General features: G+C 45.8%; 125 protein-coding genes, 1 tRNA gene and 1 other annotated feature (1 of these 127 cut by a window edge). Of the genes, 114 read left to right on the top strand and 12 right to left on the bottom strand.

What is annotated here, in order from left to right; translation table 11 throughout:
- Both MKY16_RS16035 and thiI read left to right on the top strand, forming a co-directional pair.
- On the top strand, window positions 1-1,046 hold the 3' portion of the coding sequence (locus MKY16_RS16035) for a cysteine desulfurase family protein (protein WP_165149077.1). Its footprint begins 103 nt before the window's first position; the window shows 1,046 of its 1,149 coding nt (coding positions 104-1,149); the start codon falls outside the window, past its left edge; the stop codon is at window positions 1,044-1,046.
- A 1-nt stretch (window position 1,047) separates the two neighbouring features.
- Window positions 1,048-2,274, top strand: a complete 1,227-nt coding sequence (thiI, locus tag MKY16_RS16030) for a tRNA uracil 4-sulfurtransferase ThiI (protein ID WP_069010273.1) — start codon at window positions 1,048-1,050, stop codon at window positions 2,272-2,274.
- Between the two features lie 73 nt (window positions 2,275-2,347).
- Here thiI and MKY16_RS16025 read toward each other — a convergent pair whose 3' ends face one another.
- Window positions 2,348-3,043: a TerC family protein gene (locus tag MKY16_RS16025; protein ID WP_069010274.1), complete on the bottom strand. Its 696-nt coding sequence runs from the start codon at window positions 3,041-3,043 to the stop codon at window positions 2,348-2,350.
- 216 nt (window positions 3,044-3,259) lie between these two features.
- On the opposite strand from MKY16_RS16025, the gene MKY16_RS16020 reads away from it, so the two are divergent.
- The 5 genes from MKY16_RS16020 (at window position 3,260) to MKY16_RS16000 (ending at window position 9,460) form a co-directional block, all read left to right on the top strand.
- The gene (locus MKY16_RS16020; protein ID WP_029517771.1) at window positions 3,260-3,919 is read left to right on the top strand and encodes a TerC family protein; all 660 of its coding nucleotides are present in this window, start codon (window positions 3,260-3,262) and stop codon (window positions 3,917-3,919) included.
- 94 nt (window positions 3,920-4,013) lie between these two features.
- A complete protein-coding gene (locus MKY16_RS16015) occupies window positions 4,014-4,505 on the top strand; it encodes a LiaF transmembrane domain-containing protein (RefSeq protein ID WP_340956099.1) in 492 nt (163 codons plus the stop codon).
- Between the two features lie 291 nt (window positions 4,506-4,796).
- Window positions 4,797-6,638: a translational GTPase TypA gene (gene typA, locus MKY16_RS16010; RefSeq protein ID WP_029517769.1), complete on the top strand. Its 1,842-nt coding sequence runs from the start codon at window positions 4,797-4,799 to the stop codon at window positions 6,636-6,638.
- Between the two features lie 125 nt (window positions 6,639-6,763).
- Window positions 6,764-7,825, top strand: coding sequence for an LCP family protein (locus tag MKY16_RS16005; protein WP_340956097.1), 1,062 nt, complete (start codon window positions 6,764-6,766; stop codon window positions 7,823-7,825).
- Between the two features lie 303 nt (window positions 7,826-8,128).
- On the top strand, window positions 8,129-9,460 hold the full coding sequence (locus MKY16_RS16000; protein WP_029517767.1) for a PhoH family protein: 1,332 nt from the start codon (window positions 8,129-8,131) through the stop codon (window positions 9,458-9,460).
- Between the two features lie 101 nt (window positions 9,461-9,561).
- On the opposite strand, the gene MKY16_RS15995 is transcribed toward MKY16_RS16000, so the two are convergent.
- Complete coding sequence (locus MKY16_RS15995; RefSeq protein WP_340956095.1) at window positions 9,562-10,647, bottom strand: hypothetical protein; 1,086 nt, start codon at window positions 10,645-10,647, stop codon at window positions 9,562-9,564.
- Between the two features lie 297 nt (window positions 10,648-10,944).
- On the opposite strand from MKY16_RS15995, the gene MKY16_RS15990 reads away from it, so the two are divergent.
- From MKY16_RS15990 to MKY16_RS15810, 37 genes are all read left to right on the top strand, one after another.
- A complete protein-coding gene (locus MKY16_RS15990; protein ID WP_039272257.1) occupies window positions 10,945-11,595 on the top strand; it encodes an RsfA family transcriptional regulator in 651 nt (216 codons plus the stop codon).
- Between the two features lie 126 nt (window positions 11,596-11,721).
- Window positions 11,722-12,681 carry a ketopantoate reductase family protein gene (locus MKY16_RS15985; protein ID WP_340956092.1) on the top strand — a complete coding sequence of 320 codons (960 nt, stop codon included), beginning with the start codon at window positions 11,722-11,724 and terminating at the stop codon, window positions 12,679-12,681.
- 4 nt (window positions 12,682-12,685) lie between these two features.
- Entirely contained in the window at window positions 12,686-13,075 is a 390-nt protein-coding gene (locus MKY16_RS15980) for a DUF3397 domain-containing protein (RefSeq protein WP_013311106.1), read from the top strand.
- A 153-nt stretch (window positions 13,076-13,228) separates the two neighbouring features.
- Window positions 13,229-14,932 (top strand): peptide ABC transporter substrate-binding protein, encoded by a 1,704-nt coding sequence (locus MKY16_RS15975; RefSeq protein ID WP_039272254.1) that lies wholly within the window; start codon window positions 13,229-13,231, stop codon window positions 14,930-14,932.
- A 197-nt stretch (window positions 14,933-15,129) separates the two neighbouring features.
- Window positions 15,130-16,062, top strand: a complete 933-nt coding sequence (locus tag MKY16_RS15970) for an ABC transporter permease (RefSeq protein WP_039272253.1) — start codon at window positions 15,130-15,132, stop codon at window positions 16,060-16,062.
- 4 nt (window positions 16,063-16,066) lie between these two features.
- The gene (locus MKY16_RS15965; RefSeq protein WP_013311103.1) at window positions 16,067-17,017 is read left to right on the top strand and encodes an ABC transporter permease; all 951 of its coding nucleotides are present in this window, start codon (window positions 16,067-16,069) and stop codon (window positions 17,015-17,017) included.
- 11 nt (window positions 17,018-17,028) lie between these two features.
- Entirely contained in the window at window positions 17,029-17,967 is a 939-nt protein-coding gene (locus MKY16_RS15960; RefSeq protein WP_029517761.1) for an ABC transporter ATP-binding protein, read from the top strand.
- Window positions 17,968-18,089: 122 nt separating this feature from the next.
- Window positions 18,090-19,721 (top strand): bacillithiol biosynthesis cysteine-adding enzyme BshC, encoded by a 1,632-nt coding sequence (bshC, locus tag MKY16_RS15955; protein WP_340956090.1) that lies wholly within the window; start codon window positions 18,090-18,092, stop codon window positions 19,719-19,721.
- 65 nt (window positions 19,722-19,786) lie between these two features.
- Complete coding sequence (locus MKY16_RS15950; protein WP_318627862.1) at window positions 19,787-21,052, top strand: adenosylhomocysteinase; 1,266 nt, start codon at window positions 19,787-19,789, stop codon at window positions 21,050-21,052.
- Between the two features lie 332 nt (window positions 21,053-21,384).
- Window positions 21,385-21,822, top strand: coding sequence for a division/cell wall cluster transcriptional repressor MraZ (gene mraZ, locus MKY16_RS15945; protein WP_013311099.1), 438 nt, complete (start codon window positions 21,385-21,387; stop codon window positions 21,820-21,822).
- Between the two features lie 17 nt (window positions 21,823-21,839).
- Window positions 21,840-22,790: a 16S rRNA (cytosine(1402)-N(4))-methyltransferase RsmH gene (gene rsmH / locus MKY16_RS15940; protein WP_023989455.1), complete on the top strand. Its 951-nt coding sequence runs from the start codon at window positions 21,840-21,842 to the stop codon at window positions 22,788-22,790.
- A 24-nt stretch (window positions 22,791-22,814) separates the two neighbouring features.
- Window positions 22,815-23,195, top strand: coding sequence for a hypothetical protein (locus MKY16_RS15935; protein ID WP_029517759.1), 381 nt, complete (start codon window positions 22,815-22,817; stop codon window positions 23,193-23,195).
- 60 nt (window positions 23,196-23,255) lie between these two features.
- Window positions 23,256-25,610, top strand: coding sequence for a penicillin-binding transpeptidase domain-containing protein (locus MKY16_RS15930; protein WP_340956089.1), 2,355 nt, complete (start codon window positions 23,256-23,258; stop codon window positions 25,608-25,610).
- Between the two features lie 81 nt (window positions 25,611-25,691).
- A complete protein-coding gene (locus MKY16_RS15925) occupies window positions 25,692-27,608 on the top strand; it encodes a stage V sporulation protein D (protein ID WP_025721601.1) in 1,917 nt (638 codons plus the stop codon).
- Window positions 27,609-27,663: 55 nt separating this feature from the next.
- Complete coding sequence (locus tag MKY16_RS15920) at window positions 27,664-29,151, top strand: UDP-N-acetylmuramoyl-L-alanyl-D-glutamate--2,6-diaminopimelate ligase (RefSeq protein ID WP_029517757.1); 1,488 nt, start codon at window positions 27,664-27,666, stop codon at window positions 29,149-29,151.
- The gene (locus MKY16_RS15915) at window positions 29,151-30,554 is read left to right on the top strand and encodes a UDP-N-acetylmuramoyl-tripeptide--D-alanyl-D-alanine ligase (RefSeq protein ID WP_069010280.1); all 1,404 of its coding nucleotides are present in this window, start codon (window positions 29,151-29,153) and stop codon (window positions 30,552-30,554) included. The genes MKY16_RS15920 and MKY16_RS15915 overlap by 1 nt, the downstream gene beginning before the upstream one ends.
- A 22-nt stretch (window positions 30,555-30,576) precedes the next feature.
- Window positions 30,577-31,545, top strand: a complete 969-nt coding sequence (gene mraY, locus MKY16_RS15910) for a phospho-N-acetylmuramoyl-pentapeptide-transferase (protein ID WP_013311092.1) — start codon at window positions 30,577-30,579, stop codon at window positions 31,543-31,545.
- Window positions 31,546-31,549: 4 nt separating this feature from the next.
- Complete coding sequence (murD, locus tag MKY16_RS15905; protein WP_340956087.1) at window positions 31,550-32,971, top strand: UDP-N-acetylmuramoyl-L-alanine--D-glutamate ligase; 1,422 nt, start codon at window positions 31,550-31,552, stop codon at window positions 32,969-32,971.
- 49 nt (window positions 32,972-33,020) lie between these two features.
- Window positions 33,021-34,118, top strand: coding sequence for a stage V sporulation protein E (gene spoVE, locus MKY16_RS15900; RefSeq protein ID WP_340956085.1), 1,098 nt, complete (start codon window positions 33,021-33,023; stop codon window positions 34,116-34,118).
- A 6-nt stretch (window positions 34,119-34,124) separates the two neighbouring features.
- Complete coding sequence (murG, locus tag MKY16_RS15895) at window positions 34,125-35,234, top strand: undecaprenyldiphospho-muramoylpentapeptide beta-N-acetylglucosaminyltransferase (protein WP_340885915.1); 1,110 nt, start codon at window positions 34,125-34,127, stop codon at window positions 35,232-35,234.
- 146 nt (window positions 35,235-35,380) lie between these two features.
- Entirely contained in the window at window positions 35,381-36,286 is a 906-nt protein-coding gene (murB, locus tag MKY16_RS15890) for a UDP-N-acetylmuramate dehydrogenase (RefSeq protein ID WP_029517752.1), read from the top strand.
- Window positions 36,276-37,586, top strand: coding sequence for a UDP-N-acetylglucosamine 1-carboxyvinyltransferase (gene murA, locus MKY16_RS15885; protein ID WP_176715673.1), 1,311 nt, complete (start codon window positions 36,276-36,278; stop codon window positions 37,584-37,586). Before murB ends, murA begins: the two co-directional genes overlap by 11 nt.
- Window positions 37,587-37,642: 56 nt before the next feature.
- Window positions 37,643-38,407 (top strand): cell division protein FtsQ/DivIB, encoded by a 765-nt coding sequence (locus tag MKY16_RS15880; protein ID WP_340885914.1) that lies wholly within the window; start codon window positions 37,643-37,645, stop codon window positions 38,405-38,407.
- Window positions 38,408-38,606: 199 nt separating this feature from the next.
- The gene (ftsA, locus tag MKY16_RS15875; protein WP_340956083.1) at window positions 38,607-39,878 is read left to right on the top strand and encodes a cell division protein FtsA; all 1,272 of its coding nucleotides are present in this window, start codon (window positions 38,607-38,609) and stop codon (window positions 39,876-39,878) included.
- 67 nt (window positions 39,879-39,945) lie between these two features.
- Window positions 39,946-41,070: a cell division protein FtsZ gene (gene ftsZ / locus MKY16_RS15870; RefSeq protein ID WP_069010283.1), complete on the top strand. Its 1,125-nt coding sequence runs from the start codon at window positions 39,946-39,948 to the stop codon at window positions 41,068-41,070.
- Between the two features lie 188 nt (window positions 41,071-41,258).
- Window positions 41,259-42,245, top strand: coding sequence for a sigma-E processing peptidase SpoIIGA (gene spoIIGA, locus MKY16_RS15865; protein ID WP_029517748.1), 987 nt, complete (start codon window positions 41,259-41,261; stop codon window positions 42,243-42,245).
- A 105-nt stretch (window positions 42,246-42,350) separates the two neighbouring features.
- Window positions 42,351-43,091 carry an RNA polymerase sporulation sigma factor SigE gene (gene sigE / locus MKY16_RS15860; protein ID WP_176715674.1) on the top strand — a complete coding sequence of 247 codons (741 nt, stop codon included), beginning with the start codon at window positions 42,351-42,353 and terminating at the stop codon, window positions 43,089-43,091.
- 96 nt (window positions 43,092-43,187) lie between these two features.
- Window positions 43,188-43,970, top strand: a complete 783-nt coding sequence (gene sigG / locus MKY16_RS15855) for an RNA polymerase sporulation sigma factor SigG (protein WP_007431182.1) — start codon at window positions 43,188-43,190, stop codon at window positions 43,968-43,970.
- Window positions 43,971-44,082: 112 nt separating this feature from the next.
- Window positions 44,083-44,427, top strand: coding sequence for a YlmC/YmxH family sporulation protein (locus MKY16_RS15850; RefSeq protein WP_176715675.1), 345 nt, complete (start codon window positions 44,083-44,085; stop codon window positions 44,425-44,427).
- Window positions 44,428-44,508: 81 nt separating this feature from the next.
- Window positions 44,509-45,393: a peptidoglycan editing factor PgeF gene (gene pgeF, locus MKY16_RS15845; protein WP_340956080.1), complete on the top strand. Its 885-nt coding sequence runs from the start codon at window positions 44,509-44,511 to the stop codon at window positions 45,391-45,393.
- Window positions 45,394-45,401: 8 nt separating this feature from the next.
- On the top strand, window positions 45,402-46,103 hold the full coding sequence (locus tag MKY16_RS15840; protein ID WP_340956077.1) for a YggS family pyridoxal phosphate-dependent enzyme: 702 nt from the start codon (window positions 45,402-45,404) through the stop codon (window positions 46,101-46,103).
- Window positions 46,094-46,546, top strand: a complete 453-nt coding sequence (locus MKY16_RS15835) for a cell division protein SepF (protein ID WP_013311078.1) — start codon at window positions 46,094-46,096, stop codon at window positions 46,544-46,546. Before MKY16_RS15840 ends, MKY16_RS15835 begins: the two co-directional genes overlap by 10 nt.
- Window positions 46,547-46,553: 7 nt before the next feature.
- The gene (locus MKY16_RS15830) at window positions 46,554-46,811 is read left to right on the top strand and encodes a YggT family protein (protein WP_029517743.1); all 258 of its coding nucleotides are present in this window, start codon (window positions 46,554-46,556) and stop codon (window positions 46,809-46,811) included.
- 8 nt (window positions 46,812-46,819) lie between these two features.
- Window positions 46,820-47,602, top strand: coding sequence for a YlmH family RNA-binding protein (locus MKY16_RS15825; RefSeq protein WP_340956075.1), 783 nt, complete (start codon window positions 46,820-46,822; stop codon window positions 47,600-47,602).
- Window positions 47,603-47,774: 172 nt separating this feature from the next.
- A complete protein-coding gene (locus tag MKY16_RS15820; protein WP_023989434.1) occupies window positions 47,775-48,284 on the top strand; it encodes a DivIVA domain-containing protein in 510 nt (169 codons plus the stop codon).
- A gap of 167 nt (window positions 48,285-48,451) precedes the next feature.
- Window positions 48,452-48,733, top strand: a binding site (T-box leader).
- A gap of 79 nt (window positions 48,734-48,812) precedes the next feature.
- Entirely contained in the window at window positions 48,813-51,902 is a 3,090-nt protein-coding gene (ileS, locus tag MKY16_RS15815; protein ID WP_165149107.1) for an isoleucine--tRNA ligase, read from the top strand.
- Window positions 51,903-52,041: 139 nt separating this feature from the next.
- Window positions 52,042-52,434 carry a DUF5665 domain-containing protein gene (locus MKY16_RS15810; RefSeq protein ID WP_340956072.1) on the top strand — a complete coding sequence of 131 codons (393 nt, stop codon included), beginning with the start codon at window positions 52,042-52,044 and terminating at the stop codon, window positions 52,432-52,434.
- A 22-nt stretch (window positions 52,435-52,456) separates the two neighbouring features.
- Here the strand turns inward: MKY16_RS15810 and MKY16_RS15805 are convergent, their stop codons facing one another.
- Window positions 52,457-53,191 (bottom strand): TraR/DksA C4-type zinc finger protein, encoded by a 735-nt coding sequence (locus MKY16_RS15805; protein ID WP_069010288.1) that lies wholly within the window; start codon window positions 53,189-53,191, stop codon window positions 52,457-52,459.
- A gap of 235 nt (window positions 53,192-53,426) precedes the next feature.
- Here MKY16_RS15805 and lspA point away from each other — a divergent pair, with 235 nt between their 5' ends.
- The 11 genes from lspA to MKY16_RS15750 all read left to right on the top strand — a co-directional run bounded on the left by lspA (window position 53,427) and on the right by MKY16_RS15750 (window position 64,680).
- A complete protein-coding gene (gene lspA / locus MKY16_RS15800; protein WP_023989430.1) occupies window positions 53,427-53,918 on the top strand; it encodes a signal peptidase II in 492 nt (163 codons plus the stop codon).
- A gap of 1 nt (window position 53,919) precedes the next feature.
- Window positions 53,920-54,891, top strand: coding sequence for an RluA family pseudouridine synthase (locus MKY16_RS15795; RefSeq protein ID WP_165149110.1), 972 nt, complete (start codon window positions 53,920-53,922; stop codon window positions 54,889-54,891).
- 504 nt (window positions 54,892-55,395) lie between these two features.
- A complete protein-coding gene (pyrR, locus tag MKY16_RS15790) occupies window positions 55,396-55,962 on the top strand; it encodes a bifunctional pyr operon transcriptional regulator/uracil phosphoribosyltransferase PyrR (RefSeq protein WP_029517736.1) in 567 nt (188 codons plus the stop codon).
- Window positions 55,959-56,873, top strand: coding sequence for an aspartate carbamoyltransferase catalytic subunit (locus MKY16_RS15785; RefSeq protein WP_023989427.1), 915 nt, complete (start codon window positions 55,959-55,961; stop codon window positions 56,871-56,873). The genes pyrR and MKY16_RS15785 overlap by 4 nt, the downstream gene beginning before the upstream one ends.
- A 59-nt stretch (window positions 56,874-56,932) precedes the next feature.
- Window positions 56,933-58,255: a dihydroorotase gene (locus MKY16_RS15780; protein WP_165149116.1), complete on the top strand. Its 1,323-nt coding sequence runs from the start codon at window positions 56,933-56,935 to the stop codon at window positions 58,253-58,255.
- Window positions 58,256-58,316: 61 nt separating this feature from the next.
- Entirely contained in the window at window positions 58,317-59,453 is a 1,137-nt protein-coding gene (carA, locus tag MKY16_RS15775) for a glutamine-hydrolyzing carbamoyl-phosphate synthase small subunit (RefSeq protein WP_340956069.1), read from the top strand.
- Window position 59,454: 1 nt separating this feature from the next.
- Window positions 59,455-62,670, top strand: coding sequence for a carbamoyl-phosphate synthase large subunit (gene carB, locus MKY16_RS15770; RefSeq protein WP_340956066.1), 3,216 nt, complete (start codon window positions 59,455-59,457; stop codon window positions 62,668-62,670).
- A gap of 67 nt (window positions 62,671-62,737) precedes the next feature.
- Window positions 62,738-63,532: an orotidine-5'-phosphate decarboxylase gene (gene pyrF, locus MKY16_RS15765; protein ID WP_080658631.1), complete on the top strand. Its 795-nt coding sequence runs from the start codon at window positions 62,738-62,740 to the stop codon at window positions 63,530-63,532.
- Window positions 63,529-64,170, top strand: coding sequence for an orotate phosphoribosyltransferase (gene pyrE, locus MKY16_RS15760; protein ID WP_013311063.1), 642 nt, complete (start codon window positions 63,529-63,531; stop codon window positions 64,168-64,170). The genes pyrF and pyrE overlap by 4 nt, the downstream gene beginning before the upstream one ends.
- Window positions 64,171-64,317: 147 nt before the next feature.
- Window positions 64,318-64,482, top strand: coding sequence for a hypothetical protein (locus MKY16_RS15755; RefSeq protein WP_014282411.1), 165 nt, complete (start codon window positions 64,318-64,320; stop codon window positions 64,480-64,482).
- 124 nt (window positions 64,483-64,606) lie between these two features.
- A tRNA-Ile gene (locus MKY16_RS15750) sits at window positions 64,607-64,680 on the top strand.
- 122 nt (window positions 64,681-64,802) lie between these two features.
- Here the strand turns inward: MKY16_RS15750 and MKY16_RS15745 are convergent.
- The 6 genes from MKY16_RS15745 to MKY16_RS15720 all read right to left on the bottom strand — a co-directional run bounded on the left by MKY16_RS15745 (window position 64,803) and on the right by MKY16_RS15720 (window position 68,842).
- Window positions 64,803-65,198, bottom strand: coding sequence for a (deoxy)nucleoside triphosphate pyrophosphohydrolase (locus MKY16_RS15745; protein ID WP_340956063.1), 396 nt, complete (start codon window positions 65,196-65,198; stop codon window positions 64,803-64,805).
- A gap of 43 nt (window positions 65,199-65,241) precedes the next feature.
- The gene (locus MKY16_RS15740; RefSeq protein ID WP_340956059.1) at window positions 65,242-66,153 is read right to left on the bottom strand and encodes an HNH endonuclease; all 912 of its coding nucleotides are present in this window, start codon (window positions 66,151-66,153) and stop codon (window positions 65,242-65,244) included.
- A 123-nt stretch (window positions 66,154-66,276) separates the two neighbouring features.
- Window positions 66,277-67,425: a site-specific integrase gene (locus MKY16_RS15735; protein WP_340956058.1), complete on the bottom strand. Its 1,149-nt coding sequence runs from the start codon at window positions 67,423-67,425 to the stop codon at window positions 66,277-66,279.
- 31 nt (window positions 67,426-67,456) lie between these two features.
- A complete protein-coding gene (locus MKY16_RS15730) occupies window positions 67,457-68,047 on the bottom strand; it encodes an ImmA/IrrE family metallo-endopeptidase (RefSeq protein ID WP_290409434.1) in 591 nt (196 codons plus the stop codon).
- 84 nt (window positions 68,048-68,131) lie between these two features.
- Window positions 68,132-68,446 carry a hypothetical protein gene (locus MKY16_RS15725; protein WP_340956053.1) on the bottom strand — a complete coding sequence of 105 codons (315 nt, stop codon included), beginning with the start codon at window positions 68,444-68,446 and terminating at the stop codon, window positions 68,132-68,134.
- Between the two features lie 51 nt (window positions 68,447-68,497).
- Window positions 68,498-68,842 (bottom strand): helix-turn-helix domain-containing protein, encoded by a 345-nt coding sequence (locus tag MKY16_RS15720; RefSeq protein WP_340956052.1) that lies wholly within the window; start codon window positions 68,840-68,842, stop codon window positions 68,498-68,500.
- 162 nt (window positions 68,843-69,004) lie between these two features.
- Between MKY16_RS15720 and MKY16_RS15715 the strand changes: the two genes are divergently transcribed.
- The 20 genes from MKY16_RS15715 to MKY16_RS15620 all read left to right on the top strand — a co-directional run bounded on the left by MKY16_RS15715 (window position 69,005) and on the right by MKY16_RS15620 (window position 80,483).
- A complete protein-coding gene (locus MKY16_RS15715) occupies window positions 69,005-69,235 on the top strand; it encodes a helix-turn-helix domain-containing protein (protein WP_340956050.1) in 231 nt (76 codons plus the stop codon).
- Window positions 69,236-69,321: 86 nt separating this feature from the next.
- Window positions 69,322-69,615 (top strand): hypothetical protein, encoded by a 294-nt coding sequence (locus tag MKY16_RS15710; RefSeq protein WP_340956048.1) that lies wholly within the window; start codon window positions 69,322-69,324, stop codon window positions 69,613-69,615.
- A 215-nt stretch (window positions 69,616-69,830) separates the two neighbouring features.
- Complete coding sequence (locus MKY16_RS15705; RefSeq protein ID WP_043886007.1) at window positions 69,831-70,091, top strand: helix-turn-helix domain-containing protein; 261 nt, start codon at window positions 69,831-69,833, stop codon at window positions 70,089-70,091.
- Window positions 70,088-70,330: a hypothetical protein gene (locus tag MKY16_RS15700; protein WP_254350098.1), complete on the top strand. Its 243-nt coding sequence runs from the start codon at window positions 70,088-70,090 to the stop codon at window positions 70,328-70,330. The genes MKY16_RS15705 and MKY16_RS15700 overlap by 4 nt, the downstream gene beginning before the upstream one ends.
- 7 nt (window positions 70,331-70,337) lie before the next feature.
- Window positions 70,338-70,589 (top strand): hypothetical protein, encoded by a 252-nt coding sequence (locus MKY16_RS15695; RefSeq protein WP_340956043.1) that lies wholly within the window; start codon window positions 70,338-70,340, stop codon window positions 70,587-70,589.
- Window positions 70,590-70,814: 225 nt separating this feature from the next.
- Entirely contained in the window at window positions 70,815-71,066 is a 252-nt protein-coding gene (locus MKY16_RS15690) for a hypothetical protein (RefSeq protein ID WP_340956041.1), read from the top strand.
- Between the two features lie 2 nt (window positions 71,067-71,068).
- A complete protein-coding gene (locus MKY16_RS15685) occupies window positions 71,069-71,314 on the top strand; it encodes a hypothetical protein (protein WP_340956039.1) in 246 nt (81 codons plus the stop codon).
- A gap of 98 nt (window positions 71,315-71,412) precedes the next feature.
- A complete protein-coding gene (locus tag MKY16_RS15680) occupies window positions 71,413-72,360 on the top strand; it encodes a YqaJ viral recombinase family nuclease (protein ID WP_340956037.1) in 948 nt (315 codons plus the stop codon).
- 10 nt (window positions 72,361-72,370) lie between these two features.
- A complete protein-coding gene (gene recT / locus MKY16_RS15675) occupies window positions 72,371-73,267 on the top strand; it encodes a recombination protein RecT (RefSeq protein WP_241113361.1) in 897 nt (298 codons plus the stop codon).
- Complete coding sequence (locus tag MKY16_RS15670; protein WP_340956034.1) at window positions 73,264-73,467, top strand: hypothetical protein; 204 nt, start codon at window positions 73,264-73,266, stop codon at window positions 73,465-73,467. Before recT ends, MKY16_RS15670 begins: the two co-directional genes overlap by 4 nt.
- Before the next feature lie 71 nt (window positions 73,468-73,538).
- Window positions 73,539-74,552, top strand: a complete 1,014-nt coding sequence (locus tag MKY16_RS15665) for a replication protein (RefSeq protein WP_340956032.1) — start codon at window positions 73,539-73,541, stop codon at window positions 74,550-74,552.
- Window positions 74,518-75,804 (top strand): replicative DNA helicase, encoded by a 1,287-nt coding sequence (locus MKY16_RS15660; protein ID WP_241113358.1) that lies wholly within the window; start codon window positions 74,518-74,520, stop codon window positions 75,802-75,804. Before MKY16_RS15665 ends, MKY16_RS15660 begins: the two co-directional genes overlap by 35 nt.
- Window positions 75,805-75,817: 13 nt before the next feature.
- A complete protein-coding gene (locus tag MKY16_RS15655; RefSeq protein ID WP_340956030.1) occupies window positions 75,818-75,985 on the top strand; it encodes a DUF6906 family protein in 168 nt (55 codons plus the stop codon).
- A 41-nt stretch (window positions 75,986-76,026) separates the two neighbouring features.
- Window positions 76,027-76,194: a hypothetical protein gene (locus MKY16_RS15650; protein WP_340956027.1), complete on the top strand. Its 168-nt coding sequence runs from the start codon at window positions 76,027-76,029 to the stop codon at window positions 76,192-76,194.
- 148 nt (window positions 76,195-76,342) lie between these two features.
- A complete protein-coding gene (locus tag MKY16_RS15645) occupies window positions 76,343-76,867 on the top strand; it encodes a crossover junction endodeoxyribonuclease RuvC (RefSeq protein WP_241113520.1) in 525 nt (174 codons plus the stop codon).
- A gap of 2 nt (window positions 76,868-76,869) precedes the next feature.
- Window positions 76,870-77,847 (top strand): hypothetical protein, encoded by a 978-nt coding sequence (locus MKY16_RS15640; protein ID WP_340956024.1) that lies wholly within the window; start codon window positions 76,870-76,872, stop codon window positions 77,845-77,847.
- A 114-nt stretch (window positions 77,848-77,961) separates the two neighbouring features.
- A complete protein-coding gene (locus MKY16_RS15635) occupies window positions 77,962-78,414 on the top strand; it encodes a DUF5348 domain-containing protein (RefSeq protein ID WP_340956022.1) in 453 nt (150 codons plus the stop codon).
- Between the two features lie 273 nt (window positions 78,415-78,687).
- Window positions 78,688-79,173, top strand: coding sequence for an ArpU family phage packaging/lysis transcriptional regulator (locus MKY16_RS15630; protein ID WP_340956020.1), 486 nt, complete (start codon window positions 78,688-78,690; stop codon window positions 79,171-79,173).
- 75 nt (window positions 79,174-79,248) lie between these two features.
- Window positions 79,249-80,025, top strand: coding sequence for a hypothetical protein (locus MKY16_RS15625; protein ID WP_340956019.1), 777 nt, complete (start codon window positions 79,249-79,251; stop codon window positions 80,023-80,025).
- Window positions 80,026-80,225: 200 nt separating this feature from the next.
- Window positions 80,226-80,483 (top strand): hypothetical protein, encoded by a 258-nt coding sequence (locus tag MKY16_RS15620; protein WP_340956016.1) that lies wholly within the window; start codon window positions 80,226-80,228, stop codon window positions 80,481-80,483.
- A 140-nt stretch (window positions 80,484-80,623) separates the two neighbouring features.
- On the opposite strand, the gene MKY16_RS15615 is transcribed toward MKY16_RS15620, so the two are convergent.
- The gene (locus MKY16_RS15615) at window positions 80,624-80,938 is read right to left on the bottom strand and encodes a hypothetical protein (RefSeq protein WP_340956014.1); all 315 of its coding nucleotides are present in this window, start codon (window positions 80,936-80,938) and stop codon (window positions 80,624-80,626) included.
- A gap of 37 nt (window positions 80,939-80,975) precedes the next feature.
- Here MKY16_RS15615 and MKY16_RS15610 point away from each other — a divergent pair, with 37 nt between their 5' ends.
- The 38 genes from MKY16_RS15610 to MKY16_RS15425 all read left to right on the top strand — a co-directional run bounded on the left by MKY16_RS15610 (window position 80,976) and on the right by MKY16_RS15425 (window position 111,111).
- On the top strand, window positions 80,976-81,389 hold the full coding sequence (locus tag MKY16_RS15610; protein WP_340956012.1) for a nuclear transport factor 2 family protein: 414 nt from the start codon (window positions 80,976-80,978) through the stop codon (window positions 81,387-81,389).
- A 682-nt stretch (window positions 81,390-82,071) separates the two neighbouring features.
- Complete coding sequence (locus MKY16_RS15605; protein ID WP_340956010.1) at window positions 82,072-82,275, top strand: hypothetical protein; 204 nt, start codon at window positions 82,072-82,074, stop codon at window positions 82,273-82,275.
- A gap of 271 nt (window positions 82,276-82,546) precedes the next feature.
- On the top strand, window positions 82,547-83,293 hold the full coding sequence (locus MKY16_RS15600) for a hypothetical protein (protein WP_340956009.1): 747 nt from the start codon (window positions 82,547-82,549) through the stop codon (window positions 83,291-83,293).
- A 33-nt stretch (window positions 83,294-83,326) separates the two neighbouring features.
- A complete protein-coding gene (locus tag MKY16_RS15595) occupies window positions 83,327-84,631 on the top strand; it encodes a site-specific DNA-methyltransferase (RefSeq protein ID WP_340956008.1) in 1,305 nt (434 codons plus the stop codon).
- 138 nt (window positions 84,632-84,769) lie between these two features.
- Complete coding sequence (locus tag MKY16_RS15590) at window positions 84,770-84,988, top strand: hypothetical protein (protein WP_340956006.1); 219 nt, start codon at window positions 84,770-84,772, stop codon at window positions 84,986-84,988.
- A gap of 145 nt (window positions 84,989-85,133) precedes the next feature.
- Complete coding sequence (locus MKY16_RS15585; RefSeq protein WP_340956005.1) at window positions 85,134-85,634, top strand: hypothetical protein; 501 nt, start codon at window positions 85,134-85,136, stop codon at window positions 85,632-85,634.
- A 67-nt stretch (window positions 85,635-85,701) separates the two neighbouring features.
- Window positions 85,702-86,559, top strand: a complete 858-nt coding sequence (locus tag MKY16_RS15580) for a phage terminase small subunit-related protein (RefSeq protein ID WP_318627259.1) — start codon at window positions 85,702-85,704, stop codon at window positions 86,557-86,559.
- Complete coding sequence (locus tag MKY16_RS15575) at window positions 86,553-88,238, top strand: DNA packaging protein (RefSeq protein ID WP_340956003.1); 1,686 nt, start codon at window positions 86,553-86,555, stop codon at window positions 88,236-88,238. Before MKY16_RS15580 ends, MKY16_RS15575 begins: the two co-directional genes overlap by 7 nt.
- Window positions 88,239-88,241: 3 nt before the next feature.
- The gene (locus MKY16_RS15570; RefSeq protein ID WP_318627262.1) at window positions 88,242-89,738 is read left to right on the top strand and encodes a phage portal protein; all 1,497 of its coding nucleotides are present in this window, start codon (window positions 88,242-88,244) and stop codon (window positions 89,736-89,738) included.
- Complete coding sequence (locus MKY16_RS15565; RefSeq protein WP_318627263.1) at window positions 89,731-90,561, top strand: phage minor head protein; 831 nt, start codon at window positions 89,731-89,733, stop codon at window positions 90,559-90,561. Before MKY16_RS15570 ends, MKY16_RS15565 begins: the two co-directional genes overlap by 8 nt.
- Window positions 90,562-90,585: 24 nt before the next feature.
- Window positions 90,586-91,824 carry an XkdF-like putative serine protease domain-containing protein gene (locus tag MKY16_RS15560; protein WP_340955995.1) on the top strand — a complete coding sequence of 413 codons (1,239 nt, stop codon included), beginning with the start codon at window positions 90,586-90,588 and terminating at the stop codon, window positions 91,822-91,824.
- 24 nt (window positions 91,825-91,848) lie between these two features.
- Window positions 91,849-92,781, top strand: coding sequence for a major capsid protein (locus tag MKY16_RS15555; RefSeq protein ID WP_318627265.1), 933 nt, complete (start codon window positions 91,849-91,851; stop codon window positions 92,779-92,781).
- Entirely contained in the window at window positions 92,781-93,140 is a 360-nt protein-coding gene (locus MKY16_RS15550; RefSeq protein ID WP_318627266.1) for a Rho termination factor N-terminal domain-containing protein, read from the top strand. The genes MKY16_RS15555 and MKY16_RS15550 overlap by 1 nt, the downstream gene beginning before the upstream one ends.
- Window positions 93,109-93,492 carry a DUF3199 family protein gene (locus MKY16_RS15545; RefSeq protein WP_340955990.1) on the top strand — a complete coding sequence of 128 codons (384 nt, stop codon included), beginning with the start codon at window positions 93,109-93,111 and terminating at the stop codon, window positions 93,490-93,492. Before MKY16_RS15550 ends, MKY16_RS15545 begins: the two co-directional genes overlap by 32 nt.
- On the top strand, window positions 93,489-93,815 hold the full coding sequence (locus MKY16_RS15540) for a hypothetical protein (protein WP_318627268.1): 327 nt from the start codon (window positions 93,489-93,491) through the stop codon (window positions 93,813-93,815). Before MKY16_RS15545 ends, MKY16_RS15540 begins: the two co-directional genes overlap by 4 nt.
- On the top strand, window positions 93,802-94,296 hold the full coding sequence (locus tag MKY16_RS15535; RefSeq protein WP_340955988.1) for an HK97 gp10 family phage protein: 495 nt from the start codon (window positions 93,802-93,804) through the stop codon (window positions 94,294-94,296). The genes MKY16_RS15540 and MKY16_RS15535 overlap by 14 nt, the downstream gene beginning before the upstream one ends.
- Window positions 94,296-94,757, top strand: a complete 462-nt coding sequence (locus MKY16_RS15530; RefSeq protein ID WP_014599840.1) for a hypothetical protein — start codon at window positions 94,296-94,298, stop codon at window positions 94,755-94,757. The genes MKY16_RS15535 and MKY16_RS15530 overlap by 1 nt, the downstream gene beginning before the upstream one ends.
- A 169-nt stretch (window positions 94,758-94,926) precedes the next feature.
- Window positions 94,927-95,160: a hypothetical protein gene (locus MKY16_RS15525; RefSeq protein WP_318627270.1), complete on the top strand. Its 234-nt coding sequence runs from the start codon at window positions 94,927-94,929 to the stop codon at window positions 95,158-95,160.
- Between the two features lie 72 nt (window positions 95,161-95,232).
- Window positions 95,233-95,520 carry a hypothetical protein gene (locus tag MKY16_RS15520; protein WP_318627271.1) on the top strand — a complete coding sequence of 96 codons (288 nt, stop codon included), beginning with the start codon at window positions 95,233-95,235 and terminating at the stop codon, window positions 95,518-95,520.
- Window positions 95,501-96,853: a phage tail sheath subtilisin-like domain-containing protein gene (locus tag MKY16_RS15515; RefSeq protein WP_318627272.1), complete on the top strand. Its 1,353-nt coding sequence runs from the start codon at window positions 95,501-95,503 to the stop codon at window positions 96,851-96,853. The genes MKY16_RS15520 and MKY16_RS15515 overlap by 20 nt, the downstream gene beginning before the upstream one ends.
- A gap of 3 nt (window positions 96,854-96,856) precedes the next feature.
- The gene (locus tag MKY16_RS15510; RefSeq protein ID WP_064796729.1) at window positions 96,857-97,303 is read left to right on the top strand and encodes a phage tail tube protein; all 447 of its coding nucleotides are present in this window, start codon (window positions 96,857-96,859) and stop codon (window positions 97,301-97,303) included.
- 64 nt (window positions 97,304-97,367) lie between these two features.
- Window positions 97,368-97,802 (top strand): hypothetical protein, encoded by a 435-nt coding sequence (locus tag MKY16_RS15505; RefSeq protein WP_318627273.1) that lies wholly within the window; start codon window positions 97,368-97,370, stop codon window positions 97,800-97,802.
- Between the two features lie 158 nt (window positions 97,803-97,960).
- On the top strand, window positions 97,961-101,488 hold the full coding sequence (locus tag MKY16_RS15500) for a tail tape measure protein (RefSeq protein ID WP_340955978.1): 3,528 nt from the start codon (window positions 97,961-97,963) through the stop codon (window positions 101,486-101,488).
- 3 nt (window positions 101,489-101,491) lie between these two features.
- Entirely contained in the window at window positions 101,492-102,139 is a 648-nt protein-coding gene (locus MKY16_RS15495; RefSeq protein ID WP_318627275.1) for a hypothetical protein, read from the top strand.
- 6 nt (window positions 102,140-102,145) lie between these two features.
- Window positions 102,146-103,123, top strand: a complete 978-nt coding sequence (locus MKY16_RS15490) for a hypothetical protein (RefSeq protein WP_318627276.1) — start codon at window positions 102,146-102,148, stop codon at window positions 103,121-103,123.
- Between the two features lie 2 nt (window positions 103,124-103,125).
- Window positions 103,126-103,551 carry a hypothetical protein gene (locus tag MKY16_RS15485; RefSeq protein WP_318627277.1) on the top strand — a complete coding sequence of 142 codons (426 nt, stop codon included), beginning with the start codon at window positions 103,126-103,128 and terminating at the stop codon, window positions 103,549-103,551.
- Window positions 103,544-103,987, top strand: coding sequence for a DUF2634 domain-containing protein (locus MKY16_RS15480; protein WP_340955974.1), 444 nt, complete (start codon window positions 103,544-103,546; stop codon window positions 103,985-103,987). Before MKY16_RS15485 ends, MKY16_RS15480 begins: the two co-directional genes overlap by 8 nt.
- Window positions 103,984-104,808, top strand: coding sequence for a baseplate J/gp47 family protein (locus MKY16_RS15475; protein WP_340955972.1), 825 nt, complete (start codon window positions 103,984-103,986; stop codon window positions 104,806-104,808). Before MKY16_RS15480 ends, MKY16_RS15475 begins: the two co-directional genes overlap by 4 nt.
- Entirely contained in the window at window positions 104,805-105,557 is a 753-nt protein-coding gene (locus MKY16_RS15470; RefSeq protein ID WP_318627280.1) for a putative phage tail protein, read from the top strand. The genes MKY16_RS15475 and MKY16_RS15470 overlap by 4 nt, the downstream gene beginning before the upstream one ends.
- Window positions 105,558-105,566: 9 nt before the next feature.
- Window positions 105,567-105,956 (top strand): phage tail-collar fiber domain-containing protein, encoded by a 390-nt coding sequence (locus MKY16_RS15465; protein WP_340955970.1) that lies wholly within the window; start codon window positions 105,567-105,569, stop codon window positions 105,954-105,956.
- Between the two features lie 14 nt (window positions 105,957-105,970).
- A complete protein-coding gene (locus tag MKY16_RS15460; protein WP_340955968.1) occupies window positions 105,971-106,897 on the top strand; it encodes a phage tail protein in 927 nt (308 codons plus the stop codon).
- Window positions 106,898-106,916: 19 nt separating this feature from the next.
- A complete protein-coding gene (locus MKY16_RS15455; protein WP_340955966.1) occupies window positions 106,917-107,309 on the top strand; it encodes a hypothetical protein in 393 nt (130 codons plus the stop codon).
- Window positions 107,310-107,367: 58 nt separating this feature from the next.
- Window positions 107,368-107,559, top strand: a complete 192-nt coding sequence (locus MKY16_RS15450; RefSeq protein ID WP_340955963.1) for a CD1375 family protein — start codon at window positions 107,368-107,370, stop codon at window positions 107,557-107,559.
- Between the two features lie 78 nt (window positions 107,560-107,637).
- Window positions 107,638-108,090: a phage holin family protein gene (locus tag MKY16_RS15445; RefSeq protein ID WP_340955962.1), complete on the top strand. Its 453-nt coding sequence runs from the start codon at window positions 107,638-107,640 to the stop codon at window positions 108,088-108,090.
- A complete protein-coding gene (locus MKY16_RS15440) occupies window positions 108,083-108,868 on the top strand; it encodes a M15 family metallopeptidase (protein WP_340955960.1) in 786 nt (261 codons plus the stop codon). Before MKY16_RS15445 ends, MKY16_RS15440 begins: the two co-directional genes overlap by 8 nt.
- Window positions 108,868-109,080, top strand: coding sequence for a hypothetical protein (locus MKY16_RS15435; RefSeq protein ID WP_340955958.1), 213 nt, complete (start codon window positions 108,868-108,870; stop codon window positions 109,078-109,080). The genes MKY16_RS15440 and MKY16_RS15435 overlap by 1 nt, the downstream gene beginning before the upstream one ends.
- A 207-nt stretch (window positions 109,081-109,287) precedes the next feature.
- Window positions 109,288-110,703 carry a transcriptional regulator gene (locus MKY16_RS15430; RefSeq protein WP_340955956.1) on the top strand — a complete coding sequence of 472 codons (1,416 nt, stop codon included), beginning with the start codon at window positions 109,288-109,290 and terminating at the stop codon, window positions 110,701-110,703.
- 177 nt (window positions 110,704-110,880) lie between these two features.
- Window positions 110,881-111,111: a hypothetical protein gene (locus tag MKY16_RS15425; protein ID WP_340955955.1), complete on the top strand. Its 231-nt coding sequence runs from the start codon at window positions 110,881-110,883 to the stop codon at window positions 111,109-111,111.
- A 660-nt stretch (window positions 111,112-111,771) separates the two neighbouring features.
- Here MKY16_RS15425 and MKY16_RS15420 read toward each other — a convergent pair.
- Entirely contained in the window at window positions 111,772-112,770 is a 999-nt protein-coding gene (locus MKY16_RS15420; RefSeq protein WP_340955954.1) for a hypothetical protein, read from the bottom strand.
- A gap of 428 nt (window positions 112,771-113,198) precedes the next feature.
- On the opposite strand from MKY16_RS15420, the gene MKY16_RS15415 reads away from it, so the two are divergent.
- Window positions 113,199-114,428: a Kelch repeat-containing protein gene (locus MKY16_RS15415; RefSeq protein ID WP_340955953.1), complete on the top strand. Its 1,230-nt coding sequence runs from the start codon at window positions 113,199-113,201 to the stop codon at window positions 114,426-114,428.
- A gap of 70 nt (window positions 114,429-114,498) precedes the next feature.
- Here MKY16_RS15415 and MKY16_RS15410 read toward each other — a convergent pair whose 3' ends face one another.
- Entirely contained in the window at window positions 114,499-115,053 is a 555-nt protein-coding gene (locus tag MKY16_RS15410) for a hypothetical protein (RefSeq protein ID WP_340955952.1), read from the bottom strand.
- Window positions 115,054-115,343: the final 290 nt, after the last annotated feature.

The raw sequence follows: 115,343 nt of genomic DNA, 5'->3' as shown, positions 1-115,343 counted from the left end.
ATCGGTATGGAGAGGATGCGGATAAGTTGCTTAAGCGTTCGCGCGAAGTATGTGCTGCGGCTTTGGGAGTGTATCCATCAGAGATTGTCTTCACATCTGGGGCAACGGAAAGCAACAATCTTGCTATTAAGGGAGTAGCTTTGCAGTATCAGACCAGAGGCAAGCATATTGTTACTGTATCGACAGAACACCCGTCTGTGTATGAAGCTTGCAGACAACTGACAAATCTGGGTTTTGAGGTTACATTTTTACCTGTCGATGCAGAAGGGCATGTGAGCGCCGAACAGGTTTGTGCCGCTGTCCGTAAAGATACGATTTTAGTCAGTATTATGCATGTCAATAATGAGACGGGAAGGGTGCAACCGGTGCATGATATCGGAGCTGCGCTGAAGAAACAGTTCCCCCGTATTCTATTTCATATTGACGGTGTACAAGGGTTTGGAAAGCTGCCGGTTGATATCCGGGGCTGGCAGGCTGATCTGTACAGCCTCTCTGCGCATAAGCTGCGTGGACCTAAAGGTGCTGGACTACTATTCGTTCGGGAAGGTGTAGAGGTTTTCCCACTGCATAGTGGCGGCTCTCAGGAGCAGGGTTTTCGTGCAGGTACGGAAAATGTGCCACTGCTTGTTGGTATGTCCAAAGCGGTACGACTAGCGGGCGAACGACAAGCAGAAACAGCACGACGTATGACCGAGTGGAGAGAACGGGTGGTCGCAGAAGTGCAGACAATCCCTCAACTGCGGCTAAACAGCGGGGAGGAAGCACCGCATATTGTCCACTTTTCGTATCCGGGTATGAAGGCCGAGGTGCTGCTGCATACGCTGGAGCAACTAGGTGTGGCCGTATCCACCAAATCGGCTTGTTCTTCGAAGTTGGCCGAGCCCAGCCGGGTGCTGCAGGCGATGGGCCGCAATGAGGCAGAAGCATCTGGCGGCATTCGTATCAGCTTCGGTGACGAGCATACGGAACAGGATATTGACGAGCTTATACTTGCACTGCAACAGGCTGTAGCCAAGCTGGAATCCCTTGAAAGGTGGAAACGTTAAAATGCACTATGATATGCTGTTACTTCGCTTCGGTGAATTTACATTAAAAGGGAAGAACCGAACTCGTTTTGAAAAGGCAGTACTGAATCACGTGAAGCTGCTGCTCAAGCCGTTTCCCGGCGCTTCTTTGCGGAAGGAATTTGGACGGATTTATGTGGTACTCGGAGGAGAGCCTTATGAACAGATCATTCAAGTGTTACAAAAAGTGTTTGGCATCACGACAATAAGTCCTGTCAAAATGGCTCCTGTCGAGCTGGGTGCTATAATTGAGACCGCTGTAGCTTTGATGCGTGAGCTGAATGTGGCCGAGGGAACGACTTTCAAGGTAAATGCCCGCAGAGTGTGGAAGGAGTTTGCTCATTCCTCACAAGAGATGAACCATTTAATTGGTTCTCCTATTTTGCGAGAGTTTCAAGCGTTGAGGGTCGATGTGCATCAACCAGATATTGAGTTGCGTGTGGAGGTCAGAGAGCAGGCGGCCTATATATTCAGCGATGTTATTATGGCTGTAGGGGGCTTTCCGTTAGGAACGAACGGTAAAGCTATGCTGCTGCTGTCTGGTGGAATCGACAGCCCGGTAGCAGGATGGTCTTCCATGCGTAGGGGACTGGAAATTGAATGTGTACATTTTTATAGCTATCCGTTTACAAGTGAGCGTGCGAAAGAAAAGGTCATTGAATTGGCAAGGGTATTAGCAGGCTATGCAGGGCGGATCAAAATCCACCTTGTACCGTTTACAGAGGTGCAGACGGCCTTTACGCGCACTGGACAGGACAATCTGATTATAACGCTAATGAGACGGTCTATGCTGCGAATTGCAACGATGCTGGCTGAGCGTGAAGGAGCGCTGGCACTCGTGACGGGTGACAGTCTGGGTCAAGTTGCTAGTCAAACGTTATCCAGCATGAATGTGATTGGCCGTTCGACAGAATTACCATTGCTGCGACCTCTCGTCATGATGGATAAGCAGGAGATCACGGAAATCGCTAAGCAAATTGGCACCTACGATTTATCCATCCTTCCATATGAGGATTGCTGCACATTGTTTGTTCCTAAATCCCCAACGACCAATCCAAATTTGTGGGTTGTTCAAAAGATTGAAGCCTCTATTCGGGATTTAAATGCCTTGATTGAACAGGCTGTGGCTGCAACGGAAACGCTTGTCCTGGAGGCAGGCGGAGCTATAGAGGGGCGTAATGAGGAAGTTATACAGGAAGATTGGTTTTAAACAAAAAGGCAGACCCACTGTTATTATGGGGTCTGCCTTTTTTGATTTTAGTTAAAACAGTTTTTGAAGCATTTTAAACAGCTTTTTCTCGACTGGACATTGCTTTGCGATTTTGAAGATATCCCGTGAGCAAAATACCAGCCATAACTGTAGCAATAAACAAGATGCGCAGCGCAGGGTGCTCGGTAAAGTAGGGTTCCAGCTTACGTTCTTCAGTAATCATATTAGAGGCCGTATAACCAAGCACAGCCGATCCCAAATAGATAATCCAGGGGAATTTATTGATCAGTTTAATAAAAAGAGTGCTTCCCCATACCACGATTGGCACGCTGATTAACAGGCCCAGCACTACAAGTAGCAAATGCTGCTGGGCAGCGCCAGCAACAGCAATCACATTGTCCAGACCCATAGCCGCATCGGCTACAACAATCGTGCGGATAGCACCCCATAATGTTGTTCCCGCTTTGACTTCGGTATGGTCCTCCTGGTCTACGAGCAACTTATACGCAATCCAGACTAACATAATCCCCCCGATGAGTAACAACCACGGTACTTGAAGCAGCCAGAGTACCACAATGGTGGCTGCTATGCGAATAAGCAGGGCACCACCGGTGCCGTACAGTATCGCTTTTTTTTGCGTTGCAGGAGGCAGCTTTCTGGCGGCAAGTCCAATTACAATCGCATTATCCCCTGCGAGCAGAAGATCAATAAATATCACATTAAGCAGTAGCCAAAAGAACTGAAGTCCGGACATATCAATCGTTCTCATCTCCCTGATTAAACATCCTAAAATCGTTGTATGTGTTTATTTTAATACCCGTTTTCCGGAAATACGATTCATTATATGGCTGTTTGTTATTGATTTCAAGGTCTTTACTCAACGAATTTGACATCATTTTTTAATAAATGATGACTTATTTGACAAAGCTTATAAGCATAGCCTCGTCCTATTTCGCATACAAGTAGGATGGGGGTGTTTGTACACATGGAGCATATCATTTTGCTGTTGAAAATATTAATGATTAATTTGGTGTTAAGCGGTGATAATGCGGTTGTTATAGCCATGGCGAGCAAAAATTTGCCTGCAAGGCAGCGGAGTCAAGCTATATGGTGGGGGGCAGTCGGTGCAGTCCTCCTGCGCTGTGTTTTGACTTTTGTAGCTGTCATTTTGCTGGGCATACCCTTTATTCAGGCGGCAGGCGGTCTACTTCTGTTATGGATTGCGTTTAAGCTGCTTTATGAGAGTGAGGATCATGTAGGAGTCAGAGCAGAAACAACCATATGGAAGGCTATACAGGTGATTCTGGTAGCGGACTTTGTGATGAGTCTAGATAACGTATTAGCTATTGCAGCACTAGCAGATGGGGATATCGCCATTATTGTCATTGGTATTGCAATTAGCATTCCGATAGTTGTCTGGGGCAGCAACGTAATTGCGATCTGGCTTCACCGGTTCCCTGTACTTGTTTTGCTCGGATCTGCAATCCTGGCTTTTACGGCAGGAGAAATGCTACTGCGTGATCCCCGATTGGGTGTATGGTTAGCAGGTACGGGAGAGCTTATACATGCATGGTTACCAGGACTCTTAGCCTCAGCAGTTGTGATTGCAGGAATATATCGTCAGCTACGTGCTCATCATATTTGAACGTAGTTTTTTTGGAAAACATCGGCTAAAATATACTTAAAAACAATCACATTAAGCGACCTAAAAACAAATTCAGCAAACAAAGGAGACCACGATGAATTCCGGAAAAGAGCGTATGATCGGAGTGGGCATTGTTGCCGTAGGACTGATTATTTTGTTGGGGAAACTGGGGACGTTCTCCTTCTTGGGACGAAACTTTTGGCCTTTGCTGTTTTTAATACCTGGAATCGTACTGCATGCAATGTACAAGAAGCGTAAAGTTTCACCCGTTATGTTGCTGCCAGCAGGGATTTTATCAGTTTATGGCTTCTTATTTTTGCTCTGCAATATTTGGGGCTGGCATTTAATGGCCTATTTATGGCCTTTGTTACTTCTAGGTGTGGCGGTTGGATTATGGGAGTACGCCCTTAATGATATTTCGCTTTCTCGTAATGTATATACGGGGGGCGTGATATTGGGCTTGGTATCGGTACTTTTATTGGTCATTACCCTGTTAAGAACGGGTATCATATATGTTATTGCAGTTTTACTGATCGGCGCTGGAATCTGGTTGGTCGTAAACAACCGTGGCAAACGCAAATGGTAAACGACAAGCTGTGAGATTTTATGGCGGTAAATTACGGAACAGGCAATAATGTCTTGCTTTATGACATATTTCAACTATAATATAATGGATATGATAAGAGCGTCGGAGTGATTTCTGACGCTTATTTTAAGGTTTTCACGCGAATCGGAGAGAGAAGCTGTCTGTACAAAGCCTGAAACATATAGAAGGCTGGCAGGGAGTGGGCCTAAAGAACGATTGTTAGCCTTGAATCAGCACTGCTTCAGGATAGAGACACTATTTTGATATACGGAAAGGATATGGATACAAACCATGCATGCTAGAGAAAACATTCGCAATATTGCGATTATTGCCCACGTCGACCACGGAAAAACGACGCTTGTCGACAAGCTGCTTCAACAGTCCGGAACATTTAGAGAACACGAGGCTGTTCAGGAGCGCGCCATGGACTCCAACGATCTGGAGCGTGAACGCGGTATTACGATTTTGGCTAAAAATACAGCTATCACTTACAAAGATTATCTGATTAACATTGTAGATACACCAGGACACGCCGACTTTGGTGGCGAAGTGGAACGGATTATGAAAATGGTTGACGGTGTTTTGCTTGTCGTAGATGCTTACGAAGGTTGCATGCCGCAAACGAAATTCGTACTGCGTAAAGCGCTGGAACAAAATCTGACGCCTATCGTTGTAGTGAACAAAATTGACCGTCCGGCGGCTCGTCCGGCAGAAGTTATTGACGAAGTACTGGATCTGTTCATCGAGCTGGGTGCGAATGATGAGCAACTGGAATTCCCTGTTGTGTACGCTTCGGCGCTGAATGGAACATCCAGCATGGATGCTGAAAAGCAAGACGATAACATGCAAGCATTGTACGAAACAGTTGTAGAGCATATTCCGGCTCCAACTGAGAATGTAGATGAGCCTCTTCAATTCCTCGTAACACTGATGGATTATAACGAATACCTTGGCCGAATTGCAGTAGGTCGTGTAAACCGCGGTATCATCAAGCAGGGGCAAGCAGTCACAGTTATGCAACGTGATGGTAGTAGTAAATCGGCGCGTATTGAGAAGCTGTTCGGCTTCCAAGGCCTGAAACGTATTGAAACGGATCAAGCGGGCGCTGGTGACATTGTAGCGATTGCGGGAATTAAAGATATCAACATTGGTGAAACCATTGCTGATCCAAACCATCCTGAAGCGCTGCCTGTACTGAAGATTGATGAGCCGACACTGCAAATGACCTTCTTGGTTAACAACAGCCCATTCGCAGGTCGCGATGGTAAGTGGGTAACATCCCGTAAATTGCGTGAGCGTCTTCTGAAAGAACTCGAAACGGACGTCAGCTTACGTGTTGATGAAACGGATAGCCCGGACGCCTTTATTGTATCCGGACGTGGTGAGTTGCATCTGGGTATCTTGATTGAAAACATGCGTCGTGAAGGTTACGAACTGCAAGTGTCCAAACCGGAAGTTATCGTCAAGGAAATTGATGGTAAGAAAATGGAGCCAATCGAACGTCTCCTTATTGATATTCCGGAAGAAAGCATGGGCGCAGTTATGGAAAGTTTGGGCTCCCGTAAAGCCGAAATGGTTAACATGATTAATAACGGCACCGGACAAGTTCGCTTGGAATTCCTGATCCCTGCACGTGGTCTGATCGGCTACACTACAAACTTCCTGACTTTGACTCGTGGTTATGGCGTAATGAACCATGCGTTTGACAGCTATGGACCATTTGTTGGCGGTCAAGTAGGTGGACGTCATCAGGGTGTACTCGTGTCAACAGAAAACGGCAGCTCTACATTTTATGGTATGCTGGGCGTAGAAGATCGCGGTATTTTGTTCCTAGAGCCAGGTACTGAAATCTATGAGGGTATGATCGTTGGAGAGCACACACGTGATAACGACATCGTCGTTAACATTTGTAAAGAAAAACAACTGACAAACGTTCGTTCAGCAACAAAAGACGATACAGTTAAACTGAAAACACCTGTAATCTTCTCTTTGGAGCAGGCGCTCGAATACCTGAATGATGACGAGTATTGCGAAATTACACCTAATGCCATCCGTTTGCGTAAAAAGATTTTGAACAAAGGTGAACGCGAGCGTGCAGAGAAGCAACGTAAAACAGCACAAGCAAATATGTAATTGATTGGATTGGTCTTTGGCCACAGCGGCGACGCCCGGGAACGGGATGCGCCGCTGTGTGTGTTTTAGGATTGTAAACTTGGAGAAAGCTATATTTCTCAAAACGCAGGAAAAGGTGTTGAAGCATGAGTAATCTTTCGAACGGATTGCCTCCCCGGACACAAACCGGGAAAAAATCCGCCAAACCGAAAAAAACGAAAAAGAAAAAAAGCTTTTTCAGATCGTTTATGAAGTTTGTCTTGTTTCTGCTCATTATAGGTATTTTAGCAGCAGGTGGTTATACCTACTATCTTTACAATCAGGTAGAGGAAGTTTTGGATACGGGGATCAACAAGGAAGTACCCAAAACACAATTGGCAGAAGCTAAGCCTTTGACTATCTTATTGCTAGGAACCGATTACCGCCCTGATCATCCGACTTATTTGTCCGACGTTATTATGGTAGCTACATTGAACCCCAATACTAAATCGTCTACCATCGTGTCCCTACCGCGCGATACGCGTCTAGAAATGGATGGATATAAACCTCGCAAGTTGAATGAGTATTATCCGGTGTTTAAGGCTAGAGAAAAAGAATCTGGTGAAGTTGCTGAAGAACAGATGAAGAAGATGATCGGCAAATATTTAAACATTGATATCGATTATGTGACGGTTATTAACTTCCAGGGCTTTAGAGATGTAGTAGATAATTTGGGTGGCGTAGATGTGACGGTTGATAAAAACATGTGTTATCGTGACCGTGCAGATGGTACCGATATTAATCTGACAGCTGGAGCCAAGCATTTGAACGGTGACCAGGCTCTTGATTTTGTTCGCTACCGCAAATCGAATTGTCGTCCGAGAACAGCTGAATCTGACGATTTTGATCGCAATCGTCGACAAAATCAGGTGCTTCATTCTCTAATTGACCAAATGCAATCCTTTAACGCTTTGACCAAGTTTAGTGCAATTATTAAATCGGTTGATAAGAATATGATGACAGATATTGAGTCACAGCAAATGAAGAATATCGTACAAACCTATTGGAATATTTCCAAGCAAAATGTGAAATACAATCCGGTAGCGGGAACATGGCGTAGCCCGTATGTGTACATTGATGAGCAACAGCTCGATTTGGCCAAACAAGCGCTACAAGAGGAGTTAGCTAAAAAAGTAAGCGACAATACCGCAGCTTCTTCCAATTCCTGAGTATGTATATTTCTTCCCGCTTATGTTATACTCGCAGCGAGTAAAGCTCTTATATAACATAAGGGGGTTGAGGTATGTCTAAAGTTATAGTGAACCAAGTCTAGGTCCAGTGAGCAATCACTGGGCCTTTTGTGTCTAAATTCAAAAATGGACAGGCTCAGAGGCTATCTTCACTTACAACTTTTCGTTGTTTTATGCTGCTTTGGGGTTCTTTTTTTCAGGGAATCAGCAAGTATTAGGTACCCAGTGAATAGGTATAGGTATGAAACACGAGATTGTCCACGCCGCTTTGGAGGGGATTTAATGAAGAAAATTTTTGTGCTGGATACGAATGTGCTGCTGCATGATCCGAAAGCCATTTTTACCTTCAAAGAACATGAAGTTGTTATTCCAGCTGTAGTTCTGGAAGAAATCGACTCCAAAAAACGCAACGCGGATGAGATTGGACGGAATGCCCGCAATGTATCGCGATTGTTGGACGGATTGAGAGAAGTGGGCCATCTGCATAGTGGCGTTCCACTTCCCCAAGGTGGAAGGCTTAAGGTTGAGTTGAACCACCGAAGTTTTTTGAAAGTTCAGGAGATGTTCGGGGAGGTTTCGAACGATAACCGGATTTTGGCGGTCGCCTTGAATTATCATCTGGAAGAGCAGGAGCAGCCTGAGCCGCGTTCGGTCGTTTTGGTCAGTAAAGACGTGCTGGTCAGGATCAAAGCAGATGTATTGGGACTGCTGACTGAAGACTACCTCTCCGATAGAACAGGCGATTTAAGTGAGCTATACCCCGGATACTCGGCAATACAGGTGCACCCGTCCATCATAGATGAATTTTACTCTAACCGTTTTTTACTAATCAAGTCACTGGAACTACCTTATACACTGTATCCACATGAATTTGTCATTCTGAAAGATGAAATGGGAACTGGAAAATCAGCATTACTGAAAGTTAACCAGGAGGCAGAGCGATTAGAGCCGCTGTACTTGAGTAACGAATCAGTATGGGGAATCAGCGCGCGCAATGCTCAACAGAGGATGGCATTGGAGCTTTTGCTTAATGATGATATCCCTCTCGTGACCATTACAGGAAAAGCGGGTACGGGCAAAACGTTGCTGGCGCTGGCGGCAGGTTTGCTTAAAGTAGAGGATGAACATCGCTTCAAGAAACTGCTGATTGCTCGACCTGTTGTTCCTATGGGCAAGGATATTGGTTATTTACCAGGAGAAAAGGATGAAAAGCTTCGTCCATGGATGCAACCAATCTACGACAATCTGGAATATCTGTTTGATGCCAAAAAATCAGGTGATATCGACAAAATTTTGATGGGCTTGGGCAGTATTCAGGTGGAGGCACTTACTTATATTCGCGGACGTTCGATACCTGGGCAATTTATTATAGTCGATGAGGCGCAGAATTTATCCCGACATGAGATTAAAACGATTGTGTCTCGGGTGGGTGAGGGAAGCAAGATCATTTTGATGGGAGACCCGGAGCAGATTGATCACCCTTATCTGGATGCAGCCAGCAACGGTTTAACCTATGTAGTGGAGCGGTTTAAGCAAGAAGGGATTAGCGGGCATATCATGTTGGAAAAAGGAGAACGCTCCAAGCTCGCACAGTTGGCAGCCGATCTGCTATAAAGTCCATATCGTTATTACAAATAACAAGACCTCGGGAATATCCCGGGGTCTTGTTTTATACGCGTGAAAATTCAGAACATTGAAGGCAAGCAAAAGCCAGTTTACTTAAAATTTAATTCGAGCTTAACTTCAAGCATTCCTGCTAAAGTGCGTACTTCTGTGGCTTTGACATAGGAAATAAGCTGCTGTGGGTAGAAACCCAGATCAAAATCCCTTTCCAGCTTGTTGCGGGTCGTATCAGGTAGTTCCAGACCATTAAATACTAATCGATCCACATGAAATAAAATTGAATTTTTTGGTTCATTCTCCACCGTGTAGTGACCTTCTACCCTTAATTTCATCGTTCCTTGTTGGCCTTCTACCATAATTTGATCCTGCGCAAATGTAAAGTTGAAGTGATTAAACAATTCATTTTCTGACTTTAAAAAACGGTTAAAGTCCTCTTCACGAATGCTTATCGTAATGACTTTTCCATTTGTAACCATGGCACCTTGTTGTTGTTGAATGAATTGCGGTAAATCCTGCATAGCTTGAGCTAAAGCTTTAAAGTGTTTATTTACCTCGTAGACACCTACATTCTCCCAATAAGCTGTCATTTCGCCAATTAGCTTGCGTAGGGTATCCGGGTCATTACTGGCGCTAACGCCGTCATTTACACGCGACTGAAGCAGGACAATGCGTTTGCGTTGAGCCAGTAAGTTTGTTTTGACTGTCTCCAATTCCATTGACGCTTGGGTGACTTGTTGTTCTGTTTTTCGCATAGATTGATAATTGGATTCGTATTCTTGAAGCACATCCTGATCGTGACTAATCAATAACAAGTAGTAATCGTACAGAGAGAGAAGTTGCCTTATACTTTTTGCCCCTAGCACCACACTTAACAGCTTGTCCCTTTCCCCCATATAATAAGATCGCAGCACAGAGCCTGCACGCTTCCGTTGTATGGTCATTTGCTCTTGCTGAACGGTGAGGTTACTTCGCAGTTCCTGCTGGCGCTGCAAAAGAGTCTGTTGCTCCTGACTGATTCGCTCAATTTCATGGTCTATCTCTACAATCGACAGGCTATCTTGTAAAATCTGACTTTCTTCTTGGGAGGGAGCGGCTAGAGTAGGACGTACATATATGAAAGTTAGCAACATAATGGTGGTCAGCAGGGTGCTGATTGTGATTTTTATTCGTTTGTTCATTTGGTTTCCCCTTTTATGTATTCCCGAAAAAAACTAATAGTAATGTATATGATCCTTTCTGTTTCTTTAACCATTCATTTTATTGTACAGCAGTCTGAGCATGCTTGAAACCCGAAACTGTTTACGTTCACGTATGAGTTCTTGCAGAAATGGAAATACAATTTAGTATCAAATAGATTCTATGAACTCTACGAGAGGCATAGGAATGAATAAACAGCTTTTATACCCTATTCAAATACCGGCAGGATCGGTTCATGAAGACGGTTATTTCAGGATGTTGTTAGGAGGGCTAGAGGCATGACTGCAATAAGACAAGATGCATGGAGTGTAGAAGATGACTTGATATTGGCGGAGGTGACATTGCGGCATATCCGTGAAGGTGGAACGCAGCTTGCTGCGTTTGAGGAGGTTGGACAAAAGATAGGAAGAACCTCTGCAGCATGCGGCTTTCGTTGGAACAGTTGCGTGCGCAAACGTTACGATGAAGCAATTAGCATTGCCAAAGCACAGCGCCAGAAGCGCAGTTATATCCGCAAGCAGAACCCGGTGGGTGTATCACAGGTTGCGGCTTTTGCCTCGCTTGATACAGTTGAAGGTGGGTACAGAACAGATGGTACGAGTGAGGATACATTATCTATTGATGCAGTAATTCGTTTCTTGCGTCAATGGAAGGGATCCGTCCAAGAAACGAATCGGCAGATTAAGATGCTGGAGAAAGATTTACGGGAAAAGGAAGAAGAATTGAATCAGCTTCGCTCCATTAATGACCGGCTGTCCAAAGAAGTGAATGAGGTGCAAACCGACTATCGTGTTGTGAATGATGATTATAAAGCTCTGATTCAGATTATGGACCGGGCTCGGCGCTTGGCTCTAATTACTGAAGATGAGGAAGAGCTTAAATCCAGATTCAAAATGGACGCCAATGGGAATCTGGAGCGCATTGAGTAACAAGATTACTTCTGCAATTCTGAAATAGAACGTCAACTAGCGCTTTGCCGTAGTTGGCGTTTTTTGTATTTCTTTAGAGTGCATATGATATAGTAGAAAAAAAGATGGAAGCGAGACGATACAAAGGTGATTGATATTATTGGAGCGGGTTCGCTGGGATTGTTGTTTGCCGGGAGGTTATCTGCCTCGGGTACAAAAGTAAGGCTGTGGACACGTACACTTGAGCAGGCACGCGTCATTACTCATGAAGGAATTACTGTGTTTGATAAGGAGGGACAGGTGGCAATACATGTGTCCGGAGATAAATTGAAGGTAGCGCCATTGGCAGATTGGCAACGGTTAAATTCACAGGCTCCGGCACGATGGATAATGCTTATGACCAAACAGGGGGCGATTGAGGAAGTATTAGAACAGATCCAGCCTGCAGCTCAAATGGACAGAGCTATAGGAATCGTTTGCTTGCAAAATGGAATCGGTCATATAGAACGCATTAGAAAGGCTTGGCCTAAAGCTGTGGTATATCCTGCTGTGACGACTGAAGGAGCCAAGAGGCAGGGAGTCGCATCTATTGTACATGCAGGATCGGGTGTTACTGAAATAGGTTGTTCGGAGGAAGGGGAGGAGTCGAAGAACAATAATTTTAACCAATGTGTGCTAAATCGGCTGCTTGCAGCAGGATTTGACGCTTGCTTGTCGAAAGAAATCGAGAACGGTATGTATCGCAAGTTGTTGATCAATGCTGTAATCAATCCGCTGACGGCGGTATGGCGAGTTCGTAATGGCGAGCTGCTTTCGCACCCTATTCGAATACATATGATGCGCAGGTTGTACGATGAAGGCATTCAAGTGTATGAAGCTCATGGTATCCACTGGGAAAACGCATGGTGGGAGCAAATTATAAATGTATGCCGGTCAACGGCAGAAAATCACTCGTCCATGCTAGCTGATGTACTTGCACAGTCCATGACGGAAGTTGCTTCAATTAACGGACAACTGGTGCAGATGGCAGATCAGGCTGGGGTTACTGCACCAACTCATGAGGTATTGTGGCAATTAATTGAAGGTATGCGGCTAAAAGAGGGGTGATCAGTTGAGTCTTATACAAGGTACTATTATCACTTTCAGTATTCTTCCCTTTTTTCCGTTTTTGATCGTGTTTGCGGTTTGTCGCTACATTCTTAAAATGGAAAAAAAGAAATCGTTACTTACTTCTATGGATATTACCACGTTTTTTCTGATATTTTCCGTCGCAGCACTCTTTAACGTCATTTTTACATCTCGATTCGGTTTTTATTTGATTCTACTGCTCCTATTACTGGCCTTGGGTTTAATTGGAGGAGCTCAAAATCGAATAAAAGGAAAGGTTGATGGTAAAAGATTATGTAGAGCGGTCTGGAGATTAACTTTTATAGCAATGACATTGGCGTATATTTTGTTGACTGTTGTTGGTATATTTAAGAATATATTCAACATCATGTGATATAAGATGACATGGAATGGTGAAAAAATATGAATTAATCATGTTTTTTTGAAAAAAAAGCTCAATTTGAAGAAATGTAATGTAGATTTTTTTGACCGCTGGTTGTATAATCTATAAACATATACCACTTTAGAACTAGGGGGAAAACGCTAGATGAAAAGGAAAAGCTTTTTAGTCCTTTTGACACTCATTCTTGCAGTTGGCGCATTGCTCGCAGGTTGCGGCTCCAGCAAGAACGATACCAATGGTAAGGGCGCACAAGAAAACACCTCGACTACGCCGGCTCCGGCCGACAAGCAAATTTTGCGCGTTAACCTTTCTTCCGAGCCGCCAACCTTCGATCCGGCACAAGCTCAGGATAGTCAAACGAACGCGGTTCTGAAAACTTTGTATGAAGGTCTCGTACGTATGGGTCCTGACGGCAAAGAAATCCCTGGCGTTGCTGAATCTTGGAAAATCTCTGATGACGGCAAAACCTACACGTTCAAACTTCGTGATACTGCAAAATGGAGTAATGGCGACCCAGTTAAAGCAAGCGACTTCGTATTTGCTTGGCAACGGGTATTGGACCCTTCGACGGCTCCGGCACCTCCATATGCTTACCAATTGTACTATATCAAAAATGCTGAGGGCTACAACCTGAGCACTTCGAAATCTTATAAAGGCACTAAAGTTACAGATTTTAAAGATGTAGGTGTCAAAGCTGTTGATGACCATACATTGCAAGTAGAGCTGGATCACCCAACTCCGTACTTCTTAGGATTGACTTCTTTCTACACTTTCTATCCTGTAAATCCTTCTATTAAAGGTAACGATAAGTGGGCTGTTCAGAAAGATAGCATGATTACTAACGGACCTTTCAAATTAACGGCTTGGGATAGCGGTCAAAAGATCGAAGTAACCAAGAACGAAAACTATTGGGGTAAAGACGAAATCAAGTTGAGCAAAATTACGATGTCCCTTGTAAACAGTGGTGCAACTGAACTGGCTTCGTACAGAAGTGGACAACTTGATTATGCAGGTATGCCAACAGGTGAAATTCCTACTGACCAAATTACGGCTGTAAAAAACGAATTGTCTAACGAGTTTAAGGCTAAAGGAATTGCAAGTACGTACTACTACCTGTTTAATGTAACTGAAAAACCATTTAACAATGCCAAAATCCGTAAAGCGTTTGCGATGGCTATTCAACGTCAACCGATCGTTGAACGTGTAACAATGGGCGGTCAAATTCCTGCTTACGGCTTTGTACCTCCAGGTATCAAAGGAGTATCTCAAGAATTCCGTAGTGAGAATAAAGATGATTACTTCAAAGAAGACTTCACTGAAGCAAAAAAATTGCTTCAAGAAGGTATGAAAGAGGAAGGCATAACTACACTTCCTACAATAACCATGCTGTATAACTCCAGTGAAAGTCACCAAAAGATTGCTTTGGCAGTAGCTGATATGTGGAAGAAAAACCTTGGCGTGGACGTTAAAACCCAAAATCAAGAGTGGGGCGTATTTATCCAAACACGTAACAAGCTGAATTTCCAAATCGCCCGTGGTGGTTGGTCTGCTGACTATAATGATCCGATGACATTCCTGGATATGTGGACAACAGGCAATGGTAACAACAATGCGGGTTACGCTAACCCTGCATATGACGCTTTGATTAAAGCTGCCAAAACAGAAACTGATCCAGCTAAACGCATGGAAGATTTTGCGAAAGCAGAGAAAATTCTGGTTCAAGATGATATGGTAATGCTTCCGATCTACTACTATTCAAATGTTTCCTTAACGAAACCGAATGTAAAAGACATCGGGCTTGACTTTAGTGGAGCAATTGATTTTACAAGAGCGTATATTACACAGTAATTGAAGCTCAATTCTGAAGTTTGATAGTTACTTCGGGATATATATGTGGATAGAACCATATATATCCCGTTTTTTTTGTGTGTTCTAGTCTTTTCCATCATCATGTAACCATGCAAATAAGTAGATTGGACAGTCCAATTCTATTTCGATAAAATCGAATGGTGTCGAAAAAAATTTATGGGGGGTGTAAACGGGCAATGACGCGTTATTTGATCAGTAAATTCTTCTATATGCTGCTGTCTTTATTCATTCTGATCTCTGCGACGTTTTTTCTCATGAAAGCAATTCCGGGTAACCCCTTCATGAGTGAAAAAGCGACTTCTCCTGAGATTCAAGCCCGGTTAATGGAGCAATATGGGCTGGATAAGCCTGTATATATCCAATATTTCAAATACTTAGGTGATATTGCTTCAGGTGATTTTGGCATTTCTATGAAAAAACTGAATCAAAGTGTTACTGACATTATCGGACAAACGTTCACAGTTTCCTTGAAACTGGGTTTTGTTGCCATAATCGTGTCGATAATTGTCGGTCTCTTGCTAGGTATGCTGGCAGCTTTGTACCATCGTAGGCTCATAGATAACGTCGCAATGATATTAGCTATCATGGGGATTGCGGTTCCCAGCTTCGTTCTGGCATCGTTAATTCAATTTTACTTTGCTCAACAGTTAGGTTGGTTTAATGTTATGGGCTTTGAAGGTCCGATGGATTACGTTCTACCTGTTGCGGCTCTATCCGCTTCACCGATTGCGTTTATCGCACGACTAACGCGTTCCAGCATGCTGGAAGTGCTCCATGCGGATTACATTAAGACTGCCAAAGCTAAAGGCTTAAAATCCATTACAATTATGTTCAAACACGTTGTACGTAACGCCATTCTGCCGGTTGTTACCTATGTAGGACCAATGACAGCCAATATTATTACGGGTTCAGTTGTTATTGAACGTATCTTCGGGATTGGCGGTATTGGTAAGGTATTCGTAGATAGTATTACAACCCGCGATTATACCATGATTATGGGAGTTACTATTTTTTACGGTATTTTGCTGATGGTGGCACGTTTTATTACGGATATTGCATATGGATTTATTGATCCGAGGATTAAGCTTACTGGCGGGAAGGAGGGATAACTTTATGTCTGTTAAAGATAATGCTGTGAACTTGGATAAGCTTCAGGTAAAACCGGAAGATTTCCAGAAGGTCGGAGCGGATGAAAAGCAGTCTGAAGTTATTCAGCGCGAAAGCTTGTCCGCTTGGCGAGATGCTTGGGAGCGACTTCGTAAAAATAAACTGGCTATGACGAGCTTGAGTGTTTTGGTTCTCATTGTGCTTGCTTCAATCGTTGGCCCGATGCTGTCCCCATACGATGACCGCACGAATGATTTGTTGAGCACCAATCTTCCTCCTTCGGCGGAACATTGGTTCGGAACAGATGATCTGGGGCGTGATATGTTTGTACGTACTTGGATGGGCGCTCGGATTTCCTTGATTATTGGTTTGGCTGCTGCAATGATTGACTTGATGATTGGAGTTATTTATGGTGGAATCATGGGTTACTTTGGTGGCCGCGTTGATGAAATCATGAATAAATTTTCTGAAATCCTGTACTCCATTCCTTACTTGCTTGTTACGATCCTGTTGCTGGTTGTACTGGAGCCAAGTATTACCACGATTATTATTGCGCTCTGTGTAACGGGATGGATTAACATGTCGTGGATTGTGCGTGGTGAGATGTTACAACTTAAAAACCGAGAATTCGTACTTGCTTCCCGTTCAATGGGTGCTGGTGCAGGTCGTTTGCTGTTCCGTCACTTGTTGCCTAATGCGGTAGGACCAATCATTGTCACACTGACTTTGACAGTTCCAAGTGCTATTTTCTCCGAGGCATTCCTGAGCTTCCTTGGATTAGGGGTACAGGCTCCTCAGGCGTCGCTGGGTTCAATGATTGAATCAGCTCTGACCGGGTGGATGTATTACCCGTGGCGGATGCTTTTCCCGGCAGGTTTGATCAGTTTGATTATGCTTGCGTTCAACCTTTTTGGCGACGGCTTGCGTGATGCGCTTGATCCGAAGTTGAAGAAATAGGAGGTGAGATCATGGTGAGTAGCAACAATTTAATTGAGGTTGAAGGTCTTAAAAAGTATTTTAATGTTGGCAAAAACCGTGTGCTCAAAGCGGTGGACAACCTGAATTTCTATATTCGTGAGGGTGAAACGCTGGGTATGGTTGGCGAATCCGGCTGTGGTAAGTCTACAGCGGGTCGTACGATTTTGCGCTTGTATGAACCTACAGCAGGAAGCGTACGTTTTAACGGGACGGATATTTACAAATTATCACCGAGTAAAATGAAAGCCATGCGCCGTGATATGCAGATGATCTTTCAAGATCCGTATGCATCATTGAACCCGCGTTTTACTGTTTCTGATATTATTGGTGAGGCGCTGGATATTCACAATATGGCGGGTAGCCGTGCAGAACGTAAGAAACGGATTGAAGAGTTACTTGATCTGGTTGGTTTGAACCCTGACCATGCAACACGCTATCCGCATGAGTTTTCTGGTGGTCAACGTCAGCGGATCGGTATTGCACGCGCACTAGCGGTTAATCCTAAATTCATCATTTGTGATGAGCCGATTTCGGCTCTTGACGTATCTATCCAGGCTCAGGTTGTCAACCTGCTAAAAGAGCTTCAAGAACGTTTGGGTCTGACATATCTGTTCATTGCGCATGATCTGTCGATGGTTAAGCACATCAGTGATCGGGTAGCTGTAATGTATATGGGTAGAATGGTCGAGCTTGCAGAAAGCGCTGAGTTGTATGCAAATCCGATCCATCCTTATACGAAAATGCTTTTGTCGGCGATCCCACTTCCTGATCCAGAAGTAGAAGCTAACAAAAAACGGATTATTATGCCAGGCGACCAAGCAGGCCCGATTCATGATGCATCTGGCAATAAGACAGGGGCTTATAACCTGGAAAATGCCACGCTCATCGAAGTGTCCAAAGGACATTTTGTAGCTGAGCCTTATGCCTGATCTTGTTTTATGCAACAACCGCCGAGTTATTCGGCGGTTTTTTTTGTAGGAAGCTTTGACGTGGACATGGGCTTTCGGTACAATCAAGCAGTAAGGTTTTGGTGGAGACAGGAGGCAGACCCATGAAAATAATTTCGGAAACGCTTCGCGGAGGGTCGGCTTTGGCAGAAGATTATATACAGGGTACGGGACGCGCAAGCGATTTGTATGAGTATAATGTGCTGCACGCCGATGCTTATGCCCAACGGGCGAAGTGGCTGGATAAGACGGGGCATCTGCGATTAAACCGTAAGGATGTCGTAGCATGTCTTCGTATATACAATGAGAAATACAATTCGCATGAGGCGGTTCGTGCTTCATTGGACCGTCTGGATAGTCCAGATGCCTTAGTAGTAGCTGGCGGACAGCAAAGCGGACTGTTCACAGGTCCGATGCTGGTCATTTACAAAGCCGCTACAATTATTAAGGCAGCGAGAGAAGCTGAGGAACGGCTTGGACGTCCGGTTATCCCCGTCTTCTGGATTGCTGGCGAAGATCATGACTGGGACGAGGTCAATCATACATACGTAATGGCAAATGACCCACAAGTCGTCAAAATCAAGCTGAATAAGCAACCTGAACGCCGTTCTTCGGTTAGTGCGATTAAAGTTGATACTGTTGAGTGGAAGCAAGCGATAGCGGATATAGAGCAAAGCTTGCCAGATTCAGAACATAAGGCTGATATAATGCGCATGATTGAGAACGGATTAACGGACTCATATGGACTGAGTGAAGCCTTTGCCAAGTTGCTGGGCCTTTTGTTCGGCAGCTATGGATTAGTACTTTTGGATTCAGCAGATCCTTCGCTACGCAAGCTGGAAGCATCCGTTTTTAAGCGGCTGGTTCAGTACAATGATGAGTTGGAGCAGGCTTACCGGACGACTGCCACGCGGATCGTAGATTATGGCTATCATTTACAAGCGGATGTGCATGAAAGCGGCGCGAATCTCTTTTATATCCATGAAGATGAACGTTTGCTGCTTTTCAAAAAAGCTGGGCTATTCACAGATCGACACGGTCTGGTAGTGTTTACTGTGGATGAACTGCTTGAAGAGATAGATAGACATCCCGAACGTTTTAGTAATAATGTGCTAACTCGTCCTCTAATGCAGGATTCACTGTTTCCGGTGCTGGCATCTGTGCTGGGTCTAGGAGAGATTGCTTACTGGGCGATTACACGGGATGCTTTCGGGGTGTTGGAGATGCAGATGCCGATACTGCTGCCACGAATGTCTTTTACGTTGGTAGAGTCAGGTGTGGAGAAGCATATGCTTAAGTATGAATTAAGTTTTGGTCAAGTTCGAGACGGACTTGAGGAACGGAAAAAGCAATGGATTGCCACTCAAGATCAGCTTGGAATGCAGGATCAGTTTTCCGGGGCAAAGGAAGCTTTTGTCCGCATGTACGAACCGCTTGTGCAGCAGACAGGTTTGATTGAAAAAGGTTTGCTACGGCTTGGAGAAACCAACCGCGATAAGATTCTGTCACAGATCGCCTATCTGGAGGCAAAAGTTCAGGAAGCGTTGCTTCGACAAAATGAAACAGCACTTCGCCAGTGGGATCGTATTGAATGGTCGCTTTTCCCATTTGGACAGCCGCAGGAGCGGGCGTATACGATCTATCATTTTCTGAATCGTTATGGTCTCAGTCTGATGGATACGATTATGAATGTACCATTGGATTTGACGGGGACGCATCGTGTTATTTATGTATAATTTGTTGTTTTATATAGGATTTATCATGGAATAAAATTTAACCAATTTGAAGGAGGAAACAAAGTATGACTTCCCATTCTCTGCAAAATAGCATAGTTCACGATCTTAAATTGGCTCCTGAAGGTCATTTGAAAATTGATTGGGTAGAAGCACATATGCCGGTATTGAACCGTATACGTCAACAATTCGAGCAAGAGCAGCCTTTTGCTGGTTTGAAGGTAACCATCTGTCTACATCTGGAGGCCAAAACGGCTTATTTGGCTAAAGTGGTACAAGCAGGTGGAGCGCAGGTAACTATTACGGGTAGTAATCCATTGTCCACACAAGATGATGTTTGCGCCGCATTAGTTGAAGATGGCGTTACAGTATTAGCTAAATACAATCCGGACCCAGAAGAATTCAAAAATTTGCAAATCAAGGCACTGGAAACAAAGCCGGATCTCATTATAGATGATGGTGGTGACTTGGTTACTCTGTTGCAATCCGAACGGCCTGATCTGATTTCTACGATCCGTGGGGGAGCAGAGGAGACAACTACTGGCATTATTCGTTTGAAGGCATTGGAAAAAGAAGGGCAACTACACTTTCCGATGGTGGCTGTTAATGATGCTTACTGCAAATATTTGTTTGACAACCGCTATGGTACAGGACAGTCAGCTTTCGACGGCATTATTCGTACGACTAATCTGGTTGTAGCCGGAAGTACAGTGGTTGTGGTAGGTTATGGCTGGTGTGGCAAAGGGGTTGCAATGCGTGCGAAAGGGTTGGGAGCCAACGTTGTTGTAACCGAAGTTGATCCAATCAAGGCTGTAGAAGCCCATATGGATGGTTTCCATGTGTTACCAATGGTAGAGGCTGCCAAACTGGGTGATTTCTTTATTACAGTAACTGGTAACAAGGCTGTAATTACAGGGGAACACTTTGATGTGATGAAGGATGGGGCTGTGCTGTGTAACGCAGGGCATTTTGATGTGGAGGTTAGTAAGCCTGAGCTTGCTAAACGTTCTGAATCCATTCGTACGGTGCGTCGTAATATTGAGGAATATCGCTTTAAAGATGGACGTAAAATGTATTTGCTGGCAGAAGGACGCCTCGTGAATCTAGCTGCCGCCGATGGTCATCCAGCAGAAATTATGGATACGACATTTGCGCTTCAGGCGCTTGGCTTGAAATACGTGAATGATCGTTACAATGAGCTTGGCAAAGCCGTTATTAATGTACCTTATGAAATCGATGAGCAGGTAGCTCGATTCAAGCTTGATAGTCTGGGAATCCAAATTGACACGTTAACTGAAGACCAAAAGGTCTATTTGGACAGCTGGAACGCGTAATCGGATTTTTTCGTCACGATTTTCGCTGCAAAAGTGTTGTGTTTTTAATGCAAGTGTTTGTTTAGGTTGACATAATGGACAGAGAGTAAGCCCTTTATTCCGTGTGGTTTCGAAACCTGATGCATATTGTCGGGTGCCGGCTTCATGGGATAAGGGGCTTTTTTGTATCTTATGACGCAGGGCTACAATAACAGACATAATGCTATGGATCCAGCTTCTATCACTTTTTGGTAATGAAAAAGAGGTCTTTGATTTTTTAAAGCGAATCTATTATGCTTAGGTGGTGGAAAGTGGGCCAAAGTGGGAGAATGGGGTAAGGGGTGACGAAACCAATGTTTATGGGGGAGTTCCAACATAGCATTGATGAGAAGGGTCGGCTTACTGTACCGGCCAAGTTTCGTGAACTTCTCGGTGCCTCGTTCGTGGTTACCCGCGGGCTGGACCAATGCCTCTTCGTGTATCCTATGGATGAGTGGGCTGTCATGGAGAAAAAACTTAAAGCACTGCCTCTGATGAAGGCCGATGCGCGGGCGTTTACCCGTTTTTTTTTCTCGGGGGCGACTGAATGCGAATTGGACAAACAGGGCAGGGTAAATTTACCGGGGAATTTGTGCGAATACGCCAAGCTTACTAAAGAGTGCGTCGTATTGGGAGTGTCCACCCGTGTAGAGATTTGGAGTAAGCACACTTGGGAGCAATATTTCAACCAATCAGAGGAAGCATTTAATGACATTGCTGAGAAATTGGTTGATTTCAACTTTGAATTGTAATTTAGGAGGTCAGCCGTTTGTTTCACCACATTACCGTACTCAAAGAAGAAGCAACACAGGCACTAAACATCAGGCAGGACGGGATTTATGTGGACTGCACGTTGGGTGGGGCAGGACACAGTTCCGTCATTGCATCACAGCTTGGCCCTGAGGGAAGGCTTATTGCCTTTGATCAGGACGACTGGGCATTGAACAATGCGCGAGAGAAGCTGTCAGCCTATGAAGGAAAAATTTCATTAGTGAAATCTAACTTCCGCCACTTGCAGGACAAGCTGACTGAATTGGGATTGCCCGAAAAAGACGGCGTCCCGCAGGTCCAGGGTATTTTGTTCGATCTGGGTGTGTCCTCGCCCCAGTTCGATGAGGGGGAACGGGGATTTAGTTACAATCATGATGCGCCGCTTGATATGCGGATGGATCAGAGTAGCTCGCTTACGGCTTACGAAATTGTCAATGAATGGTCGGAAGCAGAGATTGCGCGTATTTTGTTTCATTACGGAGAAGAGAAGTTTTCACGACGGATCGCAAAGATCATGATTGAACGTCGATTGAACAAGCCTATTCACACAACAGGGGAACTTGTCGATATTATCAAAGAAGGAATTCCGGCTGCGGCACGCAGAACCGGGGGACATCCGGCTAAACGCAGTTTCCAGGCTTTGCGGATTGCTGTAAATGATGAGTTGGGTGCACTAGAAGATACTTTGCATCAGGCAATAAGATGTCTGGCTCCAGGAGGCAGAATTTCGGTCATTACATTCCATTCTCTGGAGGATCGGATATGCAAGCATATTTTCAAGGAGTATTTGGCGAAAAGCATCTATCCATCTGATTTGCCTATTTTGGAGGACAAAATGATAGGCGATCTGAAGCTGGTGAACCGTAAGCCGATTGTAGCGTCAGAGCAGGAATTGGAGCTTAATCCACGGTCCCGGTCAGCGAAGCTGAGAGTTGCCGAAAAATTGTAAATTTAATGGAGAAGGAGAGGCGACATGGCTTATACACGCGGTAATTTGGCTGTAAAAGAAAGAGCCCGTCAGGAACAGGTTCAGCAACAACGGTATCGTGAGACCACCAAAGTCGTTACACGCCGCAGAGAGCTGCCGATTCGAGAAAAGCTGCTGTATCTATTGACACTTGTAGCGTGCATTGTCATTGCTGGTATGTTGATTGGCAGGTACGCTCACATTTATCAAATCAATTATTCGATTAATACGGCAAGCAAGGACATTTCCAAATTACAGACCAATATCGCCCAACTGAAGATTCAAAAGGAGCGTCTGGAAAATCAGATCGTGCCGACTGCAAAGGAACAGGGATATATCGAACCAACAAGAGAGCCCATTCGTGTGGAAAAACAGGCTGCCAAATAGTTAAGGGCATAGCATCAAGCTATGCTCTGACGTACATTTTTTTGCAGAGAGGTTTGAGCTATGGTCAAAAGAATAAAGCTTCGTACACTGCTGATAGGGGGATGTATTACCCTCTTTTTTCTTGTTCTGCTACTTAAGGTATTTTGGATTCAAGTTGTGAGCGGGGAGTACTGGCATAACCTGGTAGTTACTCAAGTGGAAAAAGATCAGGTGATTCAGCCCAAGCGTGGAACCATTACGGACCGTAAAGGAAACGTATTGGCTACGGATGCACCGGCTTATACGGTAGTTGTCAATCCTACCATCATTCAGGAGTATGATTTGGAGAATGAGGTTGTAGCTAAGCTACACCAATTACTCAAAACACCTGAGGATGAGCTGAGAAGGCATCTTTCTGCAAAGGATAAAGCGGGGAACTACTTAAAAAACCGCGAGATCCGCAATGGAGGCTGGAAGGTAGATCCTGAGGTCAAGGCACAAGTGGATACGTTCAAAGAGTATTTGAAGGATAAGTATCAAGTAATTGGAGCTGTGGACACTGTTCAAGGATCCAAACGCTATTATCCAGAAAATAAGCTGGCTTCCCATGTTCTTGGCTATCAAAGAAAAGATGGCACAGCAGGTATGGGGTTGGAAGCTTATTATAATAAAGAGCTCTCGGGGACGGCTGGAAAGCTTCTGTATCAGCGGGATCGGAAGGGAGTTCCTCTTCAAGGATCGGGAAGTGTCTATGAGCCGGCACAAAATGGTAAAAATTTAAAGCTGACGATTGACGATACGATTCAGTATTATATAGAGGATGCCATGCAGGAAGCTATTGCAAAATACAATCCGAAAACGATGACTGTGGTAGCGGCTGATCCCAAAACGATGGATGTTCTCGGTATGGCGACCTACCCGAATTTTAATCCCAATACATATGGGAGTACACCTTTGGAATATTTCCGTAATAATGCTACTCAGTCCATCTACGAGCCGGGCTCCACGTTTAAGATTGTAACCTTGGCTGCCGCGGTTCAAGAAAAGGTATTCAATCCGAATGAATCCTACCAATCTGGTATGATTCGGGTCGGAGGCTGGGATATTCGTGACGTAAGCCGTAACTGGGGAACGTTAACTTATCTTCAGGGGGTCAAGCGTTCGAGTAACGTCGGCTTTGTCCATCTGGGGCTGGATAAGTTGGGTGGCGAAAGGCTGAAGAAATATATTAATAACTTTGGATTCGGAGTGAAAACGGGCATTGATCTTCCGAGTGAGTCTACCGGAGCTATCACATTCCATACCCAGTACAAATCTGAGGTCGCAACGGCGTCATATGGACACGGACGTGTCCAGGTGACGCCAATCCAGCAGGTAGCTGCCATCTCGGCAATTGCTAACGGGGGGAAGCTGATGCAGCCTCATCTGGTAAAGGAAATTATAAACCCAGATACAGGCGAAGTGCAGACGATTCAGCCAAAGGAAATCCGCCAAGTGATTACTCAGGAATCTGCAGCTCAGACAAGTAGCTATCTGGAGCAGGTTGTGTCTGACCAGGAAATTGGTACGGGACGTCTTGCTTATATCGACGGATATCGTGTAGCTGGTAAAACAGGTACAGCGACGAAGGTCGTTGGAAAAGTATATGACCATTCGAAGGATGTCGTGTCCTTTATAGGTTTTGCACCGGTAAATGATCCGAAAATGGCTGTTTTGGTTGTTATGGACGAACCTAACAAATCGGTAGGCGGCGGTACAGCAGCAGCGCCTGTATTTAAAAAAATCGTATCCCAATCGTTGCAATATATGGGTGTTCCAAAAACGGGAACTAAAACGAATAAATCAGGTGGCGCTGTTGTAAAAACAGTGAATTTGCCAACGGTACCACAATTAACGGGTCAGGTGAAGAAGGATGCGCAAAACGCATTGCTCAAACAGGGGATTGCCTATGAAACGGTAGGCAAAGGCTCCAAAATTGTTCGCCAGTATCCTGAAGCAGGCGTCAAAATGAAACCCGGACAACGCATTTACTTGCTGACTGAGGATAGTGCCAACATGACTATTCCTGATTTTACAGGTGTTTCGTTGCGTGACACACTTCAAGTTCTAACCCTTATGAGGGTTGGTGTGCAGGTAAGCGGCGAAGGTTATGTCGTCTCTCAAAAGGCGCAAATGGTAAATGGAAAGCGAATCGTCAGTGTGATGCTTCAGCCGGCCAAAGAAACGGTGACCGGAGTGAAACCGGAGGATACACAGGACTCGACCAATGGAGTTGCAGCTAACCAGATTGGGAGCGCAACAAAAACGGAGGCCGATAATAAAAACGAATCCGGTACTACTGCCGAAGCTGGAACAGATGCGGGAGCTCCTAAGAGAGGAATATCGGCTGTTGCAGATGAGAAAAGTGCTGCTGAGATTAAAGGCGAGGATAACTGATAGCTTGTTCTAATGTTCGTTCTTTTGAATATTCATGAGGTAAGACATGTCATGAGTATTTGAGGAACGGAGGGAGCGCGTTTGAAAAAATCTAACGTGACCATGCGGCGAAGGCTGGTATGGGGGCTAATGGGATTATTTGTACTGTTTGCGGCCTTGTCGATCCGGCTCGCCTATGTTCAATTGGGTAAAGGAGGCGAGCTCTCGGCCAAGGCTGAGGATTCGTGGCGCCGCAATATTCCATTTGCCGCCAAGCGTGGCGAAATTTTGGATCGGCAGGGTACGGCGCTGACCTACAATGTCAGTTCGCCCACAGTCATGGCGATACCAGTACAGATTAAGAAGCCGGAAGAAACGGCACGCAGGCTGGCGCCCTTGCTGGATATGAGTGAGGATAAAGTGCTCAAGCTGATTACCAAACGAACAGCAAGCCAAAAACTTCAGCCCGGCGGACGAAAAATTACGATGGAGAAAGCGCAGCAAATTCGTGATTTGAAGCTGCCGGGTATCGTTGTTGCTGAAGACAACAAACGTTATTATCCTTATGGTGATCTAGCCGCTCATATTCTTGGGTTTACAGGAATTGATAATCAAGGGCTGACAGGCGTAGAGAAGCAGCAAAACAGTAAGCTTCGGGGAATTGACGGAAGTATTGCATATTTATCAGATGCAGGTGGTCGTCTGATGCCAGGTTCTTCCGAAAAATACATTGAACCGAAGGATGGACTGAATTTACAATTAACCATTGATAAGTCTGTGCAGTCCATTATGGAGCGGGAGCTTGACCAAGCCATGGTCAAATTTCAGGCGAAGTCCGCGTTGTCTATAGCTATGAACCCCAAGACGGGTGAAATATTAGGCATGGCTGGACGACCAAGCTATGAGCCAGCGCTATACAAGCAATATGCGCCTGAAATCTACAATCGAAATCTGCCTATCTGGATGACATATGAACCTGGGTCTACTTTTAAAATTATTACATTGGCGGCTGCCTTGGAAGAAAAGAAGGTCAATCTCAAAAATGACCGTTTTTTTGATCCGGGATATATTGAAGTCGGTGGAGCACGCCTGCGTTGCTGGAAGAAAGGCGGACATGGGAGCCAAACTTTCCTTCAAGTGGTGGAGAATTCTTGCAACCCTGGTTTTGTAACATTGGGGCAGCGGTTAGGCAAAGAAACACTGTTCAAGTACATTCGCAATTTCGGCTTCGGCAGCAAAACGGGGATCGACATGATTGGTGAGGGCAATGGCATTTTGTTCAAGCTACCTCAGGTCGGTCCTGTAGAACTGGCGACGACCGCTTTTGGTCAAGGGGTGTCTGTCACCCCGATCCAGCAGGTTACGGCTGTATCAGCGGCAATCAATGGCGGTAATCTTTACAAGCCTCACATTACAAAAGGTTGGGTTCAGCCGGGAACCGGAAAAGTGCTGGAAAAAGTAGAACCAGAACTGGTACGTAGGGTCATTTCAGAGGACACCTCCCGACAGGTAAGGGAAGCGCTGGAAAGTGTCGTTGCTAAAGGTACAGGTCGTCCTGCTTTTATTGAAGGCTACCGGGTGGGAGGTAAAACGGGGACAGCACAAAAGGTGATTAACGGGCGTTATTCTTCCTCGGAGCATATTGTATCCTTTATTGGTTTTGCACCGGCAGATGATCCGCAAATCGTCGTCTATACCGCTGTCGATAACCCGAAGGGCATTCAATTCGGCGGGGTTGTTGCTGCGCCAATCGTGCAAAATATTTTAAAGGACGCGCTGATTGCCTTAAAAATACCACCTCGCACCAATCAAATTGCCAAAGAGTACAAGTATGGAGAAAATCCGATCGAAACGGTACCTGATCTGGTAGGTGCTACTGCAGCTGATTTGTACGAAGATATGAATATGAACTTTATGCTCGTAAAATCCGGGTCAGGCAAGACGGTCGTGAGTCAGGCGCCGAAGCCGGGCTCCAGATTGGAGCGGGGATCAACGATCCGTATTTACATGGGGGATTGATAGGTTCATTTTATACCATACTATGAATAACGAGAGAGCAATGGAGGAATGAAAGATGCAGCTTCAACAATTGGCTTCACTGCTGGCCGTCTCCCGTGTCGTGGGTGACGGTACAGTGGATTGCCGAGGAATCGGGGCGGATTCACGTCGAGTGCAACCGGGAGATTTATTTCTGTGTCTGCCAGGTTTTACAGTGGACGGACATGACTATGCTGAGCAGGCAATTGCGTCCGGAGCGGCAGCTTTGGTCGTTGAACGGGAACTGGATGTACCTGTTCCGCAGCTTGTAGTTAAGGATGCACGACATGCCATGGCGGTTTTGGCGGATTATATGTTTGATTCACCGAGCCGACGCATGCGCATGATCGGCATAACCGGAACCAACGGTAAAACAACGATAACTTATCTGATTGAAAAGATCATGAAGGACGCCGGGGTGAACACCGGACTGATTGGTACGATTCAAATGCGTTACGGTGGTCAGTCTTATCCAATGTCTGGCACTACGCCCGAAGCGGTGGAACTTCAACGTTATCTGGGAAATATGGCAGAGCAGGGGGTTCAATGCTGTGTCATGGAAGTATCCTCACATGCGTTGGAGCAGGGTCGCGTCAAGGGAACTGATTTTCGCACAGCTATATTTACAAACCTGACGCAGGACCACCTGGACTACCACAACACAATGGAGGAGTACCGTGCTGCAAAAGGACTTTTGTTCTCTAGGTTGGGAAATGCTTTCTCGCGTGATGCATCAGATAGCAAATATGCTGTTCTGAATGCAGACGATCCGGCTTCTTCCTATTTGCAGGCTCAAACTGCGGCCCAAGTGATTACATACGGCGTGGAAAAGGAATCTGATGTGCAGGCATCTCGTATCACTATTGGTGCCAAGGGAACCTTCTTCCATGTGTCCACTTTTAAAGGAGATACCGATATTGAGCTTCGAATGGTGGGCAAGTTCAATGTGTACAACGCACTGGCGGCTATTACCGCAGCTCTGCTGGAGGGAATTTCGCTGGCGGATATCAAGAGGAGTCTAGAGTCTATCGCAGGCGTAGATGGGCGGGTAGAGCCTGTAGATGCGGGTCAGCCCTTTGCTGTTATTGTAGACTATGCCCATACACCGGACGGATTGGAAAATGTCCTTCGCACCGTAAAGGAATTTGCGGTCGGTAAAGTATGGTGTGTATTTGGATGCGGCGGTGACCGGGATCGTACGAAACGTCCGTTGATGGGGAAAATTGCTGCGCGTTACAGTGATCATTCGTTTATTACTTCCGACAATCCGCGAACAGAGGACCCGAAAGTGATTTTGAAAGACATCGAACAAGGGCTGATTGATGAAGGTATACCCGCAGAACGATACGAATTGATCGTGGATCGCAGAACTGCAATTCATAAAGCTGTTGAAATGGCAAGCCCTGACGATGTAGTATTGATTGCGGGAAAAGGTCATGAGACTTACCAGTTGATCGGAAAAACGGTGCATGAATTCGATGACCGCATCGTAGCCAAAGAAGCGATAAGGGGTTTATCCAAGTGATGAAAAGAACAATCGGTCAGATTGCATCTATGTGTGAAGGAACACTTCACGGAGAAGCGGACGCCGAACAGATAGTCGAAGGCGTTTTTACAGATTCTCGCAGGCCGCAGAGCCAAGGGTTGTTTGTTCCACTCGTGGGCGAACGATTTGATGGGCATAATTATGTGCAGCAGATCGTAAGTGAGGCAGGTGCAGCTGCATTTTTATGGCAAAAGGATCATGGCGTACCTCCGGCTGAGAACGCTATTGAGGTAGAGGATACGTTAGAAGCCCTTCAGCATCTAGCAGCTGCATACTTACGCGAAACTGGCGTTTCTGTCGTTGGGATCACGGGAAGCAATGGCAAGACGACAACGAAAGACATCGTAAACGCTCTGCTGGGCACGACTTTTAAAGTACACAAAACCGAAGGAAATTATAACAATCATATCGGTTTGCCTTTAACGGTACTGTCCATGCCGCAGGATACAGATATTCTCATTCTGGAGATGGGCATGAGTGGACGTGGAGAGATTCGTCTGCTGGCTAATATTGCCCAACCAGATGTAGCTATCATAACGAACATAGGCGAATCGCACTTGCTGCAGCTTGGTTCTCGTGCGGAAATCGCTCGTGCAAAGTTGGAAATCACAAGTGGCCTTAAGCCCGGTGGTTTGCTGATCTACAACGGGGATGAACCACTGCTTTCACAAGTGTTGGCGGAGTCTGAAACGGTCAAGCCTGAAGGTTTAAAATTATTTACGTTCGGGCTAGCTGCAGGCAACGATGACTATCCAACTGAAATCACTTCGGATGGAGAAGGTAGCTTATTCATAACAGCCCAATCTGGCAAAGAGGCTTTCCGACTTCCCTTGCTTGGACAGCACAATGTTGTAAATGGTTTGGCAGCACTGGCGGTAGCGCGTCATTTCAATGTCGATGCAGACCATATACGTAAAGGGTTGTCGTCTTTAAAACTGACGGGCATGCGTATTGAGGTCGTGAACTGTCCTAATGGACTCACTGTGCTAAACGACGCTTATAATGCCAGTCCGGCTTCAATGAAGGCTGCAATTCAGACGTTGTCTGCGTATAAAACGGATGGACGTAAAGTCGCCGTACTTGGTGACATGCTGGAGCTGGGACCTGAGGAAAAGCAATTCCATGAGGAAATTGGAATTTTCGCGGCAAAGCACGACGTAGAGGTACTGTTTACCTACGGTGCGTTAGGCACTTCGATTGCACAGGGCGCGCAAGGGTTGATGCCAGCTGTTAACGTGCACGCTTATACAGATAAGCAAGAGTTGATCCAGCATTTGCGGGTTCATCTCCACGCCAATGATATTGTGCTGGTTAAGGCATCCAGAGGGATGCGACTAGAAGAAATTGTGGATGCGCTGAAAAACGGTCCGCTACAGAACTGATGTTGACGAGAGGGAGACTCCCATGGATATTCAATTATTACTGCTGACGATCGTCGTATCGTTTATACTGGCGGTCATTGCCGCTCCACTGCTCATTCCGCTGCTGCGGCGAATGAAATTTGGCCAGCAGGTCCGGGATGACGGGCCACAAAGCCATCTTAAAAAGATAGGTACGCCTACAATGGGCGGTATCGTGATTCTGGTGGCTTTTACGCTGACCTTTCTTAAGTTTTCAGCTATCAAAAATACGGACTTTTACGTTCTGCTGGTTGCTACACTCGGCTTTGGGCTGATCGGCTTTTTGGACGACTATATCAAAATTGTATTCAAACGCTCGTTAGGTCTGACGGCGCGTCAAAAGCTGTTTGGGCAATTATTGTTTGGCGCGATCATGTGCTGGCTTCTGCTTAGCAATGATCATAGTACTGCGATCGGCATCCCTGGAACGTCATGGTCATTTGATTGGGGCGGCTGGTTCTATTATCCGTTTATTATTATCATGATGCTGGCAATTAGCAACGCTGTCAATTTCACGGATGGGCTGGACGGGCTGCTGTCCGGTACAAGTGCCATTGCCTTTGCTGCTTATGCCATTGTCGCGATTCAGGCAACCTCGCTTCCGGCAGCAGTATGCTCAGCAGCTATGATTGGCGCTGTACTAGGATTTCTCGTATATAATGCTCATCCTGCCAAGGTGTTTATGGGTGACACAGGCTCGCTGGGAATCGGCGGCGCCATAGGTGCCATTGCCATCGTTACGAAAAGCGAAATTTTGTTTCTCATTATCGGCGGTGTATTCGTAATTGAAATGCTGTCCGTGGTCTTGCAGGTAGCTTCCTTTAAAACACGTGGCAAGCGTATTTTCAAAATGAGCCCGATTCATCATCATTTCGAGCTGTCCGGCTGGTCCGAATGGCGCGTAGTTATTACATTCTGGGCTGTAGGACTGCTGTTGGCAGGACTCGGACTTTATCTCAACAAGGGGTTGTAGACCAATGAACCATCCAGACGCATACAGAGATCAGGAAGTCGTCATTATCGGTCTGGCCAAAAGCGGTGTGCAAGTTGCCAAGGTGCTGCACCAGGCCGGAGCGAAGCTGACAGTCAATGATAAAAAAGATAGGGAACAATGTCCCGAAGCTTCTGAATTAGAGGCTTTGGGAATTTCCGTTTTATGCGGGGGTCACCCAGAGGGGTTGATTCATCCTGGAGTGAAGCTGGTTGTCAAAAATCCAGGCATTCCTTATACGGCCCTTCCCGTACAGAAAGCTGTCGAGCTCGGCATTGAGGTTGTGACCGAGGTTGAGGTCGCCTACCATCTATGTAAAGCTCCGATCATCGGAATTACTGGCTCCAACGGAAAGACGACCACGACCACTTGGGTAGGCAAGCTGTTGGAGGCATCCGGCATGAATCCAATCGTGGCTGGTAATATCGGTACGCCCTTATGTGAGGCGGCTGTGGACGCCAAGTCGGATGAGTGGATGGTTGTGGAGCTGAGCAGCTTTCAGTTAAAAGGAACAAAGGATTTCAAGCCCGCTGTGGCCTGCCTGCTCAATGTAGCAGAGACCCATTTGGACTACCACGGAGGCATGGAGGACTACGTTGCATCCAAGGCGCGTCTATTTGCCAATCAAACGGCGGCGGATACTGCGGTGGTGAACTGGGACGACCCCGTCTGCCGGGAGCTGGTACCCTATATAAAAGCGAAGCTGCTTCCGTTCTCTATGACAGAACGTTTGCAGGAAGGGTTGTTCGCTGATCCGCCATACATACCGGATGTGACGGACGATATTGAACGTAGCATCGTATACCGCGATGGAAATGGTGTGCTGCATCCCATTATAGGCATAGCTGAGATTGGACTTCCGGGTCGTTTTAACGTAGAAAATGCTCTTGCTGCCTGCGCAATCGCCATTGCTGCAGGCGCAGAACCAGCAAATTTGGCGGAACCATTAAGTACTTTTCGCGGCGTAGAACATCGGCTTGAATATGTTTTAGAACACGCTGGTGTAGCTTATTACAATAATTCCAAAGCAACCAATTCGAAAGCAACGATGATGGCCTTATCTTCCTTTAAGCAGCCTATTGTACTCATTGCCGGAGGATTGGATCGTGGCTCTGATTATACAGAGCTCGTACCTTCTTTACAGGAAGGTGTGAAAGCCGTTGTGCTCCTGGGTGAGACACGGCATAAGCTGGCTGAGCGGGCCAAGCAGGCCGGAATAGAGCATGTCAAGGTCGTCGATAATGGGGAGGATGCCGCCGCTACGCTCGTGGAGGCTGTGAATAAGGCTTCTGAATTTGCTGAGACGGGAGATGTGGTATTACTCTCACCCGCCTGTGCAAGCTGGGATATGTTCCGATCCTATGAAGAGCGTGGACGTATTTTTAAAGAGGCGGCGCATAAATTGTAAGTAGGGGGGTTGGATAAGCCCCTACTTTTATGCAAGGGGTGGCCTCCTGATGAAGCAGTCTCGTCCAGCGCCGGATGTATGGCTTTTCGTTTGTATTGTAAGCTTATTAGCCATCGGCATGGTTATGGTATATAGTGCGGGCGCCGTCCTCGCTTTTCACGAGTACGGGGACTCCTACTATTTTGTTAAGCGACAATTGCTGTTTGCGGGGCTCGGCCTAGTAGCGATGTACTTTACTGCCAGAACGGACTACCGGGTCTGGCAGAAATATGCCAAGGTCGTATTGTTGATCTGTCTAGCGCTGCTGGTTGCCGTATTAATTCCCGGCATTGGTGTAGTAAGAGGCGGGGCACGAAGCTGGCTCGGTATTAGCTCTTTCGGCATTCAGCCTTCCGAGTTTATGAAGCTGGGGATGATTCTTTTTCTCGCTCGTTGGCTCAGTCGTCCTGATTATGATATTAGCTCTTTTACGCGCGGCCTGTTGCCGCCGCTTGGACTCATGGGACTGGCTTTTGGGCTTATTATGCTCCAGCCCGATTTGGGCACAGGTACGGTAATGATGGGAGCGTCCATGCTCATCGTATTTACGGCAGGCGCGCGTATGAAGCATCTCGGTCTGCTAGCTCTGTCGGGAGCAGCGGGGTTTGCTGCACTGATTGCAGCTGCGCCTTATCGACTCCAGCGCATCACAGCTTTTCTGGACCCTTGGTCCGATCCGCTTGGCGCAGGCTATCAAATTATTCAATCGCTATATGCGATTGGTCCTGGCGGGCTGGCGGGCTTGGGACTCGGCATGAGTCGACAAAAATATAGCTACGTTCCTGAGCCGCAAACTGATTTTATTTTTTCCATTTTGGCGGAGGAGCTTGGCTTTATCGGTGGAATGACGGTGCTGGGGCTCTTTTTGGTTCTCGTGTGGAGAGGAATGCGTGTCGCTATAACCATTCCGGATACCTATGGTAGTTTGCTTGCGGTGGGTATTGTCGCAATGGTTGCCGTACAGGTCGTCATTAATATTGGTGTCGTTATCGGTTTAATGCCGGTGACAGGAATAACACTGCCCTTAATCAGCTATGGAGGTTCTTCTCTGACCTTAATGCTAACTGCTCTGGGCATTTTACTAAATTTATCACGTTATGCGAGGTGAACGTTTATGCGCGTCGTGTTGAGCGGCGGCGGCACCGGAGGGCATATTTATCCGGCGTTGGCCGTAGCCAGACAGTGCGAAGAAATTGATCCAGACGCTGAATTTTTATACATTGGCGGTCAACGAGGACTCGAAAGTAAGTTGGTTCCTCAGGAAAAAATTCCATTTGAGGCTATTGATATCACAGGATTTCGTCGCAGCTTGTCTGTGGAAAATATAAAAACGATCATGCGTTTTTTCAATGGGGTTCGCAGATCCAAAGCATTATTAAAGAAATTTAAGCCAGATGTCGTTATTGGAACTGGGGGATATGTATGTGGCCCCGTCGTTTATGCAGCTTCCAAGTTGGGAATTCCCAGCATTATTCATGAGCAAAATGCAATTCCAGGGCTGACTAATACATTTCTGAGTCGCTATGTGGATACAGTGGCTGTTAGCTTTGAAGGCTCAGAAGGAGCTTTTCCCAAAGCTAAAAATGTACTGTACACCGGAAACCCGCGTGCTACAACAGTTCGTTTGGCTAACCGGGATCGGGGATTTGCTACGATTGGGGTTCCGATGGACAGCTCAGTTGTCCTTGTGGTCGGTGGCAGCAGGGGAGCGAAGGCCATTAATGACGCCATGATTGCAATGGCTCCGCAACTTTCGCAACTGAAAGACGTCCATTTTGTATATGTAACCGGAGAATCTTATTACGAGCAAACGCTGGATAGCATACGGAATCAGATCGGCTCATTGCCCAATCATCTACATGTGCTTCCCTATATTCACAATATGCCAGAGGTGCTGGCCTGTACTTCTTTAATTGTTAATCGTGCAGGTGCGTCCTTCTTGGCAGAGATTACATCGCTCGGCATTCCGTCCATTCTGATCCCATCACCTAATGTGACGAATAACCATCAGGAGGCTAATGCTCGTACCCTTGAAAAGGCAGGCGCATCCGTCATGATTGTAGAAAAGGAACTGAGTGGCCCGGCCCTGTTTCAATCTATAGCGGGAATTATGAAGGATAAGGCATGGCGGAGTCGCATGGCGGAGTCGGCGTCTGCGCTTGGCAAGCCTGACTCAGCGGATATTTTAGTAAAAGAAATGGAGCGTCTTGCCCGTAAAAGGTAGTTTGCAGCGTAGAATTGGGCGGTTGTCACACACCGGATGGTATTTACATAGGATACCCTATAGATTGTGACCATCACTCAGGCTGCCGGTTGTCAGGTGAGAGCCTTATAACCATGCGGGGCAAGCAACAAGGAGGTTTCAGTACAATGCAGCAATGGATGCCATTATTAGCGGAGCATGATATCGGAAAAGTGCTGGAGCATGAGCCGCTGTCCAAATATACGACATGGAAGATTGGAGGCCCTGCGGATGCACTTGTCATCCCGGATACCAAAGAGCAGCTGGCAAGAGTTTTGAAGCTGGCTAGCGAGCACGGAATTCCCTGGATGCAGTTGGGGCGGGGCTCCAACATGCTCGTCTCTGACAAAGGGATACGGGGACTTGTGATCAAGCTGGGACCAGGATTTGATTATGTTCATTTTGAAGATGAACAGATCGTTGCTGGAGGAGGCGTTTCACTGGTCAAACTGTGCGTTATGGCCAGCAAACAGGGCCTATCCGGTCTTGAATTTGCTGGTGGTATCCCAGGATCGGTCGGTGGGGCTGTCTACATGAACGCCGGTGCCCATGGGTCTGATGTGTCACAAATATTCCAGTCCGCTGAGATTGTGCTGGATACAGGGGAATTGGCTGTGTATGATGCCGAGAATATGCATTTCAGCTATCGTCACTCCGTGTTGCATGAGCAACGTGGAATGGTGACAGAGGCAGTGTTTCGGATGAAGCGGGGCGACCGCGAGGAAATTTCAGCAGCGCTTGCGGCTTTTAAAGACCGCCGTCGGCTGACCCAGCCGCTACAGTTAGCTTGTGCAGGAAGCGTGTTCCGCAATCCTCCAGGAGACTATGCTGCCCGTCTTATTGAGAGCGCAGGTCTCAAGGGCTTGAAGGCGGGAGGCGCAGAGGTATCTGTACAGCATGCCAATTTCATTGTAAATACCGGTCAAGCGACAGCAGAGGACGTGCTTACCCTAATGAAGCATATTCAAAGTACAATATCATCTCAAACCGGCATCAAGCTAGTTCCGGAGGTTTTCGTAGTGGGTGAGCGGTAAACTCGGAGGTGATACATTGGACAAATTGGTGATTGAGGGAGGCCGTCCCCTGTCAGGCACCATACGTATCCATGGGGCAAAAAATGCGGCACTACCTATTCTTGCAGCGAGCTTACTTGCACAAGGTAAGGTAGAAATTCGGAATGTGCCCCATCTTTTAGACATTAAGGTCATGCTGCACATCCTTGAAAGACTCGGCTGTACATGCCGACATGAAGAGGAAACGGTATACGTGGATACGTCGTCCGTCCGAACGTTCCAAATTCCGGAAGATTTGATGAAGCAAATGCGCTCATCTATCTTTCTGATGGGACCGCTGCTCGCCAGATATGGAGAAGTTTCTATTTACCAGCCCGGAGGCTGTGCCATAGGCGAGCGCAAAATTGATCTTCACCTAGAGGGCTTAAAAGCTCTTGGCGCAGAGATAGAGGAAAAAGACGAGCAAATTACGTTTCGAGCCCACAAGCTGATCGGCTCGGACATCCACATGGATTTCCCGAGTGTAGGTGCAACGGAAAATATTATGATGGCCGCTGCGTTGGCTGAAGGACGAACAACGATCACCAATGCAGCGAGGGAACCGGAGATTCAGGATTTACAAAACTTCTTGAATGCCATGGGAGCCCGCATTATCGGTGCTGGAACCGACACGATTACAATTACGGGGGTCAGTTGCCTCAATCCGTGTACGTATGAGGTCATTCCTGACCGCATAGTTGCTGGAACGGTTATGATCGCAGCTGCAGCTACACGAGGAAGTGTGTCGTTGACACACTGCAATCCATCCCACTTGTCTGCTCTGATTCATGTCCTCAGGCGGGCTGGTGTTCAAGTCGGCATCTTGAATGATATAATGACCGTAAGTTGTATGAGTCGTCCCAAAGCAGTGGAGAGGATCGTTACCTCCCCTTACCCGTCTTTTCCGACGGATTTGCAATCTCAGGTCATGGTTCTGCTTTCTTTGGCGGACGGATTCAGTGTCATGAAAGAGACCGTCTTCGAAAGCCGATTCAAACATGTGGATGAACTAAATGTAATGGGTGCTGATATTACGGTTGATGCAAATGCTGCCTTTATAAGAGGAGTTTCACGTCTGTACGGGGCTACGGTAGAGGCTACCGATCTGCGGGCAGGGGCTGCGCTGGTCATAGCGGGTCTAGCGGCTCAAGGACGTACCGTTGTCGAGCAGGTTCATCATATTGACAGAGGGTATGACCGGATCGAGCGTCTTTTTCAGGGACTGGGTGCCCGAATGAGCCGTCAGTCTCCGGTGCCGGAGCAACTGGATTTCGTAAATTAATGCCTGTAATGTCCCTCCATTAACGGGGGGACAAAAGGCTTTTGTGGAGAGAAGCTATGCCAAATGCTCAAATACCTGTTCTTAAAAAGAACAGAACGAAAAAAAGAACAAGCCGGAAGATTACTATTCTTCTCATTTTGTTGTTTATCGTATTGCTCGCTGTTCTCTTTTTCCGTTCTTCGTTGAGTCGGGTTTCTGAAATTCGTTTTGATGGTAATGTATTTTCGACCCGAGACCAGCTTCTTAACCGAAGCGGTCTGGCTGTTGGAGATCAGTATTTCGGAGTCAGTTCATCTGACATCTCTGAGAAGTTGCGAGAAATTCAATCGATACAGCAAGTCACAGTGGACAAGCAGTTTCCGGGTATTATTGCTATTCACATTAAAGAGTTTGCTACGGTCGCTTACGAGTTGCAGAGTGACGGGAGCCTTCGTGCTATTCTAGCGAATGGGACAAGCGTGGGCGTGGGGAGTAGCGGAATAGCCGTTGAGAAGCCTATTTTGACCAAATGGAAATCTGATGATCCGTACAAAGCGAAGCTGTGTGATGCTTTATCACGCATTCCGGGAGAATGGACTGCCGATATTTCGGAAATCATTCCTGCGCCGATTCCTTCTTTTCCGGACCGCATCAAAATGTACACACGTTCCCAGTTTGAGGTTATAACAACCGTTTCTCTACTGAATTCTAAAATCAGCTATTTGAATCAGGTGCTAGAAACAGAAGATCCAGGTTTGATCACCATGTTGGAGGCGGATTCCTACGTTCCGTTCAAACCAGATACGAGTGAAGAGAGCCAAGAAAAAGATACTACTCAGTGATGTGAAAAAATGCTAGAATTGATTTTATGGGTAATAGACTTGCCTCCTTCTTTTTTCTTCAAATTTTTATGTGACTGCAACCATAAATTGGCTTCTAAAAAATTTGTAGAAAAAAGAGGGAAAGCATGGAGTTTGTTGAATATGTACAGAGTGTGTTTAAAGAACGAAATTCATTTTGGAGTCAGGAGGTGCCACAGACTTGAGCAACAATGACATCATTGTTAGTTTGGACATCGGTACATCCAAAGTTCGGGCTATTATTGGGGAAATGAATAATGGAACCTTTAATATTATTGGAGTTGGATCTGCCGACTCGGAAGGGATTCGCAAAGGTGCAATTGTAGACATTGATCAAACCGTGCAATCAATCCGTAACGCCGTGGATCACGCAGAACGCATGGTTGGTATTCAAATAACAGAAGTGTATGTGGGGATTTCAGGCAATCATATTGGCCTGCAAAATAGTCATGGCGTAGTAGCCGTGTCCAACGAGGACCGTGAAATCGGTGAGGAGGACATTGAGCGTGTACTGAAGGCAGCTGAAGTTATTGCCGTACCACCGGAGAGAGAAATTATTGACGTGGTAGCCAAGCAGTACGTCGTTGATGGCCTTGAAGGCATTCAGGACCCTCGCGGTATGATTGGAGTTCGTCTCGAAGTAGAGGCTACGATTGTTACTGGAGGCAAGACCCCGATACATAATCTGTTGCGCTGCGTTGAGAAAGCTGGCTTGAGGATTAAAGATCTGGTCTTGCTGCCTCTTGGAGCCGGACAATTGTCTCTTTCGAAGGATGAAAAGGTGATGGGTTCAGTTCTGGTGGATATTGGTGCAGGTTCTACGAATGTTGCCATTTTCCAGGAAGGAACGATTGTTGCCACATCAACACTTCCGATTGGTGGAGAGTTTGTAACCAATGATATTGCCTACGGACTGAGAACCCTTACCGATCAAGCCGAAAAAGTAAAGCTTAAATACGGCTGCGCATGGTATGATGATGCGGCAGTCGATGTCGTCTTTAAAGTGACACGTATCGGCAGTAATGTGGATAAGGAGTTTAACCAGCAGGATTTGGCTGCTATTATTGAGCCGAGAGTGCAGGAAATTTTTCAACTCATTCAGGCGGAAGTTAAGCGCTTGGGTTACACAGAGCTTCCGGGAGGTTATATACTTACCGGAGGCACCGTCTCCATGCCTGGTGTACTTCAGGTGGCACAAAGCGAACTGGCCGCTTCCGTAAGGATCGCCGTACCTGATTTTATCGGTGTAAGGGATCCGGGCTACACGAGCGGAGTTGGAATCTTGCATAATGCTATTCGTTACTATCGCGGAAGATCGACTAGCGTTAGCAACAGTGGCGGAAGTGTCAAGAAGCCGACTAACCGAGCCAAAAGCAGTAGTCCCGTTGCGGAAGGCGAGCAAAAGCAGGGGTTGATTGAACGCTTAAAAAATATGTTCAGTGAATTTATATAACGTTCATTGCTAATTATGCCAATCATGGACGGGCCATCCATGCACATTGAGGGGGAGATGGAATAGTATGTTGGAATTTGATTTTGAAATGGAGAGCTTGGCTCAAATTAAAGTGATCGGCGTCGGAGGCGGCGGCAGCAATGCGGTTAACCGAATGATCGAAAATGGTGTTCAGGGTGTGGAGTTCATTACAGTCAATACAGATGCCCAGGCACTTCATTTAGCGAAGTCTGAGCATAAGCTTCAAATTGGCGATAAGCTGACCCGCGGTCTGGGTGCTGGCGCTAACCCGGATGTGGGTAAAAAAGCGGCTGAAGAGTCGCGTGAGCTCATTATGAATACGCTCAAAGGTGCGGATATGGTATTCGTAACGGCGGGAATGGGTGGCGGTACAGGAACCGGAGCGGCTCCTGTCATTGCTGAAATTGCCAAGGAATGCGGCGCGCTGACTGTAGGCGTGGTAACCCGACCGTTCACGTTTGAAGGGCGTAAGCGCTCCAATCAAGCTGAACTTGGTATTGAGGGATTAAAAGAAAAAGTAGACACTTTGATTGTAATCCCGAATGACCGCTTGCTTGAAATTGTGGACAAGAAAACCCCGATGTTGGAAGCATTCCGTGAAGCGGACAATGTTCTGCGTCAGGCGGTACAAGGTATTTCAGATTTGATCGCTGTACCGGGTCTAATCAATCTTGACTTTGCTGACGTTAAGACGATCATGACGGAGCGTGGCTCCGCTTTGATGGGGATTGGCGAAGCAACTGGTGAAAATCGTGCGGCTGAAGCAGCACGCAAGGCGATCATGAGCCCGTTGTTGGAGACATCCATTGAAGGTGCTCGCGGTGTGATTATGAACATCACTGGCGGCAACAACCTGTCTCTGTATGAGGTTAATGAGGCAGCTGAAATTGTAACATCGGCTTCCGATCCGGAAGTAAACATGATTTTTGGTGCTATCATTGACGAAGAGTTGAAAGAAGAGATCAAGGTTACCGTCATTGCCACTGGCTTTGAAGGCAAGCCAAGTCAACCGGCACCGGGACGTAAACCGGTAGCTAACCCGGCTACTTCCGAATCGGCGGAAAAAGGCTCTCCTAACTTGCGTCCATTTGGTAACACTCAAAGCAGTGATCAATTAGACATTCCTACATTTTTACGTAACCGTTCGCGCAATAATAATAACGATAACTAGTTTCAATTCAGACTGCCCGCATTCTCCCTGGAGATGCGGGCTTCTTTCTGTTTTACGTATCCTGCAGTTCAGGTGCTTCTCCTCTTTCCGACAAAATTAGTCGGTCACCGTCCCCACCGTTAGACAGACTTTGAACAGCATGACTACTATACTTAAGCCTATCCTGCAAACGCTGGGCGGGTGAAGCCTTGGTTGTTTATATCGACTTGATTTTTTTGGCCAATTTGTTCATTGATGCTGTGCTGCTGATGGTCACCGCTTGGATGAGAAAAATCCGTCCGGTGTGGTGGAGGTTGATGGCTTCAGCTGGAATCGGCGCAATGTACGTGGTCATGATGTTTGTGCCGGAACTGTCCTTTTTATTTACGTTCCTGATCAAACTGGCATTATCGGTCATAATGCTGCTGGTGGCTTTTGGATTTGGCAGCATGCAAAAGTATCTTCGTACAATGGGTGCCTTTTACATGATCAATTTTGTAGCTGCAGGTGGCATTTTGGGGATGCATTATTTTCTCCAAAATACGGGGGAATTGTTTAATGGCATCTGGTACACCGCTTCAGGAGGAATGTCTTTTGAACTGAAAATTGCATTCTGGTTTATTTTATGCGCATTTGGCGGAGTGATGCTTTTCTTTCGAATTGTGCAGTCCTCAAAGCAGCGCACAGAAAGGATGAGTGGGTTTCTGGGACAAGTGCAGGTGTGGATTGGGCAGGACCATATTGAGTGTACAGGCTTGTTGGATACAGGTAACCAGCTCCATGATCCTTTGACCCGAACCCCGGTGATGGTCATGGAGGCAGCATTGTGGGAGTCGTATTTGCCCGCTTCCTGGCTCCAAAAATGTTCTGAGGGTAATGCTGACCAACTGGTGATGGAACTGGGAGACGAATCGTTTAGCTGGCAGGATCGTGTTCGTCTCGTCCCCTATCGTGGAATTAACCGCAGTCATTCCTTTATGCTTGCCCTTAAACCAGACCGGGTAGAGGTGGTGATGAATGGGGTTCATTTTGTACATCATCGAGTGTTGATTGGCTTGGACGGGGGAACATTGTCGGCAGAGGGGAAGTATCGCGCCATCATCCACCCGGATGTGACGGCACAAGAAGGGGGCAGTGCTGATACCAACCAGAAACGAGATGCACATTTGAGTGAACATTTTACAGAATCAGGATGATGGAGCATAACACAAAATGATGTTTGAAGGCGACAAGAAATATCCAATGGTGAAATGCACGGAGCACAGCAGGAATTGCACTATTTTCAAAAGGGGGAGAATGATATGCGGGAACAGATGAAATTGAAGATGAAAATTAGGCTAGCGTTGCAACTGCAATATTATCGTATTTTATTTTTACTTGGGCTGAAAAGTGAAGAAATTTATTATATTGGCGGCAGCGAGGCGCTCCCCCCACCGCTGACGAGAGACGAAGAAGAATATTTGCTGGGAAAACTTTCTTCTGGAGATGCGGCAGTACGGTCGATGCTAATCGAAAGAAATTTGCGGTTAGTCGTATATATTGCCCGCAAATTTGAGAATACGGGCATCAACATTGAAGATCTCGTATCCATCGGTGCTATTGGACTAATCAAAGCGGTTAACACTTTTGATCCGGAGAAGAAAATCAAACTTGCCACCTATGCGTCCCGATGCATTGAGAATGAGATTTTGATGTATTTGCGTCGCAATAGTAAAACAAGAACGGAAGTTTCTTTTGATGAGCCTCTGAATATTGATTGGGACGGTAACGAGTTGTTGCTTTCCGATGTGATGGGGACGGAAAATGATACCATTTACCGTAATATTGAAGAGCAGGTAGACCGTAAATTATTGCATAAAGCACTGGATAAGTTGACGGATCGAGAGCGTTTGATTATGGAGCTGCGCTTCGGCTTACAAGACGGAGAAGAGAAGACACAGAAGGATGTTGCTGACCTGTTGGGTATCTCGCAATCGTATATTTCGCGTCTGGAAAAACGAATAATAAAGCGCTTACGAAAAGAATTTAATAAAATGGTATAATGCATGGGTATATCCGGAAGCGATGGAAACGGCGAATAAAAAAATGCCCTCAGGAGATAATGTACATTAATGTTGCTCCTTGGGAGGTAAGACACGATGACCCGAAACAAAGTGGAAATTTGCGGTGTGGATACCGCCAAACTGCCGGTATTAACCAATGCAGAAATGCGCGAGTTGTTCACATCACTTCAGCAAAATAATGAACGATCAGCCAGAGAAAAATTGGTCAACGGCAATCTCCGACTCGTCCTGAGTGTGATTCAACGATTTAACAATCGGGGAGAGTTTGTGGACGATTTGTTTCAGGTAGGATGTATCGGCCTAATGAAGGCGATTGATAATTTTGACCTTTCGCAAAACGTAAAGTTCTCCACTTACGCGGTGCCGATGATTATCGGAGAGATCCGCCGTTATTTGCGGGATAACAATCCGATCCGAGTATCCCGTTCGTTACGGGATATTGCATATAAGGCGCTTCAGGTGCGGGACAGTCTGACGAATCTGAACTCGCGGGAACCCACGATTTTTGAAATTTCAGAGGCACTGAATGTGCCTAAAGAAGATGTTGTGTTCGCGTTGGATGCAATTCAGGATCCGGTTTCGCTGTTCGAGCCGATATATCACGACGGGGGCGACCCAATCTATGTGATGGATCAGATCAGTGATGACAGAAATAAAGACGTCTCATGGATTGAGGAAATCGCTCTGCGGGAAGCGATGCATCGCCTGGGCCAGCGTGAAAAGATGATATTGTCTATGCGTTTTTATGAAGGAAAGACGCAAATGGAGGTTGCCGACGAAATCGGTATCTCTCAAGCCCAGGTTTCAAGATTAGAGAAGTCGGCTATTCAGCAAATGCAAAAACATGTAAAGTCCTAATGAAATGAATGCTTGAATGATTCAGCGATAAAAACGATCCTATCCGGATCGTTTTTGCGTTTACAGGACATTTTTTGGGCTCTTTCGCTCATATAGTGAATTAAAGGATGTGATGCGTGTGAGTGCACCGGAAACGTCAGTAAGAGCCATGAAAATTTCCGAGTTTCAAACCAAGGATGTCATTAACATTGTAGATGGGCGACGTCTGGGACAAATCAGTGATCTGGAGATTGACGTACGACAAGGGAAAATTGAAGCTATTGTGGTTCCGGGCAGCAGTCGATTCATGGGCTGGTTTGGAGGGGGAAGCGAATTGGTTATTCCGTGGCGCAACATTGTGAAAATTGGTTCGGATGTTGTGCTTGTTCGATTGGAGGGATTGCATGATCCACCGGATGAAAGGGAGGAAAAGCCGTATATCGAACGTCAGGAGCGGAATGACCGACGGGTCTTTTGAACAAGAGGGACACGTAATTTAGTATGTTGTGAAGACACAGCGGCGGCTTTTTGGTACACTGGGCAGTAGAGGTGAGAATGAATGGAACCATTTGTAATGAATACCGAGGCTACGGGGGCTATGCCAATGCAAGATGGCGGACGTCCCGTACCGGAGTTGTTATATATTCAATCCTGGGAACGACAGGTTCAGGGATTAACAGCGGGTTTTACAGGTCGTCATGGAGGTGTCAGTGAGGTTCCCTACGCTAGTCTGAACTGTGCGTTTCATGTAGGGGATGACCCCGAGAAAGTCATTCGTAACCGGCGGCTCATTGCAGAGCAACTTGGTTTTGCTGCTGAAGCATGGACGTGCGGTGAGCAGGTTCATGGTCATCATGTTGCTGTGGTCAAGGCTACTGACCGCGGGCGGGGCTTTATAGATCGTGCATCCGCTTTTCAGGACACAGATGGACTGTTGACGAATGTACCTGGCATTTTGCTGACGTCTTTTTATGCAGACTGTGTACCCTTATATTTTTGTGATCCAGTGCGCCGTGTGATTGGGTTGGCGCATGCAGGCTGGAAGGGAACCGTTGCGGAAATCGCATTGAAAATGGTACAGACCATGCAAAACGAATATGGATCTCAGCCGTCTGATATACTAGCAGCTATTGGTCCTTCCATTGGTTCTGAATCCTATGAGGTGGATGAGCAGGTGATGAACCGAATTCGGGTTTTGGAGCATGATTGCCCGGGTAATGATAAATGGGAAGGTTGTGTTTACTTCCCCTTAGCCGACGGTAAAACACTACTTGACTTGAAACAATGCAATCGACACATTATGATGAAAGCAGGAATATTGCCGAGCCATATCGAATGTACTACCTTATGCACGAGTAGCCGTAGCGATTTGTTTTTTTCATATCGCAAAGAAGGCGGCGTCACAGGAAGAATGGCGAGTTGGATTGGTCTGGAAGAGAGGTGAGTCCTCCCGTGTCTTTGGAGGAACGAATTAAAGAAGTGAATGCCCGTGTAGAAGCGGCATGTGCCCGAAGCGGACGTTCGCGTGATGAAGTAAATGTGATCGCTGTCACGAAATATGTTTCGGCGGCGACAATGACATCGGTATTGGATAGCGACTTAGAGCATGTGGGCGAAAATCGCTGGCAGGATGCTGCGGATAAATGGAGTAAGCTGGGTGACCAGGGAACGTGGCATTTTATTGGTCATCTCCAAACGAATAAGGTTAAAGATGTAATTGGAAAATTTAAATTTATACATTCGCTTGACCGCTTATCACTCGCTCAGGAATTGGATAAGAAGGCAGCTGCTCTGGGACTGCGAGTTAAAGCTTTTGTGCAAGTCAATATTTCTGGGGAAATGTCCAAATATGGCTTGTCCTCTGAGGCGGTTGTCCCCTTTTTGGAACAAATTCGCGAGCTGAAACATGTGGACGTGATTGGCTTGATGACGATGGCTCCTCATGAGGAAGACCCGGAAAAAACTCGGCCTGTATTTCGGGGATTGCGTGAATTACGGGATAGGTTAAATGGACAAGCCTTGACCAGAGAACCCATCGTTCACTTGTCTATGGGGATGTCCAATGATTTTGAAGTGGCGGTTGAAGAAGGAGCGACCTGGTTGCGGCTTGGTTCCGTACTGGTCGGACGAGAGGAGGATTTCCATTGGGCGTAATGAATAAGTTCATGAACTTTCTGGGGCTTCAGGAAGAAGAGGAAGTTATAGAGCGAGAGGTTATGAATACGCCGGAAGATCAAGAAATTGAAACCCCAAGCTTTGATAAACGTAAGAACCAGAAGGGCACTAATGTTGTCAGCATCCATTCACAGAAAAATGTGAAAGTTGTCCTGTATGAGCCGCGTTCTTATGATGAAGCACAGGAAATTGCCGACCATATCCGTTCCCATCGCACCGTCGTTGTCAATTTGCAACGAATTCGCAAGGATCAGGCGCTACGCATTATTGATTTTTTGAGTGGTACTGTGTATGCACTGGGTGGTGGTATTTCCAAGGTCGGGAACAATATTTTTCTGTGTACACCAGATACGGTTGAGATTCAAGGCTCTATTACGGAAATACTGGCTGACACTGAACAAGAACTTAACAGAATGAGGTGAACTTTTCTTGATCGAGGTAATTTACTGGCTATTTCAGATTTATTCGTACATGATCATTGCATATGTTCTGCTGTCATGGCTTCCTAATGCTAGAGAGAGTGTGATTGGTGATTTACTAGCCAAGTTTGTGGAGCCGTATTTGTCTCCTTTTCGCAGGTTTATACCGCCAATCTTCGGGATGATTGATATTTCACCTATCGTTGCGCTGATTGCTCTGCGTTTTGCGTCGTACGGTTTGATTTCTTTAATTGGTAAGCTCGTCTAGGAGGAGTTATGCGAACTGAGATTTATGAGCATTTTCACCCGGATGAACGGGATTATGTGGATCGTGCTTCCGAATGGATCAGTCATGCGGGGGCTTATCATGAGCAGAAGCTGACTGATTTTTTGGACCCGCGCCAACAGTACATATTGGAGACACTTGCTTCGAAGGAAGACAAGGTCACGATTAGGGTAGATGGCGGATACATGGCTTCGGAACGAAAGCGGGCGCTGATTGCGCCCGATTATTCGTATTTGGACGGTGAGGAGATGGGGATTCAGGTCCTTTCCATCACATCTGACGATCTTAAAATAGGTACCCTTGAGCACGGTGATTATCTAGGTGCCCTACTGGGACTTGGAATCAAACGTGGGAAAATTGGAGATATTCATGTACTGGATGATGGGTGTCATGTATTGGTAGCTTCAGAGATCGGTGATTTTATGACGATGCATTTGCAGCAGGTACACCGTGTTCATGTATGGACAGAACTGTTGCCTGTAGCGAGTCTGCGAACGAAGGAAGTTGCATTAGAGACGCTAGACCTGACGGTCGCTTCTTTGCGTCTGGACGGTATTGCCAGCGATGTGTACAAGCTAAGCCGCAGTAAAATATTAACACCAATTCGGGCGGGACGGTGCAGGGTAAATTGGAAGGTGGAGGAGAATCCATCCACTCCACTTAAAGCTGGAGACGTTATTTCCATGCAGGGTTTTGGGCGTTTCAAAGTGCTTGAAACAGACGGGATGACAAAAAAGGGAAGATTCCGTGTCAAAATTGGTAAGTTTGTATAGCTGTAGGCAGGAATCACGAGCTTTCTGTCGAAAGAATTAAGCTATAGCGAAGAACTGGAACGATTTTGCTCTGTACAGTATTCACAAAACGGGGTATGATGACCGATAGATGATAGTGAGCGTCGTGACGCGGAAAATGTATTTTTTGTCAATCTTATAGGAGGTGGACGGCATGCCATTAACGCCATTGGATATACATAACAAGGAATTTGCCCGCCGGCTTCGCGGTTATGATGAGGATCAGGTTAATGAATTTTTGGATCAGGTGATCAAAGATTACGAGGGCGTTATTCGTGAAAATAAAGAACTGAGCACCGAGTTGTTGAACGTACAGGAGAAGCTCGATCATTTCGCGACCATTGAGGATACGCTGAGTAAGACGATTATCGTAGCGCAGGAAGCCGCAGATGAAGTTCGTAACAACGCCAAGAAAGAATCCCAACTGATCGTGAAGGAAGCGGAAAAAAATGCGGATCGTATTGTGAACGAAGCATTGTCCAAATCCCGCAAGATCGCGTTGGAGGTTGAAGAGCTGAAGAAGCAGGCATCGATTTACCGAGCACGGTTTCGTACACTGGTGGAAGCACAGCTTGACTTGTTAAGCCAAGACGGCTGGGAAGCTCTTGAAAACCGGGAACGCGAAGTACTGGAGCGCGAGCGTGAGATGAAAGAAATTTACTAATTTCATTTCTGACAAGCTTTTATTAGACGTTGTTAGGGTTGACTTTTCACTTTAAACAGGCTATAACTGTAAATACTATACTGAATTCAATGATTATCCGTCCGTCGGCTGATGGTTGTTATTCAAGGTAACGATGTTGCTGTTTAATATTCGATGAATTTAACATGTTTAATTCGTTGATGGGAACGAGTACGTCATGATTTGTCCCTCAGAGAGTTGGCCTTCCGGTGCAAGCCAACGTTCAGAACATGACCGAAGATCCTCCCGGAGAAGTGAGCTGAAGCGCTTAAGATGTATGGCGTGTGTAAGCAATCACCGTTTGCCATGCGTTATAATGGCGCCCTGCTGTAGTTGAGTGGGGCTCAGAGAGCCGTGATGAGACTGTATTTTTAGAATGGTCTATTTTTACGGAATCAGGGTGGTAACGCGAGCACAGTCTCGTCCCTTTACAGGGATGGGGCTTTTTTTGTTGCTTTTTTTAGGAAATGCTAGGGAAATCAATGATGAGCAGAGAGGGAGTATGACAGTATGAACAGAGTGGATGTTAAAGAAAAAGCACGGTCCCGTGACCTGCGCATCCTGAGCAAATGGAAGCAGGAGGACACATTCCGTAAATCCATTACAAATCGTGAAGGAAAGCCAAATTTTGTGTTCTATGAGGGCCCACCAACAGCTAACGGTAAACCGCATATCGGTCACGTGCTGGGCCGTGTAATTAAGGATTTTGTGGGCCGCTATCAGACAATGAAGGGATACCGCGTCGTACGTAAGGCAGGCTGGGACACGCATGGCTTGCCGGTAGAATTAGGTGTACAGAAGCAACTGGGGATCTCCCATAAACCTGAAATTGAAGAATACGGCGTTGAAAAGTTTATAAAAAAATGTAAGGCGAGCGTGTTTGAGTACGAGCAACAATGGCGTGATCTAACCGAAGCGATCGGATACTGGACAGACCTCGATAACCCGTACATTACATTGGATAATAACTATATCGAGAGCGTATGGAACATTTTGGCGACCATTCATGAAAAAGATCTGCTGTATCGTGGTCATCGTGTGAGTCCGTATTGTCCGGATTGTCAGACAACGCTAAGTTCTCATGAAGTAGCGCAGGGCTACAAAGATGTAAAGGATCTGAGTGCCACGGCCAAGTTCAAGTTGCATAGTAGTGGTGAATATGTACTGGCTTGGACGACAACACCTTGGACCTTGCCGAGTCACGTGGCGCTCGCCGTCAACCCTGAACTGGAATATGCACGTGTGAAGCAGGAAGACGGTGTATACATCGTTGCTAAAAATCTGGTTGAAGACGTAATTAAAGGCGAGCATGAAGTGATTGGCACGCTATCTGGTTCAGAACTGGTTGGCCAAACCTATACCCCGCCATTTACGTATTTTCAGGTTGAGAAGGGTAATCAGATTCTGGGTGCGAAGTTCGTAACAGATTCCAGCGGTACAGGTATCGTTCATATGGCTCCAGCGCATGGTGAAGATGATTACCGGGTATGTCGTGAAAATGGTGTTGAGTTCATCAACGTGGTGGATCTTCAAGGTAACTATGTAGAGGAAATCACTGATTTTGCAGGTCGTTTTGTGAAAGACTGTGATGTAGATATTGTAAAAATGCTGTCCGAAAAAGGCCTGCTGTACAGCAAGGAAAAATACGAGCATAGCTATCCGTTCTGCTGGCGTTGCGATACTCCATTATTGTACTATGCTATGGACAGTTGGTTTATCAAAACAACTGCGATCAAGGATCAACTGATTGCCAACAACAGCGAAGTCGAATGGTATCCGGGTCATGTACGTGAAGGACGTTTTGGCAAGTTTTTGGAGGAACTGGTGGATTGGAACATCAGTCGTGATCGCTATTGGGGTACACCGCTAAACATCTGGGTTTGTGAGGAAACTGGAGAACAGTTTGCTCCGCATAGTATTGCTGAATTGAGGGAACGTGCGATTGGCGACGTACCAGCGGACATCGAGCTGCACAAACCATATGTAGATGATATTAAGGTTCGTAGCCAATGCGGTAAATACGAAATGACTCGTACACCGGAAGTGATCGACGTATGGTTTGATAGCGGCTCCATGCCGTTTGCACAGCATCATTATCCTTTTGAAAATAATGAAACGTTCGAGCAACAATTTCCGGCAGATATGATCTGTGAAGGGATTGACCAGACTCGTGGCTGGTTCTATAGCTTGCTTGCGGTTTCGACTATGCTGACTGGCAAAGCTCCTTATAAAGCTGTCATGGCGACAGGCCATGTACTGGATGAGCAAGGGCAGAAAATGTCCAAATCAAAGGGTAATGTTATTGATCCGTGGGAAGTGATTGACGAGTATGGTACAGATGCTTTCCGCTGGGCATTGTTGTCCGATAGTGCACCATGGAATAGCAAACGTTTTTCCAAAGGAATCGTAGGTGAGGCTAAATCGAAGCTGGTAGATACGCTTGTGAATACACATGCTTTTCTGACCTTATATGCGGATATCGACGGATTTGATCCGGCACAGCACCCGTTCAAACCATCGGCTCATAAGTTGGATCGCTGGATTTTGTCCCGTCTGAACAGCCTGATTTTGGTAGTGGACAAAGCGCTGGCTGTAAATGACTTCCTGAACTCATCCAAAGCAATTGAGTCGTTTGTGGATGAGCTGAGCAACTGGTATATCCGTCGTTCACGCGACCGATTCTGGGGCAATGGTCTTACAGAAGATAAGCTGGATGCATACCGTACACTGACTGAAGTGCTGTTAACGACTGCCAAACTGCTTGCGCCGTTTACACCACTGCTTGCAGAGGATATTTACCTCAACCTGAGTAACGGGGAAAGTGTTCATCTGGATGATTATCCGACTGCCAATGAATCCTTGATCGATCTGGAATTGGAACGAGATATGGAAACGGCACGTCGTGTCGTTGAATTGGCGCGTAACGTCCGCAACGAAACGGGTTTGAAAACGCGTCAACCGTTGTCTGAGTTGATTCTATCCATGGATCAAGATTTTGAACTGAGTGGCTATGAGGAGATCATCAAAGATGAGATTAACGTGAAGCATATTCATGTTGAGACGGACGATAGCGGCTTTGTAGATTTTACACTGAAACTGAATTTGAAAGTAGCAGGCAAGAAATACGGCAAAAATGTCGGTTTCCTACAAAACTTTTTCAAAGGAATGTCTGCTGAGGATACCCGTACTGTTGTAGAACAGGGAATGTTAAATGTCGCTTCTCCAGAAGGTGAAGAGCTGCAAGTTACAGCTGAAGAATTGCTGGTAGAGAAAAAAGCGAAAGAAGGCTTCGCTTCTGCTTCCGGTTATGGCTTAACGGTAGCGTTGAACACGGACATTACACCGGAGCTGGAGCAAGAGGGCTGGGTACGTGAAGTGGTTCGTGCGGTACAGGATTACCGTAAAAAACTGGATCTGCCGATTGAAAAGTATGTGGCATTGACGTTGGATGTAGATAACGAGCTGCGCCAGGCCATCGCAAGCTTCGACACTGTGTTGCGTGAGAACGTATTGGTTACGACTGTGACATTTGGTCAAGCCGAACCGGCAGAACATGTGGAAGTGAACGGTAAAACCATCGGCGTTCATATTGGGGAATAATTACAAGCCCCTTGTCCCATAATACAATAACAGGCAGCATATAAAAACGAGCCTAAGCATCGGAAACGGGTTTCACCGTTACGTGCTTCGGCTCGTTTGCTGCGTTCAGGGCAGCCATGGGAAAAGGGGGATTGTGCATATGACGGCACGATCAAGGCGTAGACAGGGAAGGAGTCTCCGAGGAGGGAACGGAGAAGGGGCTGCCATAGCCACAGATAAAAGCAAAATAGGTAATCAGACAGAGCGATTAAGTCGTGTTGAAAAGCTGGTACGTACGGTGTCAGAGCAGATGGAACGGACACGTATTGCAGATTACGCTTTGCTGCTAAATAAGCCTTGGCGATTACTCTGGTTAAATCTAATATCCGGTGTTTCCCGGGGAATCGGCATCGCGCTAGGTTTTACTTTTTTTGCCGCTACCATTATTTATGTGCTGCAAGTGCTCGGTGCGCTAAATTTACCGATTATCGGTGATTATATCGCTGATATTGTACGGATCGTACAACGACAGCTGGAGCTTACTACCTATTAGGCAGCGATCTCCACTTTGAAGTTCACGATTCGTCTTCGTGCGTATCCGGCTCCAGTAGACCTTCGCCCTCGCCATCTTCGATATAACGCTGATAAATGGAACTGCGAATAACGGATACATTTTGTCCATAAATGTCAGTAGCAACAAAGCTTTCGTATGGTTCTACGAAGCCCATATTATCATCGCCTGCTTCAATTTCCATATCATCATAACTGTGGATTTCTCCGCTTTCGGCCATGGCTGGGGTGTTAGAGGTACCCCAATTTTCGACGATCTGCCAGGCATCTTCACCGTCAAAGCCGTTTTGATCATCACGCTCATCCAGACTCGTTCTGCCGAACGAGGGAGCGAGAAATTCTTCCTCCACTGGGCGGCGGTTAGACACTTCTGTTTCGGGACTGTACTCTTTGCAGTAAATGGTATAGGGAACAGCCAGTAGCCGTTCATAGGGAATAGGTTTACCGCTGGCGGCGCAAATGCCGTAGGTCCCCTTGTCCATTGCCATCAAGGCTGATTTGATACGTTCCAATTGAAACTCATCATGCTCCAATAAGGAAATATCTTTGGCTCGCTCGTAGGTTTCGGTAGCCAGATCGCCTGGATGGTTATCAATGGGAGAAAGCTCACCGGTTTGATCGCGCTGTGAATCACCGAGTCCGTAATGGTCGTTGTTTTGCAAGCGATGCTCAATTTCCTTTTTGCGTTCCAGCAGTTCGTTACGCAGACCCTGCAATTGTTGCTCCGTCAATGGGGACATGGAATCCTCTCCTTGTTCTAGGTTTCATGCGCATGCGTTGTGTCGAGTATGCTCCTTGTAGTTTGCACCGGGAAGACCTCTTTTACATAGGAAATTCTAATCAAATGCGAAGGAGTTCATTTTATGGATGGTCTGTGCTTGATAGCTTGCGGGTTTCGTGGACGATCTGAGAACGCTTATGCTACAATAAATGGGTTCAACAACGGATATAAGCGGATCGGAGTGACGAAGGACTGTGATTTATTTTGGTATTGCGCTAATAATTTTTTTGATTGATCAGGGAGTCAAATATTTGGTGGCTACACGAATGGAATTGTACGAACAAATACCAGTCATCGGCAATTTCTTTTTAATCACCTCCCATCGTAATCGTGGAGCTGCTTTTGGGATTTTGGAAGGTCAACGTTGGCTTTTTATCGTGATTACAATTGTAGTGGTGATTGGTATCGTCTGGTATCTGCGAAAAACAGTTAAGGCTGGACAAAAGCTACTTCCTGTTGCGCTAAGTTTAGTGCTGGGGGGAGCAGTCGGTAACTTTCTGGATCGGGCTATTTCAGGGGAAGTGGTTGATTTTGCACAATTTAATTTTGGAAGCTATACGTTCCCCATTTTTAATGTGGCAGATTCGGCAATTGTCATCGGTGTAGCATTGATTATTTTGGATACATTGCTGGAATCGCGTCGGGAAAAGGGAAATGGCAATGATAGCATCGAAGGGAAGTCATAGCATGAGCGAAGTGAATGAAAATGGCGAAGCCGCAGGTCTGTCTTATGAGGACGAACTGGAGGGTGAATCTCTGGAATGGACAGCGGCTTCCGGGGATGCCAAAACGCGTATTGACAAATATATCGCCGAAGAAATGAAGGAAGTGTCTCGTTCTCAGATACAGCTGTGGATCGGAAATGGTCGTGTGCTGGTGAACGGTACGACAATTAAGGCGAACTACAAGCTGGCTGAAGGAGACCGGATTGTATTATCAGTACCGGAAGCAGAAACTGTAGATATTGTTCCAGAGAATATTCCGTTGGATGTCGTTTACGAGGACTCGGACGTTATTGTTATTAACAAGCAACGTGGTCTGGTCGTGCATCCTGCACCGGGACACTCTTCAGGAACATTAGTTAACGCACTGATGTACCATTGTCACGATCTTTCGGGCATTAACGGGGAATTACGTCCTGGTATTGTTCACCGTATTGATAAGGATACATCAGGACTGCTGATGGCGGCTAAAAATGATCAGGCTCACGCATCACTTGCAGCACAGCTTAAGGATCATAGTGTGACTCGGAAATATATAGCCTTAGTTCACGGTCATTTGAGCCACGATCAGGGAACGGTAGATGCTCCGATTGGCCGTGATTCGGGTGATCGCAAATTGTTTACAGTGACGGAACGTAACAGCAAGCATGCCGTCACCCATTTTCTCGTCATTGAACGATTGGGGGATTATACCCTCCTTGAACTTCAATTGGAAACAGGACGAACACATCAAATTCGTGTTCACATGAAATTTATTGGACACCCATTGGTTGGTGACCCTATGTATGGGCGCAGCAAAGGGGTTCGTATGGATGGTCAGGCGCTGCATGCGGCGGTACTGGGCTTTAAGCACCCATCCACTGGAGAATACATGGAATTCAGCAGACCGATTCCTCCTGATATGGAGGATGTGTTAGCATCCTTGCGTAGTCGCTAAAACAATGGTGATTTGCATTCCTATTCACAAACCTGAATAAATTATTAAGTTAAACCGCCTAAATGGCGGTTTTTTTATTGTGAGACAAGGTATGGGTAAAAACAACTATGGATAATTATACAATAACCTTGTATAATTATTAAAGTGCTTCCGGTGGTTCCGGTTGAACGGGTGTTGACACACGATTTTCAATCTGTCATACTTCTTGTAGTTGCGATGAACTTTGTCCAAGAGATGGCTAACCATCTCACACTATGAGAAGCAGGACAAAGGAAATCCTGAATAGCACCTTTAAATCAGTCCCGTGAGGCTGGCAAGGTAACGTGAATGGATCACTGATCAGTGCATCCGCTGCGGCGGTATGTCTTCAGTGTGTCCGAGAGATCGGAGAACAGTAGAAGACTGTTCACACGAGACTCCTTGCCAAACTTGGGCAAGGAGTCTTTTTTGTATCCGAACACGGGACCAGGTCTGAAGGGAACATCACCTGAGGAGGCTGGAAGCATGAGTAATGAAACACATGTACTGATGGATGAAATTGCGATTCGTCGGGCATTGACACGGATTGCACATGAAATTTTGGAGAAAAACAAAGGTATTGACGATTGTGTGCTAGTAGGTATTCGAACACGCGGAGTTCATCTGGCGCAACGCCTGGCTGAAAAAATTGCTGAGATTGAAGGCGCACCAATTCCATGGGGAGAGCTAGATGTTACAGCCTACCGGGATGACCGGAACAGCGTAGCCGAAGCTAAAGGAAATGGAAAAGAGCTTTTGATGAATCCTGCTGACGTATCGGTTCATGATAAGAAAGTCATTCTCTTTGACGATGTGCTGTACACAGGCCGCACTATCCGCGCGGCGATGGATGCATTGATGCACTGCGGACGACCGCAAATGATTCAGCTGGCAGTACTAGCGGATCGCGGACACCGTGAGCTTCCGATTCGTCCCGATTACATCGGCAAGAACATCCCGACCTCCAAATCTGAGGAAATCGTAGTAGCCCTTCAAGAGACGGACGGTAAGGACGAAGTGACAATCATTCAGAACCGGGGGGAACAGCTATGATCACCACAGCCAGTCAACTTAAAGAACGTAGCCTACTCGGGTTAAAGGAACTAAGCCGAAATGAAATCGAGTCCATTCTGGATCGCGCTCATTATTGGGAATCCCAACCAGAAAAACTGGTTCCAGTACTGCAATCACGCTTTGCGGCCAACATGTTTTTTGAAAACAGCACTCGTACCCGCTTTTCTTTTGAAATGGCAGAGAAGCGGCTGGGCGCTCAGGTTTTGAACTTTTCCGCTGCGGCTTCCAGTGTGGAAAAAGGGGAGTCCATTTACGATACAGTACGTACGCTCGAATCCATGGGCATTGATGCAGGAGTCATCCGGTTAAAGCCAGCCGGAGTGCTGCAAGAGCTCGCTGAGAAGGTCAGTGTCCCACTGGTTAATGCGGGGGACGGCAACAATGAGCATCCAACGCAGGCTCTGCTGGACCTGTACACCATGCGCAAAACTTTCGGTGAGCTTAAAGGCTTGAGAGTATCCATCATAGGAGACATTCTGCACAGCCGTGTCGCTCGCTCGAATCTGTGGGCCTTGCAAAAATTCGGAGCCAAGGTAAGCTTCTGCGCTCCTGATAATATGCAAGCACCTGATCTTGCGGCCTACGCGCCTTATGTTCCGATGCAAGAGGCACTACAAGCGGACGTGGTCATGATGCTTCGGGTACAGCTGGAACGGCATGCCGAAGGGATGTTGCGCTCAGCGGATGAATACCGAGAGCAGTACGGTTTGACAGAGAAAAGAGCAGCGAACCTGAAGCCCGGAACGATTATCATGCATCCAGCTCCAGTGAATCGGAATGTGGAAATTGATAGTGCAGTTGTGGAAAGCGAACAATCGCGAATTTTTCCTCAAATGGCAAACGGGGTTCCGATCCGCATGGCGGTTATGGAACGGGCAATGAAGCTGTAGAAGCTGTCAGTAGGATCGTAGGGAAAAGTTGCAAAAAACTGAGCGGAGGAATATTTCAGATGAAACAATTAATTATGAATGCAAGCGTATTGAACGAGCAGGGCGAGGCTGAATTGAAATCCATCCTAATCGCCGACGGAAAGATTTTGGCTATCGCAAGTGCGGATGCTGGAATCAGCCTACTTATGGAAGAAGGCGCATCTGGGCAGGAGCGCGAAGTCGAGAAAGTTGACGCCCAGGGAAAGCTGGTCATCCCCGGTTTAATCGACATGCATGTGCATCTGAGAGAACCCGGCTTTGAATATAAAGAAACGATTGAAACGGGCAGCCGCGCAGCGGTGAAAGGCGGATTTACGACGATTGCCTGCATGCCAAACACCCGTCCAGTGACGGACAATGTGGACACAGTTCAGCTGGTATTGAAAAAGGGACAGGAAGCGGGGCTTGCCAAGGTTCTTCCTTACGCAGCTATCACGAAAAACGAACTGGGTCGTGAGCTGACAGATTTTGAAGCGCTCAAAGCAGCAGGTGCCATCGGCTTTACTGACGATGGTGTCGGGGTGCAAAGCGCGCAAATGATGAAGGACGCCATGGCGCGGGCCAAAGCACTGGATATGCCGGTTATTGCACACTGTGAGGATAACACACTTGTTGAAGGAGCGGCAGTGACGGACGGCGAATTTGCCAAGCGCCACGGGCTTAAAGGCATTCCGAACGAATCTGAAGCGATTCACGTCGGACGGGACATTTTACTATCCGAGGCAACCGGGGCACACTATCATGTATGCCATGTCAGCACGGAGCAGTCAGTGCGGTTAATCCGCCATGCGAAATCTTTTGGCATCAAGGTAACGGCTGAGGTATGCCCGCACCACTTGGTATTGTCAGATGAGGATATCCCTGGGCTGGATGCGAACTGGAAAATGAATCCTCCGCTACGCTCCCCGCGTGATGTGCAGGCATGCATCGAGGGACTGGAAGACGGTACGATTGACATCGTCGTAACCGACCATGCAGCGCACAGTGAGGAAGAGAAGGCAAGGGGGATGGAGCTCGCGCCATTCGGGATCGTTGGATTTGAGACGGCCTTCCCGCTGTTGTACACGAAATTCGTAGCTACCGGACAGTGGACGCTGGACTTTCTGGTGCGTCGTATGACTGCTGATCCAGCGCGTGTCTTCCGCCTTGATACGGGACGCCTGGAAGAAGGGGCTCCAGCTGACCTGACCATGATTGATCTGGAGCAGGAGCAGGCAGTTGATCCGCAAACGTTTGCCAGCAAAGGACGCAACACTCCTTTTACAGGCTGGAAGCTCAAAGGCTGGCCTGTGAAAACTTGGGTAGATGGCAAACTGGTATGGTCTGCTGACGAAGCAAAATAAATAGAAACCACTAAAAAAATAGAACCTTATAGCAGGAAACAATATAGAGGAGTGAGACGGGATGCAGGCAAGATTGTTACTTCAGGACGGCACGCTGTTTACAGGCACATCATTTGGTGCGGAAGGTGATAAAACAGGCGAGGTCGTTTTCAACACAGGGATTACAGGCTATCAAGAGGTGCTTACTGATCCCTCTTACTGCGGACAAATCGTAACGATGACTTACCCGCTGATTGGCAACTATGGAATTACTCGTGATGACTTTGAATCGGTACGGCCTTATGTCCATGGCTTTGCTGTTAGACATTACGAGCCAGCGCCAAGTAACTGGCGTGCTCAATATAGCGTGGGCGATTTGCTGAAGGAATATGGCATCATTGGCATTAGCGACATCGACACCCGCATGCTTACCCGGATTATTCGCCATCACGGCACGATGAAGGGCATTTTGACGACTGGTTCCCAGCCGCTGGAAGAACTGAAAGAAATGATGTATGACTTGACCATTGAAGAACTGCGCAATCAGGTTCCTATGACTTCTACACCTCATCCGTACAGCAGTCCTGGCAACGGAGAGCGGATCGTATTGATTGACTACGGTGCAAAAAGCGGCATTTTGCGCGAACTGAATAAACGGGACTGCGATGTAGTTGTCGTTCCACATGATACGACGGCTGAGGAAATTCGTCGCTTGGACCCGGACGGTATTCAGCTGTCTAACGGCCCTGGAGATCCAAAAGACGTACCCCATGCCGTTCGTACGGTAGCAGAACTGTTAGGGGAATATCCGATTTTCGGAATTTGCTTGGGACACCAGTTGTTCGCTTTAGCTTCGGGAGCGGATACGGAAAAGCTGAAATTTGGACATCGCGGTGGTAACCATCCGGTGAAAGAACTGGAGAGCGGACGCTGCTTTATCACATCACAAAATCACGGCTACACGGTGAATGAGGATTCGATCCAAGGTACTGAGCTTGAAGTGACGCATATTAATAACAACGATAAAACGATTGAAGGTCTTAAACATACCAAGTATCCCGCGTTTTCGGTGCAATATCATCCAGAGGCTGCACCAGGACCTTACGATAATGGTTACCTGTTTGACCGCTTTCTGGACATGATCCGTGAGCACAAAAGAAATCATCCAAAGCAACCGCGTCAGGCTGCTATCGCCGCCGCAGTGAGAGGAGAGCGCTAATATGCCGAAAAATACAGAACTTAAAAAAATACTTGTGATCGGTTCCGGTCCTATCGTCATTGGTCAGGCAGCAGAATTTGATTATGCTGGTACACAAGCTTGTCAAGCGCTCAAAGAAGAAGGCGTCGAGGTAGTACTGATCAACAGTAATCCGGCAACCATCATGACAGACACCAACATGGCAGACAAAGTATACATCGAGCCGATTACACTTGACTTTGTAACACAGATTATCCGTCAAGAGCGTCCAGATGGTCTGCTTCCTACGCTGGGAGGACAGACAGGTCTGAACATGGCAGTGGAACTGGCTCGCGCCGGAGTGCTGGAGCGTGAAAACGTCAAGTTACTGGGAACTCAACTGAATTCGATAGAAAAAGCCGAGGATCGTGATCTGTTCCGTGATTTGATGCGCGAGTTGGAACAACCTGTACCAGAGAGTGTCATTGTAACAACCTTGGAAGAATCTTTAGAATTTGCTAACGAAATCGGTTATCCAATTATCGTTCGCCCGGCTTATACGCTAGGGGGAACAGGCGGTGGTATCTGCTCCACAGAAGAAGAACTGCGTGAAACCGTCAGCTCTGGCTTGAGATACAGTCCAATCGGACAATGTTTGGTGGAAAAGAGTATCGCAGGTATGAAGGAAGTCGAATATGAGGTCATGCGTGACGGCAATGATAACTGCATCGTTGTCTGTAATATGGAGAACTTTGATCCAGTCGGCGTGCATACTGGCGACAGTATTGTCGTAGCTCCGAGTCAGACGCTGTCAGATCGCGAATACCAGATGCTGCGCTCTGCTTCTCTGAAAATTATCCGCGCCCTCAATATCGAAGGCGGCTGTAATGTACAGTTTGCGCTTGATCCGCACAGCTATCAATACTATGTCATTGAAGTAAACCCACGCGTAAGTCGCTCCTCGGCACTGGCCTCCAAGGCAACCGGATATCCGATTGCTAAAATGGCTGCCAAAATTGCACTGGGTTACACGTTGGATGAAATTGTGAATCCGGTAACGGGACAGACGTATGCTTGCTTTGAGCCAACATTGGATTACATCGTAAGCAAAATACCACGCTGGCCATTTGACAAATTCATTTCTGCCAACCGCAAGCTGGGCACGCAAATGAAAGCAACGGGTGAAGTCATGGCCATCGGACGCACATTCGAAGAGTCCATCCAGAAAGCGGTACGGTCTTTGGAAATCGGTGTACACCGTCTGCATCTTAAGGGAGCCGATCAGCTGTCTGATGACGTGCTCAAGGATCGTCTGATTAAAGCAGATGATGAGCGGTTGTTCTTGGTAGCTGAGGCGTTCCGTCGCGGCTGGCAGCAGCAGGAGATTCAAGATTTGACAAAAATTGACTGGTGGTTCCTCGATAAGGTAGAGGGAATCATCAAGTTCGAAGCCATTATCGCTGGAGAATCTGAGCTGACCTACGAAACACTCTATCAGGCCAAACGTAAAGGCTTTACCGACCGCTCTATCGCCGAGATTCGCAGTATGGGCCAAAACGACAGTATGACAACCGAGCGTGAGGTACGTGAATTCCGTCTAGCTCAAAACCTGCGTCCGGTCTACAAAATGGTAGATACGTGCGCAGCCGAGTTTGAAGCCACAACTCCGTACTACTACTCCTCTTACGAGGTGGAAAATGAAGTGATTCCATCTAGCAAAGAGAAAGTTATCGTACTCGGTTCCGGACCGATTCGGATCGGGCAAGGGATTGAATTTGATTACTCCACCGTACATGCGGTATGGGCTATTCAAAAAGCGGGCTACGAAGCAGTGATTATCAATAACAACCCGGAGACGGTATCTACGGACTTTAACACATCCGACCGCCTCTACTTTGAACCGCTCTTCTTCGAAGATGTAATGAATGTTATCGAGCAGGAAAAACCGATTGGGGTTATCGTCCAGTTCGGGGGTCAAACGGCCATTAATCTCGCAGCTCCACTGAGTGCGGCAGGCGTGAATATTTTGGGTACGAGTCTGGAAAGTATCGATGAAGCGGAAGACCGGAAGAAGTTTGAGCAACTTTTGTCTCGTCTGGCTATCGCACAGCCTAAAGGCAACACGGTCACATCAGTTGATGAAGCAGTAGGAACCGCACAGGCGCTGGGCTATCCAGTTCTGGTACGTCCATCCTACGTTCTGGGCGGACGCGCTATGGAAATCGTGTACTCAGATACGGAATTGCTGCGGTACATGGAAGAAGCGGTTAAAATCAATCCAGAGCATCCGGTGCTCATCGACCGTTATATGCTGGGTAAAGAAGTAGAGGTCGATGCCATCTGCGACGGCGAGACAGTATTGGTACCAGGCATTATGGAGCATGTGGAACGGGCCGGGGTTCACTCAGGTGACTCTATCGCGGTGTATCCACCACAGCACTTATCTGTCGAGCTGAAACAAAAAATTGTGGAAATTACAATCAGCATCGCTAAGGAATTGAAAACCATCGGTCTGGTAAATATCCAGTTTGTTATTCATCAAGACGAGGTGTACGTGATCGAGGTTAATCCTCGCTCCTCGCGGACAGTTCCTTTCTTGAGTAAAGTAACAAATATCCCAATGGCGAATCTGGCTACACAGGCTATTTTGGGCGGTAAGCTTAAAGATGCAGGTTATTCAGAAGGCCTATGGCCTGAAAGTAATTATGTCTCGGTTAAGGTTCCGGTATTCTCCTTTGCCAAACTGCGTCGTGTAGAGCCGACGCTGGGCCCGGAAATGAAATCGACAGGTGAAGTTATGGGACGCGATATTCAGTATGCCAAAGCACTGTACAAAGGACTTGTGGGAGCTGGTATGAAAATTCCATCCACTGGGGCGATCATCATTACAGTGGCAGATAAGGACAAAGAAGAAGCTGTCGAGTTGATGCAGGGCTTTTACAGACTGGGCTATAAAATTATTGCAACAGGTGGAACGGCGGCTGCTATGAAGCAGGCCAATATTCCAGTGAACACGATCAACAAACTGAGCGAAGGTAATCCGAACATCCTGGATATGATTCGCACGGGTGAAGCCAACTTTGTCTTCAATACGTTGACCAAAGGCAAAACGCCAGAGCGTGATGGATTCCGTATCCGCCGCGAAGCAGTTGAGAATGGCATTGTCTGCATGACCTCACTGGATACAGTACGCGCTTTGCTAAGAATGCTGGAAACGATCAATTTCACATCCGAATCCATGCCGGTCCTGAGCAAATAATGCGTTACGAATAGATGTGAGGAAATAAGTAGCACAGGGAAGGACATTCATCAGCTTCGGCTGACGGATGTCCTTTATCACGGGCAAATGCACCCGAATTGACGTAAAAAGGGGATGGAGAACGGTGAATGGAGCATTTCAGCAGATGGCAGGACGGCTGATGGTTGCGTTAGATTATCCCAATGCACAACAGGCTGAGCAGTTAATTCGGCAGCTAGAAGGGATTCCTTGTTATATAAAAGTAGGTATGCAACTGTTTTATAGTGCAGGGCCAGCTTTTGTAGAACAACTAAAGTCCAGAGGATACTCCGTATTTCTGGATTTGAAAATGCATGATATCCCTAACACGGTGCGGGGAGGGGCAGAGAGCATTACCCGCTTAGGTGTAGATATGTTCAACGTACATGCTGCTGGGGGCGTTAATATGATGTCAGCCGCTAAAGCTGGTGCAGAAGCAGCTATTTCCGCAGACAGCTCGCTTTCCATGCCGCTCATTATTGCAGTCACACAGCTGACCAGCACGGATCAGACGACCATGAATAAGGAGTTAGGTATTCCTGGTACGGTACAGGATGCAGTGGTTCGTTACGCGCAACTGACCCGTGAGGCGGGACTGGATGGTGTGGTAGCTTCACCTTTGGAAGTGCCTGCCATTCGTGCTGTATGTGGATCAGACTTTAAGACGATAACTCCTGGCATACGCCCGGCAGGTAGTGCTACAGGCGATCAGTCGCGTGTGCTTACACCTGGCCAAGCCATTGCACAAGGCAGCAGCTACATTGTCGTTGGACGTCCTATCACCGCAGCAGCAGACCCACGCGCCGCAGCGGAACACATTATTGAGGAGATGATACAAGTATGACCACATTCAATAGTATACCTGAGCAAATTGCATCCCATCTGTTACGTATTCAGGCGGTGGCATTGCGCCCACAACAGCCTTTTACATGGACATCCGGCATTAAATCGCCAATTTACTGTGACAATCGCCTGACCATGTCCTACCCGGAGGTGCGCGAGCTGATCGCAGACTCATTTGCTGCCCTTATTCGTGAGCAATACCCCGAAACTGAAGTCATTGCAGGGACAGCTACAGCAGGGATTCCTCATGCAGCCTGGGTGGCGCAAAAGCTAAATCTGCCAATGGCCTATGTAAGGGACAAAGCCAAAGGACATGGGAAAGAAAACCAAATCGAAGGCCGTATTAGTGCAGGTCAGAAGGTTATGGTTATCGAGGATCTTATTTCTACAGGAGGCAGCTCCATTAAAGCAGCACAGGCCGTAGCACAAGCAGGCGCTCAGCCATTAGCGGTACTGGCCATTTTCAGCTACCAGCTAGACAAAGCGACTCAAGCCTTTGAAGAAGCGGGTGTGGAGCTGCAAAGCTTGTCCAATTATACAGCCCTGATGAACGTTGCCTTGCGTGAAGGAACCATTCAGGAAGAAGAGATGGAACTGCTGCGTTCCTGGCGCCAGGACCCCGCTTCCTTTGGTAAATAAGATGAGCTATAGAGGCCAATAGGTCTAATGATTAGAGCGATTCGTACTCTTTGCTAACCATTGTAGATTGTTATGGCCCAGGCCGTGTAAATCGAATTCGATCCGGTTACACTAACTCCTACCATCATGTGAAAAGAGGGAGCTCGGATGTATTGGATTTACTATGGCAGACTGTACACGACTAAATTTCAGGCAGGATGTCTGGCAAAAAGGTTGGAGCACGACGGCTGGATGTATGGCTACAATGATCCCCGCGCAGTGGAGGTGTACCGCTCGCGCAAAGGTCGTTATGGTGTCCGATTTATTCCGTAAGTCCACAAAAATAATTTTTAAAAAGAAAATTTTCGAAAGACTATTGACGAAACACAAGAAAATGTTGTATATTAATTAACGTTGCTGTTATGAATATGTGACGTGAATATACATGTTTTTTTGAGGGCCCTTAGCTCAGTTGGTTAGAGCGGTCGGCTCATAACCGATTGGTCGGGGGTTCGAGTCCCTCAGGGCCCATTTCCTCAAAAACCCTTGCTAAGCAAGGGTTTTTTTGTTGTTTATAGAGGGTGAGAAAATGGAGGGAAGTAGCATTTATAAGGGGGCGATTATAATTTGCTAACGTATTTGCTAACATGAATTTATTTTCGAGGTTTATCGCCCTTACTAAGCTGTTTCATAAATGGTAAATCTGCAGGTAAGAAATCATATTGGAGTATTGTTTCTTTGTTGACCCAACGTAATTGATCATGATCTATTAATTGAATTTCACCAGATACCCATGTAGCCCAAAATGCAATTAATTTTATTGAACCATCACCGTATGAATAAACAGATTCTCCAAGCTGTTGACCAACTTTAATATCAATCCTAAGTTCTTCTTTGATCTCGCGTCTAACACATTCTTCAAGTGTTTCATTGGGTTCCAACTTTCCACCAGGGAATTCCCACTTGCCAGCGAGTTTGTTGTCGGGGCCCCGTCTGGTGATTAAAAATTCGCCATCATTGTGAATAATGGCCGCCGTAACTAGTTTCATCGCCAACACCTCTTATGAAATGTATTATATAATACAGAACTTTTTATCGAACTTTAAAAATATGCTCACGATGGTATTTTACATAATGTTTATGGCCTTCCAGTAAGGTGATTTTCATTTGATCTTTCACATTCATTAATAACTTACTTAGATCGTCGAGATAAGGAGAGATAAGTAACGAACCATCATCATCAAAGCTGATATAACCTCTATCATACAAAGTATCATGAGATGGACAAAAGAGAAAACCATTATACTTGTCGAGCCGTTCCTTATTGTTAGATTCGCGCCAAGGTTTACTGTGACTCGCTCTTAGAAAATTAATGTTATCGAGTCCACATAGTTTGCATTTCTTATCCAGCTTGATTAGTTCCTGTTTAAACTTGTCTTGTCCAACACGAGTTTGTACTAATTGTTCCCTGATTGTTTCTTCAGGTATTCGAGAAATATCATTTTCTACATCACTGATAATTTCATCTTCACTTTTAGCGACTAATTCTAAATCAGCAATAGTAATCCCAACTTTTGTGAAAAGAAAATTAGCAAGTTCCTCAGTTATCCGAAATAAGTAGCCAGTATTACCTCTCCCGGCTAAATTATATGGGGCATACTTCTTACCTTGTAAAACAAGGATATCATTCATATAATTCTTATATTTAATTGGCGTCGAAATATCACTATACTCGGCATCAACAATCCAACCATCCTGTTCCCAATTATCAACCGATCCCAAAGAGTCCGGTTTCTTAGACTCTCGATAATCGTTTTTAGCAATGATGACTGAGTGCATACGTCCCTTATAACTACTGAATATGATGTCTCCTTTTTTGACTGTAGTCATCGAAGTCCAGTGATGAAAGGTTTTACCGTCCTTATTTTTCTTTGGTGCCCATAAAAAGCCGCCATCATGCTCTTCACGATAAGTCTTATTCTGAAAAACAAAAAAGTATCTCATTTCTCTGGTCCCCATTTATTATTTAGATATTGTTCTCTTCTTAATTCTGCAATATCATGTTAATTCCTTGAAATATGACGATATTCGACACTTTTTTTGTAACGAGAGCTTTGATCTAAGATTTTAGTCCGGTTTTTTTCCCACGAAATGATTTAATTCGGCTTCAATGCGATCTACAGCTTCATCTTGCATCGTAGGAAGTAGGTGAGAGTATCGCTCATTGAACATGGCAGGAGTCATCCCTAGCCTTTCAGCTGCTACTTTAGGGTTTATGCCTATACGTAAAAGAAAGGAAGCGTGTGTGTGTCGCAGGTCATGAAAGCGAATTTTCTTGACTCCAGCCTTACGAACTAACACGTCCATACCCTCGGTGATACGCTTCGGCTTTATATATCCTCCCCATGGATAGCAGCAAACAAGGTCGTTATCCTCATATGTTTCTCCATATTGCTTTTTGTGTTCTTTTATTTGCTCTTGTCTATGTCTTAGATCATCAATAATCAATTGGAACAATTTCACGCGGCGTATGGAATCATTTGTTTTGGGGCGCTGTATAACCAATCCATTACGTGTCCAATTGGCGGTTTGAATGACCCGCAATTCCTTTTGTTCAAAGTCAATATCGCTCCATCGCAATCCTAAAATTTCTCCACGTCGCATTCCCGTATAAACTGCAAGAGAAAATACAATAAAGTGAACATGATCACGAGAGAAGTCGAGAAATTGTGTGAATTCTTCAATAGTCCAAAACTGCATTTCCTTCTGTTCGTTTGCATTAACTTTATTACGCATCGACACTTTGCTCATTATGTCTTCGGAAAGCAATCCAGACTCTGAATATGCAAGTCGCAAGGCTCTTTTTAGCACACCATGAATATTTTTAACGTACTCTTTTGAGTAACTTTTACGTAAATCAGCGTAGAATGTTTTTATTATTCTGGGAGTCAAGCTTTGCAACCTGATTTTCCCCAAGACTGGTATAATTCTAGCTTCTATTATTGTCTTTTCTGTATCGAAAGACGTTGGTTTAAAATTGGGCTTAGCATGTGTTTCAAGATATTCTAGTAGATATTCTGTGACAGTTATTTTTGAATCATCAGTATAAGTACCTTTTTCAATCTCAGCTATTTTCAAGTGACAAGCTTTCCAAGCTTCTTTTTCGCTTTTAAAACCCCCTTTTGTTTTCTGTCGTCGTCCTCCTGTGAGTGGATCAGATGGAAGATCAATTATAAAAGTCCACGTCTTTCCTCTTTGATAAACATGCCCTTTCATTGTGCGACCTCCGAATTATGTTTTAATTTAGTTACGCTTTGAATTTATTAATTGGGATTACCTTTCGTTTTGAGTTGAGTCTTTGAAATGCAACAGCAATTTGAATTTTGGATTTCAGAAGTTCTACATTCTCTCGTTGATAGTAGTAGTCATCATGAAGCCGAGAAACGATTTGCTCAACTCGATCTGCAGCGAGCTCTTGCGGTACATGAAATTCGTCTGCCAAAAGCCTTACATATACGTCTTTGGTCATTTCTAAGGGTACAGGCAGGAGATAGTGGGGCATGGAAGCAATTAGGCTAAAATGCCAAGCCTGTGTCTCTTGCAAGTCCACAAAAAGACCAGGGAGATTTCCTTGATCTCCTTCGTGCTGCACGATATGTGAGAGTTCGTGAAAAAAGTCAGATCGTTGTTTTGGAATAGAGTCACTATTGTTTAAGAAAATAACGCTACCTTCTTCGTTCCAAAAAGCATGAGGCTTACCTTCGTAATACACAATGTCTGCTCCCCATAAAGCTGCAATCTGATCAATATCCAATTCATGTGGATAGTTGATATTCAGTGTTTGGTATAAATCACATATCAATAGTTCATTTTCCGTAGGCCTGTAATATGGAATCATTTATCATCACCTATAAAATTGAGCACGTATGTTCGATTTTTGTTTTAAAAGAAAAGCCTTTACAGGCTTTTGTTAAAAGATAAATTATTTAATTCTTCTTAGTTCAGCAATGTCTGCTTCTTGAGAAATAGATCGAACGGAAAGACGCTCAAGTATTTTCTGCTGTTCATGCTGAATTTGAAGCATGGTTTGTTGATTGTCTTTTAGAGAGGTTACATCATTAGTCAGTGTATCTACAGCTTCAGTCAGTTCCTCGACCTTGGAATTAGTTGTTCCTACAATTTGAATGATCTGTTGAAGATGCTGACCATGACTCTGTTGAACCGTTTCAAAATTACCTATGCGATCATCCATTGTTTGTAATTTATCAAGAATTTGATTCAGGATATGTTCACTCATAAAAGTTCCTCCGTATCATCCGTTTTTATAATGACTAGGGAGTGGCACTGATTATCCTTTTTGTTCTTTTTCACGTTGTTTACGTTTCATTTCCCGCCAAGCTTGGATCGCTGCATCAGCAACTTCTTTTTCTTCCTCAGTCCAATCTTTACCGCCATTCATGTAAGCATGGCCTCCTGAAGGTGATCTTGAGATCGAACGCCCCAATAGGTAATCACCAGAAACTTCAAAAAAGTCGGCAAAAACATTGAGCTCTTTATCTTCTATAGCCCTCTTTCCTGACTCAATTCTGGAAAGGACACTATTATTTATTCCTATGCGTTCAGCGAGCTCTAATTGGCTTAAACCACGTTCCTCGCGTAGTAGTTTAATTCGATCTCCAGAAACCGACACCATTTAACCGCCCTTCTTTCTGTTTTAGCAATATCATAGTAACATTTTTCTAAAACAGAAAAAAGAATTTTGCTAAAAAAGCAAATTTAATATTGACTTTGCTGTTTTAGCAATGTATATTGTAAACAAGATCTTTGCTAAAACAGCAAAGGGGGGGAGGACTGAATGAATCAATTCAATCTCCGTTTTATAAAGCAAAGAAGAAAGGAACTCTCTAAAACACTTCAGGATATGGCAGATGCGCTTGATATGAAGAATGCTTCGTCCTATATGAAGTATGAAAATGGTGAGTATTCTTTCAAAGCTACACATTTGCCAATGTTGGCTAATGAGCTTGAGTGTGGTGTTGAAAATTTTTTTGAAAATGATTTTGCTGAAATAGCAAAATGGGGGTGATTACCACTTAACTGTCAATCTTATCTTTCATCTTCTTAAGACTGCACCCTATAGTATGTCCATTATTTTAAAGGAGGTTGCTAAGTATGGCAAAAGCTTTGATGACTCCAACTACATTAGCGGAAGCACTCCGCTTGGCGGCAGACCTAGCAGAGCAAAATGAGGAGCTGGACCGTCAACTTACAGAATTACGATTGAACCGAGAATACCCAGAAGTATTGCGTCCAGCTCACATTATGAAGCTCATGGGATACAGCAAAGCTAAAGTGGCGGAGTTAACCAATCACCCAACGTTTCCACATCTAAATCGTGGGAGGCGAAAAGGTGAAGCTGTTACTGTTCTTAAATCGGATTTTTACGAATGGCTGAAAGGACATTAATAAAGCCATTATTTTGTCTGAATTATGCTTACATCTTGGTCAACTTTAACTGTGCTTCAAAGGGATGAAGCATCCGCAATATGGTACCAGTATGGCGGATTGAAGAATTCAACAGGGGGGGAGTGAAGCTCTGATTACATATTACTCTGAGATACCAGGCCTGCCTATTCCAATCTGGAATAATTTACGGATTAGGGAAGGGGATGAATCCCAATATGAAATTTGGCGCCATTATGCAAGCATGTCGTGTGCGGGCAGGGCTCAGTCAGGAAGAGATGGCTGAGCTCCTAAACCGAACACAGAGCTGTATCAGCAAAATTGAAAATGACCATAAAATACCCGACATGACTACGCTATTACGCTGGGTGGAAGTGACCGGAACGAGAGAGGTACTTGTGGCTTTTCTTTACGGAATGGATGGCCTACGGATGATACAAAACATTGTAACTATGATTGGAGGAACACGAACGATATGAGTACGATTCAAACACGAATCTATGAATTGAATCATTTTCGCAATTGGATTACAACCAATCCTGATCGTGTGGATGCTGATGTACGACCTGCTGCATTGGACTGGCTAAGTGGAGAAATTTCAAAGTTGGAGAAAAAGCAAAACGCCCGGCGGGTAGGCCGGACGCTTCGTGTAAGAGCCTGGTTAAAGTCTCTTGTGATAATAATTTTATCCTCTTTTTTTCCCGAACGCAAGGGGTGAAAAAGGAATGACACAACAAACCGTACTTGCCATTATTCAAAATTATGTCTCTACAACAAAGGCACTACGAGCTAATACAGCTATGTTTAAAGCAATGTTAGCGGAGCGTTCAGTTCAGGATGAAGCTCTCCAGCGGCTATGGAAGGAACGCGATGAGCTATATGACCAATGGTATAACGCCGCAGTGTGTTTGCGGGAAATGCCTGAAGAATATGCTGCACTCGCAATATATGAATTGGAACAACTGCAAGATATGTAATCCACGGTTTGTATGGACAGGCCTGTCGGCCTTGTCTTCGACCACCGGACGGGAATTCGATTTTTCCACCGTGGGTTGAAGATGCGGCTGACGCATCTCAAAGCAGCGACACGATGGTACGTGTACACGCGATGGTGAGAATATCAGGCAGAATATGACGGAGCGCGCCTGACTGCTGGTTCGAATCCAGTCTGTTTTGAAAGTACATAGGGAAGGAGGATCGATATGCAAATCATTCATAAATTGACCGTGGTCAGCAATCCAACACGAGTATTTGAAGTGGGTACGGAGCTGGATGATCGTGAAGTAATCGAGATTAGGCCAGTCGGTAAAGAATTTGAAAACAGCATTCATTCCGAATTTACGATTCATGACGAAAATGGCGACCTTATCGCCAGCATTGAAAATGCACCTGTCATTGTGGAGTACCGACAAATTGCAGAGCACGATGAAGTTAAAACTGTGGAAAGGGAATAGGTATGAGTCCAACACAAAAAAAGGTATTGGATTTCTTCACAGAAATGACGGTGGATGAGTCCGTGGATATGGAAAAATTTGTGGAGGCTTGTTCGTTGAATTTAGGATTATATACTTCTTTAAAATTTGAAAAGGAATCGCAAAGGAAGGTTATTTCAAAGGCTGAAAAGACTCTTCATCATGGGCTTGAAATTGGCAATGATCTCTCAGTTCTGCGAAATATTCAAGTTCTGATTATAGGAAAATAGCCCGCGGGAACGGGCTATCTCGGTTCTTTGAAAACTTGAAATTTGCTTGCCCCTATCGTAGCAGATAGGGGCTGATCAAACAAGAGGGAGCAATTTGTATGGCTATGAATGTAGCAGCCGTTACCAAAGGCATCGAACGTGACGAATGGTTAAAACTGCGTAAGCGTGGTATCGGTGGTTCGGATGCGTCCGCGGTGGCCGGGTTGAATCGGTATAAATCACCCGTTGGTGTGTTTCTGGAGAAAACGGATCAGATCGTACCGGATGAGCCGGGAGAGGCAGCATACTGGGGCAACCAGTTAGAAGATTTAGTCGCCCGTGAGTTTATGAATCAAACAGGTTTACGTGTACAGCGCAGTAATAAGCTTTATCAGCACCCTGAACATAAATTTATGTTGGGTAACGTTGACCGCCTGATTTTAGACAAGGGCGGTCGAGGACTTGGAATCCTGGAGTGTAAAACGGCCAGCGCCTATAAACTGAGCGAATGGGCCGACGATCAGGTTCCTGACGAATACGCCATTCAGCTCCAACATTACATGGCTGTGCTTGGTGTGGATTATGGTTACTTCGCTGTTTTAATCGGTGGCCAGAAATTCCAATACAAGCTGGTCGAGCGAAACGAGGGTATTATTGATTCTCTCATACAGATCGAGGACGAGTTTTGGAACAAGCATGTAATTCCGAGGGTTCCGCCGATGGTGGACGGTAGCGCTGCCTCAACGGATCTGTTGAATCAGCTGTATCCTGCTTCACGTCCTGCGACAGAAATTACGCTGGAGAAGGAGCAGGCTTTGCTGGTAGACAAGCTCATTGCGGCTAAAGAAGATGCACAAGCGGCTGCAGAACAGGTTAAGCGATTGGAGAACGAGCTAAAGGCAGCTATCGGTGAAAATGAGGTTGCCACGTATAACGGGGAACCTTTGGTAACTTGGAAGTCCAGTCAAACAACGCGCCTGGACACTAAGCGTTTGAAGCAGGAGCAGCCACACATTTTTGAAAAATATGCAAACACTACGTCATCCCGACGGTTCTTGGTGAAGTAAGGAGGCTATTATGGCAGGACAACGCAGTAACGGAGCAACCCTTGAAAAAAAGCTTCAAAATAAGGCGGCTGGGGCAAAAAACGATGCGCCTACACCTTCTCAGACCATCGCCGCTTATATGGACAAAATGAAGTATCAGATTGCGGAGGCTATGCCAAAGCATATGAGCATTGATCGGCTCAGCCGTATTGCCCTGACGACGATTCGTACGAATCCGAAGCTACTGGAATGCTCTATGCCGTCACTCATGGGGGCGGTCATGCAAGCGGCACAGCTCGGACTTGAACCTGGTCTGATCGGACATTGCTACATCATCCCATATAAAACGGAAGCCACATTTATCATCGGTTACAAAGGGATGATAGATTTGGCCCGACGGTCCGGAAACATCAAGTCTATTGCCGCTCACGAAGTCTATGAAAATGATTTCATTGAGCTGACATATGGGCTGGAGGAAAAATTGCAGCACGTTCCTTGGTTTTTGCGCAAGGATGCTCGACCTGCCGAGTCAGGGAAGATCATTGGGGCTTATATGGTTGCCAAGTTTAATGACGGCGGTCATTTCATTCACTATATGCCGATCAGCGAAATTGAAGCGCACAAAAAACGTTCCAAGGCATCTAACAACGGACCTTGGGTTACAGATTACACCGAAATGTGCAAGAAGACGGTGGTTCGGTCTGGATGGAAGTGGCTCCCTATCAGTGTTGAGATAGCTTCTGCGGTTACTCAGGATGAGACGGTGCGTAAAGATATCACTCCAAACGATGAACCTTTTGTCTTTGATATGCCAACTGAACCTAAAGACGGTGAAACACCTCAGACGGATGATGCAACTCAGCAGAATAACGCTGATCTGAAGCAGCCTGCCGATGGATCGGGTCAGGACGAACTGGAATTTGAATGAGTTCTATAAATGAGATTACTGGCAAGCCGCTGTTACGCAGTATGATCGGTGAATACATTTGGCGAATTAAAGAGTCCGACCCTGTAGCCTTTAAGTGCGAGGTGCGAGAATACTTCGCGCGGGGCTATCCAGGCTGGACAGTGGTTCGAGCTAAGTACCCTTATATATTTCTCAGGGATGATAGGGAGCAGAGTGTGTAAATGATTCTGGGCGGTGTGAAGAAGCGAACGGTATTTATATAAAAATCGCAAGAGATTAGGTGGTGAAGCCGGTGGACTCCAATGTAAATCCTCAGCCTACGGACGCACATATACGCATATCACATGAAATACATCGAGAGCTGATCCGGCGGAAGTTTACTCAGCGGCAGCGGGATATTATTGATTTTGTCCTCACGCTGAGCTGGGGATGCGGGAAGCCATCGGCCAAAATCCCTATGCTAAAACATTTTGAGCTATGTGGTGTCCGCAAGGAACATATCAAAAAGGAACTGAAAAAACTGGTTGAGAACCATGTACTGTTTTGGGATGAGCATATGAATGTGTTCCAGATCAACAAACATTATGATATGTGGTCCGTAGATGTGGTGGAGCGATATGACCCCAAAATGATGAACGATTTAATCAAAATCAACATTGAAACTCATGCCCCAAATCTCGGCAAACCAGTTACTAAAAAAGTAACTGAGTTACCAAAAAAGCAACCGATCCGAGTTACTAAAAAGGTAACTCAGTTACACAAAAGGCAACTGTTCAGTTACCAAAAAGGTAACTCGCCAGTTACTAAAAAGGTAACTGTGAAACGTGATTTTTCCTGTCATACCAAGGGATTTCGGCTCTCTAAAACAATATTTAAAGCAATTATTAAAAAAAAAACTACTACATCTTTAGATACTGTACAGGAATTAGATACAGAGCAAAGGGGTGGGGGAGGAGGACTTTCTTCGGATCATTCCTTTGGCTATATCTACCGCGCTTACGAAAACAATTTTGCAGATAACGGGAAAGTGACCCCGTTTGAAACCGAAGACTTGGGAGTCCTTTTCGACGATTACGGTGGAGAATGGCTTCTGAAAGCCATGAGGGAAGCCGTTCGACAGAAGAAAAAGAGCTTGGCTTACGTCCGGGGTACGCTGGAAGGATACCGTAAACGTGGTGGACCGGAAACGGAACGCCGAATGGATCGGGCTTCACCGGCGGAAGCAGAAGTTCAAGAAGATGACCCTATTACGATTTTGATGAGAAAGGCAGATGAGCAACGACTTGCTGAATACGGAGTTACTTGAGGCTGAAATTTTAGGTTCCTTTTTTCGAGACCCCTCCCTTGTAGGCGAAGTCGCCGTAACACTGGAGCCAAGCTTATTTACACAACCTTGGCATCGCAATCTGCTGAAAATGATACTAGAACTACATCGGACCGAACAGGAACTATCCATGACCATGTTGGTGACGGTATTCGAAAAGCATCTTGAAAAGGTGGGGGGAGTTTCCTACCTGTCTAAACTGGCCAGTTCTGCCGTTGCAGTTTCAATGTTGGAGCAGAATATCAGGCAGCTCATCGAAACCGATGCTCGTCGTAAAGCGCTGGATTTGGTTGGTCAATATCGTGATAAATTTTTGGATTTGTCATCAGGTGGGTTTGAAGAATTACTGGATGAGTTTGAACAGCGCTCACTGGATATTCGGCCTAAAGCATTGCTAAAGGATACGGCGGTTGACGACATCATCCAGTGGTACGAGGACTTGGTGCTTAAAACACAGGACCCTTCCCGAGCGCTTGGCATTATGACGGGCTGGTCAGCATTGGACCGACTGACGCTAGGGTTCCAGCGTACTAACCTGGTCGTCATCGGAGCTCGAACTAGCATGGGTAAGTCTGCCGTTGCTAATGAAATCAAGATGCGGGCGACGCAGCGCGGTCATAAGGTCGCGGACTTTAGCTTGGAAATGTCCAAGGCACAGATTTATAACCGGATGATCGCTAATCTGTGCAGTATTCCTCTGCAAGCAATACGTTCAGGACATCTGAAACCAGAACAGATCGAGCGAATTTCTATGCAGATGGAGTTTTTGCGGAAAATTCATATCGACGACAGCCGGGGTGTGACTGCGGAGTACATTTGTTCCGAAATGCGTCGATTGAAGCGGCAAGAAGGGCTTGATTTGGTCATTGTGGATTATCTACAGGAAGTGGTTGAACCGGCTGAACGTAACGACAACAGCGGTTCTGGGTTGCACAGGGTTTGTCAGAAGTTGCGTAAAGCCGCGAAGGATTGTGACTGCGCGCTGATCGGCTTATCTCAGGTCAAGCAGGATGTGGAGAGCCGACAGAACAAGAGACCGTTTGTTTCGGACTTATCAGGCAGCGCGGCAATCAGCGCGGTTGCTGACGATATCATGTTGCTGTACAGGGACGAATACTACAACCCTGACACACCGGACCCAGGTGTTTTGGAAATCAACCTCGCAAAACAACGTAATGGTCCTACTGGAGTAGTGAAACTCAAATTTGAGAAAGAGACACAACAAATCGCGTAGGGGAGGAACCGACATGGGGAAACAGACACGGCCATCGCGGCCGACACGCCGACAGAAAGAGGAAATGAAGGCATGGAAACTCAAGCCGAACACATGGCTGATGGTTCAGGATACGCCCGCAAAGATGGAACTCGTAAGTAAGTCAGGGCTAAAAAAACGTGTCATTCGGCGGGGAGCCTGATGCAGCCGTCATGCTGGACGCGGTGGAGCGTCTACGAGTACATGAAACATCGTTTTGTCTGCACTGGACAAGTTCCTGACGAAAGGGAATTACTCGAGGAGCTGAGGGACATTGATCAGAGCGAGTTGATCGAGGGGATGGCTGAGTTTCGTTTGATACTTGGTAACTGGCCCATCGTAGGAAGTGACAAGTCATGCGACTTCAGATAAAAGACTCGCTGTATCAAACTCAGCTAAAGCAAACTGTACGAGACCGAGGCGGCAGGGTGATAGGCGAGGTATTTGTCCTTGATCACAACATGCTGCTGATCAAGCAGTCACGTAAGCGTAAAAAGAGGGGGAAGCAGCTTTGAAGATTATGGGGATTGACCACGGCACAAATTTTGCTGGTTGGGCCACAATGCGAAATGGTAAGCCGATAGACTTTGGATTAAGGGACTATTCGTCAATTGCAATGCCTGGTGTTTTGGACGCCATCTACCAGGACACATTCCGACTGATCGAGCAGGAAGAACCGGAATTGATTGTACTGGAACGTCCAGTTCACTTTAAAAATGCCAACAGTGTACTAGCGCTTGTCGGGGCGTATACTTCTGTTTCTTTGGCTGCCCTGCATTTGGACAAGCCGATTGTGGGCATCCGTCCTTCGGAGCTCAAAATTCAAACTGGTAAAGGGAATGCGGATAAAGAGACAGTCGCCATGGAAATGCAGATGTTGTTCGACCTCGACTATGACGAGATCGCCATTCCTGTCCTGTACAAGAAAAACGATCCACGGGGCAAGTACAAAATCGGGGACATAAGGGAACGTCTTTTTGATCCTTCAGACGCTATCGCACTTTGCTGGGCCTATCATCAAAATTTCATTAAGGGAGTGGCTTAAAGATGAGCTATATAAATTTCAAAGGTACGGTTAAAAAGATCAATCTCAAGTCATCGGAAGAAACGGAAATTACAATCAGTATCCCAGCTTCTGAGCTGGACGGCCAATACAATACGCTTCAAAGTATGCTGGAGCTTAAAGTTATCGGAGGTTTGGATTCACAGATTGTCACGTACAAAGTTTTGAAGAATGCCAGAACAGGCAAGCCAATCACGAAATACACCGTGGATGATGGTGGTGTGGTATCTGTATTGAAGCCGGAAGGAGAGCAGCTCTCCATGGATCTTGGGCTTCCTCCTGAGAAAGTGGAGATTAAAGCTGATCCAGAGCAGATTGACCTTGAAATTATTCAGGACTTTATACTCAGCGGTCTGGCGCCACGCTTTGACGACATGCAGTATGACTTTTTGGAAATCACAGAGCGTTTGTCCGCTGGGGACACCTATCTGAAAATAGCTGCTGACATCGGTATAGGTGTAGGCGTGTTCGTGGTTATGGTGGATGAATACCGGAAGCGTGTCGCGCCAATGGCTGCCAAGTGGGATGAATGGCGCAAAGGCCAAGTCAATACGGTACCGCCAAAAGATGGGGAGCCAGTAAACTGCCAGGAAGAAGAACAAAAAAATGACGATCAGCCGGAAGAGCAAGAAGGTGCTAATACTGATTCGTCTGAGCATACTGAAGAAAATGAATCTGAGGATGACAACAAGCCAAAGGATGACTCAAATCCTGCTACTGACACAGATTCCGAGACGGCAGTCGATAAGGAGGAACTGGAAGAATACATTCTGAAAGTCCGTCCTAACTTTGACGATATCCCTGTTGATTTCCCTACTTTGCTTCAACAGCGTCGTGAAGAAGGCAAGACGTGGATGCAGATTGCTAAAAGCATTGGCTTGACCAGTGGTCAGATCACTACCAAATGGACGGCTTATAAGAAGATGGTTGCCAAGCAAATGAAAAACGGAGGAGCAGCTTAACAGACCTCTCCCCAATCTAATACGTGGCCACTGGTTCCGCTGGTTTACAGTGGTCACTTACACTTATCAAACAGAACGTACGATCTTATTTCAAATTCGAAAGGATGGTAATCCATGCCAAAATCGTTTAAAGATCAAATTAGTAACAAGCTCGTTCGTATGATTCCTCAGTTGAATGAGGTCATCGGGAATATTGATTCAGCGGAAGAAAGCTGGACCAGTTACTATAGTCAAAACAATCCACAGGATATGTATTTGCGAGACATGTTCCAGCGGATTAATGAGAAACTTGGAATGGCGATCTGGCTCATGTTTCAAGCGTTTGGTGAGGTTGCAGAGGAAGGGATTTTACGCAAGCGTCCTGATGGTCGCTATGGATTTGGCAGTACATACTTCACGACGGGAAGTAAAGTGGAGTATCTAGATCATGGTGACCAAGAAGTACCTGCCAGATGGGTATATTCTCATGTACAGCACAACGGGAAGGAATACTATATTTCAGACAATGCCAGTCTTTCGTTGGATGGCTTGCTTGTGAGAGTGAAACGATTTGCCGCATGGGGTTAAGGGATCAGATTGTTGGCTGCGAATGTCTAATAGGACAGAAGGGATTAGGGTATTAAAATGACTAAAGATTATCGCCAATTATTGTTGGAATATGGTTATCCGGAGGATTTAGTCGACGGATAGACTTTAGAAGACTGCCAAGCTGAGTGGCAGGAGTTTTGTGGGACATGCATCTCGGAGTGATACAAAACAACCCCCGCATTCCTTGGCTGGGCTCGCGGGGGGCATCACTCTTAAACCTCACCAAATTATACCACGGGTGAGGGGATTACATTGGGGAAAAGAAGAAAAAACAACTTGCAAATAACGTTCAATATTCTGCCGATTGATGAGAAAGCCACCCGCCTTGCGGTGGAGGAATATCTGGAGATAGTTCGGCAGTATCGGCAGATTGGTTTTGTTAGGCGCGAGGCTGCTATAACGCAGTCCTATACTTATAGAGAGCATCAATCTACCAATGCGATGAGCAAGCAGACGGAGGAAATTGCCACATACAACGTGGACAAGGAGGCAGAGCTTCAAGCAAAGGATAAGCTGCTGGAACTGGCAATGAGTAAGCTTTCCAGTATGCAACGGGAGGTTATTCAACGGAGCTATTTGGACAACGAAGGGGAGTTCGATTACATTAGTTGCGGAGAAATGGGAATCAGCGATAGTACGTTCCGACGTTTAAAAGGAGAAGCGGTAGGGATTCTTGCAGCTGCATTAAAGTTAACAATTTTTAATAAGACTGATGAAATATCGTTTGAGGTCGGCTGATGTCGACCTTTTTTATAGTTTTATTTGATTTTTTGGTATATATTTAGGATAAATTTACTATATAGGAGGAGTTTTATGGGTATATTGAATCAAGGTTGGTTTGGTATTTTAGTAGGGCTTATTGCAACTATTATTGTTTATTTAAGGGGAAAAATTGGTGCAAGACTTGATTATCAAATGGGTAAATTAAAAATAGTGGGTAAAGAAAACTTAATCGCTCCTGGTATTGAGATAAAATACGATGGTGTGTCAATTGAAAGTTTAGTACAAACGCAAATTATCATTTGGAATTCAGGCAATGCGACAATTAATGGAAAAGAGATAGTCAATGATGATCGACTCAGATTTGCATTTGAAAAAAATGAGATACTCAGTTGTAGTGTGGTGTTATTTTCAAGGGGAATTAATAAATTTTGTGTAAGTAGAGATGAGGATTCTAAGAAAAAAATTTTTATTGATTTTGATTTTTTGGATCCTAAGGATGGAGCAGTCATTGAGGTATTGCATAAAGGAGAAGGAAATGAATCCTACCCAGTGTTAGAGGGAACTATAAAAGGGATGAGGAGAAAAATAAGAAACAAAGGAATCGCTCCGTTTCCACTAATAGATATTAAAGAACTAAAGAAAAAAGCATTTGGAATACTTTTAATATTTATTGTATTTCTACTATTGAATGTGTCAATTAGTGCTACTATAGTTTATTCACAAGTGCTTTCTGGTATAGGAGTTATAAAGATAATGCCTGTTATTATAACAAGTGTAGGAGCATCCCTCCCCATTACAATTGCCATAACAGGAATTAATATTTTTAAGAGAAGAAAATTTCCAAGGGGTATAGACCAAGTAAGATAAGTTTGGATTGAATTACGTGCTTGTTTTTTAATCGGAAATTGACTGTTTAATGATGCGCTGCTGGACTTTTGATGTGGTAAATTTGTATCATGGAAAATCAAATAAGGAACACATTGAGGCGCTAATGCCCCGGTGATCAGGTCGGCCAATGTGCCGGCCTTTTTGATTTTTCTATAAAACCCTATTAGGAGGACATGATTATGTCTGCAAAACCACGTTTCGCATTTTTGAGTGAGGATGGAATATTACGCCTACACGATGAAGAACACGCTTCACAGCACGGTAAGCACGTACAAACAAGCCTAACTGACGACGAGAGCGGCTATCCAGTCGTTGAGGATCAGGGCGTTGTGTATTATGCCCATGAGGACAAAGCTTACGTCAAGGGCAACAAAAGTGACGGCCAGCTCATCCCGACACCATTGGTGCTCAAGCAGCTCGCAGCAGAGCTCCTATAATTCAGTATTATCCAGAATTATTCCCCGGACGTCATCTGGGGATTTACGGCACGTGCAGGCGGCAAGGAACCAGTTAACCAGCGGAAACATGAACAGCCTGGTCAGAACCCTTGCGCGGTTCAATTCCGCAGCGTGCCTTTTTAATCTAAGGAGGGAGCGCCTTGTTCCATGATGTGGAGACAGGAAAAACAAAACGCTTTGTAAAAGGTAAATGCTTGATCTGCAATAATCCGAATCCACAATTTCACACCACATTCGGCGCTTGATTTTGTGGTGTGTGCTGGGAAACCATGAAGTCCGGTGATGAGGATCAACTGGGTGAGAGAATTGTCTGGGACGAGTGTCTGATGAAAATAAAGTGTTAGACCGTGAAAATATAGTTCCAGACTGGCAGCGGCGGCGTTAAGCCAACGGGCAGGATGGTAGATAAAATATGTTATTATTGGATTGTGCAAAGCTTATTCCGCCTATTCGAAGGGAGATTAGTAGAAAATGCAAAGTGCTCAACAGGTGCTAACAAGTTATTTTCAAGCATTAGGAAGCAAACAGATTGATAAAGTGATCGAATTGGTTCATGATGAAGCGAAGTTTATCATTCTTAAAAAAGAGCCTTCTAATAAAATTCCTTTATACGGCACATTTCATGGAAAAGAAGGTGTTAGAAATTATTTAAACTTATTAGAAGAAGCAGAACAAATAGAGAGTTTTGTCCTTCACAAACTCATTGGTAATCAGGAAGCAGCGTGTGCATGGGGGAATTTCCGCATCAAGGTCAATGTAACCGGGAAAGTGTTCGAGAGTGATTGGGCAATTATTTGCGAAGTAGAACAGGAGAAGATAAGGTTTTTTCAAATCTTCGAAGATACCGCTGCACTAGAAGAAGCTTTTGATTTAAGAGACTGTTGATATGTTAGTGCACCTACACATCACTATGCTGAGTAATCATACGAAAACGTAGGTTATTGGCCGGCAACATATCGAATTTGTCAAGTAATGCGTTACGCTAACGAAGAACGTTAGTTGAATGATAACAGCGGCAGTCTAAGACTTTATTTTTACTTAATAGCGAGTAATATCGAGAAAGTGAGTAAAAGCCAGCTTATAATGGTTTAATTGCCCATTTTCCGGTATTGTCCGGTTTTTGTTCTTTGACGGTCATTTTTAGCAATTTGTAAAATGGTCTTATCTCTCTTCTCTAGTTACTAAGTACAAATGCTTTTATGCAACAGCGTAGCGTTTTGCATCCCGCTTGCGGGAATAGAACCTATCGCTGTTTCTTTTTTCGGGTTTTAAATAAGCGCCTTAGTTTATTTGGTGCTGTAAATACATAGGCAGATACAAGTCACTCATTTGGGTGGCTTTTTTTATTGCCTTGAAAGGATTTTTGGTTTGAAGAAGAAGCAGAAAAAAGGAATTTTGCTTTACATGAAAGGCCCACCAAAACAGCCGAAAAAATGCAAAGGTTGTGTATGGGGTAGGTGGGATGGCGTTAAACAGTTTTGTCCGAAGCCTGATAAATGTATTAAAGAGGAAAAACCTTCCTGAATGTCGAATTTTGGAATTAGACAAAAGCTAGGGAGGAATCATTTTGAATGTTTTTGAAGGTGCAAATGTAGATATATGGGGTGCTGTAGGAGGAAATAGACTGCTAATACTCATTGGAATGTTAATAGTTTGGATCGTAGTATGTGTGTTTATTAGCAAAGTGCTTGATAAAAGGACTACTGGTACAATTGCGGGCGTTGGTGGTTTGGCTATCATGCTTTTCTGGGTCATGCGTTTTCTCAATTAACAAGGCATCCTTCGGAGTGCTTTTTCTTTTGCTCTCATATGACAAGATATGAACCGTTCTGAGCGTCCTTTCTTTTATACAGACGAACACCGGAAGGAGTGAAGCAGAGAGCAGAGAGAGGGCATACACACGCTCTGACAGCCTATTATCCTGACACCTGAATATCGAAAACCAACTCAACACAAAAGAGCGCTAATTTCATTCTTGACCACCATCATTTATTGTCTGATACTGGAAGATGTTGTGTCAGATATAGATGAGGAGTGGTCAGATGAGAAAGATTTATATTGTATTGATTGCTTTAGGGATTTTTGGAGTGTGGGCAGGTTCAGGATGGGCTATTAATACTTGGATAAACGCTAGTTACCGTGGAACGTTTGGAGATATGTTCGGAGCAGTGAATGCACTGTTCTCAGGCCTTGCTTTTGCCGGACTCATTTACACTATTTCAGTCCAGAGAGATGAACTGCAGGAGCAGAAGAAAGCCATAGAAATGCAGACAGAAGAATTAGCGCTCCAAAGGCAAGCCATTGAGATGCAGACAGAAGAATTAAAGATGCAGAGAGAGGAAACAGCTCGGTCTGCAGATCAATTGGAGGGCCAGAAGAACTTATTAAATCTTCAGATGGCGATGAGTGTGGTAAATGATTTGATCCAAACCAAGAATAAGATGACAGAACACAAGTATAGAATACAAGGCTACACCAATAAGCTATCATACTCTGATATGGTAAATTTCAATCAATACGATAGTGAACTATTTACTGAAGACGCACGACATTTGCAAACCTATCTCGATACTTTCTTTTTCACTCTTAAGTTTATACAAGAGTATGATCTGCAGAAGGAACAGAAAGATATGTTAAATAATCTGGTGAACATGAACACGTCAGATGTTGAACTCATACTTATTTATAGAGCAGTCGAGAAGAATCAACACAGATTGACGATGCTCCAAGTACATGGATTCTATCCAAGACACAAAAAATTAACTGGAAAAACAACGATGCCATCCTAATTAAAGGATGGTTTTTTAATGGAGGTAATTGCTATGAACATCAGAATCGTGCCAATCGAACAAATCAACGCAGCTGAATACAACCCACGGGTTGACCTTCGGCCTGGAGATCTGGAGTATGAGAAGCTACGGCGCAGCATAGAGCAGTTTGGCTACATCGATCCGATCATCTGGAACGAACGCACTGGGAACATGGTTGGTGGCCATCAACGTTACAAGATCATGGTCAACGAGCTGGGGCATGCGGAGCTGACTGTAAGTGTTGTTGACCTGGACGACCAACAGGAAAAACTTCTCAATCTCGCATTAAATAAAGTTTCAGGCCGATGGGATGATCAAGCCCTTTATCGATTGCTTGATGATCTGCAGGTGAGTGGAGCTGATCTGGCACTGTCCGGCTTCGATTTGGAAGAGTTCGAGGATCTGGCGGCAGAGTTTGCTGTTCCACAGGATGAAGCTTTGGACATTCCGGTAACCGATGATGACTTTGACGTCCAGCGTGCTCTGGATGAAATCAAGGAGCCGGAGACCAGGTGCGGGGATGTATGGCAGCTTGGCCGGCACCGCTTGGTGTGTGGAGATGCGACCAATCCTGATGATGTTGCACTTTTAATGGATGGAGCCAAAGCAGCGCTGGTCGTTACTGATCCACCTTATAATGTGGCCGTTGAGAGTGTCTCAGAGCGTCTGGCCGCTGATGGCCGTAGCAGCATAATGAACGACAACATGCCCGCTGAGGACTTCGCGGGCTTTTTATATGCCATTTTTGCCAATTATGCAGTGGTGATGCAGCCAACTGCAGCTATATATTTATTCCATCCTTCATCCTATCAACGTGAGTTTGAGGATGCCATGAATGCTGCAGGCATTGTAAGCAGGACCCAGTGTGTTTGGGTGAAGAATGCGGCCACCTTCGGCTGGGCACAGTACCGCTTCAAACATGAACCTGTCTTTTATGCTCACATGAAGGGCAAAGCTCCTGCCTGGTACGGTGATCGGACACAGACAACGGTATGGAAGGCTGGCCTACCCGTTGAGGACCCGCTCCCCGAGACAGTATGGGAGGTTTCGAGGGGCGATGTGAACAAGTACGTCCATCCTACCCAAAAGCCTCTTGAACTGTTGGCCATTCCAATTAAGAATAGCAGCCAGCGTGGTGACGAGGTTGTCGATTTCTTTGGCGGCAGCGGCTCCACACTCATGACCTGTGAGCAGATGGACCGGACATGCCGGACACTGGAGCTGGACCCGATCTTCTGCGATGTAATAAAAAAACGGTTCCTGGAGAGCACTGGTATTGAGCCAGTCCTGTTGCATCGAGCTGAACCCGTAGCATAGGAAAAAGGAGGACGCAGTAACGTCCCCCTATCCTCACCAGGATATCCCCTGGCTGAGATAGCGGCGCGCCACGCGTGGCATTTTGCAGACATCCGCTATCTCGCATTCCAGTATATAGGAAAGCCGAGGGATACGACAATGGGAACAGACAACGAACAATACAACGCATCATTACAACGCGAGATTGAAATCATAGAAGGTATCCTTGAAAGCAAGGCGCAATACCGGAAGATTGTCAAAGCAGGAATCGCACAGTGGGTCAAAGACCTACAGGCTGGAAATATAAAAATGCAGACGGTCCAGGACTTAGATCGTCTGATTGAGTTGGATATAATGCTTCAAAAGGACGATCTGTAAAAGCGCATAATAATCTTGCTAGTTGATTCATAAATATGGATTTATTAAACAATATTATGATTTTATTGTAAGGAAAATTAAAAACATGGAATCTTTTAGTAGTATGAGGAGGTAGTTTAATATACAAATATAGGAGGAATAATCATTGAAGAAAAAACATTTTATTGTACCAGCCTTGGCACTAGGTCTAATTGGGGGAGCTATTGCTGTACCCAATGCGATTTTTGCAGATTCAGATGCTGCTGTAACTGATTCTGCAACATCGACTGCGGTGACTCAAGATGCTGGCAAAACAACTACTGGTGATCATGTCATTACTCCACAAGCTACTGATGGACAAATTGTCGATCGCCCAGTAGCTGGATTTAATGATTCTGCTGATTTTGACGTTAAAGGAGGATATGGATATGTAAGATTGTACTTGAGAAACACAGGAGACACTACTATAACTTTTACTGTGAATCAGGGAAGTGCATCTGGTCCGGAAAAGTACAGTGGAACAGTAAGACCTGGTAAAACATTCGATGAAATATTAAATTCAAGCAAGGCATGGTCCACAGGGAAATTTTATGTTAGTTTAAGTAGTGGTTCTGGTTCCATGTCTGGAAAGCTCGGAGTTCGGACTAGTACTAATACGAATTTTTAAATATAATTGCTGGGAAAGCGAGCCAATGAGGCTCGCTTTTTTTTGTTGGGGGTGGTGATTGTGTAGCATGGCAAGAGAGCGAAGTCCTGAGCGGGACAAGGCAAAACAGATGTGGCTGGAGAGCGGCGGAGCGATGAAGCTAAAAGACATCGCCGCCGCTCTTTCTGTTGGAGAGACACAGGTTCGGAAATGGAAGTCACAGGACAAATGGGCAGACGATCTGAATAGTAACGTTACCAATGAAACCAAAAGTAACGTTACCAAACGAGGAGCGCCCAAAGGGAACAAAAACGCTGTCGGCAATCGGGGCGGTGCTCCCCCAGGAAACCAAAACGCTAAAGGGAACAGTGGTGGGCCGGGTGGTCCCTATCGCAACAAGAAGGCCCTCAAGACAGGGATGTATGAAACTATCTTTCTGGATGCCTTAGAGGAAGACGAGCAAGAGCTGTTTGATCAGATTGACACTTCTCCTTTGGCACAGCTCAACGAACAGCTTATTATGCTGTCTATCCAAGAGCGACGGCACATGCGCCGAGTCAAGCAGCTTGAAGCTGGTCTGACCGACGAGGAAAAGAAGATCAAACAGGAGCTACACCAGCGCAAGGACAAGGTTCCTTACACTAGCCCGAAAACAGGGAAGCAGATCAATCTGTCTGTTGAAACCGAAGGGATGAAGGTCACGGAAATTACGACTGTCACTACTTCCAAGCTGGATAAGATTTTGAAACAGGAAGAAGCACTGGTCAAAACCCGTGATAAAAAGCTTCGGGTCATTAACCTTATTGCCAGCTTGCAGCAGGAGGAAGAAAAGCTGGAGATTGCTCGCGAACGGCTGGAGCTGGAGAAACGTAAGTTGTTAGGCTATGGCGGCGCGGAAGGGGATGAAGACGACGAAGACGATGAGGAAGATGACGACGAATGGTAATTACTCTTGCTAAGGAGCATCGAAAAAGAGCCAAGCGGCGGCTAAGGGATCGGCCTGAAAAACTGGATGAGCTAAAAGGAATCCTAGCCGACTTTGAACAATTCTGCTGGCGTATGCTCAAGATCAAGACGAAGAGCGGCCGCATTATGCCGCTGACGCTTAATGATGCTCAGCGGACATTCGTCCGTGAAGTATTTAGGCAGATCGAAGCCGGCAAGCCTGTCCGTATTATCATTCTTAAAGCCCGGCAGATGGGTTTTTCCACTGTTACGGAAGCGCTGATCTATTATTTCACGTCCCTGCAGGAAGCCAAGAACGCATTTATCGTTGCGCAGTCCTCTGATGCCTCCAGCAACCTTTATGATATGTTCCAGTTCTATTATGAAAAGGTTCCGGCAATCATCAAGCCGATGAGCCGAAAGAACAATGCTAAGAAACTCACCTTCGAGAATCCAACGATTCGGACAGCGGACCGCCGTAAGAATCCGGGGCTCAAATCGAAGATCACTGTACAGACTGCGGAAAGCCGGGTGCTTGCCCGTTCGGACACGATCCATTACCTGCATGCTTCAGAGGTCGCCTTCTGGCCAGCCAAAAAGAAGAAGAAACATCTACTATCCCTGCTGGCAGCTCTGTCCAAAGAACCGGGCAGTTTGGGTGTAATTGAATCCACAGCCAATGGCATGGAAGAGTTCAAAAAAATGTGGGATGCAGCCGTTAAGGGCGAGAGTGATTTTACCCCGCTCTTTTTTGCGTGGTTTGAAATGCCTGATTACCGAAAGCCGGTACCTCCAGGTTTTGAACTGACGGAAGAGGAACGAGAGCTGAAATCAAAATATGGTCTAGACGAAGAACAATTACAGTGGCGGCGGTATACCATTCGGAACGACTGCGGCGGCGATCCGCGGCAGTTTGACCAGGAATATCCTTCTGAGCCCGACGATGCTTTCTTACTGTCCGGTGAGGGCATCTTTGATAACAAATTCATCAAGCAGTTACGGGATGGAATCAGTATCATTGGCAATCACTACGAGATTGATTTTGTTAAAAACAAGATCATCCCGGCACATACTGGCGAGCTGGTCATCTATCGGCAGCCGGAGCAAGGAAAAAGGTACATTCTTGCGGCTGATACTGCTAAGGGTAAGGAAGATGGCGACTATGATGCTGCTTACGTAATTGAGGAGCGCACAGGGGAAATGTGCGCAGCTCTGCATGGCAAATGGGACACCGACTTGTATGGTAAAAAGCTGAACACGCTTGGTTTGTATTACAACACGGCACTATTGGCCGTGGAGAACAACAACACTGGGGAATCCGTCCTGAATACGTTATTCAATACTTGCCACTATCCGCTGTTGTTCATGCACAAGAAGAGTTTAGGCTGGAACACCAACCAAGCAACGCGCCCAGTGATGATCAGCGACTTCAAGGAAGCGATCCGCGATCAACTCTACGACATCTATTGCCCAGACTTGTACAGCGAGTGCATGACGTTAATAGATAAGAATGGCAGAGCTGAGGCAGACAGCGGGTGCCATGATGACAGAATCTTGGCGTATTCCATTGCGTTGCAGGTCCGTCAGGTGGCTGATAAATGGTTTGAATGGTTCAAGAAGAAACAGCAGCAACGGGCAGAGTCCCGTGATGATTACAACGAGGAAGTGGGGTGGATTTAAACAATGAGTGAAGGAAATGCACAGTGGTTTCAGATCAGCAAGGCGGACGACGAACGGCATATACCGTCCAGCGCTCAATTGCCGGATTTATTCGACGATCTGTACGATCTTCACGGTCTGTTACCCTTCGCACTCGGCAATGACCCTGCTTCCTGTAAGCTGCTGGTCAAAAACTCCAACATTATACCGCAATGCATAGAGGCATACAAACGCAATATCGCTGGTTATGGTATTGCCCTGGAGTATTTGCCGGGCGAGAGTGACCAGACAGCCAAGGCCGAATGGGATAAGGCAGAGAAGTTTCTTGAGACATGTAATCTGGAGGATACCCCGGACGAAATCATAAGCCAGTTGATTGAGGACTTGGAAAGCACAGGGATGGCTAATGTTGAAGTGGCTTGGCCTGCTGGTTCGGAGTTCCCGACTATCTTCCGGATGAACCCGAAATATGTCCGCTGTACGAAGGAAAGTAACAAGGCGACTATCAAACGCAAGCGGCGTATTAGCTCCACAAAGCAAGTAGAGGAGTTTTCACAGGAGATTTACGCCCGACGTTATGCTATGAAGCGCAATACATCTGTCGTGTGGTTCCGACTGTTTGGGACGGAAGCGCAAGAATCCGATGAAGGTAACCAAATTATCCCCCTCCGCATCGGTCATGACGGCCCTTATGGGGAGCCGCGCTGGTTTGGTAATGCGCCTGGTGTTGTCGGCAGTCGTGAAGCTGAGGAATTGAATGTGAATTACTTCAGCAACGGACGGATGCTGTCCATGCTCTTGACTGTTACCAACGGCAAGCTGACCAAACAATCTATGGAACTGCTTAAAAATGTGAAAGGTTCCAACTCACAGGGCGGCATTCTTTATTTGGAGGCAAAAGGGGAAGAGACAGGCGGCCCGATGGACGAAAAGGTTGAAAAAGTGCAGATTAAGTTGGACAAGCTGAACGATCTACTTCAGCAGGATGCTCTTTTCCTCGAATACGGCAAGGAAAAGAAGACTGATATCTTGTCGGCCTTCCGGCTGCCTCCAATCTTGGTCGGCCAAAGCTCAGATTACAACAGGGCGACCGCCGATGCGGCGCTACGGTTTGCTGAGGAGCAGGTTTTTGAGCCATACCGCAAGTGGATTATGGCAGAGATATTTAATAAACGCCTGTTCCCAGCTATGGACATTTTTCGAGTGCGTGCCGTGTTGAGAGGGCCGAAGATCATTGACCCTGCGGATCGCAAGGCTATGCTGGACTTTATCGCAGACCGGGGCATTATGCTAGTGCGGGATCTGATTCCGATTGCTGAGGATGTGTTAGGGACGACCATCGACGAAACCAAATTCACCGAGGAATATCTGGATACGCCGATTGCGCAACTTGGAGCCAGTCAACCTACATTGCTTGAGCCAGAGCCTGACACAGATACGGACACTCTGCAGGAGCGTATGGCTACAATTGCCAAACGCTTGTTAAAACAGGCTGACAAGGAGGCCGCTTTGCATGTGTGAGTCCTGTTGGGCGCTGATCGCTAAAGCCGACGATGACGAATTTCTTGATAGCCTTGAGCTGAGCTATGTTGAGCGTAAGGTACTTGAGGAATTGTACAAGCAGGGCGAGGAAAAGATCATTGAGATTTTGGAGCTACAGGGGCAAGCCCTTCATGATGCCATTTCAGAACTAAGTGAGGATGCCCTGGGCGATATCGGGGAACTGGGTAAGGTTCTTATCGCTTTGCATACCACGGATGTATTCGCAGAGCTGTTCGAACGGGCTGTACAGGAGGCTTTTGAACCGCTGTTTCATTTGGCGGGAGAAACAGAGCTGTCCGCGTTGGACAAGGAAAAAGTTTGGAGCACCAGCAACAAGGCTGCTGGCCGTTTTACCAAGAAACTCAAGAAGCTAGTTCCCGACATGAACAAAGCTTCTACGGATGTGTTACTGCGTAGCTTTGGCAAAGCCATTGAGGAAGGAGCTACACCTTCCGAGCGAGCTCTGCTGGTCCAGGAGGTCAGCTCACAGGCGGCCAGCGGGGAAGATGGTCCATTCAGCATGCAACGGGCGCAACGCGTGTCCAGAACCATGAGCACAGCAGCGGCCAACGGTGGCAAGCTGGAGGGCTGGAAACAGTCGGAGATTGCCAAAGGAAAGAAATGGCGGTCTGCTTCTGGGACACGTACTCGCAAGAGCCATCGCAAGGCCAATGGTCAGGTGGTACCGCTGGATGAACCATTTAAAGTCGGTGACAGCAAACTAATGTATCCCGGTGATCCGTCCGGGGAGGCAAAGGAAATCGTAAACTGTCGCTGCACGATGCAGTTGGTACTGGATTGATAATGAGGGGAGGTGAAAGAGAATATGACCTTTAAATTGAAAGATGCAAAGATTACACATATTTCGCTGGTTGATAAAGGAGCCAACGGTGTTCCATTTGCAATCATTAAATCTGCCGGGAAAAATGCTATTCAGAAGCAAGTACAGATTGCGAAGGTAGACGATGCCAAAAGGGTTGTAATCGGCGTGGTATACCAGCCGGACGTGGCTGACGCTCACGGGGATCAGATGGATGCTGAGGAAATTGAGAAGGCTGCCCATCTCTTCATGGAGAAACAGCATACTTACAACATCGATAAGCAACATGATTTAGACACTGACAAAGGCTATGTAATCGAATCCTATATTGCTCCTTGTGACATGGAGATCGGTGAACAAACTATTATTAAAGGCTCCTGGGTGGCCGGGGTAAAGGTAACGGATGACGACACTTGGGATGATATTCAGAAAGGCGAGATTACTGGCTTCTCGATGTGGGGTGTCGGTAAGCGGGAAGAGATCGAGGAAGACGGGGAGGTATCTAAAGGGCTCTTGAGTAAAATCGTTAAAGCGCTCGGTGCAATGGGATTGATTGAGAAGGGCGCAGTCGCTGACAAATACAATAAGAACCGTAAGAACCGCGAATTTTGGGCTGCTCAGGATGCCTTGAACGCGGTTCTTTTTCGTTGGGATAGTTGGGAGAGCGGTATGGAGAGCGACCCTGAATTAATCCGTGAAGCCCTTCAGGACTTTGTGGACATCGCTCAGGAAGTGCTCGTTCAAGAGGATATTGTAAAGGCAATCGGAAGCCCACCTGAACAGATTTCCAAAGCTGGGAAGAAGATTTCTGCCGACAATTTGAAACACATCGATGATGCCATTGCTTCATTGACCGAATTAAAAACAAAAACTGCTCCTGCTGAAGAAGCTGAGCCTAAGGAGGACGACGATTTGAACACAGAAGATATTGCAAAGGCTGTACAAGCTGCTGTAGCACCAATTGCCAAACAGGTAGAAGCCCTGTCGACGCAGGTTACTGAACTAAAGAAACAAGAAGGGGAAGAGCCTGGGCAGCCAGCGGGAACAGAACCACCTGCTGAACCGCAAGCAAACGCATTGACTGATGCGATTACTAAGGCGTTGGCACCGCTGACTGAACAGGTTCAAGCGCTGGCTACTGACGTACAAGTTGTAAAGAACAGCCGTGGTGGTTCCGCTCAAGGTGGTACCGTAGACGAAATTCAAAAATCTACTGGCGACGTAAGCTTCGGCGGCTTGCTTTAATACCAAGAAGGGAGACAAGCAAATATGAGAACAAACGGACAAATTATCAAGTCCACTATTACGAGCACTTTAGATCAAACAGCTCTGAATTACCAACAGGTGGATAAGTTTACCGAAATGGCTTATGAATCTACGGAGTTTCTAAAGGGGATTCGCACGGTTAACAAGATCAGCTCTAAAGGTACAATTGACAAAATCGGTGTGACTGGCCGTAACCTGCGCAGTAAGGTGGAAAATAAGGAGGCCACCAATACGGCTGCACCTACTTTTCCACAGGTACCTTATGCCGTGGCACCAGTAGTCCTTCCTTTTGAAATAACGGAGGAATTCATCCGTCAGACTCAACGGGTACGCGGGCAGAATGCCGAGGAAATCATTATGGCAGCCATGACCAAAAACTATGGCGATAACATGCAGGACATTGGGTTCAACGGGGATACTGCTACGCCGAATACGGACCCTGATTATGCTTTCCTCAGCATCAATGACGGATGGCTCAAGCTGGCGAAGACCAAGGGCAACTTCATTGACTGGACGACGCTTCCTGATGTAAAGAAAAAAGGCGTCTTCTTCGAGATCGAGCGTGCAATTCCTACTCGCTTGCGCACAGGTGGCGTGTTCAAATATTTCATGCACCCAAACACATTTAGTGAGCGTATTCAGGCGTTGGCTGAGAAAGACACCAGCGCATCTATTCAGTTACAAATTACTGGTGGTGTGAAGAAAATCAATAGTTACGATGTTGTTGAAGTCGCACATATGCCAGAGGGTGCAGTGTTGTTCACTTATCACGAAAACTTTGCGTTGGTTAACACCTATGACATGCAGATTCGTAAAACTACCGAGGGCAGAGAAGCCATCTATGCAGACAAACGATTCTACGCTATCCATTCGGATTTTGACTCTATCTTTGAAGAACCGGGGGCAGTTGCATATGTCGAAGGGGTGACGTTCTGATGGCATATATCACGTACCGGGGAGAGAACACCTCTTTGATGCTTTATGGCATCCGCTTCCCGGCTAAAGTCCCGGTGCTGGTTGATAGTGAATCTGTCATTAAAAATTTTCGGGACCGCCCGGATTTTGATGTTCAGGAGGAGAAAATCATTCCGTTAGAAGACTTGACTCTTCTCCAGCTTAAAGATAAAGCCAAAGCGGCAGGCATTGACGGGTTTAGCAGCATGAATAAAGGTGACCTTATCATCGCTTTGCGTGGTGGTAAGCCTTCCGACAATACGCCACCTGCAGGTGATCCGGCGAAACCTGAAGGGGCTGACGGTAAAAATGCTGACGCCAACAATACTCCAACAGCGTAGCCGCGTAACCCCGATCCAAGAGGCATCGGCAGAGCTGCTACAGCAATACATTGACGACGCACAAGTGCGCATTGAGCTGTACTTGCCCGTTCCCTTCCCCGATCCAGTAGACAAGCAGATTATGCTTGCCTGGGCCAAATTGGCTGAGGGACTAGCCCTACAAGACAGTGAGGAATATCTTGCATCTGTGGCGCGTAATTACGCGTCCGAGAGTGATGGAGCTTGGACGTACACCCGGCAGGCTGTAGAAGGCAAGACAACGGGTAATCCCGATGTGGACGCTATCCTGTTTCTTTGGGTGAAAAAACAAACTGGACCGGATGATGGCAACATCACGGCTTATTTGTTATGAACCATCGTTTTCACACGCCACTGTCTGTGTATCGGACAGAGAGCAAAAGGGATGATGACGACCTGTTCGATGATCGGAAATCGGGTAAGGTATCCGACCTGAAATGCTTTGTCGTGAAAACACAGACGGAAGCGAAAGCAGATTCTAAGCCAGTAATGTACATCGTCAAAAAGACTGTAGGAGTCCCGAAGGCCGCCGACATTAAGCTCAGTGACGAAGTGGTGCTGCTAGGCCGCCGATACCTGGTGATTGACTCCATTCCGCGCCGTTACTGGCGCGAGCTTCTTGTAACATGTGAGGTGAAGGGAAATGACCGTACATGATTTTGATGGGCTGGCCCGACGTTTTAGGCGTATTACAGATGAAGGGATGGAACGTATTTTGCGTAACATCGCGGAGGCAGCCGGGGAAACGCTGCTCAATCTGATTATTGATGAAATCGACCGACAGAACCTGATCGACACTGGAGCAATGTGGCAGTCCTTTTCCCGTGGCGACAATAACAACGTGTGGGAATGGGATGTAGACCGCAACGCAATCACGCTGGGGCTTGGTTCCAATCTTCCTTATGCCCAACTTGTGAATGATGGTTACACCATTGAGAAGAAACATTTTGTGCCGGGCTATTGGAACGGTGGAGGCTCATTTGTCTACGATCCATCAGCCAAAACTGGGTTCATGGCAAAGCCGCGTAGCTTCATAGGTCGCCACTACTTTGATATTGCTGTGGAGCACCTTGAGGGAGGAATGAACCAACTCATCATGCGGCGGTTAGAGGTTGAGCTGGAAAGGATGTTGCGCTGATGATGGATGTTGGTTTAAAAGCCTGGGCCGAAATTGTGCGACGAGTGTATCCTGAGCTCTCTATCTTGCGAGATAGGTCTAAATGGCTGGCTGGTGATTTTAAGTTGCCTGCCGTGTTTATCGAAACGGATCTTGTTTCGGACAAGGTTCACACGCCGCGAGCTGATCGGATCATTGAAGATGTGGGGCTGGTATTCCACTATGACAAGGAACGAGCGGACGAACAGGACGAGGGGGAACCTATACCGCTTGATCTTGACACGTTTTTCCTCTACTTACGGCAGCAGCGGTTCAACGTTGCTTCCAAGCGTTTTGGGATTGTGCTGGTTATCGAGCCGCCACGCACCCGTTCGGAAAAGGATCGGATCGAAATCACCTTCCGGTACTCTTACCTACTCAGGGTAGAGAAACAGCCAGTAGAAAAGATCAATGATTTTTATATAGAGACTTCAACAACTTGATCAGAGTGCTAGTCTTACCCAACCGAAACAAATCACTAAACAAATTAAGGTGACAGCAATGAGCACAGCATTTTATTCCTCTAATATCTTGAAACCCTTTAATATGTGAATCGTATGTATTGTGGTACATATATGGGTAATTCAGGAATTGTTGTGAGGAGGATACTGTATGAAAAAGAGCACAAAATGGGTGTTGTGGCTTTTAGGTTTAATATTTAGTGGTATTGTTTTAAACTTTTATTTGAATTTTTTCTCAGTGGCCTATGCACTGATCGGTTTACTCCTAGCTTTCTTTTCTGGTTGGGGTGCTGTTGTCAAACTGAAAAATGACGTTAACCAATACGAGGATCACTATAAGAGACAATCCTACGTTGAAGATGACATCGAGAAGTATACAAAATAGTTTGAGTCGTATAAGAAATGCTGCGTATTCTCTAGCAGTGTTTTTTTATTTTGTAAGAGAGGAGTCGCATTGATGACCACAGAAAAACAAGTTTATTCCGACAAAGATAATCTACAGAAGCGGACCAAACAAGAATGGATTGAGAGCGCAGCGATCTTGAAGGCAGAGCCTTACGAGATTGCGGGCGCTCTTTTTGATTGCGCTGCTGACGTCTTACTTTCGCGGGCAGAAGTGGAGCAAAGACTGGATGCGTATTTGAATCCGGTCAAGGAAGCCCCTGCTTCTGTGCCTGTTAAACCAGAAGTACCACAAGTGAAAAAACCAAAGGAGGAAACGCCAAATGACAATTCAGCGGGTTAGGCCCAGCGCGTACATTGAATTGCTAGTAAAGGCACGGTCTCGGGTTGTTCCAACAACTGGCCGCGTACTCATTCCCTATCAGGCCGAATGGGGCGCACCGAACCAAGCCGTAGATATGGCTGATGATTCGGAGCGACTGAAGGAGTCCGGCAAGCTTGTTGATGTATTGGAGCTTGCTGCCGAAAGCGGGGCGACTGTTATCGGCTACCGGGTTACAAACGGGGAAGAAAAGGCTGCATCTGTCGCTGTTGCTGACAGCTACACTATTGAGGCACGTTATCCAGGGACACGAGGCAATGATTTCGAATACATGGTGCGTCCGGCTCTTATCGATGACACCAAGAAGGAGATCGTAGTCCGCGACACCAAGGGCGTGTATGACACGGAAACGTATCTAGTGGCTGACAAGGCCGCTGCTGTGGAAGCTCTTAAAAAGTCCGCTATGATCCGTTTTAAAGATACTGGCGCGACTGCTCTTGCAGATACGGCTTATACCAAACTGGATGGCGGTACAACCGGCACGGTCACATTGGCGGCTACCGACTGGAATCGCATCTTTAACCGCGTGTACGGCTTGACGTTCGATACCATCTATTTGTCTGCAACTGATCCGGCTGTACAAGCTGCCGCCAAACAATGGATGCTAGATCGTCGCGATAAAGGTCATAAGCTGGCGACGTTGGTTGTCGCTGGCCCGGCAGCTACGGACGGCGACATTGAGGCGCACAACGCACGTAGTCGTGCCATGAATGCCCGTTATGTAATTAACTGCTCTCTTGCTGGTGATCACACCAACGGTAAGACCTACACATCAGTCGAATGGGCTGCATGGGTGGCTGGGCTGGTTGCGGGTACACCTGCCAATAAGTCATTTACGGGTGTTGAAGTGCCTATGACATTGGCAAAAGTGGACTGGGGCCATACTGAGGCACTAAAAGGACTGGCAGAGGGAACGCTGATGGCTACACGAGATGGTTACAAATACATTATCGAATCTGCTATTAACACTCTGACCACAATCGGGCCAAATGAGCGTGAGGACTTTGGGAAGATTCGCGTATCCGCTACGATTGACCAAGTAATGCACGATATCTACGAAGCGGGTAAGCGCTGGAAGGCCAAGCTTGATAATGACAAGGAAGGCCGGAGCATGTTTATTGCTGCTGTGTTGGAATATCTTAAAATTCGTGCTCAGCAGAAGGCCATTGCAGACAAATTCAGTTTCTCGGAAAATCCAGATAAGACAAGCGAGAACGATTATGCCTATTTCAAGCTCGGCGCCAAACCGCTTGATGCTATCGAAATTTTCTATACTGACTGGGAGGTGGAATAATAGATGGAACGCGAACTTATTGGGCGAAATCTCTCGCTCCAAGACGACAACGGCGAGGACATTCATACTGTCAAGGAAGTTGAGGTTAAGCTGACTACGGAAACATTGGATATTGTCAGAGCACGCCGTATGACGAAAACAAAGCAACTGACGGGTTATGAAATCCCGGTCAAAATCGTCATGTCCAAATTAGAATCACGGTTGCGTTACCGATTGCTGGAGGATTTTAAAGCGGGTAGGACCATGTTTTTGGCACGCATTACAGGCGGTCTTGAAGACCGGATCACTGGCAACACGGAGAAAGTATTGATTACTGGTGTTCACATTCACGGAGAAATGGACATCCTGATTGCCAAAATCGACGATAACAACGGGATCGATATTACTTTGGAGGGCACGGCGACGGATTTCGATTTTGTCGAAAAGTTCCCAGATTATATGTGGGAGTAAGAGGGCGATTTATTCGCTCTCTTTTTGTTTTTTTTAAAATACAACCAATATGGAGGAAACAACAATGAGCAACCAACAAAACTACAAAAACGATAGATTGCAGAAGTACCTTTCCAAAGCGAAAGAAGACCGTAAAGACGACTTTATCTCAGTACCGGTTGATGGTGAGGATTGGTCTATAAAACGTTTGACTACATTGGAAACCCGTCGGGTTTATGAACTTGCTTACGACGAAGATGGAAAACCAACATCTCCCTTTTACACGGAAGTTGACGTGATGATCGTCAAAGCTACTGAACACGAATTTGATTGGAATAACAAAGACCTGTTAAAAGCATACGGTGCAACGAGTAAATTTGAACTGCCACCGCGCATTTTGGATGATGCGGATGATTATGCTGCACTCAGCAAGGCTGTGCGTAATTTTAAAGAGACTCAGGAATCGCTTTTGGCAGAAGCAAAAAACTCATCCGGCGAGACGGAGAAGCGAGTTGGGTAGCCCACTTTTGGGTTAACCAAAAGAAATTGCCCGCCGAAGTCTTGCCGTATGAAGTAGATGAACAACGCCAGTATTATTTTTGCCTGGCTGCGTCGATGATCGCTGAGGAAGAAATGGCGCGTCTAAACAGGAAATAACCAGGTCAAAACAGGAAGGGGGTGGGAACAATAGCAACTACGTCAGTTACGGTGCCATTTGAGGCACGGGATATGATAACCGGCGCTGTCCGAAATATGCGTCGTATGCTTCAGGGCGCTCACGATGATCTGATGAATTTTCGCCGGGCATCTGGCAACATGTTTGATGATTTTGTATCCGGTAGCCGTCGGGCGAGGGAATCAGCGGACGATCTAGGCAGACGGATCAATGGCGCGTCTGATGAAGTACGGCGTATGAATCAGATCCACCTGGACGATATCTTTCGTCGTGCACGTGCTGGAGCTGATGATCTTAGGCGTTCTGCTGATCGAGCGGATTCGGAAATACGAAGTATCCGGGACGCCCATGTTAAGTTACGGGCCGAGGATTCTATTAGTCCAGTCGTTGACCAGGTATCCGACAAGATTTCAGCGTTGGCAGCGTTGGCAGGTGGGATTGTGCTCGGTAGCGGTATAAGTGACTCTATGTTTGGGGGCGTGTCCGACTACAGCCGTGAGGCGGCGAGAAGTGCAGCATACATGCCAGAAAGCTATCGTCAGCAAAGCCTTAGCACGGTGGATGATTTAGTTAAAAAGGCTATTATTCCAGATCGTATAGAAGGAACCCGACAACTTGCCAATGCAGCTCCTTTAGTACAGGACAAATCCAAGATGAGTGACTTCGTAAGTGCGTCTGCTAAAATCCAGTACATTCGCCCAGATGCCGGAGCTGAGGAAGTACAGCGGGCGTTGTCTCAAGCGTCGAACAGTTTTAAAGAATCCTATAGTCAAGTCGCTGATAGCATGATGTATGCCTATAAAGAAGTGGGCGACAAACAACAGGATCTGTTCGATACGTTCTGGGAATACAGTCCTTACTTCTCCAGCAGCGGAACTGACTCAGAGCAAATGAGTAATTTTCTAACGCAGACGGTGAAGGGTGGGGCCTTCAACTTCGACAAGCCTGCGGATTTTTTCAAGGAAACGTTTGGTGTAAAAGCTTTGAACACTGGTGACATGGCGAATTACTTTATCAGTCGCGGAGCAGGCAAGGATGAGGCACAACGTCAAGCCCAATCATTTACTACCGATATTAATTCAGGGAACAAGCAGCAAGCACAGGGAGCCATTATGGCTCTAGTAGCAGATTTAAGAAGTCAATCACGTGACCAGTTAAAGCAGTCTCTTGTCACTTTGGGCTCTGGCGCAGCGGAAGATAATGCTGATTCGATCCTCAAAACATATGGAACGCCTTTTGAAAAGGCTCCAGATATGAGAGGAACGACTGATAATTTGCTTCGTAAGCAGCAAGCTGCTGATCCGATGACGGAAATGAAGCAAACTCGTGCTGAAATGAGCTTGCAAATGCAAGAGATTGGAACAAACGTTGCTCAAGCAGCCCTTCCAGCTTTGAAGGAGTTTAACGCCTTGCTAGTGCAGAATAAGGACAACATTCAGGCGCTTGGTACAGGGATAACCAGTGCGATAACCGGAGCGACTAGCTTTTATAAAGATCATTTTAAAGCCATAAATACTGCTTTAATGGGGCTGGCTGCTGTACTGGTAGCTAAAAAATTATGGGCCTTTGCACAAGGAGTAAAGAAGTTCAACGATGATCTTTCAACTGCTGCTAAATGGGTAGGAGAGAAGGGAAAAGCAGGGGCAAATGCGACAGGCAGGGGAGTTAAAGCCGGTTGGAATTGGATTCGACGGAATCCTCCTGAACCTCCAGCTCCACCACCTGAAGAAACCCCAGCCCAACGAGCTGCCCGAATACGGGAGCGGATGGGTGGACGCGGTATTAGACGCCAATTGAGTGGAAACCGTAACCCTGCCGATGATCGTATTGGCGGTTTACGCTCTATTGCTTCCATGACTGTTAACGCCACGAAAGTCTATATAAATGGCTCTGTGTCCGGTGGTGGCGATGGCGGGGCAGGTGATGGAGGTGGCGATGGTGGCGACCGCGACAGAGATCGCAACCGTAGACGAAACCGTCGTGGAGGGCGTAGAGGGGCAGGTGGCGGTAGACGTCGCATACGTATTAATGGCCCTCGTCCCACTCCACCGAATCCACCAAACCCGAACCCAAGCCCAAGGGGATCGCGTGATAATCCTTATCGTGTTCGTCGTCCTGCTCCACCAAATCCACCGCCACCACCGAGTCCTCCTTCTGGAGGTGGCCGTCTGCGAGGTTTCCTGAAAGGAGCAGGCAAAGCGGCTAAAGTTGGCGGTATTGTTGGTACAGTAGCAAGCGTAGCAGCCGGTGCATATGATCTCTACCAAGCATCCAAGGATAAAGGCCTGCGCGAGGCTGTATCTACTCAGGGCGGTGCTATGGTTGGCGGTGTAGCTGGCGGTGCTATTGGCGGTGCTTTTGGGTCTGTTCTTGGTCCGCTTGGCACAATGGCCGGCGCATACATCGGAAACGTCGTCGGTGAAAAGATTGGGAAATTTGCGGATGAGAGTGGCGCTACTCGTTGGGTAGTAGATAAGGCAGTCGGAGTCTTTGATTCAGTAAAAGACACTTGGGGTGGTGTTAAAGACTGGTTCACAGGCAAGAAGGAAGAGAAGCCTGGCCCCCCTCCTGAAGCCAAAATTACGATCAACAATCTGACTGAGCAGAAGCAGAAGCGTCTTCAACAGATTGGCGACGATGTGCGCAAAAGCATAGTCGATAAAGGTCTTAAAGAGGGACTAAAAACCGTTGCTGAACAGCCCGAAGTCAAGCAACGTCTTAATGCGCTTAAAAATGCGTGGGGCGTTGTCTGGAAGATGGGTGACAGTAGCAAAGCCCAGAAGAGCATTAAAGATGTGGGAACGGCTACAAAGAGCAGTTCGGATGAAGTAGCCAAGGGTGCAGCCAAGAGCAAACAAGCTTATCAAGAGGTTGGCAATGCAGCCAAGGCGGCTGCTGAAAAAGCAAAGCAATATCTGCTCTCTCTTAAAAGTGTGTCGGGCCAAGGCAATAGCTGGGGTAGCGATCTTATTTCCCGTTTTGTTGCCGGGATGCGTAGCCAGTTTCCGACACTTTCCTCTGTAGTCAGTGGCGTTGCTGTGGTCCTTAAAAAGATGAAGGACGTGAAAGACGGTAACTCTGGCGGAGGCGGTACTACACCGAAACCCAAGCCACGTCCATATGCCCAAGGTGGCTATATTAACCGTCCTCATGTTGGGATAGTGGGTGAAGCTGGTCCGGAAATGATTATTCCGTTGTCGGCCAGCCGACGCAACCGTGGTCAGGAGCTGTGGGAGCGGGCCGGGATTATTATGGGCGTTCGGCCATATGCAAACGGCGGCCAAGTCGGACGGCCAAGCCTGATCGGTGCGTCCAGTATGATGCCGATGGCACAGATGCTTAATCCATCCGCTTCGGTTGCCCCGAAGTCAGTGAACATTGAGAATATCAATATTGATTTTGGTGAACTCGCGAAGGGAATAACCAACTTTGTAGAATTTGCAAAAATGTTCAGTAGCCCGCAGGGGCGAGTTCTGATCCGCAAGGTGGTTGGTGAGGAATTGATTAAAGTATTGGAGAATGGAGGGTAGGCGATGCTGGCACTATCGCAAGGCAAGATCCGTCTTACCTTTCCGATCACCCCGGCAGAGATTCAAATAACCGGAGGCAATGAAGTTGAAACCTTCACTGTCATAACTGGTCAGGAACGCACAGGGAAACCCGTATCGAAGGTGAAACGGGTTTCTTTTTCTGCTATCCTTCCACGCTATTGGGAAGAAATTTGGGAGACGGATAGCAAACAGACGGTCACGTATAAAACACCGGAAGTAACGTGGAAGCTGCTGGAGCAATGGAAAGGTAAGCCGGTTGTACTTAACTTTGAGAATCTGTTTAGCCAAACGATGCTCCTGGAGGGGATGGATCAGACGTACAAGGACGGACAGGGAAACCTTCACGGTAATTATTCTTTTGTAGAGTATAAGCCTGTTAAAATCGTCTCTTACTCCAACTCTAAGCAGGTTCTCAAGCCAGGTACGGTTATTACCAAATCGTCCAAAAGCCGCCCTAATACTACGGGCAAAAAGGACAAAAAAAATGATAAGAAAAAAGATGATAAAAAAAAGAAGGCAAAGGATAAAAGCAAAAAGGCCAAGGAGGACCCGAACGCCAGGGGAGCTTTTGACTATACAAGTTCCAAAAAGCGAATATCGGACAAGGTTTCCAAGGCGAAAGGGAAGTGATGCATTATGGACGGCTTTGCGGTTGTATATGGGAAGGAAAACGCCCGGGAGATGCTAACGGATGGCATCGAGGAAGTGTCCTGGTCTTCCGGGCGGGATGAGATTGCCCGCAGTGCTACGGTGCGACTTCGTAACGCGACCAACATCAAGGTAGCCGGTATGCTGATGTGCTTTTCGCAAAAGGTCGGTGGTGCTTTATATCATCACAAGAACCAATTTTTTCACGGGCCGATAATCAAATATGAACAAGACGAATTCACAAACGCCTGGGAAATTGAAGCACGGGAGATCGGCTGGTACTTGTCCAAAAACAAGGGAACTCGGCCATATCTTAAAGGTGAAGCCGGAGCGGAGCTGCAACGATACATCAAGAGCACGGGCATTGACTTCCGCTGCCCAGCTTTGGGCTTCAGCTTGGACGAACGATATGGGACGATGGCACATTCAGAGATCATTCTTGATGTGCTGCAAAAGGCATATGAGCGTAGCGGCTACAGATATTATATAGACCTTGTTAGGACGGAAAAGAGCTTTTATCTGCAAGTGATGCGAGAGGGGACCAACACGAAGGTCCCTATTTTTGTTCCCGAGCAGATGACCTCAAGCACCGCAGGATACAGCATCGAGGGCACCTATACAGTTGTGACCGCCCAAAAGTGGAAGGATGACAAAATTGCTTCTGCTGTTACCAAAACGGCATCGGGTGCGGTGAAGGCTATGGGCCGGATGGAAGAAATTATTGAAGTCGGGGAAGAAGAAAAGCCAGAGACCATCGCAACACAACGGCTGAAAGTTCTGTCTACCGCCAAGCAGATCAAGAAGATCACTGTCCGACATGAAGACCATACGCTGACTGGTTTACGTTCTGGCTGGCTGGTGCTGACTAAAACGGATCATACCTCTAAGTGGATTGTCGTCACGGCAGATAGCAGCTACAAGAATGGAACATATACCGTAACGTTGGAATTGGAAAGGAGGGAATAGCGGTGCTGAATGATGCGCTCAAGCTTCTAAAAGAACAAACCAAAGACAACATCGACGCACGGGACACCGAAAGGGCTACGCTTTTAAGTTGGCCGGTTAGCCCGTCAATAGAGGTAGATGGTGACCCTGCTCCCTATCCAGCGGACAAGTTAGTCTTTGCTGACTATCTGTTAGACCGGGAAGTCAAAGCCGATTTCATAGCTGCTGAATATCTGGAGGGCGATGAAGCCAAAGGCAGCGTTACAGGCGTATTGGCTAACGGTGTGGTATACGAGACAGGAGAGCCTTATAAGCAGGCCCCACGCAACTCGTTACGTGGCAAGCTGGTTATTCCTAGCCCTTTGCAGGTCGGAGATCGGCTGATTGTCTCCAGGCTGAGCAGACAGCGGTACTACGTCCACGGGAAGGATGTGGGCGGCAATGGCTGACGAGGAAAGCCTATTTCCTGATTTGGACCTTTCCGAGCTGGATGAAGTAGAGCTGGCCGAGACCGTAGCATCTGAAACCAAGTGGACCTATGTGATCGACTATCGCATACGGCAGATGGCAATTAACGATGATGGCCGTCCCAAAAAGACAGCTACGTATGGTGAATACTTGGTGCAGACAGCGCTCAAAATCCTCAATACAGAGCGTTTCCAGTATGTTGTATACGATGAGGAAATAGGTGTGGAACGGTCTGAGTGGGCCAACTGGGAGGACGTTGAAATTAAACGTGATATCGAGGAGGCTTTGGCAGCTCATACGGAAATCTCTCAAGCTGAAGTATTGTCGATGGAGCGAGACGGACAGAACATGTATTTGCGAATTAAATTAACCGGGCTGGCCGGAGAAACGGAGCTGGAGGAGGCGATTGAACTGTGAATGTTAAATTAACGGATTTGCCGGCACTGCCACCGATGGCGATTCTAGAAGAGGCGCCAGAGGATATTTACCGTCGCTGGGTTAACCGGGCAATTACACTGGCACAGGAACGCGGTCTACCTCCACCCCCGACGGATCCGGGAGAATATTTCTATGATCTGTGGTACCCGATAGCTATGGAATATTCCGAGCAGCAGGAACTGTTAACGTACGCATTTCTTCAGGCATTTCCGGTCTGGGCGGATAGTGAGTTTCTGGACGGTCACGGATGGTCTGACGGAATGCCCCGAAAAGCGGGGGAGGACGACGACACATACCGATTGAGAATACTTGATCGTGTGTTTACTGAGGAAGGCAGCGGACGTCGTAAGGACTATGAGACATGGGCGAAGGAACTGGAGGGTGTCGGTGGTGCTGTGGCTGTTGAGAAGGCTCGTAGTGATGTATCCATAGACTTGTATCTGACTGATCTACAGGGTAAACCAGTCACAGAAGAGTTTGCCGCTAAGGTTAAGGCGGGTATGTGGGAAACCAAGCGGATTGGTGGCCACGATCTTGAAGTGCATCCTGCTCCGGTGTTCACTTTGAAAGTAGAAGCAAAGCTAAATACTATTCTCCCGCTTTCTGAGCTGGTCGAACCAATCAGACAACGTATAGCTGATTATGCTCTTGGTCGTACAAAGCTTGTCTTTAATTACGTTGGTGCAGCTTTGTTGGTCAAAGGCGTGGAAGATTATGAAAATCTTACGCTTAATGGGACGACTCAAGATGTTGAGGTTCCAGTAACGTCCGTATTGCAAATTGAGGTGAACCTGACATGATACCTCTGCGATACCGGGAAATGCTGCCGCCACACATGTATGAGATCGACATGGCCGAGCGGCATTTTGACGTTATGGAGTTGGAAGTAAACGATCGGGAAAAGTCGATTGACGATCTGGGAAATCAGTTCGTTTTGAAAACTGCTACTTGGGCATTGCCCATTTGGGAGTGGATATATTTCCGACAGGAGCAGATTGGGACACTGGAGCAGCGCCGTGATGCGATACGTCGTAAGCGCTGGGCCAAGCGGCCATTTACGCTGCCCACACTGCGGCTAATGGGTAATAAATACGGCAAACTGTTGGATATACAAGAGGATTTTCTCGCCAAGCAAATTCGTTTTGTTTACTCAGTCGAATCGGATGTGGATATTAAAAGCCTGATGGAAGACTTCGAATACATCCGGCCTGTCCACATAAACAAAGCTCTGCCCTCGATTCATATTGACTTTCATCATGCGTTCCAGATCCATTCACGTATTCATTTTCGCTCCCGCGTTCGCTTCTTTGGTGGTCGTCCTTGGTATCTGGATGGTGTTGAGTTACTGAACGGTGCTGCATCCTTGTCTGGATGGACCGAAGAGCGCCAGCGATATCGGAACCGGTTGGAGCTGAAGGTGAGCCATCCGATCCAGAACCGACAGGAAGGCATTGTAAGGGTCCGGCGGAATTATTGGCTGCTGAATGGTAGTGTTGCGCTCGATGGTAGCCGATTACTCAGTTCCACTGAAAAAATAGAAACTGTATAGGAGGTAATTATGGCTGAACAAGTATTAACGGTAACAACTGCCTACGCCAGAGAGCAGATGGCCCGCGCTCGTGTCGAAGGTGGCATGCTAACGAAGGTGGTCAAAATGGCATTCGGTAGCGGTGGAGTGGACACAGAAGGCAAGCCGCTGCCGTTGGATGGTACTGAGCAGGCTTTAAAAGCGGAGCTGCTCCTAAAAGATGTCACCAGTTACGAATTTATAGCCCCTGCAACTATTCGTTATGTCTGCTCGCTTGCAGAAAACGAGCTGGCCGGGAAAACGATCAATGAGCTGGCGTTGGTTGATTCGGCGGGCAAGCTAACTGCTGTTCGCACCATGACTAATAAAATTAAGGACAGCGATATGGAGTTTATATTTGAAATTGATGATATCTACTAAGGAGGAAATGGACGATGGCAATTAAGGAACCGCGAAAGTTTGTCACTACGGATCAAGGACACGCCGATGTTTTTAATCAACCAATTGATACACTTTATGAAAACGACCAGGCGTTGGCTGCACAGATTGAAAACATTAAAAACGATCCGGCCGGTAATGACATTGCGTCCAAGGCAGCACTGGACAATCACGTCTCTAATACAGACCTGCATGTTACGGCAGCAAAGCAAGCAACATGGAATGCGGCAGAGGGAAATGCCAAGAAGTATACAGAGCAGTATGCAGCACCCAAGGCGCATACGCATCCTGCATCGGATCTGCCTTCCTCATCAACACAGGCGCGCGGAATTGTGCAGATTAATACATCGGTAAGCAGCACTTCTACAGATCAGGCAGCCGCGCCGATCGCGGTCAAGACGGCATATGATCGAGCCAATGAAGCATACGGCCGGGCAGACCAAGCTTTTACGCAAGCCGTTGATCTTAAAAATAAAATCGTAGGCGCGATCAACGGCAAATTTGGAGGCGCCAGTTCTGATATGAGTAGCGATCAGATAGCAGCAGTAATCACAAATGCACCTGTAAAACGATTCGCAAGCGGGAATTTTAACGGTCAAAGCGCCACATCTCCGGGTATGGCTAGTGGCGTTTCGTTAACACTATCAGCATCTGGTTTAGGTTTTTCTCCTAAGGGGGTGTTTTTTAGAATTGAATTGCGCGACACTTCTAATAAAGTTTATTTAGGAGGAACAGTATACGATGAAAGGTCTTTCGGAAGACAAGGGCTGACAGATGGTGGGTTCAATAATTACGTTAATACCCCTTGGCTAACTCCACAAAGTGGAGGTTTTACTATAGATGTAGCAAGCGGACCCCTGCGAACTGGTGGCGGCGGTTCGCAGTCTGTACTAAAAGCTTATGAATGGTTTGCTTACGAATAACAACGAGAGGATGAATATCATGCAAATCGGATCGAAGGTTTATTGGAGAAAATCAAGCGGTGAGGTTATTTTTATGACTTCCCAAGTCGAATCAGAGTCAGCACGTGAGACCACTAAAGAGGATGATATGGGCTTTTATCCTCAGTTAAAAGGATACGATCCTGAACAGGTAGACGTCCTCAAACTTGAGTTTGATAAGTTTACTGAAGACTTCTACCACGCGACCAGTTACAGAGTGAATCCAGATACTAAGACAATGGAATTCACATACCCGTCCAAGAGTGGCAGTGACTCGCCCCCTACGAAACCTCTTACGGATCAGGTAGCGGAGCTTAAACTGGCTGATTTGGACAATAAAGAAGCCATAGCCGGGCTTATTCAGCTAGTTATGTCACAGACCGATGCTAAATAGAATCCGGGTGCGGATTCTATTTTTTATTTTCATGCAGCTCATGAGGGGAGGTGATAGCATGAATGAACAGATTAAAAAAGCTTTTGCAACTACACTGGTACATCTTATCCTTGCTGGCCGTCGTGAAATTGAGGACGTGCCAGTAGCATTGCGAGACTTGGTTAAAGCTGACTTGGGCATTACTGAGCCTTCACAGGCAACTCCGGCAGCTACACAGGCGCCAGAACAACCAACAGAACAAGAAGCTTAAGCGGCGTATCCAATCGGATGCGCTATTTTTATGCCCTCGGAGTGGTCGGGGGCTTTATTTTTTAAGGGGGAAAAGGTAGTGAGCCAAATAAAAATGTTTGGCAGCACCGTATGGACCGCAATGGTTGGGACATCGGAAAAGGAGGCGGCGGCAGGGGGAGTGACGGCGCTGACTGGTCTGATTGTTACATTTTTGGGTGGGTGGGACAAGCCGCTTCAGGTGCTGCTTATAGCAATGTTGCTGGATTATGCTTCTGGCGTAATCGCTGCTTTTAAAAATAAAAAGATGGACAGCGACGTGATGTTTTGGGGAGGTATCCGCAAAGTTACTGTACTGATGGTGGTTGGATTATCCGCGCAAATGGATGATTGGTTACAACCAGGTGCTCCCCTCTTTAGGACAGCAGCCATTTACTTTTACGCTGGCCGTGAAGGATTATCACTAGCTGAAAACTTGGGAGCAATGGGCATCCTGCTTCCGTTCAAGCTAAAAAGCTTCTTGAAGCAGCTTAACGAGAAAGGAGATGGATAGGATGGCACAACTGACGCTGGAACAGATACAAAAAAAGTCTCTTAATCGACTTGTCGGGCTGAATCCAGTTTTTAAAATTGTAATGGAAAAGCTCATTGAGCGCTGCTATGCCCGTGGTGTTTGGATAGTAATTACTCAAGGACTCCGCACGTATGCGGAACAGGATGCTCTCTATGCCCAGGGACGGAATGGAGATAAGCGTCCTAGAGTAACCAAAGTGCGGGGCGGATATAGCAATCATAACTTTGGGTTTGCGGCCGATTTCGCGCTGTTGTTGCGTGACGGTCGTACGGTGTCTTGGGATACATTAAAAGACGATGATAAGGATTCCCTTCCTGACTGGTCGGAGGTCGTTGAAGAAGCTAAACGGCTCGGGCTTGAGTGGGGAGGAGACTGGCGCAGCTTTAAGGACATGCCCCACCTGCAGATGGTCTTTGGAATCACGACGGCTCAATTTCGGGCGGGCAAGCGCCCAACTCAAGCGCAGCTTAATGCAGCTTTAGCTAAGATTAATAAATTGGAGGATGAACCTATGACAGCAGAAGAAAAAGCAGCGTTTAAGGCGTTGCAAAACACTGTACAGAAGCAAGCTGACCGTATCAAGACATTAGAGACAACAGCTAAACAGCCTAAAGTACCTGCATGGGCAGAGCAAGCCTGTATCAACGCCAAGGCCGTAGGGGTACTGGACACGGCGAATGACGGTAGCTACGACTTTTATCGCATGGTCACGCTGCTTGACCGAGCTGGAGTATTCAAAAGGGGAGGTGTCGCATAATGACAGATTGGAAATGTAAATTGTCCAGTCGTAAGTTTTGGGCGTTGCTGGCCGCACTGCTCACGAGCTTGCTCACTGCTTTTGGTGCAAACAATGACACGGTTATTCAAGTAACCGGCGTTATCGGTGCATTCGGCGCGTTGATTGCTTACATTCTGGCGGAGGCTTATGTAGATGGCAAGTCGACTGACAGTCCAACTAATGAGGAATAGTCCCAAGCGTTTAAGATTTCAAAAAGTCCCTACTGGCATTTAGCTGGTAGGGACTTTTTTTGTTTATATCGTTCTATTCGTGTAAGCTATGCGGAAAGTTTATATCTGACATTGGTTGCATAGTATATTGACAGATGGTTAATATTGGTGAAAAATGAAGTATGTTTTTAAAAATTATGGAATATTTATGCGAGGGGTGGCTATGACATGAAGCATACACCTACGATTCGAGCAGAATTAGACAGATACCTACAACAAGAGGGTTTGAGCATAGCGCAATTTGGGCAACTTGCAGGCATGAATAGGGGAATAGTAAGTGCTATTGTGACAGGGAATAAGTCAATGTCTGTTAACCAGCTTGACCTAATCACTGAGGCCATGGGTTTACCAGAAGGGGATTTTTACGATCTGTTTATAGAAAACTACATCATCGATCACCCTCCGAATATGAGGCGAATCGAGCCATTTTTGTTTCGCTGTGCGGAGTTGGATAAGTTGGATGCGATCCGTCGAGTGGTGGGAGCCATCATGGACAATCTACTCTATTCGCCCAAACTATTTGACATTGCAGAAGAATTATTAGCACAGGGACGAAATGCGGCTGCATTGCTGCTCTATGAGGGGGTAGCTGAAGCGGAGAAATATCAACACTCTGAGCGTTTGGCAGTCTGTCAATATCGTATATTTACGATTCAAGTTGGAGACGATCAAAGCCGTAATCTCAAGGCAGCAACGCTATTTGAACCCTTTGTGGAACGTCTTGATGAAATAGACCAGCTTGACGCACTGAAGGATTTAGCTAACGTGTACAGGTCTTCGCGTAAATGGGACAAGGTAGAGGAAGTAGCAAAAATAATGAGGACTAAGGCGGAAATTCAATATAATTTGAAACATGAACACAAGAGTCGAGAATGTAATGAATCTACTAAGAAGCTGACTCGTCCTTTGTTTGTATACATTTCCTATGCTGACCTGCTGTGTGCAAGTGTCTATGAAGCCCAAGGCGATTATCAACAAGCTCTACAATATACATACGCCTATGCTAATTTAGATTGGATTAAAGAAACAGATGAGGATACCCAACACTGGATTGGCTTGTTTAAGCACTGGGCAAAAGCTAATGTTATTGTCAATAAGCTTTTATCCGGAGATATAAAGGTGCTACAAGATTATGTTGAATATATTGATACGGCGGAGGATACAACTCAAGAAGACAGGGTCATCCAACTGCTGAATATTATGATAGCGGCTAACCGATATGATATCGATGTTAGTAATATAATTAAACGCTTTGAAGCGGACATGGTATCATTATCGCAACAATCTTCAAGTGATATGTATACTCAACAAGTGGTACCAGATTATTTTGCGTGGTGTGGTTACGAGTTAGCTCATTATTATTTACATCGAAGCTTTTACGATGATGGTTTTAAACATTTGATGTATTCAATGGTAAGTTATCATACACTAAATAATGAGACTTATTTTATAAATTGTATGGGGCTATTTTTACATTTTCGGGATCATTCAGCTCCTGAAACCAAAGCAGATTTTTTAAATTTTATTGAAAAGGTGTGGATGAACAATGTTAAAAAAAATGGCACTGTTGATCATTGCGGCTAGCTTTTTGTTTATTGTTACTGTACCTATTCACTCGCATGATATAGAGCCTCAAGTACAACATGGAGGTGCTTAAACGTAAGCAAAGGAAATCCCCGCTAACCTTAATTGGTCGGCGGGGATAGTTTTGTTGAAGGAATTACTATACCGTTCACCGAATAGCTATTTGAGGTGATCAGCATGAACTATACATATAAAGTTTTAAAGTCGGATATAGAACTATTTGCAGCTGCATTAAGCCAGGTAAGAGTATATGTAGTTCAGCCGTTGGGAGAGGATTTGATAGATATCGTGGACTACGGCGGACTAATCGAGAAATACACACCGGAGTCGATCAAAATTAACGGATCTTATTTCTTCCGTAAGCAGTTTGAATTTAGAGTAGATGTGAAAGGACCTACCAGATTGTAGTCGGTAGTCCCTTTAAGGTAAACCATAACAAAAAATGGGAGGGGAAAATGATGAAGAAAGAATATTTTTGTTCTCGATTTTGTCTTTAGCTATAGTAACTACAGTAGGTGCTGCTTCAGCACCAAGTATAACTAGCAATAACTCCATAATTAATCAAAGATCGGGCGGAAGCGCAACTGTAAGAGAATCCTTTAGTGTCCCTATAGGATGGGGTCATGTTAAACTTTGTATGAAGAATCACTCTGATCATCCAGTAAAGGTAAGTTTAACTCACAGCGGTTCAAACAAAATATATATTAAAGGATTAGTAATCGCTCCTCACCACACAGTGACTTGGAAATCTACTGACCAAGGTTTCAGCGAGGGTTTGCGTTCTGGAGACTACATACTTCAGTGGAGAGGCAGCGATTATAAAGTTGACGGAGAAACATGGGGAATAGCTGATTCACAGCCTAGCAACCTCTGAATGATCCTAGCTATACAATTTGTCCTTCTAGCCATTTGGTGAGAAGAAGGGTTAATTATGCGTTTGTTCAACCAGCAAGTGAATTAACTCCCTTAATTGTTCGGGAGAGATTTTTTTCATCGATCAGTTTGAATTTAGAGTAGATGTGAAAAAGGACTCCGCTGGTATGTAACCAGTATGGAGTCCTTTGTTGTTTATTTAGTTGAATACTCGCTAACATCAAATGTAAGAATTTTATTGAATATTACATAGTCCTTTCGGTTACTGAATGGCCCTTTGTTATTATTGTGCTTATCAATGGCAAAGAATGAAGCACCTCTACCAGCATCTTTAGCATCATACCAAGCGATGAAGGCATTCAATTCTTGTTTACTAAGATCGAATTCTTTATCGAATCCATTATCCATGGTTACAGTCAGAATAGCGCGGTCACCAGCAGGTTGCGTTGGTTGTTGAGTTCCAGGTTGTTGGGTTCCAGGTTGTTGGGTTCCAGGTTGTTGGGTTCCAGGTTGTTGGGTTCCAGGTTGTTGGGTTCCAGGTTGTTGGGTTCCAGGTTGTTGGGTTCCAGGTTGTTGGGTTCCAGGTTGTTGGGTTCCAGGTTGTTGGGTTCCGGGTTGTTGAGTTCCAGGTTGTTGGGTTCCAGGTTGTTGAGTTCCAGGTTGTTGGGTTCCGGGTTGTGATCCACTTTTGATTAAATTGAAAGGCTTCAGCGGACCATCAGTATCAATTGAATGAATAAATATATAACTATTTGTATTGTTCACAAATTCTACAGAGTGTTCTCCTTGGGCTAATCCTAATTTCTCATACATAATTTTATGCTCAGCTGACTGTTTACCACTCAGTGAAAAATTATCAACTTTAACACCGTCTATTAAAACATCAATACTAGTTGAACCTGAGCCCCATGTGGTAGATATGAATCTCAATTTAGTTCCCGTAAAATTAAATTTGAGGGAAGTTCCATAGTGTTCCCATGGTGAATTCCAAGTTCCTGGCCCTGAAGTATCTTTGAACCACTTTCCTCCGAGGTACGTAATATTCGCATCATTATAATTATAACGAGTCCACCCAGCTTCTGGTTCATTAAGAGTGTCACCAACTGACGCAGCAAAAGTAATGCTTTGGTTTACACTTAGGAATAACAATAGACTCAGTAACGCGGAAACAAATATTTTCTTGAAAATTCTCATATATATTCTCCTTTATTAATTATTTGCTAAGATAGAATACTGTTATTTTGATATACATGTCCAAACAATAATTTGTATATATTCAATTATAAGTTTAATTTTGGATTTAAATTATTGGAGTAATAAGAACATGCTGTTATATAACTTGAGATTCTTATTTTGTTTTGCGACAACATCTTCTAAGGGCATTCTACTTTTTTTAGCAGGATGAATTAGAGAAGTATACAGATGGAACAAGGGTAAGGTTTATTGTTAAATAAGGATAAGGGACTCTACTGGTGTTCGATTTGTAGAGTCTTTTTCATACCTAATAAAAAATAAAAATGCAAATATGTAGATTATATTTATAGATTAGCAAATTAATGTTTAGACGTTTTATATAATATTTGGATATCTTATGAGTACAAAATATAAAGGGGAAATAGAACTTGAAACGAATTCTTATACTTTTCACAATTTTGATAGCTTTTTTCTCGACAGAAACACAAATATTTGCTGATCAAAATGTTTGGACAAGCGAGACTAATTTAACAAAAAAGATCGATAGGGTAAACTTGGTAACTGTTAATGGTAAGATTTATTCGATAGGGGGACACGATCAGAATAAATTCTACGACACAATTGACGTTTATGATCCTGAAATTAAAACATGGACACAAAAGGGGAAACTGCCAACAGTAAGAGGAACGGTAAGCGCTGCTGTATATGATGGAAAAATATATATTACGGGTGGCGAGCCTATAAATAAAAAACTGGATATTTACGATACAGTAACAAATGAGTGGAAACAAGGAAAAGCATTCCCTAATGATGTGGCTGGTTATGCATCTCAATTTGTAAATGGAAAGCTTCTTGTAATTGGTGGATTCACCAAGTATACCGATTCATCTGACATGGTTTACGAGTATGACCCAAGTACCAACATGTGGACAGAGAAGGCTCGTTTATCCAATCCTCGTAGATACACCACATCTGCATTAGTAAATGGAAAGGTGTATGTAATAGGTGGTATTAACGAATCAAAAGGGATACTCTCTTCTATTGAAGAGTATGATCCTCAGACCAATACCTGGACAACAAAGTCACCGATGTCCACTCCACGTATGGGGTTGGCAGCTGCAGTACTAAATAATGAAATATATGTTATTGGAGGTAATACAGCCACTGATACAATAAGCGGACCAGGAACAGTTGAAGTTGAAAAATACAATCCTAAGACAGACACTTGGTCTAAAGTAACCAGCATGCCGACTGCAAGGGGATTCTTGTCGGCAGTTAGTTTGAATAATTCAATATATGTTGCGGGTGGATCTAATAAATCAATTTATTTTTCAGTCTTTGAGAAATATACGCTTGGTGATAACGGTATGTCTCCAAGTCAACCGGAAGATCCAGGCACCTCTCAACCCGATAACCCAGTGGGGGATCGTGTAATTTTGGTAGTCACTATGACAACCGGCCTTGAAAAAGAGTTTGACCTGAGCATGAAAGAGGTCAATGACTTTATTGCTTGGTATGATGCTAAAGATGCTGGTAGAGGTGCTTCATTCTTTGCCATTGATAAGCACAATAATAACAAAGGTCCATTCAGCAGTCGCAAGGACTATATGCTGTATGATCGTATCCTTACGTTTGAAGTAAGTGAATACTCTAAATAAAATAAAATACCCTGCTTATAGTGGCAGGGTATTTTTTGTGTTTAATTAAAATGGCTGGTAGTGATATAACTCAAGGTAATTGTCCATTGCCTCTATACTTACCATATTTAGCATCCCATTTATATGTTGCAAGTGCTAAATCCCATCCACCTACAACTGGGTGGTAATTCTTCCAAAATTCTAATATCTCACCATCTGATTCTATACGAACTTCTAAATCCCCCATAATAGACAGTTTTTGTTTCAATGTTCCATCTTCCAGTTTATAGATATACAATTTTGTATTTGAGGGGGCATAATTATAAGTTACAGCTACGTGTTTTTCGTTTTTAGCAGGTGAAAATATTTGAATATTAGGTTCTTCAAAAGACTCATCCGAATATATTTCATCTTGTATAAGTACTATTATACCTTTTGAATTTATTAGATAAAATTTTCCTGATTTTGTTAGAATAAAACTTTCTGTTTTCTTATCAGAATTGATATCTTCTGTTTTAATTAAAGCGATTTTTTCATTAGGGTACCTTTGGTTAAACTGGGCTTTGGGATCGGAAGAAGCAAAAGCCCAGTTTGAAGATAATAGAAATGAGGTAATGAATATTAACTGGAAAATAGCGGTTCTCATAGTAATCTCCTCAATTTTAGGTTGTTAGCTGATCAGATTCTTTTTCGAAAGAAAATTATGTTTTATAGTAGTCTATCAGACCTAGGAAGATTTTTCTATGAATATTTACAGAATAGACCAGATGAATTATACTTTCGAAAGTATCGATGATATCCTGCTGGTAAAGTCAGTCAGGTGTTTTTTTATGCGTATGTATCAGTATTAACATATATATTTAAAAGTTTTAACCTTAATTTAAAGTTAAATCTCACTTATATCATAATGATAAATTGTTCGTTACATACCTAAGG

This window comes from Paenibacillus sp. FSL L8-0641, from assembly GCF_038006265.1.
Taxonomy (GTDB): domain Bacteria; phylum Bacillota; class Bacilli; order Paenibacillales; family Paenibacillaceae; genus Paenibacillus; species Paenibacillus polymyxa_D.
The sequence above is the reverse complement of the archived record's forward strand: the minus strand, read 5'-3'. Positions and strand labels throughout refer to the sequence as shown.

Coding starts and splice junctions, on each gene's coding strand:
- MKY16_RS15450 (WP_340955963.1), top strand. CDS start 107,368: ATGAATGAACAGATTAAAAAAGCTTTTGCAACTACACTGGTACATCTT.
- MKY16_RS15480 (WP_340955974.1), top strand. CDS start 103,544: ATGGCTGACGAGGAAAGCCTATTTCCTGATTTGGACCTTTCCGAGCTG.
- MKY16_RS15455 (WP_340955966.1), top strand. CDS start 106,917: ATGCAAATCGGATCGAAGGTTTATTGGAGAAAATCAAGCGGTGAGGTT.
- ftsZ (WP_069010283.1), top strand. CDS start 39,946: ATGTTGGAATTTGATTTTGAAATGGAGAGCTTGGCTCAAATTAAAGTG.
- MKY16_RS15645 (WP_241113520.1), top strand. CDS start 76,343: ATGGGGATTGACCACGGCACAAATTTTGCTGGTTGGGCCACAATGCGA.
- MKY16_RS15620 (WP_340956016.1), top strand. CDS start 80,226: ATGTCTGCAAAACCACGTTTCGCATTTTTGAGTGAGGATGGAATATTA.
- MKY16_RS15440 (WP_340955960.1), top strand. CDS start 108,083: ATGGATAGGATGGCACAACTGACGCTGGAACAGATACAAAAAAAGTCT.
- mraY (WP_013311092.1), top strand. CDS start 30,577: ATGGATATTCAATTATTACTGCTGACGATCGTCGTATCGTTTATACTG.
- ileS (WP_165149107.1), top strand. CDS start 48,813: ATGAACAGAGTGGATGTTAAAGAAAAAGCACGGTCCCGTGACCTGCGC.
- MKY16_RS15695 (WP_340956043.1), top strand. CDS start 70,338: ATGACACAACAAACCGTACTTGCCATTATTCAAAATTATGTCTCTACA.
- pyrR (WP_029517736.1), top strand. CDS start 55,396: ATGAGTAATGAAACACATGTACTGATGGATGAAATTGCGATTCGTCGG.
- MKY16_RS15930 (WP_340956089.1), top strand. CDS start 23,256: ATGGTCAAAAGAATAAAGCTTCGTACACTGCTGATAGGGGGATGTATT.
- MKY16_RS15490 (WP_318627276.1), top strand. CDS start 102,146: ATGGACGGCTTTGCGGTTGTATATGGGAAGGAAAACGCCCGGGAGATG.
- MKY16_RS15495 (WP_318627275.1), top strand. CDS start 101,492: ATGCTGGCACTATCGCAAGGCAAGATCCGTCTTACCTTTCCGATCACC.
- MKY16_RS15430 (WP_340955956.1), top strand. CDS start 109,288: ATGAAGCATACACCTACGATTCGAGCAGAATTAGACAGATACCTACAA.
- MKY16_RS15435 (WP_340955958.1), top strand. CDS start 108,868: ATGACAGATTGGAAATGTAAATTGTCCAGTCGTAAGTTTTGGGCGTTG.
- sigE (WP_176715674.1), top strand. CDS start 42,351: ATGCGGGAACAGATGAAATTGAAGATGAAAATTAGGCTAGCGTTGCAA.
- MKY16_RS15625 (WP_340956019.1), top strand. CDS start 79,249: ATGGGTATATTGAATCAAGGTTGGTTTGGTATTTTAGTAGGGCTTATT.
- MKY16_RS16020 (WP_029517771.1), top strand. CDS start 3,260: ATGGAGCATATCATTTTGCTGTTGAAAATATTAATGATTAATTTGGTG.
- MKY16_RS15580 (WP_318627259.1), top strand. CDS start 85,702: ATGGCAAGAGAGCGAAGTCCTGAGCGGGACAAGGCAAAACAGATGTGG.
- MKY16_RS15700 (WP_254350098.1), top strand. CDS start 70,088: ATGAGTACGATTCAAACACGAATCTATGAATTGAATCATTTTCGCAAT.
- MKY16_RS15795 (WP_165149110.1), top strand. CDS start 53,920: ATGAGCGAAGTGAATGAAAATGGCGAAGCCGCAGGTCTGTCTTATGAG.
- MKY16_RS15655 (WP_340956030.1), top strand. CDS start 75,818: ATGGGGAAACAGACACGGCCATCGCGGCCGACACGCCGACAGAAAGAG.
- MKY16_RS15755 (WP_014282411.1), top strand. CDS start 64,318: ATGTATTGGATTTACTATGGCAGACTGTACACGACTAAATTTCAGGCA.
- mraZ (WP_013311099.1), top strand. CDS start 21,385: ATGTTTATGGGGGAGTTCCAACATAGCATTGATGAGAAGGGTCGGCTT.
- MKY16_RS15470 (WP_318627280.1), top strand. CDS start 104,805: ATGATACCTCTGCGATACCGGGAAATGCTGCCGCCACACATGTATGAG.
- pyrE (WP_013311063.1), top strand. CDS start 63,529: ATGACCACATTCAATAGTATACCTGAGCAAATTGCATCCCATCTGTTA.
- MKY16_RS15530 (WP_014599840.1), top strand. CDS start 94,296: ATGATGGATGTTGGTTTAAAAGCCTGGGCCGAAATTGTGCGACGAGTG.
- MKY16_RS15535 (WP_340955988.1), top strand. CDS start 93,802: ATGACCGTACATGATTTTGATGGGCTGGCCCGACGTTTTAGGCGTATT.
- MKY16_RS15600 (WP_340956009.1), top strand. CDS start 82,547: ATGAGAAAGATTTATATTGTATTGATTGCTTTAGGGATTTTTGGAGTG.
- MKY16_RS15505 (WP_318627273.1), top strand. CDS start 97,368: ATGAGCAACCAACAAAACTACAAAAACGATAGATTGCAGAAGTACCTT.
- MKY16_RS15410 (WP_340955952.1), bottom strand. CDS start 115,053: ATGAGAACCGCTATTTTCCAGTTAATATTCATTACCTCATTTCTATTA.
- spoVE (WP_340956085.1), top strand. CDS start 33,021: ATGAAGCAGTCTCGTCCAGCGCCGGATGTATGGCTTTTCGTTTGTATT.
- MKY16_RS15420 (WP_340955954.1), bottom strand. CDS start 112,770: ATGAGAATTTTCAAGAAAATATTTGTTTCCGCGTTACTGAGTCTATTG.
- MKY16_RS15465 (WP_340955970.1), top strand. CDS start 105,567: ATGGCTGAACAAGTATTAACGGTAACAACTGCCTACGCCAGAGAGCAG.
- MKY16_RS15915 (WP_069010280.1), top strand. CDS start 29,151: ATGAAAAGAACAATCGGTCAGATTGCATCTATGTGTGAAGGAACACTT.
- MKY16_RS15545 (WP_340955990.1), top strand. CDS start 93,109: ATGCTGACGCCAACAATACTCCAACAGCGTAGCCGCGTAACCCCGATC.
- MKY16_RS15575 (WP_340956003.1), top strand. CDS start 86,553: ATGGTAATTACTCTTGCTAAGGAGCATCGAAAAAGAGCCAAGCGGCGG.
- MKY16_RS15820 (WP_023989434.1), top strand. CDS start 47,775: ATGCCATTAACGCCATTGGATATACATAACAAGGAATTTGCCCGCCGG.
- MKY16_RS15680 (WP_340956037.1), top strand. CDS start 71,413: ATGGCTATGAATGTAGCAGCCGTTACCAAAGGCATCGAACGTGACGAA.
- MKY16_RS15730 (WP_290409434.1), bottom strand. CDS start 68,047: ATGATTCCATATTACAGGCCTACGGAAAATGAACTATTGATATGTGAT.
- MKY16_RS15975 (WP_039272254.1), top strand. CDS start 13,229: ATGAAAAGGAAAAGCTTTTTAGTCCTTTTGACACTCATTCTTGCAGTT.
- MKY16_RS15850 (WP_176715675.1), top strand. CDS start 44,083: ATGCGTGTGAGTGCACCGGAAACGTCAGTAAGAGCCATGAAAATTTCC.
- MKY16_RS15965 (WP_013311103.1), top strand. CDS start 16,067: ATGTCTGTTAAAGATAATGCTGTGAACTTGGATAAGCTTCAGGTAAAA.
- MKY16_RS15660 (WP_241113358.1), top strand. CDS start 74,518: ATGAGCAACGACTTGCTGAATACGGAGTTACTTGAGGCTGAAATTTTA.
- MKY16_RS15670 (WP_340956034.1), top strand. CDS start 73,264: ATGAGTTCTATAAATGAGATTACTGGCAAGCCGCTGTTACGCAGTATG.
- MKY16_RS16025 (WP_069010274.1), bottom strand. CDS start 3,043: ATGAGAACGATTGATATGTCCGGACTTCAGTTCTTTTGGCTACTGCTT.
- MKY16_RS15555 (WP_318627265.1), top strand. CDS start 91,849: ATGAGAACAAACGGACAAATTATCAAGTCCACTATTACGAGCACTTTA.
- MKY16_RS15970 (WP_039272253.1), top strand. CDS start 15,130: ATGACGCGTTATTTGATCAGTAAATTCTTCTATATGCTGCTGTCTTTA.
- MKY16_RS15460 (WP_340955968.1), top strand. CDS start 105,971: ATGGCAATTAAGGAACCGCGAAAGTTTGTCACTACGGATCAAGGACAC.
- MKY16_RS15920 (WP_029517757.1), top strand. CDS start 27,664: ATGCAGCTTCAACAATTGGCTTCACTGCTGGCCGTCTCCCGTGTCGTG.
- MKY16_RS15540 (WP_318627268.1), top strand. CDS start 93,489: ATGAACCATCGTTTTCACACGCCACTGTCTGTGTATCGGACAGAGAGC.
- MKY16_RS15610 (WP_340956012.1), top strand. CDS start 80,976: ATGCAAAGTGCTCAACAGGTGCTAACAAGTTATTTTCAAGCATTAGGA.
- murG (WP_340885915.1), top strand. CDS start 34,125: ATGCGCGTCGTGTTGAGCGGCGGCGGCACCGGAGGGCATATTTATCCG.
- MKY16_RS15650 (WP_340956027.1), top strand. CDS start 76,027: ATGAAACATCGTTTTGTCTGCACTGGACAAGTTCCTGACGAAAGGGAA.
- MKY16_RS15990 (WP_039272257.1), top strand. CDS start 10,945: ATGACTGCAATAAGACAAGATGCATGGAGTGTAGAAGATGACTTGATA.
- MKY16_RS15590 (WP_340956006.1), top strand. CDS start 84,770: ATGGGAACAGACAACGAACAATACAACGCATCATTACAACGCGAGATT.
- MKY16_RS15515 (WP_318627272.1), top strand. CDS start 95,501: ATGACAATTCAGCGGGTTAGGCCCAGCGCGTACATTGAATTGCTAGTA.
- MKY16_RS15425 (WP_340955955.1), top strand. CDS start 110,881: ATGAACTATACATATAAAGTTTTAAAGTCGGATATAGAACTATTTGCA.
- MKY16_RS15685 (WP_340956039.1), top strand. CDS start 71,069: ATGAGTCCAACACAAAAAAAGGTATTGGATTTCTTCACAGAAATGACG.
- carB (WP_340956066.1), top strand. CDS start 59,455: ATGCCGAAAAATACAGAACTTAAAAAAATACTTGTGATCGGTTCCGGT.
- MKY16_RS15950 (WP_318627862.1), top strand. CDS start 19,787: ATGACTTCCCATTCTCTGCAAAATAGCATAGTTCACGATCTTAAATTG.
- MKY16_RS15595 (WP_340956008.1), top strand. CDS start 83,327: ATGAACATCAGAATCGTGCCAATCGAACAAATCAACGCAGCTGAATAC.
- carA (WP_340956069.1), top strand. CDS start 58,317: ATGCAGGCAAGATTGTTACTTCAGGACGGCACGCTGTTTACAGGCACA.
- MKY16_RS15725 (WP_340956053.1), bottom strand. CDS start 68,446: ATGAGTGAACATATCCTGAATCAAATTCTTGATAAATTACAAACAATG.
- MKY16_RS15785 (WP_023989427.1), top strand. CDS start 55,959: ATGATCACCACAGCCAGTCAACTTAAAGAACGTAGCCTACTCGGGTTA.
- MKY16_RS16000 (WP_029517767.1), top strand. CDS start 8,129: ATGAAGAAAATTTTTGTGCTGGATACGAATGTGCTGCTGCATGATCCG.
- thiI (WP_069010273.1), top strand. CDS start 1,048: ATGCACTATGATATGCTGTTACTTCGCTTCGGTGAATTTACATTAAAA.
- MKY16_RS15570 (WP_318627262.1), top strand. CDS start 88,242: ATGAGTGAAGGAAATGCACAGTGGTTTCAGATCAGCAAGGCGGACGAC.
- typA (WP_029517769.1), top strand. CDS start 4,797: ATGCATGCTAGAGAAAACATTCGCAATATTGCGATTATTGCCCACGTC.
- MKY16_RS16005 (WP_340956097.1), top strand. CDS start 6,764: ATGAGTAATCTTTCGAACGGATTGCCTCCCCGGACACAAACCGGGAAA.
- MKY16_RS15690 (WP_340956041.1), top strand. CDS start 70,815: ATGCAAATCATTCATAAATTGACCGTGGTCAGCAATCCAACACGAGTA.
- MKY16_RS15780 (WP_165149116.1), top strand. CDS start 56,933: ATGAAACAATTAATTATGAATGCAAGCGTATTGAACGAGCAGGGCGAG.
- pyrF (WP_080658631.1), top strand. CDS start 62,738: ATGTCCTTTATCACGGGCAAATGCACCCGAATTGACGTAAAAAGGGGA.
- murB (WP_029517752.1), top strand. CDS start 35,381: ATGCAGCAATGGATGCCATTATTAGCGGAGCATGATATCGGAAAAGTG.
- MKY16_RS15525 (WP_318627270.1), top strand. CDS start 94,927: ATGAAAAAGAGCACAAAATGGGTGTTGTGGCTTTTAGGTTTAATATTT.
- MKY16_RS15705 (WP_043886007.1), top strand. CDS start 69,831: ATGAAATTTGGCGCCATTATGCAAGCATGTCGTGTGCGGGCAGGGCTC.
- MKY16_RS15810 (WP_340956072.1), top strand. CDS start 52,042: ATGACGGCACGATCAAGGCGTAGACAGGGAAGGAGTCTCCGAGGAGGG.
- MKY16_RS15560 (WP_340955995.1), top strand. CDS start 90,586: ATGACCTTTAAATTGAAAGATGCAAAGATTACACATATTTCGCTGGTT.
- MKY16_RS15510 (WP_064796729.1), top strand. CDS start 96,857: ATGGAACGCGAACTTATTGGGCGAAATCTCTCGCTCCAAGACGACAAC.
- murD (WP_340956087.1), top strand. CDS start 31,550: ATGAACCATCCAGACGCATACAGAGATCAGGAAGTCGTCATTATCGGT.
- recT (WP_241113361.1), top strand. CDS start 72,371: ATGGCAGGACAACGCAGTAACGGAGCAACCCTTGAAAAAAAGCTTCAA.
- MKY16_RS15995 (WP_340956095.1), bottom strand. CDS start 10,647: ATGAACAAACGAATAAAAATCACAATCAGCACCCTGCTGACCACCATT.
- MKY16_RS15565 (WP_318627263.1), top strand. CDS start 89,731: ATGTGTGAGTCCTGTTGGGCGCTGATCGCTAAAGCCGACGATGACGAA.
- MKY16_RS15640 (WP_340956024.1), top strand. CDS start 76,870: ATGAGCTATATAAATTTCAAAGGTACGGTTAAAAAGATCAATCTCAAG.
- MKY16_RS15745 (WP_340956063.1), bottom strand. CDS start 65,198: ATGAAACTAGTTACGGCGGCCATTATTCACAATGATGGCGAATTTTTA.
- MKY16_RS15520 (WP_318627271.1), top strand. CDS start 95,233: ATGACCACAGAAAAACAAGTTTATTCCGACAAAGATAATCTACAGAAG.
- bshC (WP_340956090.1), top strand. CDS start 18,090: ATGAAAATAATTTCGGAAACGCTTCGCGGAGGGTCGGCTTTGGCAGAA.
- MKY16_RS15880 (WP_340885914.1), top strand. CDS start 37,643: ATGCCAAATGCTCAAATACCTGTTCTTAAAAAGAACAGAACGAAAAAA.
- sigG (WP_007431182.1), top strand. CDS start 43,188: ATGACCCGAAACAAAGTGGAAATTTGCGGTGTGGATACCGCCAAACTG.
- MKY16_RS15550 (WP_318627266.1), top strand. CDS start 92,781: ATGGCATATATCACGTACCGGGGAGAGAACACCTCTTTGATGCTTTAT.
- MKY16_RS15960 (WP_029517761.1), top strand. CDS start 17,029: ATGGTGAGTAGCAACAATTTAATTGAGGTTGAAGGTCTTAAAAAGTAT.
- MKY16_RS15710 (WP_340956048.1), top strand. CDS start 69,322: ATGGCAAAAGCTTTGATGACTCCAACTACATTAGCGGAAGCACTCCGC.
- MKY16_RS15805 (WP_069010288.1), bottom strand. CDS start 53,191: ATGTCCCCATTGACGGAGCAACAATTGCAGGGTCTGCGTAACGAACTG.
- MKY16_RS15715 (WP_340956050.1), top strand. CDS start 69,005: ATGAATCAATTCAATCTCCGTTTTATAAAGCAAAGAAGAAAGGAACTC.
- MKY16_RS15825 (WP_340956075.1), top strand. CDS start 46,820: ATGCGAACTGAGATTTATGAGCATTTTCACCCGGATGAACGGGATTAT.
- MKY16_RS15935 (WP_029517759.1), top strand. CDS start 22,815: ATGGCTTATACACGCGGTAATTTGGCTGTAAAAGAAAGAGCCCGTCAG.
- MKY16_RS15635 (WP_340956022.1), top strand. CDS start 77,962: ATGCCAAAATCGTTTAAAGATCAAATTAGTAACAAGCTCGTTCGTATG.
- MKY16_RS16015 (WP_340956099.1), top strand. CDS start 4,014: ATGAATTCCGGAAAAGAGCGTATGATCGGAGTGGGCATTGTTGCCGTA.
- pgeF (WP_340956080.1), top strand. CDS start 44,509: ATGGAACCATTTGTAATGAATACCGAGGCTACGGGGGCTATGCCAATG.
- MKY16_RS15720 (WP_340956052.1), bottom strand. CDS start 68,842: ATGGTGTCGGTTTCTGGAGATCGAATTAAACTACTACGCGAGGAACGT.
- MKY16_RS15740 (WP_340956059.1), bottom strand. CDS start 66,153: ATGAGATACTTTTTTGTTTTTCAGAATAAGACTTATCGTGAAGAGCAT.
- MKY16_RS15735 (WP_340956058.1), bottom strand. CDS start 67,425: ATGAAAGGGCATGTTTATCAAAGAGGAAAGACGTGGACTTTTATAATT.